Here is a 115,343-nt window from a genome sequence, read left to right as displayed (position 1 = left end):
GGGGGTTGGAAGAACCCTTTGACTTAGCGAGCACGTCGGTGATACCTACGCTCTCAAGCACGGCACGCATCGCACCACCGGCCTTAACACCGGTACCGTGGCTTGCGGGCTTGAGGATGACGCGAGAACCGCCGAACTTTGCGAACTGCTCGTGGGGGATGGTGCCACGGTGAACGGGAACCTTGATGAGATTCTTCTTTGCAGACTCTACGCCCTTAGCGATAGCAGCCTGAACTTCATTGGCTTTGCCGAGACCCCAGCCTACGATGCCGTTTTCATTACCAACGACAACGATGGCAGCAAATGTAAAGGTGCGGCCACCTTTTGTCACCTTGGTAACGCGGTTGATGGCAACCAGACGATCCTTGAGTTCGAGATCGTTAGTAGACTTTACTTTATTGTTCTTATTTGCCATATCTTCTTAGAATTTAAGGCCGCCTTTGCGTGCGGCATCTGCCAATGATTTTACTCTGCCGTGGAAGAGGTAACCGTTACGGTCGAAAACGACTTCGGTGATACCTGCTGCGAGAGCCTTCTGAGCGATGGCTTCGCCAACCTTGGCTGCGATTTCACACTTGGTGCCCTCTTCAATGCCCTTTGACGAAGTTGCGCAGAGAGTAGTTCCTGCGAGGTCGTCGATGAGCTGGACATAAATCTGCTTGTTGCTGCGGAAAACCGACATGCGGGGACGAGAGGCGGTGCCGGAAATCTTGCCACGGATGCGGGCCTTGATTTTATTTCTACGTTGTATCTTAGAAACCATTGTTTTAATCAATTTAATTATTTAGCACTTGCCGACTTACCCGACTTGCGACGGATAATTTCGCCCACAAACTTGATACCTTTGCCCTTGTAGGGTTCAGGCTTGCGGAGTGAACGGATCTTGGCACACACCTGGCCGAGGAGCTGCTTGTCGTCGCTCTCGAGGATGATGAGAGGATTCTTGTTACGCTCGCTCTTAGCTTCAACCTTAACTTCGGGGGGAAGCTTGATATATATAGCGTGTGAATAACCGAGCGAGAGCTCAAGCACCTGACCGGTGGCGGCGGCGCGGTAACCCACACCAACTAATTCCATTTCCTTACGATAGCCGGTAGAAACACCAACAACCATGTTGTGAAGGAGAGCGCGGTAGAGACCGTGCTGAGCGCGGTGCTCGCGGTCGTCGCTGGGACGGGTGACAACGATATGGTTGTCTTCAACCTTCACTTCGAGGTCGGGATTTACTTTCTGAGTAAGGGTGCCTTTAGGACCTTTTACGGTTACTACATTATCCTTGTCGACGGTGACCTGTACACCTGCGGGGATCTCAATGGGAGCTTTACCTATTCTTGACATAATTATGTATCCTCCTTATTGATTAGTAAACGTAGCAAAGGACCTCGCCACCGATCTTAAGGTCGCGGGCCTTCTTGTTAGTCATCACACCCTTCGAGGTTGAGAGGATGGCGATGCCGAGTCCGTTCAACACACGAGGCATATCTTTGTAGCCGGTATAACGGCGGAGACCGGGACGCGATACGCGCTCAAGGTTCTTGATAGCGTTGACCTTGTCAACGGGATCGTACTTGAGGGCAATCTTGATTGTGCCGGCGGGATTTTCGCTCTCCTCAAACTTGTAGTTGAGGATGTAGCCTTGTTCGAAGAGAATCTTGGTGATCTCTCGCTTCAAGTTTGAGGCAGGAATCTCTACCACACGGTGGTTGGCTTTGATTGCATTTCTCAATCTTGTCAGATAATCTGCTATAGGATCAGTCATTTTGAAAAATGTTTAAATTGATTGGGATTTTCCCAACAATATTTAATACTCACTGTGATTCTTTGGAGCTTTAGAGGTGAGAGGTGGAGAGGGGGGATTGACGAAAGGGTGTCGGGGCGTCCGGCTATCAGCTTCTGAAAAAAGGTTCCTTCATGTCGGACGGCTGCGGGCCTGGTCAAGCGGGATTAGGAGTAACTTTCTGACCGGGACTCCGCTTAGAGGTAACGACTCTCGAGCCGTCGACTGTCAGGAAACAGAGTGCTGGAAAAGCTTAGATGGCTTTGTCGAGGCCATTCAGCCCAAACAGTGGCTTACCAAGAAGCCTTCTTCACACCGGGGATGAGACCGGCAGAAGCCATTTCGCGGAACTGAATACGTGAAATACCGAACTGACGCATGTAGCCTTTGGGACGACCGGTGATTGAGCAACGGTTGTGGAGGCGTACGGTAGAAGCGTTCTTCGGGAGGAGCTGGAGACCTTCGTAGTCACCGGCAGCCTTGAGTTCGGCTTTCTTCTTGGCATACTTGGCAACGAGCTTAGCGCGTTTTACCTCGCGTGCCTTCATTGATTCTTTTGCCATAGCTTAAGCTTAGTTTTTAGCGTTTTTGAAAGGGAGACCGAATTCCTTGAGAAGAGCATAACCTTCTTCGTCGGTGTTGGCCGAAGTAACGAAGGTGATGTTCATACCCATGAGCTTGTTGATGGTATCGATGTTGATTTCGGGGAAGATGATCTGCTCAGTGATACCGAGGGTGTAGTTACCACGGCCGTCGAGCTTGCTGTCGATACCTTTGAAGTCACGGATACGGGGGAGGGCCACACGGATGAGGCGCTCGAGGAATTCATACATTTTCTCACGACGGAGAGTCACCATCACGCCGATAGGCATCTTCTTACGGAGTTTGAAGTTAGAGATGTCCTTGCGTGAGAGGGTAGCGACAGCCTTCTGACCGGTGATTGCAGTGAGCTCGTTGATAGCGGTCTCAATGAGTTTCTTGTCCTGAGTAGCTGCGCCGAGACCCTGGTTGATGACGATTTTCTTCAACTTGGGCACCTGCATGGGTGTGGTGTAGTTGAACTTCTCTGTCAGGGCGGGAACGATGCGTTCCTTATAGTCTTTTTTAACTGCTTCGGTGCTCATTACTTAATTTCCTCTCCTGATTTTTTAGAAATACGGATTACATTGCCTTTTTCATCACGACGGCAGCTCACGCGGGTGGGCTTGCCAGACTTGGGGTCGATGAGTGAAAGGTTGGAGATGTGGATGGGAGCTTCCATCTTGATGAGGCCTCCCTGGGGGTGCTGTGCATTGGGCTTGGTAGCCTTGGTCACCATGTTGATACCTTCAACGATGGCCTTCTGCTTCTGCACGAGAACCTTGAGCACACGACCCTCCTTGCCACGGTCTTCGCCGGCAAGAACATAGACGATGTCGCCTTTCTTGATATGTGATTTGCTCATTACGTTTATTGTTTTTGACGGTTAAGATGATTAGAGGACTTCGGGTGCGAGTGAAACGATCTTCATCTGGTTGGCGGCACGGAGCTCACGGGCAACGGGGCCGAAGATACGGGTTCCGCGGAGTTCGCCTGCATTGTTGAGAAGCACACACGCATTGTCATCGAAGCGGATATATGATCCGTCGGGGCGGCGGATTTCCTTCTTGGTGCGGACCACCACTGCCTTCGACACTGTGCCTTTCTTAACGTCTGATGAGGGGATGACACTCTTGACAGAAACGACAATGATGTCACCTACAGAGGCATAACGACGGCCGGTTCCACCAAGGACGTGGATGCAGAGGGCTTCTTTAGCACCGCTGTTGTCGGCTACTGTTAAACGGCTTTCAGTCTGTATCATAGTTTATTTCACTTTTTCGATGATTTCCACGAGGCGCCAGCGCTTGGTCTTGCTGAGGGGACGGGTCTCCATGAGGCGGACGGTGTCGCCGACTGAACATTCGTTCTTTTCGTCGTGAGCGTGATATTTCTTGGTTTTGTTGACAAATTTGCCATAGATGGGGTGCTTCTCTTTCCACTTCACCATTACGGTGATGGTCTTGTCACCCTTGTTGCTCGAAACAACCCCGATGCGTTCTTTTCTTAAATTTCTCTTTTCCATTTGTGGGGAGTTTATTTGTTGTTAAGTTCGCGCTGACGCAACTCTGTCTTTACGCGAGCGATAGCCTTGCGTGCATGTGTAATCTTAGCGGGGCTGTCAAGGGGCGAGATAGCGTGGTTGATCTTGAGCTGGGTGTAGTCCTTCTCCATCTCAGCCAGGCGGTCGCGGAGGTCCTGAGTGCTGACTTCAGTGAATGATTCTTTCTTCATGACGGGTTACACATTTTGAGTTGGGTCATAATCGCGACGCACAATGAATTTAGTGGTCACGGGGAGTTTTTGAGCTGCGAGGCGGAGTGCTTCCTTAGCGATGTCGTAGGGAACGCCTTCAACCTCTATGATGATGCGGCCGGGAGTAACGGGGGCAACGAATCCTTCGGGAGCACCCTTACCTTTACCCATACGAACCTCAGCGGGCTTCTTGGTGATGGGTTTGTCAGGGAAGATGCGAATCCAGATTTGACCCTGACGCTGCATATAACGTGTCACAGCGATACGGGCGGCTTCAATCTGGCGACCGGTGATCCACTTAGACTCGAGGGTCTTGATGCCGAACGAACCGAAGGCCAACTGGTTGCCACGCTGCGCAATGCCTTTCATGCGGCCTTTTTGCGCGCGGCGAAATTTGGTTTTCTTAGGTTGTAACATTGTGTTGTTGAATCAATTGTGGGTTTAACGGTTGTTTTTGGGTTTGCGGAAACCGCCACGACGGGGAGCACCGTTTGAAGATGAGTTGCGGCTGTCCTTCTGGGTATTGGTATACTGGGGAGCGAGGTCACGCTTGCCGTAAACCTCACCGCGGCAGATCCAAACCTTAACGCCGATAACACCAACCTTAGTGTGAGCTTCTACGAGAGCGTAGTCGATGTCAGCACGGAGGGTGTGGAGGGGCGTACGGCCTTCCTTAAACATTTCGGAACGGGCCATTTCAGCGCCATTGAGACGACCTGAAACCTGAACCTTGATGCCTTCTGCACCGGCGCGCATGGTAGATGCAACGGCCATCTTGACAGCACGGCGGTAAGCGATCTTACCTTCGATCTGACGGGCGATGGTTGAAGCTACGATCTGAGCGTCGAGTTCTGGACGCTTAACTTCGTAGATGTTGATCTGGACATCCTTGTCGGTGATCTTCTTGAGCTCTTCCTTCAGCTTGTCGACTTCAGCACCGCCCTTGCCGATGATGAGACCGGGACGCGAGGTGCAGACAGTGATGGTGATGAGCTTCATGGTGCGCTCGATGACGATGCGCGAAACGCTTGACTTTGCAAGGCGGACATTGAGATACTTGCGGAGTTTGGAGTCCTCGAGCAGAGTATCGCCGTATTTCTTACCGCCATACCAGTTAGAGTCCCATCCACGGATAACTCCCAAGCGATTGCTGATTGGATTTACTTTCTGTCCCATTTGTTAAGCTTTAGCGTTTTTGTTATCAATTGTGTCAACAATCAATGTGACGTGGTTTGCGCGTTTGCGGATACGGTAGCCACGGCCCTGAGGAGCGGTGCGCAGACGCTTGAGCATAGGAGCACAGTTCACATAGATAGTGCTGACATAGAGCTCGCCGGCGTCGGCTTTACGTTCGTTCTTGGCTTCCCAGTTGGCGATTGCCGAACGGAGGAGCTTTTCGAGGCGGGCAGCCGCTTCCTTGTTTGAAAATTTCAGGATGCCGAGTGCACGGTTAACCTCGACCCCGCGGACCATGTCAGCGACAAGGCGCATCTTACGGGGAGAGGTAGGGATGTTGAGGAGCTTTGCGAAAGCTACCGTCTTCTGTTCGGCTTTCCTGAGGTCGGCTGAATTTCTTTTTCTTACACCCATTTTATTGTAATTCTTTTCTTTTTTACAAATGAATTAGTTATATCAGGGCCCAAATTATTTCTTGCGGTTACCGGAGTGACCACGGAAGGTACGGGTGGGAGCGAACTCTCCGAGCTTGTGGCCGACCATGTTTTCAGTAACGTAGACAGGGATAAATTTGTTACCGTTGTGAACTGCGAAAGTGTGACCTACAAATTCGGGGGCGATCATAGAAGCGCGGCTCCATGTCTTGATGACCGACTTCTTACCGCTCTCTTCCATTGCAGCGACCTTCTTTTCGAGCTTCACGCTGATAAACGGGCCTTTTTTTAATGAACGACTCATGATAAGTGTTGCTAATTTAAATCAGATTACTTTTTTCTTCTTTCAATGATGTACTTCGAAGAATGTTTCTTCGGGGCACGAGTCTTGAGACCCTTAGCGTAAAGACCCTTGCGAGAACGGGGATGACCACCGGAAGCGCGGCCTTCACCACCACCCATGGGGTGATCGACAGGGTTCATGACTACGCCGCGGTTGCGGGGACGACGGCCGAGCCAGCGTGAACGACCTGCTTTACCAGAACGCTCGAGGGAGTGCTCGGAGTTGCCGACAACACCGACAGTGGCGCGACATGCGGCGAGGATCTTGCGGGTTTCACCCGAAGGTAATTTGACGATGGCGTAGGTGCCTTCACGCGATACGAGCTGAGCGAATGTGCCAGCTGAACGGGCCATGAAAGCGCCCTGGCCGGGACGCAACTCAATGTTGTGGATGAGTGTACCTACAGGAATGTTGGCCAAGGGGAGGCAGTTTCCTACTTCCGGCTGAGCCTCGGGTCCTGAAAGAATCTCATCACCAACCTTTAAGCCGTTGGGTGCAATGATGTAAGCTTTAGCACCGTCTTTGTAGTAAAGGAGGGCGATGCGGGCCGAACGGTTAGGATCGTACTCGATGCTCTTTACTACTGCGGGAACACCGTCTTTGGTTCTCTTAAAGTCAATGATGCGATATTTACGCTTGTGGCCACCACCAAGGTAGCGGGTGGTGAGATGGCCTTCGGAGTTACGTCCTCCGGAGGCCTTTTTGCCGACTGTAAGAGATTTTTCCGGTGTAGTAGCAGTGATGGTACCTTTAAATACACCGATAACTTTGTGTCTCTGCCCAGGTGTTGTGGGCTTGAATTTTCTTACTGCCATTTTTTATTTAGATATTGCTATAGAAGTCAATATTCTGTCCTTCGGCAACTGTCACGATGGCTTTCTTCCAAGCGGCGGTCTTGCCACGGAGCAGACCGCTCTTGGTCCAGCGAGACTTGTTCTTGCTGCGGACATTGATGGTGTTTACGCGAACTACCTTTACGCCATAGAGGTTCTCGATGAGCGACTTGATCTGATACTTGTTGGCCTCGGGAGAAACGGCGAAGGTGTAGCGGTTAAGCTTCTCAGTGAGATTGCTTGCCTTCTCTGTTACGATGGGTTTGATTGAGATTTCCATTGTTGCTGCTGTTTTCTCTGGTGAGGTTAAAGTTTATTAATGAAATCAAGGCTGCTCTCGGTTACGATAACAGCGTTGGAGTTCATGAGCGCGTAAGTGTTGAGATCCGATGCAGCCATTGTAGAGGCATCGGGAACATTACGGGCCGACAAAGTTACGTTTTTATTTTGACCCGGTAAAACGAGCAGGATTTTTTTGCCCTCAACTTTAAGATTTTTAGCAAAATTTACGAAATCTTTAGTCTTCGGAGCCTCGAAGTTGAAGTCTTCAACGACGATGAGCTGAGAATCCTGAACTTTATAGGTCAACGCACTCTTGCGGGCGAGCTGCTTCACTTTCTTATTCAACTTGAAGCGATAGTCACGGGGACGGGGACCGAACACGCGGCCACCACCTACGAGGACGGGTGAGTTGATGTCACCGATACGGCTGCCGCCGCCACCCTTCTGCTTGTGGAGCTTGCGGGTCGAACCTGAAACTTCGCTGCGTTCCTTGGATTTGTGAGTACCCTGACGCTGATTGGCGAGATACTGCTTCACATCGAGATAAACGGCGTGCTCGTTTGCATCTACTGCAAAAACTTCGTCGCTGAGCTGTGCCTTGCGACCGGTGTCTTCACCTTTGATATTGTAAATTGCGACTTCCATTATTTCTCAATTAAAACGATTGAACCTTTACTTCCGGGGATTGAGCCTTTGATGAGGAGCAGGTTGTGGTCTGCGATCACCTTAAGCACCTGGAGGTTTTGAATTGTCACTTTCTCGTTGCCCATCTGGCCTGCCATGCGCATGCCTTTGAACACCTTTGCGGGATATGAGCAGGCGCCGACCGAACCGGGAGCGCGAAGGCGGTTGTGCTGACCGTGGGTGCTCTGGCCTACACCACCGAAACCGTGGCGCTTAACCACACCCTGGAAACCTTTACCCTTCGAGGTACCCTGGATGTCGACGAAGTCATTCTCGTTGAAGAGGTCAACGGTGATGGTGTCACCGAGATTGTACTCGCCGTCAAATCCTTTGAACTCGGCCAAGTGGCGCTGGGGAGCTACTCCGGCTTTCTTGAAGTGACCGGCGAGAGGTGCAGTTGTGTGCTTGTCCTTCTTCTCTACGAAGCCAAGCTGCACGGCCTCATAACCGTCTTTGTCAGCCGTCTTAATCTGAGTAACTACGCAGGGGCCTACTTCGATAACAGTGCACGGCACGTTCTTGCCGTCGGCACTGAAAACGGATGTCATTCCGATTTTCTTTCCTAATAATCCTGGCATTTCTCTTTGATTTAAAAATGTGAACTGTTGTGGGAGTTTGTTGTGATTTTACTTAATCTTTCGGTATTTAATATCTACCCGGTTGATTACACCTTGATTTCTACTTCTACGCCTGAGGGAAGTTCGAGCTTCATGAGAGCGTCGACGGTCTTGCCGGTCGAATTGTGAATGTCGATAAGACGCTTGTAGGACGAAAGCTGGAACTGCTCGCGTGACTTCTTGTTGACGAAAGTCGAGCGGTTGACGGTGAAGACGCGGCGGTGAGTGGGCAGCGGAATAGGTCCGCTGATCACTGCGCCGGTAGCTTTTACGGTCTTCACAATCTTCTCGGCCGACTTGTCAACCAAGTTGTAATCATAAGATTTAAGTTTGATTCTGATTGTTTGGTCCATATCTTTTGTTGAATGAAAGTGTTTGTCTTACTTGATGAGGTCAACACGGCCCTGGCATTCGGTGAGAACAGCCTTAGCGATAGAGCTGCTTACCTCTGCATAGTGGCTGAATGTCATGGTTGAGGTTGCACGGCCTGAAGTGATGGTACGGAGGGCAGTCACATAACCGAACATTTCGGCAAGAGGAGCCTTGGCCTTCACGATGCGGGCACCGCTGCGGCTTGTTTCCATACCTTCAACCTGACCACGACGCTTGTTGAGGTCACCAATAACGTCACCCATGCTCTCTTCGGGAGTAACGACCTCTACCTTGAAGATAGGTTCGAGGAGCACGGGACCTGCCTTCTCAGAAGCCTTCTTGAAGGCCTGGATGGCACAGAGCTCGAATGAAAGCTGATCCGAGTCAACCGGGTGGAAAGAACCGTCGATGACAGTCACCTTGAGACGATCGAGGGGATAGCCTGCAAGCACACCGTTCTTCATAGCGGTTGTGAAGCCCTTCTGGATAGAGGGGATGAATTCCTTAGGAATGTTACCACCCTTGACCTCGTCAACAAACTGGAGTGAACCTTCGAAATCGTCATCAGCAGGTTCAACACGGACGATGATGTCAGCGAACTTACCGCGACCACCGGTCTGCTTCTTGAACACTTCGCGGAGTTCAACAGGCTTGGTGATGGCTTCCTTGTAAGTTACCTGAGGACGGCCCTGGTTACATTCAACCTTGAACTCGCGACGGAGACGGTCGATGATGATGTCGAGGTGAAGCTCACCCATACCGGAGATGACGGTCTGGCCGGTTTCCTCATTGGTCTCAACGCGGAATGTGGGGTCTTCCTCAGCAAGCTTCTGGAGACCGACGCCGAGTTTGTCGAGGTCCTTCTGAGTCTTGGGCTCAACTGCGATACCGATAACGGGCTCGGGGAATTCCATAGCTTCGAGAACGATAGGATGGTTCTCGTCGCAGAGGGTGTCACCTGTGCGGATATCCTTGAAACCTACACCTGCGCCGATATCACCGCAGTCGATTGATTCCTTAGCGTTCTGCTTGTTGGAGTGCATCTGGAACAGACGGCTCACGCGCTCTTTCTTGCCTGAACGGCTGTTGAGAACGTAGCTGCCGGCAACGACGTCGCCTGAGTAAACGCGGAAGAATGTGAGACGGCCAACGTAGGGGTCGGTTGCGATCTTGAATGCGAGAGCACACATGGGAGCTTCCGAAGAGGGCTCGCGGGTCTCAACCTGCTCGGGATCCTCAGGATTGGTTCCTTCAACTGCACCTGAGTCAACGGGGCTGGGGAGGTAAGCGCAGACAGCGTCGAGGAGACACTGAACGCCCTTGTTCTTGAATGAAGAACCGCAAATCATGGGGACAACCTCCATCTTGAGGGTTGCGTTGCGGAGAGCGCGACGGATCTCATCCTCAGTGATAGTTGAGGGATCGTCGAAATATTTCTCCATGAGAGCGTCGTCGAATTCGGCGATCTTCTCAAGCATCTTGTCACGCCATTCTTCTGCTTCCTCAACGAGACCGGCAGGAATATCCTCGATAGAGTAGTCGGCACCCATTGATTCGTCATGCCAGAAGAGAGCCTTCATTCTGATAAGGTCAACCACACCCTTGAATGTCTCCTCAGCTCCGACAGGAATCTGGATGGGACAGGGGTTGGCACCGAGAACGTCCTTGAGCTGGCGTACAACTTCAAAGAAGTTTGCACCTGAACGGTCCATCTTGTTGACGTAACCGATACGGGGCACGTTGTACTTGTCAGCCTGACGCCATACAGTCTCTGACTGGGGCTCAACACCACCTACGGCGCAGAATGTAGCGACAGCGCCGTCGAGCACACGGAGTGAACGTTCAACTTCCACAGTGAAGTCGACGTGTCCCGGAGTGTCAATAAGGTTGATCTTGAACTGGTCACCGGCATACTTCCAGAAAGTGGTGGTAGCGGCAGAGGTGATTGTGATACCACGCTCCTGCTCCTGCTCCATCCAGTCCATGGTGGCTGCGCCGTCATGAACCTCACCGATCTTGTGGGTAAGACCGGTATAGAAGAGGATACGCTCGGAAGTTGTGGTCTTACCGGCATCGATGTGAGCCATGATGCCGATGTTACGGGTATATTTTAAATGTGCGTCTGATTTAGCCATTTTTCTTTGTGAATCTAAATGTTCAATGAAAATATCGTGTTGATTCTCAACCTCGGCTTAGAAGCGGAAGTGAGCGAAAGCACGGTTGGCCTCAGCCATCTTGTGCATATCTTCCTTACGCTTGTATGCACCGCCCTGATCGTTGAATGCGTCTACGATTTCGGCAGCCAGCTTGTCAGCCATGGTCTTGCCGCCACGCTTGCGGGCATAGAGGATAAGGTTTTTCATCGAGATAGATTCCTTACGGTCGGGACGGATTTCGGTAGGAACCTGGAAGGTTGCACCGCCGACGCGACGTGACTTCACTTCCACCTGGGGAGTAACATTCTCGAGAGCCTTTTTCCAAATCTCAAGTGCGGTCTTCTCTTCGTTGGGGAGCTTGGCCTTGACGAGTTCGAGAGCGGAATAGAAGATGGTGTATGAAGTATTCTTCTTTCCGTCATACATGAGATGGTTGACGAACTTCGATACTCTCACGTCATTGAACACGGGATCGGGGAGAATCACCCGTTTCTTAGGTTTTGCTTTTCTCATTTTTAGAGCAAATGTTTTGTTTTTGGTTGCTTGGTTGCTGCATCTTTCATCTTCAACGGCCTCCCCTTGCGGGGCGCCATTTACTCAACCTGTGATTTAGCCTTCCAATCAAATCAAAAACGAGGGGTTAACGACTCGGTTTTTAATTTAATTAATGTTTCAGAAAAGGAGTTTGCGTTGAATTACTTCTTAGCCGCTTTGGGGCGCTTTGCACCATACTTGCTGCGACGCTGTGTACGGTCCTTCACGCCGCTGGTATCGAGTGTACCGCGAACGATGTGGTAACGTACACCGGGGAGGTCCTTAACACGACCGCCGCGAACGAGTACGATTGAGTGTTCCTGAAGATTGTGGCCTTCTCCGGGGATGTAGCTGTTGACTTCCTTGCCGTTGGTAAGGCGCACACGAGCCACCTTACGCATAGCCGAGTTAGGCTTTTTGGGGGTGGTGGTGTACACACGCACACACACGCCACGACGCTGCGGGCATGAATCGAGTGCGGGTGATTTGCTCTTATCTTCAAGAGCCACGCGTCCTTTTCTTACTAATTGCTGAATAGTAGGCATCTTAGTTTATTATTGGTTTATTGAATAATGATTAGAAGTTGTTCTTATCTTTTTCACACATATCCAATCGCCACCCACACCACTGACTCTCAAAGAGTTAACGATGACGTGACGACAGATTGCTCCTAAAAGCGTTGCAAAATTACAACTTATTTTCCTAACTGCCAAACATTTCCGCATTTTTCTTGTTAAACCTTTTTCAACTATTTTCACTTTTCACTCAATTACCCGCCGGGACACTTCCCGACCCCTCGCGGAACGGGCCTTTTTTCACCAAATCAGCGCTTTTTCAACCGTCGGCCAAAGAATTTTCACTCCTTATTTATGTTTTTTCCCTGAGATGCGCTAATTTTGCACTTTAAAACAGTCATGGAGCCGGCGGTTGTCAGTGGTCGCTCCTCTCCATGTCCATGAAAATTACATTCATATCTCTAAATTATATATGGAAAAGAAATTCAAGCGAACCCTTATCACAACTGCCCTCCCCTACGCAAACGGGCCTGTCCACATCGGACACCTCGCCGGAGTATATGTCCCGGCCGACATCTATGCACGCTATCTCCGCCTCCGTGGCGAAGACGTTGTCATGGTCGGCGGCAGTGACGAACATGGTGTGCCCATCACTCTCCGCGCCCGCAAGGAAGGCATCACACCTCAGGAAGTGGTGGACCGCTACCACACAATCATCAAGGACTCGCTTGAAGAACTTGGAGTGAGCTTCGACATATATTCACGCACCACATCCAAACTTCACCACGAGACTGCCTCTGAATTCTTCCGTCACCTCTATGATAAAGGCGAGTTCACGGTCCAGACAGCTCTCCAGCCTTACGATGAAAAATCCGGCGAATTCCTTGCCGACCGTTATGTTGTCGGCACATGCCCCCGCTGCCACAATGAAAATGCCTACGGCGACCAGTGTGAGGCCTGCGGTTCGTCGCTCAATGTGACCGACCTCATCAATCCCCGCTCGGCCCTCACCGGCGAACCCGTCAAGATGCGCGAGACAACCCATTGGTATCTCCCCCTCGACAAGTGGGAACCGAAACTCCGCGAATGGATCCTCGAAGGTCACAAGGAATGGAAGACCAACGTCTACGGCCAGTGCAAATCATGGCTTGATGCCGGTTTGCAGCCTCGCGCCGTCAGCCGCGACCTCAAATGGGGTGTTCCCGTACCCGTGGAAGGCGCTGAAGGCAAAGTCCTCTATGTCTGGTTTGATGCTCCCATCGGCTATATCTCCAACACAAAGGAACTTCTCCCCGACACTTGGGAAAAATACTGGAAGGACCCCGAAAGCCGTATCATCAACTTCATCGGCAAAGACAACATCGTCTTCCACTGCATCGTCTTCCCCTCGATGCTCATGGCCTACGGAGATAACTTCCAGCTCCCCGACAACGTTCCCGCCAACGAATTCCTCAACCTCGAAGGCGACAAGATTTCCACCTCGCGCAACTGGGCTGTATGGCTCCACGAATATCTTCAGGATTTCCCCGGCAAGCAGGATGTGCTCCGCTACGTGCTCACTGCAAATGCTCCCGAAACCAAGGACAACGATTTCACTTGGGCCGACTTCCAGGCACGCAACAACAACGAGCTTGTCGCCATCCTCGGCAACTTCGTCAACCGCGCCGTAGTCCTCACACATAAATACTTTGGCGGAGTCGTTCCCGCACAGGGCGAACTCTCCGAGGCCGACCGCGAGGTCTTTGCTGAACTCACACGCATCAAGGCAGCCCTTTCCGACGCACTCGACACCTTCCATTTCCGCGAAGCCCTCAAACAGGCCATGGAAATAGCCCGCCTCGGCAACCGCTATCTCCAGGAAACCGAGCCGTGGAAACTCGCCAAGACAGATCTCGCCCGCACAGGCACCATCCTCAACGTCGCCCTCCAGCTCTGCGCCAACCTTGCTGTCGCTTTCGAGCCTTTCATCCCCTTCTCAGCCGCCCGACTCGCAAAAATGCTCGGTATGGAGAAACTCGACTGGACTATGCTCGGCCAGACCGACCTCGTCGCTCCCGGCATCGAACTCGCACCCGCCGAGCTCCTCTTCGAGAAAATCGAGGACGCTCAGGTCCAGGCTCAGGTCCAGAAGCTCCTCGACACCAAGAAAGCCAACGAAATCGCAGCTTGGAAAGCTCAGCCTCAGGCCGAGACTGTGGAATTCGACACATTCGCAGCCTGCGATCTCCGTGTCGGCACAGTCCTTGAATGCGAGAAGGTTCCCAAGGCCGACAAGCTGCTCCGCTTCCTCATCGACGACGGTCTTGAGAAACGCACCATCGTCTCCGGTATCGCCAAGTATTACAAACCGGAAGACCTCGTCGGCAAGCAAGTCTGCTTCATCGCCAACCTCGCACCGCGCAAACTCAAAGGCATCGTGTCGGAAGGCATGATTCTTTCCGCTGAGAATTCCGACGGATCAATCGTCCTCCTCAGTCCTTCCGCTCAGGTCGCTCCCGGCGCAAAGATTGGCTGAGACAGCCACTGATATTATCGAACCGTACCTTCCCGACCTTATATGGCAGGGACACTCTTGAAAGCCATGTTCTTTCGGAATGTCCCTGCTTTCACCCTTTTTCAGACTACACTTTTCTCACGTTAACCTTACCACAACACACCCATCCCATGACACAAACACATAAGCCTCGTCTGCTGATCATCTACACGGGCGGAACAATCGGGATGATAGAAAATCCCGAGACACATGCCCTCCAGCCATTCGATTTCAGTCACCTCATCGACAATGTCCCGAAAATAAAGAAACTCGACTACGAAATCGACAACATTCAGTTCACCCCCATCGACTCCAGCGACATGGATCCGGTCGGTTGGGCCGACATCGCAAAAGCCATAGCCGAGAACTATGACCTCTACGACGGCTTTGTCGTGCTTCACGGCACCGACACAATGGCCTACACCGCCTCTGCCCTGTCATTCATGCTCGGCAATCTCCGTAAGCCCGTCATCATCACCGGTTCGCAGCTCCCGATTGGCGAAGTCCGCACCGATGGTGAGGAAAACCTGATTACCGCCCTCCAGATTGCAGCCGCAACCACATTCAACGGTTCCCCTATGGTTCAGGAAGTGGCCATACTTTTCGAGAACTACCTCTGGAGAGGCAACCGCTCCACCAAAATGAGCGCCGACAACTTCAATGCGTTCAAGAGCAATAACTATCCGCAGCTCGCAAAAATCGGTCTCGGCATCCATTACTCCGAAGAAGCCCTCTGGCGACCGACCGAGCGGAAACCATTGCAGCTAAACACCAATATGGAGCACGGTGTCATGTTTCTCGACCTCCATCCCGGCATGACTCAGCAGACCCTCCATCATCTTCTCCACACCCCCGGAATCAAAGGTATAGTCCTCCGTTCCTACGGAGCCGGCAACGCGCCCACCTCTCGTTGGTTCATCGAGGAAATCGCCCAGGCGGTCCAGCGCGGCATAGTGATTGTAAATGTCACCCAATGTGTCAACGGCGGTGTCCACCATCGCCGCTACGTCGCAGGTGACAAACTCGCCAACGCCGGCGTAATCTCCGGCCACGACATGACCTCCGAAGCAGCCATCACAAAACTGATGTATCTCTTCGGCCTTGGCCTCACCCCCTCCGCAGTCGCCACCCGCCTCAACACCGACATCTGCGGCGAAGTCACCCTCTGACCAAAGACTATTTGCCTTATTAGCCCTATTAGGCCTATTAGACTTATTATCCCCAAAAAAAAATTTCACCCCGGAAGCCCATCATGACATCCGGGGTGAAAAATTTTATCATCCAAACAATTCTGTCGAGAGATAGCGCTCTCCCGTATCCGGCAGCAGCACCACTATATTCTTTCCCGCATTCTCCGGCTCTTTCGCCAAAACGGTCGCTGCATGAAGCGCAGCACCGGATGAGATACCGACCAATATTCCTTCAGTATGCGCCAACCGCCTGGTTGCCGAATACGCTTCCTCACTCTCGACTGTGACAACCTTGTCAATCACATTCCTGTCAAGTGTCTCGGGAATAAATCCGGCTCCGATACCTTGGAGCTTGTGAGGGCCGGGCTTTCCTCCGCTGATGACAGCTGAGTCCTTAGGCTCCACAGCCACAATCTCCACCGCAGGGTTCTTGGATTTGAGATACTCCCCTACCCCACTCACAGTCCCACCTGTCCCCACTCCGGCAACAAAGATGTCGACCTTTCCATCAAGCGCATCCCATATCTCCGGACCGGTCGTCGCGCGGTGGACCGCAGGATTGGCAGGATTTGAGAACTGCCCGAGAATCACGGAACCCGGAGTCGTCTTATGCAATTCCTCAGCCTTTGCTATCGCTCCCTTCATGCCCTCCGAACCGGGAGTAAGGACTATCTCAGCACCAAGTGCAGCCAAGAGCTTCCTGCGCTCCACACTCATGGTCTCAGGCATGGTCAGTATGACCTTGTAGCCCTTTGCAGCACCGACCAGTGCAAGCCCGACACCGGTGTTACCGCTCGTCGGCTCGATTATTGTTGCGCCCGGTGCAAGCTTGCCATCCTTCTCGGCTGTGGCAATCATGTTCATAGCCACTCGGTCCTTAACAGAACCTCCAGGATTGAATGCCTCAACCTTGGCGTAAATATCAGCGACAGTTCCTTCCGACCTGTCGTAAGAGTTCAACTTCACCAAAGGCGTATTGCCGATGGTTTCCAGAATGGAATCCACGATTTTCTTCATAAATAAAAAGTATTGACGTTAAATAAAAATTATATTCAATTGTTACAACAGACAATCTCGCCTGCTGTTCACAACCTTCCTTCATCCATATATGAATACGACTGTCTGTGGGCAATTATCACATGGTCGAGCACACGGATGTCAAGATAGGCTGCACCCTCCTTAATCTTACGCGTCAACCGGTCATCCTCCACACTTGGATTGGGATTGCCCGACGGATGGTTATGCACGAGTATGATACCCGAGGCCAGACAGTCGACCGCACGTTTCAACAGCAACTTCACGTCCACGACGGTCCCGGCAGTTCCACCTTGCGAAATGCAACGGCGATACTTAACCTTATTGTTTCTCGAAAGCATCAGCACCCAGAACTCCTCATAGTCCAGTCCCTCCATCGAAGGCGACATCAGAGTGACCACATCGTTGCTCGATCGGATGGTGACATTGCGGTTCTCAGCCATCTGCTCACGGTTGCGACGTCCAAGCTCAAAAGCGGCCGCAAGACATACGGCCTTGGCCGGACCGACACCTTTGTATTTCGACATCAGCTCATCCATCGTCAATCTGGCAAGATTATCAACCCTATCATCGCAATCGCGCAGGATTGAGCGTGCAAGATCCACGACTGACATTCCCGGAATACCGCCGCCAAAAATCAGACCGACAAGCTCCGCATCACTCAATGCGCGTATGCCCTGGCTCAATGCCTTCTCGCGAGGCTTCTCATCATCGCCAAGGTCATGAATACGCCTCGCGACAAAAGGAGAGAGAGTTTCCATATTGTTAATTAAAAAAGATATTAGACTAAAGAAATTTCAATCGAAGAATAAGGAGAATGGCGAATGGTGAATAATGAGAATAAAAGTAGTCATGATTAGAGTTTGAATAGAGAAAGAATAGAGAAAGAATAGAGAAGGAATAGAGAAGGAATTTGAGTAGAGACAGAGTTTGATTGAAGATAGAGCTTGAATGGAGATAAGGCTTGAATGGAGAATATGATAAACAGCAAGCCCACCAAACCCAAGTATTATCTATACTCTATACTTTAATCTCTATACTATAAAAAAAATACTAACGGCCCTTTCTCATCAAAATCTCCTCTTCGACATTCCTGCCCTTACCGAGAAGAATCTTAATCACGAAAGCCTTGATGAACCCGCAACCGTACCCACAAATCTGTATAACGCTTGCCGGAACCGCCTTTGCAGCTATCACCACGGAGCGGGTTGAGATTAGCGCAGTAACGAATATAGCCAAAAGATAAAGTCCGAGAGGAAGCAGGAACCACGGCGACACGAATATTGAAAGCGCAAGCAGAACCACGCCGATGATGACCGCCACGGCAGGCAAAGCATGGACAGCCTTAAGCGAACCGGGATAGAGAAGTTTCAGCGTGATTCTCGACATGCCGAACACATAGACCTGACGCAAAAATTTCTTGAAATCCACCCTGCGCTTATGGTAGACGTAAGCCGAACGGATGAGTGCAACGTTGAAACCGGCCTCTCGGATGCGGGTAGACATATCAATGTCCTCCGAAAACATTTCACGGAAGCCGCCGACCTTTTCATAGACCTTGCGCGAAAATCCCATATTGAACGTGCGCGGGACAAACTTTTCAAGACTGACCTTTCCGCCACGTATTCCACCTGTCGTAAGGAACGATGTCATCGCAAAATTGATAGCCTTCTGCGTGGTCGTGAACGATTCATGCGCAGAGTCAGGGCCTCCGAAACAATCTGTCGGATGCGCGTCGAGTTCGCGTGTCAGAGTTTCAAAATATTCCGGAGGAATGACACAGTCACTGTCAAAGAATATGAAGTAGTCACCCTCGGCACGCTCCATTCCGTGGTTACGGGCTATGGAACGTCCCTCGTTCTCCTTATAGAAATACTTGACGTCGACACCCTGTGTCTCCTTCACAGCGGCTTCGCAAGGAGCCGTCGACCCATCCTCGACAATAACGACCTCAAAATTCTTGAGTGTCTGTCGTGAGAGGCTGTCGAGGAGGTCACGCACCTCGTCAATGCGGTTATAGACCGGTACGATTACCGAAAAGCGCGGAGAGTTGGTTGACTGTTTTTCCATGGCTGTTGTTTATCGTGAGTTCCTTCAGAAAATGCGGTATCAGGACATGCGGTTCTTGTAATCCTCATAGTCGAAACGGCGCAGATAGCTGCATTCACCCTTGCTGTCGCAAAGCACCATTGCAGGATGCTGTATGCCGTTGAACATGGTGGTCTTGACCGTAGTGTAGTGATTCATGTCCTCAAGCGTCAGACGGTCACCGGCCTTCAGCGGCTCGGCAAAACACCAGTCGCCTACATAGTCGCCGCTCAGACATGAATTTCCACCGAGGCGGTAACGCGGAAGCCCCTCCGCCTCCTCGACACTCTCGCTGATGGCAGGTTTATAGGGCATCTCCAGACAATCGGGCATGTGGCAGGCGAAACTTGCGTCGATGATGGCAGTCTTGATTCCCTGATTGTCCACCACGTCGAGCACTTCGGTGATAAGGTCACCCGTGCGCCACATCCACGCGCTGCCGGGTTCCATGACTACATTCAGCCACGGATAGCGCGAACGGAAATCCTTCAGCAGACCGATGAGATGCTCCACGTCGTAACCTTCGCGTGTCATCAGATGGCCTCCGCCGAAATTCACCCATTTAATCTGCTTGAAATACTGTCCGAACTGACTCTCGAAGGCGTCAAGCACCTTGGCCAGATCGTAGCTCGAACTCTCGCACAAGGCATGGAAATGCAAACCCTCTATCCCTTCCGGCAACCCGTCGGAGAGCTGCTCTGCCGTCACGCCGAAACGCGAACCGGGCAATGCCGGATTGTAGATTTCAGTATCAATAACCGAACACTGCGGGTTCACCCTCAGTCCGGGCGAAACTCCGGCTGCAAGCGTGCGCGCACCGTAGCGCTCCCATTGGCTGAGAGAATTGAACGTGAGATGTGTTGCTCTCGAAAGGAATTCATCTATTGTCCCCTCTGTGTAGACAGGGCAATAGACATGAGCCTCCCCACCCAGTTCCTCGTTTCCGAGACGCAGCTCATTGAGCGAACTGGCCGTGAAATCGCGGTTATACTCACGCACGATCGGGAAACTGCGCCAAAGGGCATTCGCCTTGAACGCCATGATGATATTCACCCCGGCTTCACGCTCCACGCGGCTTATCAGTTCAAGGTTGCGACGCATACGGTCTTCATATACTATATAATATGGTGTGGGGAGCTCGTTGGCTTTCATATCAGTTTTTATTAATGGGGGGTAAGTAAGTGACTTATATTTTATCCGAGTATGGCAAACTTGGCGAATTTCAGCATGAGTGTGCGCGAATCCGTTGTATCGAAATCCACCGTTATACGCGCATCAGGTCCGGAGCTGTCGATGTTGGAGATTGTTCCGGCTCCGAACTTTGCATGTTCAATCCGCATCCCGACCTCAAGCTCTGTCTTTGAGTGGAGGGTATATGCCCCACCCTGCGATGACGGCAGGCTTTTCTGAGGGACGGATGCCTGCGGGTGGGATGCCGCTACGCTTCCCAAAGGTGAAAAACCGCCGGAGGATGGACGCGGATAGTCGGCAGTGCGTCCGGAAGCACCTGAGCGGATTGAATTGAGGCTCCTCGCGCTTCCTGCCATCGAAGCGGAATAGTTGACAGTCGGTCTGACGGTCGGAGCTGAAGAGCCGAGCACATCATTTGTGGCAAGACGCAGGAACTGCGGATTTATATCTCCGAGAAAACGCGACGGACGGCAAGCAGCCGTCTGACCGTTGCGGAAACGTGAACCCGCATAGCTGAGCATACAGAATTTCCTCGCACGGGTGATCGCCACATACATCAGGCGGCGTTCCTCCTCAATCTGCGCGGGAGAGTCCTTCGACATCGCCGACGGAAAAAGCTCCTCCTCGACACCGACAACAAAGACATTGTTGAATTCAAGACCCTTGGCGGCATGGACTGTCATGAGTGTCACGCGCTCCTCCACTCCGTCGGAATCAGAGTCCTGGTCAGTGGCAAGCGACACCTCAGCCATGAAATCGGCAAGCCCGGTCTCCGTATTGCCCTCCTCCATTCTTGTGCTGACAAAATCTTTCACACCGTTGAGAAGTTCCTGAAGGTTCTCCTGCTTGGATATGCTTTCCGGTGTATTGTCGTGGAGCAGCATCGTGAACAGACCTGTCCGCCCAATGATTTTCGTGGCGAGCGTCACGGCATCCGCTCCCTTGCGGTTCATCTCAACGAACTCGACTATCACCCCTGCGAAAGCGTCAAGCTTGCGGAGCGTACCCGCATTGAGTCCTGCGGGATGCTTGTCCGGCTCCTGGATGACGGTCCAGATACTGACATTGTCCTCTATCGCACGGGCTATGAGTTTTCCGAGTGTCGTGTCGCCGATACCTCTTGCCGGGAAATTGATGATTCGCTTCAGCGCCTCATCGTCGTCGGGATTGAGGGCCATGCGGAAATAGGCGATGGCATCCTTCACCTCCTTGCGCTGATAGAACGACAGTCCGCCGTAGATTCTGTAGGGGACGTTGCGTTTTCTCAACGCCTCCTCAAGCACTCGGCTCTGCGCATTGGTCCTGTAAAGTATGGCAAACTCATCGGCGCTGTCGCCCGACCGCATTTTCAGTTGCGAGATGCGCGAGGCCACCTGATAAGCCTCCTCGAAATCGCTGTAGCATTTGACCACCTCAATCGGCGCACCGTTTTCATTCTCCGAATAGACCTGCTTCGGTATCTGGTCTCGGTTCTTGTCGATAAGCGAACCGGCTGCATTGATGATGTTGCGCGTCGAGCGGTAATTGCGTTCGAGCTTGAAGGTCGACAGCGTTGGATAGGTCGCCCGCATGTCGAGGATGTTGCGGATATTCGCCCCACGGAACGAATAGATGCTCTGCGCGTCGTCACCGACCACACAGAGTTTGCCGCTGTCGCGGGTGAGCTGGGTGACTATCACATGCTGCGCGAAATTGGTGTCCTGATACTCGTCCACCAACACATAGCGGAAAAATTCCTGATAGTGACGCAACACATCGGGGTTGTCGCGCATCAACACGTTCGTATAGTAGAGCAAATCATCAAAATCCATCGCGCTCGATGCAATGCTGCGGTCGCAATACGCCTTGTAGATGGCATAGAGTTCCGGACGCTTCGCACGGCGGTCAGCCTCAAGTATGTCGCGGCTCATGGCATAGTCCTCCGGCGACACAAGCGCGTTTTTCGCACCCGAGATAGCCGAGAGTACAGCCGACGGCTTATAGCTTTTCTCGTCAAGCTGCATCTCCCTGATGATTGTCTTGACAAGCGACTTGCTGTCGGCCGAGTCATAGATGGTGAAATTGCTCTTGAAACCGAGACGGTCGGCATTGGTGCGCAGGATGCGGGCGAAAATGGAGTGGAACGTGCCCATCCAGAGCTTCGAGGCAGTCTCGCGTCCGACGAGTTCCTCGATTCGCTCGCGCATCTCCCGCGCGGCCTTGTTGGTAAACGTCAAAGCCAAAATGCGCCAAGGCTCATAGCCGAGGCGCAGAAGGTGGACAATCTTATATGTGAGCACGCGCGTCTTGCCGGACCCCGCGCCGGCTATCACCAGCTGAGGTCCGTCGCAGTATTCCACTGCCGCGCGCTGCTGCTCGTTTAGCTTATCGAGATAAGATGATTCAGTCATTTATTTACATTCAATAGAGATAGCCCTATTGGGCCTATTAGCCTTATTAGCCCTATTGGGCTTATTTGACCTATTAGCCCTATTAGGCCTATTAATCTCCCCCTTTATCGCTTCGCAGGCTCCTTGACAAGCAGATGCTCGCCGGTCTGGTCGGCAATCGAGCGGTAGTAACGGTCGTCATAACCGCCATAGATAGGCGACACCGGCATACCCTCGGGTGTGCGCTCGAACTTTCCGTCCTTCTCGCGCTTGATGTTACCGTCCATGTATTTCACGAGCAGGTAATCACCGAGGTCCTTGTAACGCTTCACATAGCGCTTCGAAGCTTCGGTCGAATGCGAGTTGAGACGCTGACGGGCTGTAGCCTCGTCAAGCTTGGGAAGTTCGGCAAGCATGGTGTTGACCTCACCCTCCAGAGTAGCCTCCTCGGCGTTCTGGACACGGCGGATATCGTCAATCATCTTGCTGTACTGATGATATGCCTGATTAGCCACATAGCTTGTCACCCAGAAAGCGGCATCCCACGAAAGCGTAAGGAGATCACCGTTGCCGACAGCAAACTCATGGGGAATGGTGGTGATACCGTTATACATCGGGACATACACACAGGTGTTAGCATCATCAACGCCAAACCAGAGGATGCCGCGCATCAATTCCGGGTGCGACGAGTTCATCTGCGACACAAACGAGAAACCGGTCTGCTGTGTGGCGATGGCGCGCTCGTTGAGATACTCCTTTCCGTCGACCTTGAATGTCATCGGACGCCAACGGTAAGGCACCTTGTAGGGACCGGCACCGATGTCCTGGGTCATGTCGAGCGGAGTGCCCTCGAAGTGGTCACGCATCATCCATTTCATATCGTTGACACTCACCTGACGGTTGGGCTTTACCCAAAGAGGGAAAGGATCACCCTCGGCGTTCATCACCCAGGGAAGATAGGCATCCATTCCGTCGGCGAAACGGTTGAAGTAGCTCCACACACGGCCGTCGCAACCGCGGGTGGCGGTGCCGTCGAGCTCTCCGTAGGCAAGCGAGAAGCTGAAATCCTCATCCTTGCCTTTGTAATATCCCATCTTGCGTGCGAAATCTATAACGTCGGGCGAATAGATTGTGTTCTCCTTGTCGTTCAAGGGGAACTTGTGGATACGGGGATGGTTGGCATGTCCGGCAATGCAGTCGTCGGGGATGCGACGGGCAACCCAGACGGCACCCTTCTCCTTGCCACCCTTGCCGATAAGTTCCATTATCCATGCCTCCTCCGAATCGGCGATCGAGAACGACTCGCCGCTCGAATGATAGCCATAGTCCTTCACGAGGTCAGTCATCACCTTTATGGCCTCTCGGGCAGTCTTCGCGCGCTCGAGGGTCACATAGATGAGCGAACCGTAGTCCATGATTCCGGTCGTGTCCTCAAGCTCGGCACGGCCGCCCCAGGTGCTCTCGGAAATGGTCAGTCCATGCTCGTTCATATTGCCGATGGTCGTATATGTCTCGGCCACCTGAGGAATGTCGCCAAGATACTTGCCTGTATCCCACTCAACAATCTTCCTCACTTCGCCCGGAGCGTGCTTCCCGCCGGGACGGTTATAGAGTTCGCCGTAAAGCGTATGGCTGTCCGCTGCATACGTCACAAGCACCGACCCGTCAGTCGTGGCCTTCTTGCCCGCGATGAGGCTCGTACATGCAAGCGCCTCCACCGGAAGCACCGCCGCCAAAGCTAAAAACAGTGACTTGAATTTCATAAGTTATTATTATTTACTGTGTGATTGATTTATTTACTGTATGATTATTTAACTGATAGGCAAAGTTAGCATAAATATTCGAAATTCCGAAAATTGTCGATTTTTCCATTACAATTTACGATTTTTATGACGTAAACCATTGAAATTAAATAAAAAATTTTAACCTTTGTAAAACCATTATAATTATTTTGTGGTTTAGAAAAATAAAACAGCACATACTTATTTGGATAAATTCCTACAACTACCCATAGAATTTACAAACCTCAAATTACTTTCAACTAAATTTTATCATTAATGAAAAAGTATCTCGCAGAGATGATCGGTACGTTTGTACTGGTACTCATGGGTTGCGGTAGCGCAATCTTCGCCGGCATCGGAGTCGGCACAACCGGCTATGGAGTCTCAACCCTCGGCGTTGCAATGGCCTTCGGCCTCTCGGTAGTAGCTATGGCCTACACCATCGGCAACATCTCGGGCTGCCACATCAACCCCGCCATCACCCTCGGAGTATGGTCGAGCGGACGCATGAGCGGCAAGGAAGCTGCAGGCTACATGCTCTTCCAGTGCATCGGCGCCCTCATCGCGTCGTTTGTCCTCTGGGTACTCGTCCACACGGGCAATGAGGCAGGCATCGAGGCAGTGTTCAACAACACCACCACCACAGGCGCCAACTCCTTCATGGTCGGCAACATGTTCCCGGCATTCATCGCCGAATTCGTCTTCACCTTCATCTTCGTGCTCGTCGTCCTCGGCTCGACAGACGAAAAGAAAGGCGCAGGTAACTTCGCAGGTCTCGCAATCGGCCTCACCCTCGTGCTCGTCCACATCGCATGTATCCCCATCACAGGTACATCCGTGAACCCCGCACGTTCATTCGGCCCCGCCATCTTCGCAGCCATCGAAGGCAATGCGCAGCCCATCGCCCAGCTCTGGCTCTTTATCGTGGCTCCCTTCCTCGGCGCGCTCCTCAGCTCAGCCGTCTGGAAAGCCCTCAAGAACTAAGTAGATACAGACGCGCAAAAGAGCATAAGCGACAAAAGAATATAGTAATAAAGTCATCGGCTCAGCTGCCCGGCTTGCCGGGTTATCGGCTCTGCCGCTTGGCTTGCCAGGTAATCGGCACAGCCGCTTGGCTTGCCAAGACTCTGAAGATAACTCTCAATCTTGCAGAAAACTATATATCTTTTGTGTCGCTTATGCCCTTTTGCACGTCTGTATCAAAACCAAAATCCCATCTCATACAGATTATATGCGACTAAACGGACGACGCGAAAGCTCAAACGTCAGTGACCGGCGCGGAAGCAGCGCCGGACGCGGACTCAAGATTGGTGGCGGCATCGGAGCCGTCATCATCGCTGCAATCATCGCCTGGATTTCAGGCGGCAGCCCCCTGGATGTCATCACCTCCAATGTCGGCAACATGATGACAGGAGGACAGACAACCGAAAACTATACACCGACTGAGGAAGAGGAGGAACTCGCCCGCTTCTCACGTCAGATACTTGCAGGAACCGAGGACGTGTGGACTCAGCTCTTCGCCCGGATGGGCAAGGAATACGAGGCACCGACACTCGTGCTCTTCACAGACGCTGTCCAGAGCGCCTGCGGCAACGCGACAGCCGCTGTAGGTCCCTTCTACTGTTCTGCCGACCAGAGCCTCTATATTGACCTCTCATTTTTCCGCGACATGCGCAAGACCCTCGGCGCGGACGGCGACTTCGCCTATGCCTACGTCATTGCCCATGAGGTTGGTCACCATGTCCAACACCTTCTCGGAACTCTCGACCAAGCCCATGCGGCAATGAACCGCAGCTCCGAAACCGATGCAAACAATATCAGTGTGCGCATCGAGCTTCAGGCCGACTTCCTTGCCGGAGTGTGGGCACACCACGACAACGCCATGTTCAACTCCATCGAGGATGGCGATCTTGAAGAGGCCCTCAATGCCTCGATGAAAATCGGCGACGACTACCTGCAAAAGAAAGCCCAGGGATATGCCGTCCCCGACTCCTTCACCCACGGTACTTCCGAACAGCGTACCCGCTGGCTCAAACGCGGCCTCTCGACAGGCGATATCTCGCAAGGCGACACCTTCAGTCTTCCTTATTCACAGCTGTGAATAAGGAAGACTGAAGGTGTCGCCTTGCGCAAAGTATAGAGGGTAAAGTATAGAGTATAGATATTAGTTTATGCGGAAAAGAAGGCTGCATCGACCTCAATTGGCCGTCAATCCTCCATCTTCCCTCCAAACTATTATCTATACTCTATACTTTACCCTCTATACTCAAAGGTCCTCTATACTGAAAATTCCAGCAGGAGTAATATCTATACTCTATACTTTAATCTCTATACTAAGGAATAAGGCTTGCCTTATTCCTCCTTGATAATGAGCAGGGTGTCGCCGGGTTGGAGGCGGCGGGTGCCGTTGGGGACGATGTAGCGCGAACCACGGCGTATCATCATCACGAGCGAACCGGCGGGGAGATTCATGTCGCGCAGGGTGTTGCCTTCCGCAAGACTCTGTTCGGTCAGCGTGATGGTCTGGAGGGTTGTCGGAAGTTCGTCGGCAAGCTCCACACCAAAGTCTTCGTCCTCCTTGGCATCAGTGTCGATAAGTTTGAGTTTACGAGCAGATGCGATAACTGTCGTGCCCTGGACAAGAAGCGAAAGCAGCGTCACGAAGAAAACAATATTGAAAATCTGCCCTGCACCCTCGATGCCCGCAACGACCGGATATGTGGCAAAGATAATAGGCACCGCACCGCGCAGTCCGACCCACGATACAAAGAGTTTCGAACGCGTGGAGATGTTGCGCAACGGCAGGAGCGAAAGAAACACGCTAAGCGGACGACCGACAAGAATCATAAAGACGCCGATCAGAAGCGACACGGCTACCACACCCATCATCTCATGGGGGTTGACGAGCAGACCGAGCATGAGGAAGACCACAATCTGAGCCAGCCACGTCATGCCGTCGAGGAATTTCGCAATACCCCTATGATTCGGGAGCTTCGCATTGCCGAGGACAATTCCGCAGATATAGACCGCAAGATAGCCGTTTCCGGCAAGCGCGGTGGTGACGGCAAAGGTGAAGAAGACGCAGCCTATCATCAGGATTGAAATCATCGACGTGGCCTGCGACGCATCCTCCTTTGCCCCTGTGCTGCGCCCCATACGGCAATAGAAACCTATCAGCCAAAGGGTGATTTTTCCAATTAGGAAACCTCCGGCAGCACCTACGCCGAATTGCAGCAACAACTCGACGATTATTCCTCCGGCAGAAAGGCCTCCGCCAAGAGTGATAGCCTCAATCAGAATGATTGTCAGCATGTAGGCCATCGGGTCGTTCGAACCACTCTCAAGTTCAAGCATCGGACGAAGATTGTTGCGCAGAGCCACCTTCTGACTTCCGAGTATGCCGAACACCGAAGCTGAATCGGTCGACGACATCGTGGCCGCAAGCAACAGCGACGGCAAGAAAGCGAAGTGGATATTTGTCCAGTCCATCCCCGACAGCCACCAGATGAACAGACCGGTGACGAGCGCAGTCAGCAACACCCCGACAGTAGAGAGAATCAAACCGGGAACAATCACCGGACGTATGGCCGACAGCTTCGTCCCCATACCACCGGAGAAAAGTATAATGCAGAGGGCTATCATTCCGATGAATTGGGCAGTGTGCATGTCGCTGAACTGTATGCCGATACCGTCCGTACCGAAGGCCATCCCGACAAGTAGGAATATCAAGAGAATCGGCAACCCGAAACGGTAGCTCGATTTGCCGATAAGCACACCTGCAATGAGCAGTATAGACCCAACGAGGAGTATATTTTCTGAAGTTATGAAGTCCATCGGAAATAAAATTTTTAGTGGAAGTTATAGGAGTTACAGAAGTGAGGATGAAACATTTGCAAAGTTACTCATTTAAAGAAGACAAAGCAAAGATTAAAATATGTTAATAATCCAAGAAGCCGTGAACATTCCTAAACTTTGTTTTGTTACACAAACAAATTCTTCGGGCCTTGCGCCGATTCTCAATTTATAAACTAACATTCACACTCCTCACCACTCCCCTAAAAATACGCATAAAATTATGAAAAGCATGAAAGATAGTCTCCTCGAACGTCGTAGCATACGCCGTTATGAGCGCGAACCAATCACTGACGAGCAGATGGATCTCATCTACGAGGCTATACGCAACACCCCGACAAGCTACAACGGCCAGCAATTCTCAGTGATTGACATCACTGACCAAACCATAAAGGAACAAATCTATAATCTTACGGGGCAGAAGCAGATCAAGACCTGCAACCACTTCATGCTCTTCCTTATCGACTACCACAAAATCTCACTCATCAGCGATGCCGAAAACCTCGACATGCCGAATTTCGAACATACTGTCGACGGATTGATCGTCGGTGTGGTCGATGCCACACTTGCCATGATGAGTGCCGTGGCCATGGCCGAATCCCTCGGCCTCGGAACATGTCCGATCGGCTATGCGCGCACTGTCGCCCCTGAAGCCCTGTCATCGATGATGAAGCTTCCGAAAAAGACTTTCATTGTCTGCGGTCTCGCGCTCGGAGTTCCCCGCGAATATCCCGACCTCAAGCCCAAGCAGCCCCAGAGCCTCGTTATTCACAAGAACACATATCGTCAGGACGACGAGGAGATGGTTTCAGAGCTCAAGAAATATGACGAGACTGTTGCGGAATACAACCGCACACGCGAGGGAAGCAAGTCGGACAATGACTGGGCTTCGCATATTGTTGACTACTACCGAGAGGCGATGAATTATCGTATGCTCCGCGCTTTGCAGCGCAGAGGATTCGATGTGGCGCATTGAGGGGGGGATTTTTAGGGATAATAAGGCTAATAGGGCCAATAGGGCTAATAAGTCAAATAAGGCTAATAGGCCAAATAGGGCTAATAGGGATTATAAGTCCAATAAGGCTAATAGGCCCAATAGGGCTAATATTTGCCTGGAATATCAAGCTGAAAAAAACGCTCATGGCTGCAAGTTTCCGAAACTTGCAGCCATGAGCGTTTTTTATTTTAAGCAAGGCAAATTTGCCTTGCTTCCTATTATTGTTATTGGCCCTATTAGCCCTATTGGGCTTATTTGACTTATTTGGCCTATTAGACTTAATAAGCCTTATCTCTATCAACCCTGCATGAGGGTGATTTTGGCGCGGGTGTTTTTGATGCGTTCGGGGGCGAGGTCTTTGATGAGTCTCTTGGCTTCGGAGCGCGGGACTGCCACAAGCGCGCAATGGTCACGCAGGGCGATGCGCCCGATCTGTCCGGCTTCAAGCCCTCCCTTAGCGATGAGGAAACCAACGATGTCGCCACGGGAAATCTTCTCCTTTTTTCCGACATTGAAATAGAGGGTGGCCGTCGACGTTTCAATCGGATTGGCGCTATGACCCTGCGGCACATAATCGCGGTCCCATTCAACATAATCCGGGATGTTTTCATCCTCAGTTGTAATGACATAGACCTCACCATTAGCGTCCTGACGGGCGGTACGGCCATTGCGGTGGGTCCACGCCTCGACAGTGGGCGGAAGATGATAATGGACCACAGCCGACAGCTCGGCTATGTCGAGGCCACGCGAACCGAGGTCGGTGGAAACTAGGATAGGTGTGGTGCCGTTGTTGAGAAGCTCCACCGCGTTCTCGCGCTCGTTCTGTTCGAGACCGCCGTGGTATAATCCGGCCGGAAGTCCGGCCTTGCGGAGAGCCGCATGGATGCGCTCAACGCTCTCGCGATGGTTTGCAAAGACAATCACCCTCCCATCCTGCAACGAGCGGAGCAGATCAATCAGAGTGTCGAGCTTATCGCGCGAGGGGGAAGGCACATGGACAATCTGCATCTGGCGGCGTGGCGACGTAGATGCGCTGAAATCCACAAGCTCGCTGCGGGTGCTCTTCGGAAGATAATCCGGCAGTTCGAAAAGCGGAGTCGCGGAGGTAAGTATGACAAAGGATACCGATGTCAGTTTCTTGCACACACGCTTCATCTCGTCGGCAAACCCAAGTTCAAGCGCCTTGTCGTATTCGTCAAGCACAAGCGTCCTGACTCCCGAAAGGTCGAGATTTCCACGCTTGATATGGTCGAGCAGACGACCGGGAGTGGCAACGATAATGTCGGGGGTTACCGAAAGGGAATTCACTTCCTCCTGCATGGGATGACCACCATAGAAAGCCACAGTCTTCAGTCCGGTGGCAATCGGGCGTATCACCTCGAATATCTGCATCACAAGTTCGCGCGAGGGAGCCATGACAACTGTCCTCACCTTTCCGTCGGAGGGGCCGAGATTCTTAAGCAGCGGGATAGCGAATGCCAATGTCTTTCCGGAACCGGTGGGCGCAATCAGCGTCACCGTGCCCTTAAGCTGCAGACCGGCCATGCGGCGCTGCATTTCGTTGAGTTCCGAAATGCCGAGACGGGCATTTATATTTGACAGAAGTTCTTTTTCTTTCATCTGAACAATTCAATGTTTGCGACATCGACACTTTCGTCAACGTCGTGGCGGCAGTCCGGACCGATTCCGTCGAGCATGTCAGTTTCCGCAAGTTGGTCCACCGAAATGGACGGCACAGCCTTCCTGACAGTCTTTCCGGATTTGGCATGGGCAGCCAGACCTGAGTAAATCTTTAATATGTTCTTGCCGTAGCGGGGATTCATGGCCCATCGTCCGGCAAGTTTCTCCCACGTCGAAGCGCAACCGCGTTTCACATAATCAAAACGCGGGTCAACCTTCTTCTCGCCTCCGGGAAGCTCCTTGGAGCAGGCGTAGGCATAGAGATGCTGTATCATAGCCGTCACTCCTTCTTCAACAGAACGGAACTTGCAACCCTTGTCGCCACGCTTTTTGACTCCGAGACCGCAGTAGTTATGGGCCTTGGCCTTCACGGCAGTTCCATTGTCGAAACGGAACCAACCGGTCTCGATGATAGCCTGACAAAGCGCGATGTCGCCACGGATACCGTATCGTTCCCCAATCCTGTAGAAAGCCTCGGCGACCTCGCGGTCAAACTTGGGGTTGTGACGGCAGACGTAGTCATACATATAATCGACATCCACCTGGGCTTTGCCAAAGATGGGTGTTTTAGCAGAGGACAGCAATGGGAGCAGTGCCAGAAACATCGGAAGAATCAGACGTAGCATAATGGCGTGAGATTTTTACGGTAGGGTGAATAAATAGTTGTAGTGACACTTTTATAACGCGCAAGTTACGAAAAATCCCGCAAACAATAAAATTTTAGTAATTTTTCATTAAATTTTACGCTTGCGGGACTTTTAGGCTCAGCTTCTATCATTCCTCGAGCTTGATGCTCTTGAACTGACCGAGACGGCTGAAAATCATAACAACCCCATCGGAAAGTCCGATTTCGTAGGTGGTTGTCTTTTTAACAATGCTGACGATTTTAGCGCCGTTGGCATTTTTGGCTACATAGTTGCGGATGGTCTTCGGGACAAGTCCCTCGGGGACTTCACGGGTCTTGCAATCGACCGAAGTCCACTTACCGGCATTCGAAAACTCGATTGTAGTGCCATTGACCAAGCGGACATCATAGTCTGTCTTTTTGAGCAAGTGCTTGTCAACCTTGATCATGCCGACCTTAGCCTTGGGGAAATACTCGTCGAGCATGTTCTGCGCTTCCTGCGGAAGCTTGTCACGGTTGATTGTGTACTGATCGAAAATTGCGTGTGCCGCTCCTCCGGCCGTGAGGACAAGAAGAAGAAATAATATCAGTTTTTTCATATTGTTTATGGTTTTTATAATATAACAAAACAAGATGAAAAAAGTATCGTCCACGCCGATTATACCGATGCTGTTTTGCGATACGGGCTAAAAAGGTTAACTTTGCAAATCTCCATCCCCTAAGACAACAAGCAAATCCACCCATTCCACACGAAACTATGAAATATTTCTTCTCAGCAGGCGAAGCATCAGGCGACATCCATGCCTCACAGGTCATCAGGGAATTGCTCCGCATCGACCCGGAAGCCGACATCTGCTTTCTCGGCGGCGACAGCATGGCCGATGCAACAGGCAAGAAACCACTGATTCATTTCAGCCGCATGGCCTTCATGGGCTTCATCGACGTGGCTGCACATCTGCCACAGGTGCTCGGAAATTTCAAGACCGCTAAGGAGGCCATCCGCACCATGCGTCCGGATGCGGTGGTGCTCGTGGATTATCCCGGGTTCAACCTCACGCTTGCCAAATATGCCAAGGGACTTGGAATAAAGGTGTTCTACTACATAGCGCCGAAACTGTGGGCATGGAAATCATATCGCATCAAGCAAATCAAACGCTATGTCGACGAAGTGTTCTCAATTCTACCCTTCGAGCCGGCATGGTTCGCAGAACGCGGTGTGGAGGTGACCTATGTCGGCAATCCTTCGGTCGAGGAGGTGGAGCAGGCAATCGAGGCTCTTCCTCCACGTGATGAATTCCTGTCGGCCCACAGGCTGACCGACCGTCCGATCCTCGCGCTCGTCCCCGGCAGCCGTGTGGGTGAGATCAAGGCCAATCTGCCGGTGATGGATGCCGTGGCGCGCCGTCATCCGGAGCTTCAGACAGTCGTCGCAGGCGCTCCGTCGCTCAAGCGCGATTTTTATGCCCGGTTCACCGATTTTCCCGTAGTCGACGGCGCAACGCTCGGCTTGATGGCAAGTTCTCGGGTGGCTATGGTCACTTCGGGGACGGCCTCGCTTGAATGTGCGCTTGCAGGATGTCCGCAGGTGGTGTGTTATCGGGCTGTCGGGTGGAAGTGGGCCCACGACATTTTCCTTCACATACTGAAGATTCCCTACGCGTCACTCCCAAACCTCATCGGCGGAAAGATTGACCGTCAGACGCGTCGCGAGGTCAACGAAGAGGCAGTCAAGACCGGAGTCAGAGGGTGCATCGTGCCTGAAATGCTTGTCCATAACTGCACTCCTGAGGCTGTGGACCGCGAACTTTCCCGACTGATTCCCGACGGTGCTCCGCGCTCGGCTCAGCTCGACGGCTACCGGCGGATTCGGGAAATCCTGCACACCGACAGTTCGGCTGCGGCCAATGTCGCACGGCTGATTGTTCAGAAGCTCAGGAAAGTGTAGGTCAACCCGACAGTCACTCCCGGGGAAATTCCCCGTGGACTAAGACAAGCTCCGGCGGTCACTCCTAACGACCATTTGCCCGGTCGGGAAGCGCGGGGCAAAATGGCAGTCTGACGCGGATAGACGACGAGCGAATCAAGTCGCGCTTCAAATCCGCTGACGACGGCGCGGAAATTTGAGTCGGAATAAACCTTACTGACAATCGGGACAAGCACATCGGCAGAATCAGCCGCAGGCATGTCAAAATGCGGGTGAGGGAGAATTGGCTTTTGCAGACTGCTCCCGTGAGAGGCTGTCGGTAGACGACGTTGCGCTACAGCAACACGCACACTATCAGCCGACGGAGTGGGTATAGGGATAAAGCATGTATCAGACAGAAAGATAGTGTCGTAGACGGGGACAAGATGCGGGTCGAAGCGGTGGAAATAGGTGTAATGCCCGGCACAGAAACCGGCTGCAAGCAGGGAAATGCAATAGATAATCTTTTTCATGGCGGAGAGATGTGGGGATGAGGATGGTTTAGATGAGGGGTGGTTTATTAGAACGGGGAAGCGAAAATTGAGGGGGATTAATTGATTTATTGAGGGGGATTAATTGGTTTAATGTGATTAAATTAATTTTGAGCGTTTTTTATCAAGGGCTTTTGATAAGAAATGGAGTTCAAGTGGGGAAAACTGCCACTGCAAAGTTACGCACACAAAATCCCGAAAAGGTGCGATAATGCAAAAGGAGAAGAAAAATAGGAGAAATAAGGCTAATAGGCCTAATAAGTCGAATAGGCCCAATAGGGCTAATAAGGCAAATAAGGCAAATAAGGCCGGATAGATTAATAGAAAATCAGGGTGCAAATCCTGAGAATCTGCACCCTGATTTTCTATCCGGGAATTTTATATCTGAATCTTATTGGGCTTATTTGGCTTATTAGCCCTATTGGGCTTATTAGTCCTATTGGGCCTATTAGCCTTATCAGCTCTAATTAGCCTTAGCCCTATCAGGCTTATTTTTCTCCTCTTTACAGCCAGATCGGAGCAAGGTATTTCGCAAGAATATATCCGCCTCCGATAAGCCAAATATCAAGGCAGAATGCAAGCACAAAGGGCTTTGCGCCGGCTTTCTTGAACTTGTCGATGCTCGTTTCAGCACCTAAAGCAGCCATGGCCATAGTCAGAAGGAAAGTGTCGAAATAATTGATTGCATCAACAAACGCGGCCGGTAGAAGATTGAACGAATTGAAGGCGATGACCACAAGGAAACCTACTGCAAACCAGGGAATATTCACCTTGCCTTTTTCTCCGGAGGCCTCCTCGGATTTGCCACGGCGTGCCACCCAGAATCCGAGGATAATAAGCACGGGGACGAGAAGCATCACACGAATCATCTTGACGATAATGGCAACGTTGGAAATCTCGGTGCCCATAGCATTGCCCGCACCGACAGCATGAGCGACCTCATGGAGAGTCGAACCGGAGTAGATGCCCATCTCCTGCGGAGAGAGGTCAAGCCATCCTGAACGGTAGGCAATCGGGTAAAGGAACATTGAAATCGTGCCGAAAATCACTACGGTTGCGACAGCAACAGCAGTCTTATAGGGCTGTGTACGGATTGCAGACTCCGCGCCGAGGACAGCCGCCGCACCGCAGATGCCGCTGCCGACAGAGGTCAGGAGCGCTGTATCGCGGTCCATCTTAAGCAACTTGCCTATCCACACACCGCCAAGAATAGTGACTGTCACTACAATAGCATCAATCACGATACCGGAGACTCCGACGTTGACAATATCCTGGAAAGTCAGACGGAAACCATAGAGAATAATGCCCAGACGAAGCACTTTCTTGGAACAGAACTGAATGCCCGGCACCCACGTCTCCGGAAGATTGTTGCGGAGCGAATTGGCATAGAGCATACCCAGGATGATACCTATGATCATCGGACTGAAAGAAAGGTCCTTAAAAAACTGCGCCTCGCCGATGTAGAAGGCCGCACAGGCAAAAAGTGCAATCAGCAGAATGCCGTGAAACATGCTGATGCGTTTTTCCGTAAATTTTGTCATTGGAAAGAATTGAGATTTTAATTATTTGAATAATAGGTTAGTATTTTTTCAAACTATGTATAAGGCCAATCACCGATGAAAAGTCATCCGACGGGAAAGCCATAACTTTATATAAACGCTCATCACCCCCTTTTTATTTCACACCTGCAATTGCAGTTATCATCAGACGGGAAATGAGCGCGAATTTACATCACCAGACGAAATCAATAAAAAAACACATAGATTCCGTCGCGTGATGTAAATTTTGTTTTGTAATTTTACAATGTAATAAACAACAAAAACATAGAAGCACGAAATTTTTTTGAAAAATTCTTCGATTGAAAGGTTAGGTTTTTCGTAAATGAGGTGTCTTAATTGTGTATGACGATAACTTATAGACCCCTTGGGCCAATTTGCACCTTAAAAATCAATTATGTCGCACAGAAATGACATAGAACAGCTTTTCAGAACCCACTACTTGGCGATGCACCGCCTCGCAATGCTGATACTGCGCGATGAGGATGTGGCGCGGGACATTGTGCACGATGTCTTTGAGTCGCTTCTCACCGCAGGACTGACAGACGTGTCAGCCCAGTATCTGCTCCGTGCGGTCCGCAACAGGTGTCTCAACCATCTCCGCAGCCTCTCTGCCCGTGAACGCATCAAGGAACTTTATGCTATTGATGAGCGGGAAATTGCTGATGACGAATGGCCCGACGATGATACAATCGCGCAGATTCATTCGACCGTGGCAAACGGTCTGACCGATGCTTGCCGTAGGGTTGTCGAATTGCGTTTCACCGACGGGAAGAGTTACAAGGAAATTGCTTCCACACTGGGTATCAGCGAAGTTGCTGTCTATAAGCATTTGCGTCATGCAATAGATGTCTTACGCTTAAAACTATCTCAAAATGGATAAAATAGACCGACTGCTTGATGCAATCGAGCATCCCGACCTTTACTCTGAAAAGGACATCGAGACCCTGCTCGCGGATCCTGAAGTCCGGGAGGTTTACGACCTGCTTGACAAGACAAAGGCTACCCTTACGCCAATTCCTGCTCCCGATATTGATGCCGAATGGGAGACTTTCAAGAAGTCACATCCGGCCACACAACAGCGCTCCACTTTCCGCATCGTCAATCTGTTTACCCGAAACATCGCGGCAAGCATCGCGATAGGGATTGCTTCGCTTGCGGCTGTCGCTGCCGTAGTTGGAGTAAGCGTAAACTATGTCCTCAAACAAACGGCAGAAACACCGGCAACAGCGACTGTTGCAACAGCAAGAGAAAATCTTGTCACTACCGACTCAATTACTGTCGCCGAGGAATTACCGGCTGCACCCCCCGAAACAATAGTTTTCGATAACGAACCTCTGGAGACCATCGCAACCCGTATTGCCGGATATTACGGCTATAAAGTGGAGTTCTCGACGGATGCTCCCAAATCACTTCGCCTTTACTTCCGCTGGAATCAGGCACAGACCCTCGACGAAATCGTTGAAAGCCTCAATAACTTCGAGCAAATCCACATCTCCGTCAAGGACAAAACCATCAAAATAGACTGACTTCATGGCAAGAATAATTATGCTTATCTGCGCCATGTCAGCCTTCGTCATGGCCAATGCCGAAACATTCTCCTACCGCTTCAACTCGACTCCCCTACCCAAAGCGATTCAGCAGATTATGGAGAATCACCCCACCATCGACATCAACTTCATCTACAATGAGCTTGAAAACTACAATACAAGCGCCGCAGTGAATGCCGACAATGTCTACGACGCCCTCCGTCAGACAATCGGTCTGAATCCGGTGACTGTCGTCAAATCCAAAAGCACCTACTATGTCGAGGCTCTCCAGCACGGTAAGTATGTCTATACCGGACGTGCCATAGGCTTTGACAACGAGCCAGTGGTCGCCGCCACCGTCATGCTCCTCGCCCCCAAGGACTCAACGGTCTTGACCTTCGCTATTGCCGATGAGGAAGGTCGCTTCAGAATCCCGTGCGACCGGACCGATGTGATTGCCAAGCTTTCATGCCTTGGCTACAAGACAACATATCATCAGTGCGATACCTTCAACATCGGCACAATCATCATGCCGGAAAATACCGTAAAATTGAGTGAGGTATCGGTGAATGGCGAGACTGCCCACCTTTATTCCGACCGGAACATTTATCTCCCGACCCAACGTCAGAAAAACACATCTTTGGATGCCATCGATTTATTGCGCAGGATGGCCATACCTCAGATTATCGTAAAACTATCCGACAATAGCGTGGAGACCACAGATGGCCGTGAAGTCGCGATATTCATCGATTACACCAAAGCTTCGGCCGAGGAACTGAAAGGTCTGCGTACCGGCGACGTCCAGAAGGTTGAATTCTCTTATTCACCTTCCGACCCTCGCTTCATGGGAGCACTCACAGTGGTGAATTTTATCCTGCAGAAATATGAATATGGCGGATACACAAAATTGAGTGCCAATGAAAGCTTTTTCTCCGGCTTGTCAAGCGACGTTTCCGTATATTCCAAATTCAAATACAAAAGTATGACCTACGACCTTTATGCTGAAAGTCAAAACATTAACAATCGCCATAAAGGCAGCAGCGGGACTTCATCATATCTGCTTTCTCCGGAAGGAGAAGAACCATATTGGGCAGAAAGGAAACAAACGCTGACAAGCAGTCGAAATATCGAGAACACCGTCCCGGTAACCTTCCGCGCATCATACGATTCTGAAAATTTTCAGATGAAAAACACTGTCGGTTTCACCTACACTGGAAAGCCGGCCAATGACAATGATGGCACAGTCGAGTTTTCTCCGGAGCTTTTCGAGGCTTCCACTTATAGGACGGAAAAGAATTCTGAAGTGAAGTCGGTGACATACAATGGAACATTCTACTTCACCTTCCCACGTCAGTACGACCTGTCACTATACCCTTTTGCGTCCTACACACTCAATAAACAAGAGTCGCTATATACGACTGATGAAACCTCCATACTGAACAACGCCCTCGAGAAGGCCAATTCCTTTTATATTTCTGCAAACTTAAGGAAAGGCCTGGGAAATAACCATTATTTATTTCTCTCCGGATTTGGTGGAAGAACAGAGTATAGGGTTAATTATTCCGGCGATTTCCCGGCAACTGACAGACTTTTGGATGCCTATGCCGGAGGAACGGTGAAGTATGGTTACTATACCAATAATTTCAGTGCCGATTTACGGGGCGGTTTGAGGTATCAGTACAATAGGACAAACGACTATGTGGAGGAGGAATTATTTCCATTCGGTAGCATTAATGTCGGATGGTCGCCCAACCGCAACCATTCGTTGAATTTCATCCTTAATTATTCCAAGGAAACAACTCCGGATAATGGCAAGAGTCCAAACGTCCTGAAAGAAAATGAGTTGTTGTATTATCGCGGCAATTCCAAGCTAAGGAACTCTCACATGTTGTCAACATCTCTTAATTATAGCTGGAATATGTTGCCGTGGCTAAAAATATCCCCTTATGTGAGATTTATAGGCCTGTTTGACAGATGGACACCAGTGTATAGTCCTTATGATAATGGACGCGCCATACTCCGAAGCTATGAAAACAACGGCAATCATCTGTGGACAATTCTCGGACTCTCCGCAACCGCCTCATTCTTTGACAATGATTTACAAATTCGACTTATTCCAACGCAGGACTTCTACCGCACCAATGGATCCGTCCCGGTGAGATACAATCCTTTTATCCTCACCGGTTCAATACAATACTATCTTGGCAACTTCTATTTTTCAGGCTATTTCAATTCTCCCCTCACAAGCCTATGGTCGAATTACGACACTATCATCAAGACGAAAAGCTCTCTTGAAATAGAAGCCGGATGGAGTAAATCAAATCTGAATTTAAGACTGACGGTGGCCAACCCGTTCAGAACAACGTGGGTCTATAGCACCACCAAATGCGAATATGCCTACTACACTGACAATATGGTTAATTACAACACCGACACACACTTTAGCGTACGCTTGTCTGCGACCTACACATTCGGTTATGGCAAGAAAGTGCAGCGTGGCGACGAGGTAGGCGGCGCAGGCACCGGCTCATCCGCAATCTTGAAATAAACAGCATAGCGATGAGATAGGCGACCCAGGCACCGGCTCAGCCGCCATCTTAAAATAAACAGCATAGCGATGAGGTAGGCGGCGCAGGCACCAGCTCAGCCGCAATCTTGAAATAAACAGCATAGCGATGAGATAGCCGACCCAGACACCGGTTCAGCCGAAATCTTGAAATAAAAATAGCTTTTCATACAAATATGGCCAGCCCCCGGCGCGAAGTCGGGGACTGGCTCGATTATTGGAGCCGACTCGATTTTGAATGTGTCTAACGATTATTGAGCAATCTCAAATAAGCTCAGTTAACCATAGCCTCCGGAGACGCGATGATTTGGTGTCCTCGGCGATGTATTCAGACTTATGTTCAAGACAAAAGAAAAAGCAGTTACGATTTGATTCGTAACTGCTTGATTTTTAAGAGGTGGTCCCACTTGGGCTTGAACCAAGGACTCCCTGATTATGAGTCAGGTGCTCTAACCAACTGAGCTATAGGACCTTTTGCGATTTTGTGCAACTAAACGCGTTTGACCAAGATTGTCAGTTTTCGCTTTTAGCGTTGCAAAGGTAGATATTTTTTTTATACTTGTCAATAGCATTGTGTGCTTTTTTATCGTTTTTATGTTTTTTAATTGAGTTTGTGGAATTCTTAGCAGGGAATATGAACACTTGAATATATGTACCGAATATTTCATGAATATATGTAGCGAATATTTCATTTGAATAAATATCTCTTCAAATATCAAATGTACCGATATATATGCAATCTAAAACTTCCCCCATAGCTCTATCTTTCCGAAAAATATCGTTTAGAGATTCGGCCAAAACTTAAAATTTACTCAAAATGCGTTGTCAAAAAAAACGCTCTATACGCTAAAACCATATTTTCTCATTTACAAAATATACTCTCCTGAAGCATCTGCAGCGTATGTTCTAATAAGAATGAATCCGTATTTTCTCACGACATACAGGCCAATTTATATCCTTTTTCTCATAAAAACATCCAATTTTTAAAAAATCATTTAAAAATATTTGCACACTTCGCATAACATTCATAACTTTGCACTCGCAAAACAGCGATAACCGCAATGCTTAGCGAAGCAAAAAAATTGCGGATTGCATCTCAAAACCTTGGTGTGGTAGTTCAGCTGGTTAGAATACCTGCCTGTCACGCAGGGGGTCGCGGGTTCGAGTCCCGTCCATACCGCTGAGGAGAGAGGAGAATGAGTAATACGTGAACTTCGGTTCTGTTTACTCATTCTTTTTTTGTATATATCCATCCTATTGTTTTATAAATTTTTATTCATATCTTTGTCGCAAAGTGCGGGCTTCTCGCTCAGCCACACACCTACAGAAACTCTCAAACCCATCCACGATTTACGCACCACACACGAGAAAGATGACAATGACAAGGACAGATTTCATAGACTGCAGAGCCGATGTGATCCGGAATATCCATACTCTCTACTCCTACGCCCAAAGTGATGATGGCGACGAGCGTGAGTGGGCTATCGATCGTTACCGCCAAGGGAGATGCTTTGTCGTGGAGCCGTTTGGAAACAAACTGATGTTCGGCCCAAGCCGTTTCTGTGGCTATAAGGAGAATACTTGGGAAAAGCAATATGAACTACATGGAGATGGCACAGAAACCAACGACAGGTATCTGAAATTGAAACTTTACAAGCAGGATGACAGTCCGACGCATAAAATCATGTTCCATGCCTTTCTTAAGGAATTTGGCATCGAGAATCCGAATGTAAAATTCTTTATTCCTACTGAGGGTGACATATACGGTCCACACAAGTGCTATTTCCTTCCACCGACCAACTGCCGGGGCTACCGCCACCGGGCATGGAAAAGTTTTCTGGATAACGGCATAGCCGCTGTCGCAGGCATGGACGAAGATTATTCTGACTATTCAGAAGAAGATATTGCCTCTCTGTATCGTGACGACGAACAGGCAGGAAAAAACATTGCACTGCTTAAACAAATCCGACCGGGCGACATGGTCTGCTCCACCCACGCCTCTTCCGGACTGCTTGGAATCGGAATAGCCGTTTCCTCTTACAAATATCAACCTTCCATCCATTATGCAGGAATTGACGAGAGCGACAATCCAGTCTACTACCCACACTTTGTCGATGTCAAATGGCTTTGCTTTAAAGAGAACGGATACATCACCACCGAAGAATTCGACATACGGCCTCCTGAAAAAGCATGGCCCCAAAGCAATGGCTTATCCCAAACAGACATTCCTAAATATATAACCGATTATCTACTCCAATCAACACCTCAGCCCATGGAAAACCGTCGCAAATATGATCGCTACATCAAACTGCTTAAAGCCAACCGCAATCTGATTCTGACCGGAGCTCCGGGCACGGGCAAGACCCATCTGGCCAAAGCGATTGCTGAGGAGATGGATGCAGTGTGTGAATTCGTGCAGTTTCATCCATCCTACGACTACACCGATTTCGTGGAGGGCCTCCGCCCTACCCCACCCGACAAAAACGGGAATATAGGCTTCGAACGCAAAGACGGTATTTTCAAGGATTTCTGTAAGAGGGCGTTGGGAAAAAGGACATATTCTTTTGAACACTTCTTTAACAAATTAATCAAAGATATTCAATCCGGACGTACTCAAACTTTAGGTCTACGATCCGGAAAGAAATCTCAACGGTTAAGGGTTTCTTCAAGAAATACAATTAAATGGGAAAGTACAAAGGAAGACAATGTTGTATCTTTAGATAGACTTAAACAACTGTATCGGAATTATAAATCTGTTGAAGAACTTGATGCAATTACTAATATAAACAATACTATCCGTGATACAATCGGAGGATGCAACGCCTCCTATTTCTGGGCTGTCCTACATGAGATTCTTCGAAGAAAAGAAGAAGCCGAACATAACCTGTCGGAAGGTAACTCCTCTCCTTTGCCCCACATCCTTATCATCGACGAAATCAACCGAGGTGAGATCTCAAAGATATTCGGAGAGCTGTTTTTCAGCATCGACCCCGGCTATCGCGGAGAGCGCGGCCGCGTGAAAACCCAATATCAAAACTTGATTACCGACGAGGACGACCCCTTCTACAAAGGCTTCTATGTCCCTGAGAACGTCTATATCATCGGCACAATGAACGACATTGACCGCAGTGTCGAAAGCATGGATTTTGCCATGCGCCGACGCTTCGCTTGGGAGGAAATCAAAGCGGCCGACAATACTGAGATGCTCAACGACCTTGGTGAGATGAAAGACGAAGTCATTGAAGTCATGAACCGGCTCAACAATGCAATCCGCAACGACGAGGAAAACGAAGGCATCGAAGGCCTCAACAGTTCATTCCACATCGGGGCTGCCTACTTCGCCAAACTCGGTCTGTATCTCGACGATGACCACAGCAACAAGGAGGAAGCCTACGGCCATCTGTGGGAAAACCATCTGCGTGGAGTACTGTTTGAATATCTGCGCGGCACCATCAATGCCGAAGAAAACCTCAGGCTTCTCGAAAGCGCATATTATGGAATAAATGATGACAATGAGACTGACTGACAACAGCCATTACCGCCTCACGGACTTCCGGCCCCTGCAGTGTCTCGCCAACCGTCCGTTGGCCGACATTGTCAACGACAGGGACTGCCCCGTCCTCATCTATCCCCATTCATTCAAGGAGTGCAAGGATTCAATTGCCTGCCAACACCTCTTCGACCTCCGGCTGAACTGGCAGGGAACGCACTGCAAGAGCGCCGAGCTGGACACAGGCAACCTCGTCGGCTTCATCGGAATCGGCAATCTGTCCGTCACCATCAACTCCCGCTTCGCCAACAGTCCTGAAAACGACTATTTCTTCCACTATCTCCTCCGGAAGGTTTTCAACTTCAACCTCTTCGACCTACCCCACGCCTCATCCGAGGAATCTGTTTTTGATTTCCTGCTATATCTCTTCCCGAAATTCCTGAATGATGCCCTCCGTCAAGGGCTCTACAAGGAATACCGCACCCACACCCATAATGACTCAAACATCCGTGGAGCAGTCGACATCAACCGCCATTGCAGACTTAACATCCCCTTCAATGGACGCATGGCCTACCGCACCCGTGAATTCAGCCACGACAACCGCGTGACACGCTTGATCCGCCACACTATTGAATATATCCGCACCCAGAAAGGCGGCTCATTCCTGCTGGAAAACGATGCCGAAACCCGCGCTTCAGTATCGAAAATCATAACGGCCACATCTCCTTTCGTGAAAACCGAAAGAGACAAAATCCTCCGGGACAACATCAAGCCGATCACCCATCCCTACTATACAGCCTACCGACCGCTGCAAAATCTATGCCTCCGCATTCTCCGCCATGAAAAGATCAAATACGGAGATGACGGGGATAGAATCTACGGCATACTTTTTGACGTGTCCTATCTTTGGGAGGAATACCTTGCAACGCTTCTCACGCCAAAAGGCTTCCATCATCCCGACAACCGCCAAAATCTCGGCTCAGTCTATCTCGGAAAAGGGAAGAAATACCCTCGCTTCCCCGATTTCTATGACCGCGACAGCCACGGGACCGTGATTGATGCCAAATACAAAAGGAAGATTGACACCCGCAACGATGTCAATCAGATGTTGACCTATATGTACCGTCTAAAGGCCCGTAACGGAATCTTCATCCATCCCGACACCGCCCCCTCAGAAGCGGTAGCCCATAGCCTCAACGGCCACGGGCTTGACCTCAACGCCACCCTCCACACCTATAGTTTCCATATCCCGCAACAAGCCCCGGACTTCAAGACATTTTCAATCCTCATCAATGAATCCGAAACCGACCTTCTGCAGTATATCAAAAGACATCAGTCCTCCCCTCACACCGATAAAATGAATAATCATGGAATTAAATCTGAAACTTTTTGAACAACAAATCGACCCCGTGATTCTGCAACGCGGTCTGAAATATTTCAAATCCGGAGTCGTAGAGGAGATTAACAGAATTGACCACGGCTCAAATTCCGAAATTGATTTTATCGTCCAGGGAACTGAACCATACGATGTCCGTATTGAACTCAAAGGTGACGAGGTGGTGGATTTCGATTGCAACTGCCCTTATGACATGGGTCCGGTGTGCAAACATGTCGTTGCGGCCATGTTCTCGCTTGAAAACAATTCCTTTGCCGACTATACCGACCTGTCTCCAAAGAAAAATGAAAGCAAAACGCCATCCAAACCTAAAACCGGCCAACCAAAAAAGAAGAAGATTATAACCGCCAAGGACATCGACAGAATCATTGATTCGCTGACCGTCGACGAATTGAAAGCTTTCGTGCGCGAAGAATGTTCCGACCGCTCAGTCAAGATGCGCCTCATCAACATGTATAGCGACCGAGTGTTGCCACAATCTGCCGAAATCTACCGTACGCAGATACGCTCCATCATCCGCGAGGCTCAAGGGCGCTACGGCTACGTTGAATACCGTGATGCCCGAGAGGTCGGCAACGCCATCATGGAAATCATATACCGTGCCAATGATAATATCAAGGCCCGGGAATGGGATGCTGCTTTCGTCAAGATTGAGGCTGTGATAGAGGAAGCAGAGACCATACTTAACTGCGGAGATGACAGCGGGGGCTATCTCGGAGCCACTGTCTCAAAAGCATTCATGGCTCTTGAAGAAATCGAGGTTGCTGAACTTCCGGAGTCAACACGCAAGATGATATTCGAAAGAATGATGTCGTGGGACGAGGCTAAACATCTTGCCGGATGGGGAAGTTGGGAAACAGAATTCATTGCAATAGCAGTAAACCTCGCATCCGGACCAACCGAACTTGACCGGATTGAGAAGGCACTCAGCACCACACCGGCCGACGAAAATTCATGGAGAGACAGCGAAAAAATGAAACTAATGGCTCAGGTCATAGAAAAAAGATACTCCCGGAAAGAAGCCGACGAATTCATCTATCAACACCGCTACAATCCGGATTTCCGCAAGACGCTCATCCAAAATGCAATCGACTGCAGTGACTATGACAAAGCCCTTGACCTTGCGACCGAAGGAATCGGCAACGACCGTGAATGGCCCGATCTTGTGAAAGACTGGAAAGAGGCAAAACTACGCATCTACATCATTAAGCAAGACCATAAGAATATCGCTGAGCTCTCACAATATTTCTTCATCGAAGGAGGCAACAGGAACTTTAGGCAAGAGGAGCTTTACAATCTTATAAAAAACAATATTCCACACAAAGAATGGCCTGAAACCGTAAAAAATCTGATTTCACAGATAAAGGCAGACAGGAATTATTATGAATATGATAATTTGAAATTCATCTATATCCGGGAAGAGATGTGGGACGAATATTTCAAAATGCTCTCCGCCGACCCTGCCCTTCATTATCTGGAAGAAGCCGAACCGTATTTCAAGGACATTCACCGAGAAGAATTTGTAAATCTGTATTGCAATGCCATCCGCAAGTATGCGGACGACTACATGGGTCGCGATTCATATATCACCCTCACACGCTATATCCGCCATATAAAGAAGTTCGGAGAAAAGGAAACCGCAGAAAATCTCGCTAAAGAACTCAAAGAAAGATACCCCAAACGCCGCGCCATGATAGAAGAATTGGCAAAGCTATAATGATGGAAAATTCAAATAATTGGTAATATAAATTGAAGAGAAATAAAAATTGCCGGACATTACCCGGTTGCTATTCAAATCAGGCCAATACCTCGGATGAGTGAGGGATGCGTGATGATATTATCGGACATCTTCGATGCCCACTGTTGCTTGTCTACCGATAACCCACACACCTTCGCGGCAGCGCAATTTCGCCCTGCGGGCTTCATTGCGTTGCCGCTCGATGAGGGGCTATTACCGCAACGTTGCTTCGCAACTTACTAATTGCCATCGGGCAAGGTGATAACACAAACAGCTTTATAGGGTTCAATCCGAAAAAAATCAATGCCGGCCTGAAGTTGATCAGGTCGGCATTGTTTTTGTTATCCGGTTAAGGATTTCTCCTTAGACACGGGATTCGGAATATCGTTTGCGTGGATTATTCCTGGGGCATTTTGGTCTTCTTGCCATAGCCGTAGGCAGCTGCAGAACCGAGTTCTTCCTGAATGCGGAGGAGCTGGTTGTACTTGGCCATACGGTCAGAACGGCTTGCAGAACCGGTCTTGATCTGTCCGGCGTTGGTAGCGACAGCGATGTCGGCGATTGTAGCGTCCTCAGTCTCGCCTGAACGGTGAGAGATGACGGCGGTGTAGCCGTTGCGCTGAGCGAGCTCAACTGCGCGGAGAGTTTCGGTGAGTGAACCGATCTGGTTAACCTTAACGAGGATTGAGTTAGCGCAACCTTCGTTGATACCGCGCTGGAGATACTTCACGTTGGTAACGAAGAGGTCGTCGCCAACGAGCTGGCAACGCTTGCCGATGAGGTCGGTGAGAACCTTCCAGCCTGCCCAGTCGTTTTCGCCCATACCGTCCTCGATAGAGTCGATAGGATACTTCTCAACGAGGCTCTGGAGGAACTTAGCCTGCTCTTCGCTGGTGAGCTTGGGAGCATCGGCACCCTGCTTCCAGGTGTAGTCATAGATGAATGAACCGTCGGGCTGCTCTTTTGCGAACTCAGAAGCGGCGCAGTCGAGACCGATAGTAACGTCCTTACCGGGAACGTAGCCTGCGAGCTCGATAGCCTTGATGATAACGTTGAGGGCATCCTCAGTACCGTCGAGAGCGGGAGCGAAACCACCTTCGTCACCTACTGCAGTAGAGAGACCGCGGTCATGGAGAACTTTCTTAAGGTTGTGGAACACCTCAGTACCCATGCGGATACCTTCCTTGAAGCAACATGCGCCGATAGGACGGATCATGAATTCCTGGAAGCAGATGGGAGCGTCAGAGTGAGCGCCACCGTTGATGATGTTCATCATGGGAACGGGGAGAACGTAGCTGTTGCATCCGCCGATATATTTGTAGAGGGGAAGATCGAGATAGTCGGCAGCAGCCTTGGCAACTGCGAGAGATACACCGAGGATAGCGTTTGCACCGAGGTTAGACTTGGTGTCAGTGCCATCGAGAGCGATCATAGTCTCGTCGATCTTGATCTGGTCGAGAGCGCTCATGCCCTTAAGAGCTTCAGCGATGGGGCCGTTTACGTTGGCAACAGCCTTCTGAACGCCCTTGCCCATGTAGCGGGCCTTGTCACCGTCGCGGAGCTCGAGAGCCTCGTTTACGCCGGTTGATGCGCCCGAGGGAACAGATGCACGGCCGCGTGCGCCTGATTCGAGGATTACGTCTACTTCAACGGTGGGGTTGCCGCGTGAGTCAAGGACTTCACGACCGATAATTTTTTCAATTTTCATAGTTTATAATTAATTTTAATTGAGTTTTTTACCTAAATTATTGGAGCCTCATTGGGCGAATTGATGATTTCGCTTAAATGCGAAGGCAAATTTACGAAATCTCCCGAGGCTTTGCAACAAGAGTTTGTTTAATTTTTATTGTATTTTGTAAAAGCTTGGGAAATTGCATCCAATTTCCCAAACTTTATCCTCTATACTTTATACTCTATACTCTATACTTAGTACTTTATCAATACTCGTCCCAGCTCTTGATTTCGATTTCGTCGAGCGGATGAGTGGTGAAAGCATCAATGTAGGCCGAAGCCAGACGGGCATTGGTCAGCAACGGAATGTTGAGGTCAATGGCCGCACGGCGAATCTTATAGCCGTTGGTAAGCTCCGTGGTCGAGAAGTTCTTGGGGATGTTGACCACCATGTCCACCTTGTGGTCATGGAGAAGCTCGATGGCCTGAGGCTGCATGTCGGGCTGCGACGGCCAGTAGACACGGATAGCGGGAATGCCGTTGTCGTTGAGGTAGGCATGTGTACCGCCTGTCGCATAGATTGTATATCCACGGTTGGCAAGCTCGTGGGCTGCATCAAGGAGCTCGGCCTTCTGCTTGGCAGTACCGGTCGACATGAGGACAGCCTTGGATGGGATGCGGTTGCCTACGGAAATCATGGCCTTGATAAGAGCCTCGGAAGAATCGACACCGATACATCCGACCTCACCTGTCGAAGCCATGTCCACACCGAGCACGGGGTCGGCACCCTGCAGACGCGAGAAGCTGAACTGCGAAGCCTTGATGCCGACATAGTCGAGATCAAAGGCATTCTTCGAGGGCTTCTCGACGGGCAGACCGAGCATGACGCGAGTTGCGAGGTCGATGAAGTTAATCTTTAGAACCTTCGACACGAAGGGGAAGCTTCGCGAAGCACGCAGGTTACACTCGATAACCTTGATGTCGTTGTTCTTGGCAAGGAACTGGATGTTGAACGGGCCGGAGATTTCAAGAGCCTTTGCAATCTGACGCGAAATCTTGCGGATGCGGCGCATGGTCTCGACATAGAGTTTCTGCGGCGGGAACTGGATGGTTGCGTCGCCTGAGTGCACACCTGCATACTCGATATGCTCAGAAATTGCGTAGGCGACAATCTCACCGTTCTGTGCGACGGCATCCATCTCAATCTCCTTGGCACCGGAGATAAACTGCGAGACAACCACCGGGTGCTGCTTCGACACGTTGGCTGCAAGTTTCAGGAAGCGTGTAAGCTGCTCCTGGTTATGGCAGACATTCATGGCCGCACCTGAGAGCACATAGCTCGGGCGGACAAGCACCGGGAAGCCAACCTCGTCGATGAACTCGTTGATGTCCTCGAGGCTTGTCAGCTCGCGCCAGCGGGGTTGGTCGATGCCGAGGCGGTCGAGCATGGCCGAGAACTTGTTGCGGTCCTCAGCATTGTCGATGCTCTGGGCGGTTGTTCCGAGGATATTGATGTTCTGCGCGTCGAGGCGGGTAGCGAGGTTGTTGGGAATCTGACCGCCCACAGAGAGGATGGTTCCGTGGGGCTGTTCGAGGTCAAGGATGTCCATCACACGCTCGAAGGTAAGCTCGTCGAAGTAGAGACGGTCACAGATGTCGTAGTCGGTCGATACGGTCTCGGGATTGTAGTTGATCATAACCGAGCGCCAGCCTTCCTTCTTGACAGTGAGGAGGGCATTGACCGAACACCAGTCGAACTCAACCGATGAACCGATACGGTAGGCACCCGAACCGAGAACCACGATTGAACGATGGTCGTGGAGATACTTGACATCGTTCTCGCGGCCGTTGTATGTGAGATAGAGGTAGTTTGTCTGTGCGGGATACTCGGCAGCGAGGGTGTCGATCTGCTTGACGACAGGGAGGATGCCGAGTTTCTTGCGGTAGGCGCGAACGTCGAGGAGCGCCTTTTCAGGCTCTGTCAGATTCTCCTGATAGATTTCGCGGGCAATCTGGAAGTCGCTGAAGCCCTGCTCCTTCGCCTGACGGAGAAGTGCCTCGGGGACAGCTTCAAGCTCATTGTAGTCGCGGAGTTCACCGGCGGTGTTGATGATATTCTGGAGCTTGTAGAGGAACCACTTGTCAATCTTGGTGAGATCGTGGATCTGATCTACGGTGTAGCCCTTGAACATGGCCTGAGCGATGGCAAGGATACGCTTGTCTGTCGGTTCCTTGAGTGCATGTTCGAGTTCGGGGAGGTCACGCTGGTTGTTGCCGACGAAACCGTGCATTCCCTGACCGATCATGCGGAGACCCTTCTGAATAACCTCCTCGAAGGTACGTCCGATGGCCATGACCTCTCCTACCGACTTCATCGACGAGCCGATTTCGCGGCGCACACCGTGGAACTTACCGAGGTCCCAGCGGGGAATCTTGCAGACGATATAGTCAAGCGCCGGTTCGAAGAATGCCGAAGTCTCCTTGGTCACGGAGTTCTTCAGGTCGAAGAGACCGTAGCCGAGACCGAGTTTCGCTGCCACGAATGCCAGAGGATAGCCGGTGGCTTTCGATGCGAGGGCCGACGAACGGCTCAGACGAGCGTTGACCTCGATGACACGGTAGTCCATCGAAGTGGGGTCGAAGGCATACTGCACGTTACATTCGCCGACGATGCCGATGTGGCGTATAATCTTGATGGCAAGTTTGCGCAGCCAGTGGTAATCTTCATTTGAAAGGGTCTGCGAAGGAGCCACGACGATTGATTCGCCGGTATGGATGCCCAGCGGGTCGAAGTTCTCCATGTTGCAGACGGTGATACAGTTGTCGAAACGGTCGCGGACAACCTCATATTCGACCTCTTTCCAACCTTTGAGCGACTTCTCGACGAGCACCTGGGGCGAGAAGGCAAGAGCCTTTTCGACGAGAGTGACGAGTTCCTCCTCGTTGTCGCAGAAACCGCTGCCGAGACCTCCGAGGGCGTAGGCAGCACGGACAATCACGGGGTAACCAAGTGCGGCTGCAGCCACCTTGGCATCCTCGATTGAATTGACGGCCTCGCTCTTGATGGTCTTGACATCAATCTCGTCGAGCTTCTTGACGAAAAGTTCGCGGTCCTCGGTGTCCATGATAGCCTGGACGGGAGTGCCGAGCACTTCCACGCCATACTTTTCAAGGATGCCGGAACGGTGGAGTTCCACACCGCAGTTGAGCGCGGTCTGTCCGCCGAACGCGAGAAGAATGCCGTCGGGCTTCTCCTTGCGTATCACCTTCTCCACGAAGTAGGGAGTGACAGGGAGGAAGTAGATCTTGTCGGCAAAACCGTCCGATGTCTGGACTGTCGCGATGTTGGGATTGATGAGGACGGTGGTGATCCCCTCCTCCTTCATGGCTTTGAGCGCCTGGGAGCCTGAATAGTCAAACTCGCCGGCCTCACCGATTTTCAACGCGCCGCTACCAAGCAGCAATACTTTCTTGATGTTCTCGTTACGCATGATGAAAGAATATATGAGGGGATGACGTTAAAGCATGTTGATAAATTCGTCGAAGAGGAACTCGGTGTCTTTCGGGCCTGAGCTTGCTTCAGGATGGAACTGGGCCGAGAAGTAGGGCTTCGACTTGTGGCGGATACCTTCGTTGGTTCCGTCGTTCATATTGATGAAGAGGGGTTCCCAGTCGGCGGGAAGTGTCTCGTTGTCGACAGCAAAACCGTGGTTCTGCGAGGTGATGAAACATTTCTCTGTTCCGACACGGCGCACGGGCTGGTTGTGGCTTCTGTGGCCGTATTTGAGTTTATAGGTCTTCGCACCTGCTGCCTTGGCAAGAAGCTGGTTGCCCATGCAGATACCGCAGATGGGCTTGCCGATTTCCATTGCCTTGCGGATGTTGACCACTATCTCCTCGGCCATGTCGGGGTTACCGGGACCGTTGGAGATGAAGAGGCCGTCGTAGGGGATTGAAGTGAAGTCGTAGTTCCAGGGAACACGCACCACCTTCACACCGCGGCGGGTGAGACAACGGATGATGTTGTGCTTGACACCGCAGTCAACGAGGACAACGGTCTTCTCACCCTCGCCATGAACCTCTACCTCCTTGCAGCTTACCTTGCCGACAAGGTTTTCAAGGTTGGGGTCATAAAAATCGACATCGTCACAACCGTCAATGATAATCTTACCGAGCATTGAGCCGTGTTCACGGAGATGCTTGGTTAGCTGACGTGTGTCGATGCCGTAAATACCGGGGATTTTTTCTTCCTGAAGCCATTGGGCAAGAGAGCGGTCGGCCTGCCAGTGGGAGTGGTCGTAAGAGTAATCCTGCGCCACGATTGCCTGGCAATGGATTTTATCGCTCTCATAATACTCACTGACATCATCTTTCTCGCGACGCGGCGGGACGCCGTAGTTGCCGAGAATAGGATAGGTAGTGACCAGGATTTGCCCTTCGTATGAGGGATCGGTCAAACTTTCGGGATAGCCGGTCATGGCGGTGTTGAACACCACTTCGCCGGCAGTAGAGGCTTCATAGCCAAAGGATTTTCCTTCAAAAGTGGTGCCGTCTTCGAGGACCAGGACGGCGCGCTTAAACTGTCGCATGCGATTGAATGGATTATGAAGTTTCGTCGGGTTGCACTGTTGCCCGTGTGCAAAGTTACGACTTTTTCACCACATAATCCCCCTACCGACATTAAAAAACACTCTGAACATCAGAAAAACTGCCAAATTCTCAGATTATATATCAAACGTGACAAATACAATATGGCGTCATCATCATCTCCAAAATTGGTTATAAGATAATTAAGGTGTCCCCACGGCAAAACTACAACAACCTGTTGTAGTTTTGAATTAGAATAAATACAATACTGCGACAGCCTGTCGCAGTATTGCATTATATTCTGATTCCCTTGAAAGCGAGATTGTTGTTTCCATATACAAATTTAGCAACATGTTCTGATACTCGGAAATTAATCTTCATCAATCAAGGAGATTAACACATTCTTTCCTAATATCATCATTGTCAAGGTTGTAGCCGTAGGCCTTCTTTCTTAGGTCATTTGTAAATAGGCATGGCTCTCAATATCAATGGAACCGGATGACAAATTTCATCACTCGTAGGCGCGGACGCGGTCGGCTTTGCGGACTCCTTCGATGCGGAGGATGCTTTTGCAGAGTTCGTCGACGGCGTGGGTGCTGGCTACGAGGACTCCGAGGTCGCAGGTGAATACTTCCTTGTCGGCAGCTATGTTGAGACTGCGAATGTCAATGTTGAGGGCAGTCGAGATCATGCGTGTCAATTCCTGAAGGATGCCATGACGGTCAATGCCCTCGATACGGATATTTGCAAGGAAGCTTCCGGAGATTTCGTCCCATTTTGTAGCGAGGATACGCGGGCCATAGCTTGCCTTGAGCACCTGGGCGCGCGGGCATGTAAGAGAATGGACCTCAACAGTGCCATCGTCAGTGATGAATCCCATGACCTCATCGCCGGGAATGGGACGGCAACACTCGGCAAAGGCAAAATTGCTCTCCTGCTCGTTGAAGCGGAGAACGTAGGTTTCCTTCGTGTTGATTTTGGGCTTCTCAGCCTGTTTTTCCGACGGCTCCTCGGGTGTGGTGAGGAGTTTCTTGACTTTGGTCTTCTTGTTATCGCCACCGAAACCGAGACGGAAGAGACGCGAGACAAGCGAACGTGCTCCGCGCGAGGTGTTGACGTTGAGATAGTCATCAATCGAGACCTCTCCGCTGCCGAGCTTATAGAAAAGCTCCTCACGGGTGGAGACATGGTAGGTGCCGAGAATCTTTGTCATCACACTGTTGTTGACGATGATGTCGTTCTGCACCATGAAATCGTCGAATATCTTCTTGCCCTCCTCAATGACCGGCTGCTGCACACGGCGGAGTTCCTTGCGCAGACGCGTCTTGGCCTTGGCAGTGGCGAGGAAATTCATCCATTCCGGCTTTGGCGACTGGGAATGGGAAGTAAGCACCTCCACCTGATCGCCTGAATTGAGACGGTGGGACAGCGGGACAAGCTTATGGTTGACCTTTCCGGCAATACACCTCATGCCGAGCTGCGAGTGAAGCGTGAAGGCGACATCGAGGACAGTTGCTCCGGCAGGCAAAGTCAGCAACTCACCCTTCGGGGTGAATACCACAATCTCCGTAGCGAAGAGATTGAGTTTGAGGGTGTCGAGGAAGTCAATGGCATTCGGAGTGGGGTCATCGAGAATATCCTTGATGGTCTTGAGCCAAACGTTCAGCTCACTCTCCTCTTCATGTTCACCGATTTTATACTTCCAGTGGGCAGCAAAACCCTTCTCGGCAATCTCGTCCATGCGACGGCTGCGAATCTGGACCTCAATCCAGTTTCCATCAGGCCCCATGAGGGTGACATGGAGAGCCTGATAGCCGTTGGCCTTGGGATTGGTTATCCAGTCGCGGGTGCGGTCAGGATGCGGCCGGTAGAGGTCGGTAAGGGCTGAATATATCTTGAAACACATCTCCTTTTCCGACACCCCCTCAGGGACATCGAAGATAATGCGCATGGCATAGAGGTCATAGACCTCCTCGAAGGGAATATGCTTGGTGTCCATCTTCCGCCAGATGGAATAGACCGATTTCAAACGGGCCTTTGCCTCATAGTCGAGCCCCATAGCGTCGAGACGTTTGAGAATCGGGGATGCGAAATCGTTATAGACCATCTCACGTCCGGCCTCGCTCTGTGAAATCAGACGCGAGATGCGCTCATACTCTCCCGGATGCTCATACTTGAAACTGAGGTCCTCAAGCTCCGTCTTGATCTCGAAAAGACCGAGACGATGGGCAAGCGGAGCATAGATATAGAGGGTCTCGCCTGCAATCTTGTATTGCTTGTTGGGGGCCATAGAGCCGAGGGTGCGCATGTTGTGGAGGCGGTCGGCCATCTTTATGAGCACTACGCGGATGTCCTCGCTCATTGTCAGGAGGAGTTTGCGGAAATTCTCGGCCTGGGCAGAGGCCTTGTCGCCGAAAATACCACCTGAAATCTTGGTGAGCCCTTCGACAATACGGGCTATCTTACGACCGAAATGCTTCTCGATGTCCTCGACGGTATATTCCGTGTCCTCCACCACATCGTGGAGAAGGGCGGCACATATCGACGTGGATCCGAGGCCGATCTCCTGTGATGCAATCTTGGCCACGGCAATCGGATGGATGATATACGGTTCGCCCGAACGCCGTCTCACCCCCTTGTGGGCCTCCTTGGCAAAACGGAAGGCCCGCTCGATAATCTCCACCTTCTTGCGGTGGTTACTTGCGAGATAACCGTCAAGGAGATCGCGAAACTGCTGCTCAACGTATGCATCCTCTTCCTGAGGGGTAAGTTTGTATTCTTGCATGGTGGTCGTAAGGCTATTGTTTTGATTATTGAAACCGAAGAGCGTGGGTCCGTTCCGCAATCCGGAAACCGACCCACGCTCTGTGATGTATTGATTAAAGATACTTGTCGCCGTATGAAATCTTGGCATCATTCACCATCTGCTTTATGCGCTGCTCCTCGGCTTTGGGACAGATGAGGAGCACATCGCCCGCGTCGGCGATGATATAGTCCTTCAGACCCTGGACCACGACAAGTTTGTCGGGACTCTGCACAGCGAAGATGTTGCCGTTGCTCTCGTAGGCGAGGACATTGCAGTTCTGGGCGACATTGCTGTCGCTGTTGCGCGGCGAGTTGTCGTAGAGCGCGCTCCATGTGCCGAGGTCATTCCAGCCGAAGCTGACACACTCGACATATACATTGTCGGCCTTTTCCATCACCGCATAGTCAATGGAGTTGGGAGGACAGGAGATGAAGTTGGCGCTGATGAATTCACTTTCCTTGTCAGTACCGAAATCAGCCTTACCCTTGTCGAAGAGCGTCGTGAGGTCGGGATCATACTTATGAAGCGCCTCGATGATTGACGAAGCACGCCAAAGGAAGATACCGGAGTTCCAGAAAAACTCGCCCGAGTCAAGGAACACCTTTGCAAGCTCAAGATTGGGCTTCTCGGTGAATGTCTTCACCTTCAGGATTCCCGGCTCAGCCTCCTGACCAATCTGGATGTAGCCATAGCCTGTCTCGGGACGGGTCGGAGTGATGCCGAGAGTGAGAAGTGCATCGTTGTTCTCCACAAACTCGAATCCACGGCTCACGCAATCCTGGAACACGGTCTCGCGTGTGATGAGATGGTCGCTCGGGGTGACAATCATTGATGCTTCGGGATCGAGAGCCGCGATATGGTATGCAGCCCATGCGATACACGGAGCTGTGTTGCGGCGGGCGGGTTCGAGAAGGATGTTGGAGGGGAGAATATCCGGAAGCTGCTCACGGATGAGCGGGGCATACTTCTCATTTGTAACCACAATGATATTTTCCTTCGGGACAAGAGGAAGGATGCGGTCGTATGACATCTGCAGGAGCGAACGTCCTGTCCCAAGGAAGTCGATGAACTGCTTGGGGCAGTTTTCACGCGAATAGGGCCAGAAACGGCTGCCTACTCCGCCACACATGATTACGCAATATCTATGGGTTGATGGTGCTGACATAAAATAAGTGACTGTTAAATAGATTAGATTATTGATAACACATCTGGAGCGTCTTGCGAAAACGCGCCGTCAATTAGGTCGGCTAAATTACGAAATTTCTCGCCAATTGCCAAATGTCGGAGGTGCGTTTTTACTTTTACCACAACTTTAAATCGTTACTTTAAATAAGGAGGACGCACACTGCGCGATGCGATGAAGCCGGAGAGAATGCCGATGAGCGCAACAACCCCTGCTGTTATCAACACATCGGTGAACCTCAGCACACAGGGATAGATGACAATCGACATCTGTGAATGGTCGCCACCGAGGGTGATGAGTCCGAAATGCTGCTGAACCAGACAGAGAATCACACCGATTGATATGCCTATGGCTCCTCCGAGTGCGGCGACAAGGATGCCTTGATAGAGGAATATCCTGCGGAGCATACTGTCGGGCGCTCCGATTGAGCTGAGTATGCGCAGGCTCTCCTCCTTTTCTATTATGAGCATCGAGAGCGACGAGAGGATATTGAACGAGGCCATCACAAGCACAAAGACAAGCATCAGGAAGGTGATCCATTTCTCAATCGAAATCATCCTGAAAGAATGGGATTCCTGCCTGAGCCGGTCGGCTACAAGATACTCTCCACCGACCGCAGCCTCAATAGCAGAGACCACCCGCGCAACATTCTCACCGGGAGAAACAGAAATCTCAACGGCAGTTCCTTCGGTTGTATAGTCAAGTAAATCGCGGGCACTGCCGAGAGGGATATAGAGCATGGCGTTGTCATACTCCGGCTGATTCGTGCGGTAGACACCGCTGACAAAAAGAGTGTCGGTCGTGAACGCTGCCATCGGAAAAGCAGGGTTGATGCGACCAAGACGGCGCGGAACCGTCAGAAGCAGATTTCTCATCATCGACGGACGTGCGTCGAGCTGAACGGCGGTACCTACGCCGAGGACTGCACCTCCGAGACAATAGGTAAGACTGTCCAACGTTCCGTCAATCATCAATGAACCGAGGGCCGACACATCATCGAAACCATCCGGAATACCGGCGATATTCACCGGAAGCTGCACGTCGTCGAGCACAGCAAGAGCCTCGCCCTGCAATGTCGGGAGCGCAGCCCTCACACCCGGGACTTTCCGGATCTCGGCTGCAAGCGAGTCGGCATTTGCGATGACACGGCTGCTGAGCGAGGTAATCTTTATGTCGGGGTCCACAAGCGAGAGGCGGTCAGACGCAAGTTCGGTGAAGCCGTTGAACACCGACAATACACAGACCATGGCCATGGCTGCAACTGCAATTCCGGCCATGGAAATGTAGGATATGATATTGACAGCCGTATGGCTTTTCTTTGCTAAGAGATAGCGGATGGCAATGCGCAGTGCCGGCATCGTGAGTCAGGGATGAGTTGGGGTATGAGAAATGTGATTATAATTACAAAAGAACAGAAGCACACACAGGCAACAAAAGTATATCAGCAACGAAATCGCAACCAAGTGCAATCTGTCTCATGACTTTTGTTCCTTTTGCGCTTCTGTTCTTTTATTTCCGGTTTTTAGAAGGGTGTATCTTCAATCATGCAAAAAAGCATGTCGCCGCCGGGCTTTATTTGGTCAGGAGCTTATCGATGTTGTCGATATAGTCGAGCGAGTCATCCAGATAGAAGCTGAGTTCAGGACACTTCCTCAACTGGAAGCGCACTTTCTGAGCGAGCTCATAGCGGATGGTCTTCGCACTCTCGCGTATGCTCTCAAGAAGTTCCTGCGAACGTTCGGAGGGGAAGATTGAAAGATAGACCTTGGCGATGCTGAGATCGGGGGATACGCGGACAATGCTCACCGACACGAGTGTGCCGTGGGTCTTGGCGGTCTGCTGACGGAAGATTTCACTGAGTTCCTTCTGTAAGAGACGCGATATTTTAGCTTGACGTGTTGATTCCATAATTATAATTAGTTTTAACAGTTCGTGAGGCGGAAATCATGTCGGACACCGCCGTCACTTATTACAACGCGTCGACCGTGGCAAAGGTTGGAAACACATCCGTCGCCAACCCGTGCCGGTGACTATGCCTTTCAGTCGATGATGTCGAAGCCGGTGTACTTGCGCAGGCACTCGGGCACCACGATTCCCTGAGGAGTCTGGTTGTTTTCCAGAAGGGCTGCCATGATGCGGGGAAGTGCGAGGGCTGAACCGTTGAGGGTGTGGCAGAGATGTGTCTTCTTGTCCTCGCCACGGTAACGGCATTTGAGACGGTTGGCCTGATATGTCTCGAAGTTGGAGACAGAGGAAACCTCCAGCCAGCGACCCTGGGCTGCTGAATAGACCTCAAAGTCAAAGGTGATGGCAGAAGTGAAGCTCATGTCGCCGCCGCAGAGACGGAGGATATGCCAGGGGAGACCGAGTTTTTCGAGAAGGCCCTGGACATGGTCTTTCATCTCCTCAAGGGCAGCGTAGGAGTTCTCGGGCTTCTCGATGCGCACGATTTCAACCTTGTCGAACTGATGGAGACGGTTGAGACCGCGGACATCCTTTCCGTAGGAACCGGCCTCACGACGGAAACAAGCGGAGTAGGCGCAGTTCTTGACGGGAAGCTGATCGGCGGTGAGGATGACATCGCGATAGAGGTTGGTGACAGGCACTTCGGCGGTAGGGATAAGATAAAGCTTGTCCTCGTTGATGAAATACATCTGTCCCTCCTTGTCGGGGAGCTGGCCTGTTCCATAACCAGAAGCCTCGTTGACGACGTAGGGGGGCTGGATTTCAAGATAGCCTGCCTTGCCGGCTTCATCGAGGAAGAACTGGATGAGGGCGCGCTGCATTCTCGCACCCTTGCCGATATAGACGGGGAAACCCGGGCCTGTGATCTTCACGCCGAGGTCGAAGTTGATAAGGTTGTATTTCTTGGCGAGTTCCCAGTGGGGGAGCGCGTCAGCGGGAAGTTCGGGCATCGGGCCACCGGTCTTCTCTACGACATTGTCCTCTGCGGTCTTTCCTTCGGGGACTGCATCGCAGGGAATGTTGGGCATACCGAGAAGGATATCGCGGATGGCATTTTCAGTGGTGGTGAGACGGTCGGCAATCTCTTTCTGCTCAGCCTTGATCTCAGCCACTTTCTTCTTGGCTTCCTCGGCTTCGTCGCGACGGCCTTCCTTCATCAAGCGACCGATTGCATCGGCCTGCTTCTTAAGCTCGGCTGCGAGATTATCGTTCTGATACTGGAGGCTACGGCGTTCGTCGTCGAAGTCAATCACATCGTTGACTCCCTGCTTTCCATCAAAACCTTTGACGGCGAGGCGCGCAATGATGCGTTCGGGATCCTCTTTGATTTGCTGTAGGGTAAGCATTTTTTTTATTTAGTCTTTATCGTGTTTCAATTGTTGAGAAGTTCGCGCACTTTTGCCGAGATGACCTTACCGTCGGCACGTCCGGCGAGGGCTTTCGAAGCGACACCCATCACCTTGCCCATCTCCTTCTGGGATGTGGCACCGGTCTCGGCTATGATTTTCTTGAGTTCGGCAGTCAGTTCCTCTTCGGAAAGCTGCTTGGGCAGATACTCTTCGATGACTGCGGCTTCGGCAAGTTCATTGTCGCGAAGCTCGGGGCGGTTCTGCTCTTCGTAAATCTGCGCTGTCTCGCGGCGCTGCTTTGCCATCTTGGCGAGAATCTTGGTTGCAGCCTCGTCGGAGAGTGAGCCGTCGCCACCCTTGGCGGTCTTGGCTTCAAGGAATTCTTTCTTGATACCGCGAAGCGTCTCCAGACGCACTTTCTCACGGGCGAGCATGGCGCTCTTTATATCGGCGGAAATTTTGTCAAATAAATCCATAATCAGGTTATATGTTCTTAATTAAAACGCGAGGAGTTGTGATATGTTTTCAATGACAGTCCCGGACATGGCCATCGGCAGCATCGGAGCCATCAATGCCTATCACCTTGCAAAGTTACAAGATTTTTAAGTATTTTCTACGCAAGTCGCTGATAAAATAAACACACCGCACTCATCCGCCATATAAAAAGTGGCTTCCTCATCCGCACCACAGGACCGCATTGCGATCCGTGGATACGGACAAGGAAGCCTTTACCACTGACATTTGAATATTGAAATAGTCGGAAGCTCACACTTTCTCAAGTGCCCGGGCAATGTCGGCGAGTATGTCGTCGATATGCTCCGTTCCGATGCTCAGACGAACTGTGGCAGGGGTTATGTGCTGCCGTTCGAGTTCTTCGGGAGAGAGCTGTGAGTGTGTCGTAGTATAAGGATGGATTACAAGGCTTTTGACGTCAGCCACATTTGCAAGCAGCGAAAAGATTTCAAGAGAGTCGATGAAGAGCCATGCTTCCTCTTCCCCACCCTTGATCTCAAAGGTGAAAATACTGCCTCCTCCGTTGGGGAAGAGTGAGGTGTAGAGCGCATGGTCGGGATGGTCAGGGAGCGACGGATGGTTGACCTTTGCTACCTTGGGGTGAGATGCAAGGAATTGAACAACTTTTAAAGCGTTTTCGACATGACGCTCCACACGAAGCGAAAGGGTCTCGACACCCTGCAGGATAAGGAAGGCATTGAATGGCGAGATTGCAGCCCCGGTGTCGCGGAGGATTACCGCGCGGATACGGGTGACAAATGCTGCCGGACCTGCGACATCAGCGAAAACAGCACCATGGTAGCTCGGATCGGGTTTGGCAAGAGTCGGGAATTTATCGGCGTTCGCCTTCCAGTCGAATTTGCCACCGTCGACAATCACACCTCCGAGACTCGTGCCGTGGCCGCCGAGAAACTTGGTTGCCGAATGGACCACCACATCTGCACCATGTTCGAGAGGACGGATCAGATAGGGTGTTCCGAAGGTGTTGTCGACGATGAGAGGAATATTGTGACGGTGTGCGATTTCAGCAAGCGCATCGAGATCTGTCACATCGCAATTCGGATTTCCGAAGGTTTCGACAAACAGCACCTTTGTCTCGGGACGGATGGAGCGCTCCACTAAATCAAGGTCACGCACATCCACGAATGTGCTTTCAATTCCCCTTGTGGCAAAAGTATGGGCTATGAGATTGTAACTGCCACCATAGAGATTGTCGGCTGCAAGGATATGGTCGCCGTTACCGACTATGTTTTCAAGCGCATAGCTGATTGCCGCAGCACCGCTTGCCACTGCAAGGGCGGCAACGCCACCTTCGAGAGCAGCTACGCGGTCTTCCAAAACGCCCTGTGTGGAATTTGTAAGACGACCATATATGTTTCCGGCATCGCGCAGCCCGAAGCGGTCCGCTGCGTGCTGCGAATCACGGAAAACGTAGGAAGTGGTCTGATATATAGGGACCGCACGGGCATCCGTTGCGGGATCCGGCTTTTCCTGACCGACGTGTAATTGGAGAGTCTCGAAGTGTAGTTTGTTTGTTGCCATAATCGTTGTGAGTTTTAATTGTTATGGTTGCAAAGTTACGCCCACCGATAATTCTTTCCAAGAAGTTGAAAAATTTTAGAAAATATAACTATATTTGCAAAATATACAGGAATTTTAATTCTGTATACCAACTTCAATCTCTCTCTTTTGTAGAATATTATTCTTTCACCTCATGACAATGAAAACAAGCTCCACTCTCGATGCTACCGACATCAAGATACTAAAAGTTCTCCAGGACAATTCCAGACTGACGGTCAAGGAACTCGCCCAAGCCATCCACCTCTCGCCCACCCCGACATTCGAGAGAGTAAAACGGCTTGAAAGAGAAGGATATATCACTAAATACATGGCTGTACTCGATGCTGAAAAGCTCGACTGCGGCTTCCTTGCGTTCTGCTATCTCAAAATGAAACAGCACACCCACGAGAATGCCATCCGCATAATGGAGGCTGTGAAGACCATCCCGGAGATTGCCGAATGTTACAATATTTCCGGTGACTATGACTTCCTGCTCAAAATCTATACCCGCGACATGAAATCTTATCAGAAATTCCTGCTCCGCATACTCGGCGAACTCGACTGCATCGGCTCACTCAACAGCTCCTTCGTCCTCGGCGAAGTAAAAAACACCCACGAAATCCCCCTGCCGGAAGAGAGGGAATGAAGGAAAATAGTATTGACAATTTTATACACAGAAATTTTTAAGGTCGTAAAACATCAATCTTGTGTCTTCATCCTTATCCAAATCTGTAAATTTTGAAAAGTCCATCTTACCATTGGAAATTACTGATGGATTTCATCATTTCATAAGCTTTTCTTGCTCTTTCTTTTTCCTCCTTTGAAACCGGTCGTGACTGTGAAATCAATCTTTCAAAGCGTTCCGCATCCTTACCGTAAAGTTCAGGAGTCTCTCTAATTGGTCTTGCCATATCCGGTTATGATTAATTGTTTGATTACAAAGATACAACAACTTACTGAGATTAAGAACATTTTTATACATCTATTTTTCACAAAATTTATCCAATCTATTTAATGGCTATTACCGGAGGGCGCTATTTTCATTACTGAATTAGCATTACATTGGGTAAAATTTATTAACTTTGCGTAGCAACTATTTTAATTCGGCAGTGACGATACTCTATTATATAATAAAGTAGCCATTCATTGCCGCTGAAGAGAGAATCAATACCAAAACACAATTTATATTATCCATGAAAACACGAATCATAGAGTGTGTCCCAAATTTCAGTGAGGGACGTGATAAGAATGTAATCAAGGCCATCACTGACGCAATCGAGAGCGTCAAAGGCATCAGTCTGCTCGACGTTGACCCGGGAGAGGCCACCAACCGCACGGTCGTCACGTTCGTGGGCGAACCCGAGGCTGTTGTCGAAGCTGCCTTCCAAGGTGTGAAACGTGCGGCCGAACTCATTGATATGCGCAACCATCACGGCGCACATCCGCGCATGGGTGCGACAGATGTATGCCCCCTGATTCCCATTTCCGGAATCACACTTGAAGAATGTGCGGAACTGGCCAGAAAGCTCGCAAAACGCATTGCCGACGAACTTGAAATCCCGACCTACTGCTATGAAGCTGCCGCCTTCACTCCCGAGCGCAAGAATCTTGCCGTATGTCGTGCGGGCGAATATGAAGCCCTTCCTGAAAAGATGAACCACGAAGGCAAAGGCCCCGACTTCGGCGACCGCCCATTTGACGAGAAGGCAGCCCGCACAGGAGCCACCACGGTCGGTGCGCGCGACTTCCTCATCGCTGTCAACTTCAACCTCAACTCCACCTCGACCCGCCGTGCGAACGCCATTGCATTCGATGTCCGCGAAAAGGGACGTCCCGTGCGCGAAGGTGGCAAGGTCAACGGCAAACCGCTGAAGGATGAGAACGGCAACACCATCATGAAGCCCGGTACTCTCAAAGCCACCAAGGCCATCGGTTGGTTTATTGACGAATATGGTATCGCCCAGGTGTCGATGAACATCACAGACATATCCACCACTCCACTCCATGTCGCATTTGATGAAGTCTGCCGCGCGGCCAATGAGCGCGGTGTGCGCGTGACCGGCACTGAAATCGTGGGTCTTGTGCCCAAGCGCACCCTCCTCGAAGCCGGACGTTACTTCCTCCACAAACAGCAGCGTTCCACCGGCATCTCAGAAAGCGAAATCATCCGCATGGCCGTCAAGTCAATGGGACTTGACGAACTGGCGCCATTCCGTCCCGAAGAGAAGGTGATTGAATACCTCATCGCGCCGAAAAACGCCGGCAAGAAGCTCACCGACATGACATGCACCGAATTTGCCGAGGAAACTGCATCCGAATCCCCGGCTCCGGGCGGAGGTTCCATCTCGGCCTACATGGGCGCTCTCGCGGCTGCCCTCGGCACAATGGTAGCAAACCTTTCAAGCCACAAAGCCGGTTGGGACGAGCGTTGGAAAGAATTCTCTGACCAGGCCGACAAGGGTCAGGAGCTGATGCAGCGTCTCCTCCATCTTGTCGACGAAGACACCGAGGCATTCAACCGCATCATGGACGCTTTCAAAATGCCAAAATCAACCGATGAGGAAAAAGCAGCCCGCGCGGAAGCCATCGAGGCCGCTACGCTGTATGCGACGCAGATTCCCCTCTCGACAATGGAGACCGCTGCCGAGACTTTCCCCCTCCTCGAATCAATGGCCCGCACAGGCAACCCGGCTTCTGTCAGCGATGCCGGAGTCGGCGCTCTTGCCGCCCGCTCGGCCGTCCTCGGCGCACAGCTCAATGTCCGCATCAATGCCGCTTCGTTGAAGAACCGCGAGGAGGCCGACCGTCTGACAGCCCGTGCCGAAGAAATCGCAAACCGCGCTATCGAAGCCGAAGCCAATGTGCTCCGGATCGTCAACGAGGTTCTTGCAAAATAAGTAACGCCATAACTATCAACCATGACTAAAGAAGAATTCCGCGCTACGGTCGGTGCCGGTATCCCCGACACCCTCCCGCAGCCCAAAGCATACGACCAGAATGTCAACCATGCGCCCAAACGCAAGGACATCCTGACAGCCAAAGAGAAAAAACTTGCGGTGAAGAATGCCCTGCGCTACTTCCCCAAGCATCTTCATGCCGAACTTGCCCGCGAGTTTGCCAAGGAACTGGAGACCTACGGCCGCATCTACATGTATCGCTTCCGTCCCGACTATGAGATGTATGCCCGTCCCATCGACGAATATCCGGCACGTTCACGTCAGGCTGCTGCGATAATGATGATGATTCAGAATAATCTCGATCCGCGTGTGGCTCAACACCCCCACGAGCTCATCACCTACGGAGGAAACGGCGCCGTGTTCCAGAACTGGGCGCAGTATCTGCTCGTCATGAAATATCTTTCCGAGATGACCGACCGGCAGACCCTTGTCATGTATTCCGGCCATCCCCTCGGTCTCTTCCCATCGCACCCCGACGCTCCGCGCGTGATAGTCACCAACGGCATGGTCATCCCCAACTACTCCAAGCCTGACGACTGGGAGAGATTCAACGCCCTCGGCGTGTCACAGTATGGTCAGATGACAGCCGGTTCATATATGTATATCGGTCCGCAGGGCATCGTCCACGGCACCACCATTACCGTCCTCAACGCAGGCCGCAAACGTCTCCCCGAAGGTAAACATGACCTCGGAGGTATGCTCTTCGTTTCCGCCGGTCTCGGTGGAATGTCGGGCGCACAACCCAAGGCCGGAAATATCGCAGGCGTTGTCAGCATCATCGCCGAAGTCAATCCCAAGGCTGTCGCCACCCGCCACAGTCAGGGCTGGGTGGATGAGGTCCACACATCGCTCGACGAGCTGATGGAGCGCGTGGCAGAAGCCCGCAAGAACCGCGAGGCGGTATCACTTGCCTATCAAGGCAACGTAGTCGACCTCTGGGAACGTCTTGCAGCCGATGGCGTGAAAGTTGACCTCGGATCCGACCAGACTTCCCTCCACAATCCCTGGGCCGGAGGATACTATCCCGCCGGACTGAGCTTCGAGGAGGCAAAGGTGATGATGGCCGAGAATCCCGAAGAATTCAAACGCCGGGTGCAGGAATCCTTGCGCCGTCAGGTTGCCGCCATCAACAAACTCACGGAAAACGGAATGTATTTCTTCGACTATGGCAATGCCTTCCTTCTCGAATCTTCGCGCGCCGGAGCCGACATTATGACCGAAGATGGAACTTTCCGCTATCCCTCCTACGTCCAGGACATCATGGGGCCGTCGTTCTTCGACTATGGTTTCGGTCCTTTCCGCTGGGTGTGCACATCCGGCAAACCGGAAGACCTTGCAAAAAGCGATGCTATCGCCGCTGAGGTCCTCGAAGGAATCCTCAAATATGCACCCGAAGAAATCAAAGGCCAGTTGCGCGACAACATCCATTGGATCCGCGAGGCCGGACGCAACAAACTCGTTGTCGGTTCGCAGGCCCGTATCCTATATGCCGATTCCGAAGGCCGCACCAAAATCGCACAGGCTTTCAACGATGCCATAGCCCGAGGTGAAATCTCGGCTCCAATCGTCCTTGGCCGCGACCACCACGACGTATCGGGCACGGACTCTCCCTACCGTGAGACATCCAATATCTACGATGGCTCACAATTCACTGCCGATATGGCTGTCCACAACGTCATCGGCGATTCATTCCGCGGTGCCACATGGGTTTCAATCCACAACGGTGGCGGTGTCGGTTGGGGCGAAGTCATCAACGGAGGTTTCGGCATGGTCATCGACGGATCTGAGGATTCCGCACGCCACATCGACGAGATGCTTCTCTGGGATGTCAACAACGGCATCGCCCGTCGCAGTTGGGCCCGCAACGAGGGTGCAATCTCCGCAATCAAACGCGAGATGGAGCGCACTCCAGGTCTGCAAGTCACACTGCCGAACATCGCTGACGACGAAATCATCGCCGCCGCATTCGAATAAGTCATTGCCACCGTCTGTAGGGACGCGCTGTAGCGCGTATGCCCGATGAAATACATCTATATATGCATTACATTATATATGTAATACATTCTCATTTGGGTTCAATACGGCATACGCGCTACAGCGCGTCCCTACAGATATCAAAACACCCCTTAATTACAAAATCCCCTCAATTACAGGCGACAATGCCTGTAGAATCTACAAGACACCCTGAAAACCTTAAATCCATAAAACAATGATTCATCATATCAGCCCCGAATGGCTCACAATCGAGCGCGTCGGGGAAATCATCAACAACAAGATGACCCTCGAACTGAGCGAGGAGTCAGTCAACCGTATCAACCGCTGCCGTCAGTATCTCGACGACAAAATCAGCGAGTGTGACCATCCTATCTACGGTATCACCACCGGATTCGGTTCACTCTGCAATATCTCCATCGACCAGCAGGACCTGTCGAAACTTCAGGAAAATCTCGTGAAATCCCACGCCTGTGGCTGTGGCGACAAAGTTGACCCGCAGATTGTAAAAATCATGCTGCTCACCAAAATCATGTCGCTTTCATTCGGCAATTCGGGTGTGCAACTCTCGACAGTGCAGAGGATGGTCGACTTTTTCAACGAGGACATCATACCAGTGGTCTATCAGCTCGGCTCACTCGGTGCGTCGGGCGACCTTGCCCCTCTGGCCAACATGTGTCTCCCGCTCCTCGGCCTCGGAGAAGTATTATATAAAGGTGAGGTCCGTCCTGCCGCAGAAGTCCTTCGCGAGAAAGGCTGGGAGCCTGTCAAACTTGTTTCGAAAGAGGGACTCGCCCTGCTCAACGGCACACAGTTCATGTCGAGCCACGCCGTCCACGCAATACTCCGCGCACGCCGTCTGAGCGCGCTTGCCGACAAGATCGGCGCAATGTCGCTCGACTCTTTCGACGGCCGCATCGACCCGTTCGGCGATGAAGTCAACGCCGTGCGTCCTCATCCCGGACAGCTTGCAACAGCCCGCGCCGTCCGTGGCCATCTTGAAGGCAGCGAACTCATCCGCCAACACAAGAAACATGTCCAGGACCCCTACTCCTTCCGCTGTATGCCCCAGGTCCACGGAGCCGTCAAGGATGCACTTAGCTATGTCGGTGACGTGATTGAGACTGAAATCAACTCTCCGACCGACAACCCGACCATTTTCCCGGAGGAAGACATCATCGTATCCGCCGGCAACTTCCATGGCGAACCCATAGCCCTGCCGATGGACTATCTCGCTCTTGCGATGGCCGAACTCGGCAGCATCTCCGAACGCCGTATCTACCGGCTCATCTCCGGTGCGCGTGGTCTCCCTCCGTTCCTCGTCGCAAATCCTGGTCTCAACAGCGGTTTCATGATTCCGCAATATGCCGCCGCATCCATCGTCAACCAGTCCAAGGGTCTTTGCTGGCCGACGAGCTGCGACTCGATTCCGTCGTCGCAGGGTCAGGAAGACCACGTCTCGATGGGCGGAAACTCCGCCACCAAACTTTGTCGTGTGGTCGACAACACCGAACGTATCCTTGCCATCGAACTTTTCAACGCTGCGCAGGCTCTTGACCTCCGCCGTCCGCTGACATCATCGCCGGAACTTGAGAAGTGGCATGAGGAATACCGTAAAGTCGTTCCCTTCATCGATAATGATACCGTGATGTCGCCCTACATCGCTGCATCAGTTGAATTCCTACGCAATAATCCCTAAGCTGCATCATAATGCTTATAACCAATATCGGTGTCCTCGTCGGAACAGACGGCGGGGACACCCCTTTCCTCAGAGGAAAGGATATGAACCGGCTCGGCACTCTGAGCAATGCGTGGCTGCGCACTGACGGTGAACGCATCCGCGATTTCGGCCCGATGGCTGAATGTCCGGCCCCACGCGTCGGCGAAGAAAAAGTGGACGCTGAGGGAGGCTATATCTTCCCCTCTTTCTGCGATTCCCACACCCATATAGTCTATGCAGGAAGCCGCGAACGCGAATTTATCGACAAAATCAACGGCCTCAGCTACGAGGAGATTGCCAAGCGCGGAGGGGGCATACTCAACTCTGCCGACCTTCTCCATGCGACATCGGAAGATGAGCTATACCGACAGGCAATGACCCGCGTGAGGGAAATCATAGCTATGGGTACAGGCTGCGTGGAAATCAAGAGCGGCTACGGTCTGACGACTGCCGACGAACTGAAGATGCTGCGCGTCATCGCCCGCATTGCGGAAAGCACACCATTGAAAGTAAAGGCGACATTCCTCGGCGCACATGCAGTCGGACGTGCCTACGCAGGCCGTCAGGGCGACTATGTCGATCTCGTCTGCAATGAAATGATTCCTGCCGTGGCTGCCGAAGGACTTGCTGAATTTGTGGATGTGTTCTGCGACGCAGGATTCTTCACCGTAGAGGAAACTGACCGGATATTGACAGCCGGAGCACACTACGGACTGCGCCCGAAAATCCATGCCAACGAGCTTGCCGTTTCGGGAGGCGTGCAGGTCGGAGTGAAACACAAGGCCCTTTCCGTGGACCACCTCGAACGTATCGGCGACGAGGAAATTGCAATTCTTGCCGAAGCGCAGACAGTGGCGACAATGCTGCCGGGTGCGTCATTCTTCCTCGGAATGCCCTACGGACCGGCCCGCAAAGCCATTGAAAGCGGAGCCATCGTCGCACTTGCTTCCGACTATAATCCCGGCTCGTCACCCTCAGGCAACATGCGCATGGTCATGTCGCTCGGCTGCATCAAGATGAAACTCACTCCCGCCGAAGCCATCAACGCCACAACCCTCAACGGAGCTTTCGCAATGGGTTGCAGCAATGATTACGGCTCGATAGCCTCCGGGAAAATAGCCAATTTCTACCTCACCCGACCGCTGCCATCACTGGAATTCTATCCCTACGCCTACGCGACACCCGTCATCACCAGCACCTACCTCAAAGGGGAGCTCGTATGACCGACTAACCTTCCCCCGCAAACTAACGGTTGTTAAGTGTGGGGAGAAAGGCATCAGGTATATGTTCGATGGTATAATTCATAGGATTGCCTATCACAAGGACGAGGTCGAAACGTGGTTCAAGAGGAATGTCGTAGGAATTGATATATGTATCAGCAGCCCTGACAAGCCGCGAACGCTTACGATTGTCAATCGCATCCGCCGGATCCGTAAAATCCGTGGCGCGTGTCTTGACCTCCACAAAACAGATTGCATCATCCCTCATGGCTATGAAATCAATCTCAACCCCTGCTATGCGGATATTCTCTCCACCTATCGCATAGCCCTGCGTGAGAAGATAGTCTCGTGCTACCTCCTCTCCCCATCGTCCAAGTTCATTGTGATCAGCCATAATAGATTCGAATAAATGCAAATATAACAGCAATTTTCGAATCCCACAAAACAAACAGCCACAAAATCCCTGATCGATAAAGGCACAGTTCATACATGTTTGATTTTTCATTGCAAACAGTATGAACTGTGCCTTTCAATTCCATACCGCTATGCCCGTATCGGCCAAATTGCAGCTATTATGACAGTTCATCACAACCGATGTGAAACCGTCATCTGCCATTATATTTCCGGTTGATTTGCGTATATGGAATTTTTAACTTACTTTTGCAATATCTCCTCATAAACGGTTATTTTTACACATATTTTTTCTTTTAACCTTACCTTCTCCTATCAGTTTAACCAGTTTTCTTAAAGGATTTTTCAATGGATTTTCAATACACAGTGTTATGAGATATTTATTGAATTCTGTAAAATAACCGACTTTTATATATACTATAGTAACCAACCCAATAATAACCAACTTATTACATATAACATTTTAACCAATTCATCATGAGAAAATTAATTTTGACTGTAGTTGGCTTTGCAACTTCGTTTGCCATCAACACAAGTGCCCAGTCACCCTCCACTACTGAATCAGACAGCGTGGTGGTGAGTGCTACCGAACTCAATGCCCTCCGCTCAGATGTGAACACTATGAAAAGCGAACTGGAGGAAATCGAGAAGAAGGAGAAAAAGGATGCTATCTGGAAACATCGCCGTGCATGGACTTTCGCCTACACAAACTCAACCCTCACCCAACCCGACGATGAAAGCTGGGGTGAACTCAAGAGCAAATTCGGTGTCGGCATGACATTCTCAAACACCTATTTCCTCCACAAGCCTGCCATTCTGGGCATGATAAAGATAGGTATTGATGCAAAATGGCTCGACATCAACTATGTGCAATACGAAAAGGAACCCTTCAGCAAGGTCGGAGAAAACGGCTCTGAAATCGTCGAGCTCGAACGCAAGAAAGCAGAAATCGGCATGGGTCTCGGTCCGTCAGTGACTGTCGCTCCCCTGAGCTGGATGCCCAACGCCCTGCGCTATCTCCGCGCCACAGCATACTATCACTTCACCCCATCGGTTTCGGCAATGTATCTTGACGATGAATCAAGCGTGGCGTTCAACATGATAATGAACGTAGGTGCGAAGGTTACCTACCGCCGTCTCAGCGTCGGTATCGAACGCCGCTGGGGTACTGCCAAATATGACCGCATCCTTCCCGATGAATATTTTGAAGAGACAGGCAAGGACAGCTCCGACAAGACGAAATACAAGACAAAATCTATCCGCGCATATATCTCACTCAACTTCTAAGAGGCTGACGTAAGCGATTTTTACCTGACACAATAAAGGACACCGTTCATACCGCTTGATTTTCATGCAAAGTGTATGAACGGTGTCTTTTATCGTATCTCTGTAAGTCCGGGCAAACTTGCCTACAAAACTTACCTCAACAATTCTTCTCTCTAAGCCGGAGAGATTCGAGCGAACGGATGGCCTCGATGCACATACGCGAATTGTGATAGGGGCATTTCCAGAATCCGGCCTTGTCATCGGTGCGATTGATAGCTCCATCAGGACTTTTGCGCGACCAGTACCATTCTCCGGCGGGGTCCACAAGGTTGTCGGTGATATAACGCCACGATTCCATTGCCTTTACCTCCTGTCCGGAGAGGCCGTGATGCTCGGCAAGCCACAACTGGCCGATTACATTCTCCGCCTGCACCCACCAATGCTTATCGTTGTCATAGCGTCCGTCGGGATGGCGTTCGTAGACCATCGAACCATCCGTGCATCGTCCTTGCAGACCTGCATACGCGATATGGAGTGTATGGTCAAGCGTCTCTTTAATCAGAGCTTCATCTCCAACGATATATGCACTTTCAAGCAGAAGCCATGATGCCTCGATGTCATGGCCATAGCTTTCTGCTCCCGGCAGGGCATTCCAGTCATCGTCAAAGAAAAGTGTGAGATGATGCGTCCTTGGATTCTCGATTTTGTCAAGAAAAATTCTGAGAAGATTTGACGTGGCCTCACCGACACGGGAGATAGCCCCCTGCAGACCGAAATCGACCGAATCGAGAGCATCAGGATCAAGCAGCGAACCTTTGTAGCCACTGTCCTCCTCGACCTGTTTCTCTTGCAAGGCTCTCAGAAGATTCGTATAGCCTTCAAGGATGTGGAGATGGGTATTCATTGTCTTTGAGGCATTGGCATCATGGTCGCTGAGACGCATGTCGGCAATCGGCTTCCAGTCGCGTGTCGTGGCCTCGATGTAGCCGTTCTTCAGCCTGTCGCGCGAATGTTCCTCTATCGAATCAAAAAGTTCAAGCGCGAATATGAGAGCATCTTCATTCTTTGAGGCGCGGTAGTACTCCGACAATCCATAGATGATGAAAGCTATGGCATAGAATTGCTTCTTGGTGTCGAGTGGCGACCCGTCGGCATTCAGGCTCCAGTATGCACCGCCGAAACCACCGTCGAGGAAATGCGCGGTTATATAGTCGTATGCGCGTCCGGCCATCGCGAGATATTCCGGTTTTCCGGTGGCAAGATAGGCCGCGGAGAAAGTCCAGAGAATGCGGGCGTTGAGGATGGCACCCTTCGGCGCATCGGCATCAAGTTCATCATTTCCGTCGCGGCGACCGTAAAAGCCTCCGCGCTCTTCATCGACCATCCTGTCCATCCAGTATGGAAGTATATTTCCCTCCAGATTCTTTCGGAAAGATTCAATATATGCTTTATAGTCCATTGTCTAAAATCAATTTATGTCATGAGTCAAACATCATACCGGCTCCACGAACTCATCGGCAGGGATTTCGACCGGTTGCTGACGTTGCTGACGCAGACGGGATATAATATCGTTCATCTCATCTGTCCCGAGAGGATAGAGCCACACAATGAGCATCGAGAGGAGAGCGACACCGGCAGGTATAAAGGTCATGAGCATCCACAGGCATGTGATTGCGCTCTGAGGCTGGACAATACCGACAGCCGACGGGTCGGTGTTCTCGACATAACCGCAGGCACTCAAGAGCCACATGACAGCCGCTCCACCTATGGCACCGCCAAACTTCTGGGCCATCGAAGCCGAGGAGAAGATCAAGCCTGTCGAGGCCGAACGGGTCTTCAGTTCGGAATAGTCACTGACGTCGGCATACATCGACCAGACAAGGGGCGACATAACGCCTGTCAGCACCGAGATGACAACCTGCAGCAAGAGCATCAGCAGCAATCCGCCGTTGCTTTCGGGGGATAGCATGAAGAAGATGACGCTGAAAACAATCAACAGTGCATCCACGAGGATGAAAGTCGGTTTTTTGCCGAACTTCTTCGTGATGGGGACAGCAAGAGCCACACCGACCATGTTGGCAACCTCACCAACGCCGAGGAACAGACCTGAGTAGAAGAGTATCGACAGGGAGAAAATGGCGATATGCTGCTCGCCTCCGATGATGTCGGCGAAGAAGAATGCCACAGTTGCGCCACGGACTGTGTTGAAAAGGTTGAAGCAGAGCGACGCACCGTTGAGCAACCACCAGGGTTTGTTGGTGACGAGGGCCTTGAGGTCATTGCCGAGCGATGCGGAGCTGACGGTGGTCAACTGCTCGCGTGTGAAATAGAAACAGAGGAGGAAGAGAACGAAACAGCATACGGCAATCACAATCATTGCAAACTGCCAGCTCGACTGCAGCGACATGCCGAAGCTTCCGGAAAAGAGCTTGCACAGAGGATCCCATGCAAAGAGAGCAATGAACGAGCCTCCGTAGGCGAAAAACATGCGGAATGAGGAGAAGACCGTCTTTTCCTGCGAATTGTCGGTCATCACACCGAGCATCGCACCGTAGGGGACGTTGATACCGGTGTAGACCGTCATCATGAGGATATAGGTGACGTAGGCCCATACAAGTTTAGCTCCATACGCCCAGTCGGGAGTAGTGAAGAGTAGTATACCGCAAATCGAGAAGGGAGCGGCCACCCAAAGGAGGTAGGGACGATACTTGCCCCAGCGCGTTTTGGTGCGGTCGGCAACGATACCCATCATAGGATCCGAGAGCGCATCCCAGATTCGGGTGACGAGCAACAACACACCTGTGTCGATAAGGCTTATACCGAACACGTTGGCATAGAAGAAAGGTAGGTAGTAGCTGAAGACTTTCCAGAACATGGACGATGCCATGTCACCGAAGCCATAGCCTATTTTTTCACTGATAGAAGCCATGGTTTTAGCATTTAGAATAACGGGTAAAGTATAGAGATTAAAGTATAGAGTATAGATAATTGTAGGGACGCGCTGTAGCGCGTATGCCAGATGAAAAACAGACTGCATATCTGACAATAACAGACATGCTGTACCGCACAACGACCGAGTGTCCGATAGGATTCTGACCGACCCTGCGACCGAGTGTCCGATAGGACACTGATTTACTCGTAACCCCGTACATCGGAGCGCAGCGTAGATGTGCGGGGATATGGAATAAATAAAGTACTGATGTCCGCAGGACATCGATTTACTTCGCCTCATTACAATCACTCACGGTAAATCGGTGTCCTTTCGGACACCTTGATTTATGTTTTTGTCATTCCCCCGCACATCTACGCTGCGCTCCGATGTACGGGGTTACGAGTAAACCGATGTCCTGCGGACATCCCATCTGTTGCAAAGCGGCTCATCCCATGATCGCGAGGTTGCGATCGATGAGCGAGTTGAGGGTCTTGACAGATTCAGAGGTCGAGAGGCCGTCCTGCGGAGTGTTGAAGCAGTAGTCGACGAGGCGGTCGATTGTCGAAGTTGCGACATGCATACGCGTGTCGGAGGATGCATAGTAGATATACACCTTGCCATCCTCATCGGCAATCCAGCCGTTGGCAAAAAGCACATTCATCACATCGCCGATATACTCCTCCCCGACCGGAGCCATGAAGTAACCGCCGGGTGAGGCAATCTTCTTCCAGGGCTCTTCAAGCGAAGTCATGTAGAGATAGAGCACATAGCGCAGACCGGAAGCACATCCGCGTACACCGTGGGCAAGATGGAGCCATCCGCGCGAGGTCTTGATGGGATGAGGGCCTTCACCATTCTTCACCTCCTTGATGGTATGGTAATAGCGAGGGTCAATGATTATCTCCTCCTTGACCTCGGCATTCGTGATGTCGTCGACGAGAGCCCAACCGATTCCGCCACCGCTACCGGTGTCGATGAAGCCATCCTGCGGGCGGGTATAGAGGGCATATTTGCCATTGACAAATTCAGGGTGAAGCACCACATTGCGCTGCTGGGATTTCGACTTCAGGTCGGGCAGACGCTCCCAGTTGACAAGGTCGCGGGTGCGGGCGATACCACATGCAGCCGTTGCAGCCGAAAGATCGCCGGGTTGGGAATCATCGTGACGCTCAACGCAGAAAAGGCCGTAGACCCAACCATCCTCATGATGAGTCAGGCGCATATCGTAGACGTTGACAGCCGGGTCATCGGTGTCAGGCATGGTGACGGGATGCGGCCAAAAACGGAAGTTGTCAATGCCGTTGGGGCTTTCAGCGACTGCAAAAAACGATTTGCGGTCATTGCCTTCAACGCGCACCATCAGAACATATTTGCCGTTCCATTTGATGGCACCGGAATTTAGAGTGGCGTTGCAGCCGATACGCTCCATGAAATATGGATTGGTCTCAGGATTGAAATCATATTTCCAATAAGGAGGCACCATTTCGGCTGTAATGACCGGATTGACATATCGTTCGTAGACACCGTTACCTTCAATCGGGGAATTGGGACGTGTCACCAGTGATTCGTAACGGGCGAGGATGAGATCTTTGCGGTAGTTGAAAATATCCATCATTTTAAAGTAGGTATAAAGGATGAAATCCGGAGAGAATGAAATTTATTTTACAAATATTGCAGAAATTTACTTTACAAATATTGCACCGGAGCTTTCAGCAAATTTCTTAAAATCGGCTTCGGCCGGATGGCCGGGATATGGAACATAGAAATGGTTCGGTTTCTCGCTCTCGATGGCGTTGCGCCAGACGCAGACGTAGGCAATGGGAAGGTCCTTGATGGCCGATTGGAGCACTCGGGTGTACCAGTCGTCTATTTCGAGTCCTTCAAGTCCGGTCTCGGTGAACGCTGCAACTTTTCCACGCTTGCGGGCCTCGTCGACCACGAAGGGGAGCTGCGATTTGATGCGGTCAACATATTGTGCTGTCCCCTCCTCGCCGTCGAACTGATAGATGTCCGTTCCGAGGATGTCGACATATTCATCGCCGGGATAGGTCGAGAAATATTCTTCCGGGGTCAGGTCCTTGTCGGGCGAATAGGCCCAGACCACATTGTTGACTCCAATCTTGTCGAAACCGCTGCGAGTGCGCTTCCAGAGGTCGATATACTGGGCAGAAGTGCCATGCTCCTTGCCCCACCAGAACCATGAGCCGGAATTTTCATGCCAAGGGCGGAAAATCACGGGGATAGGGTTTCCGTCTGCATCCTTAAGCGATGCGATGAAACCGGCGGCACGAGAAATCCAGGCATCGAGAGTGTCGGAAAGGGCTTTGTCGCTCTCAAGCATTGAAAGAGGAGCCGTCGACACATCCCACGAATTGCCACGCGAGACGGGATTGATGGGATGCCAACTGATAGCGTTTATGCCTCCGCGCGCATCCTGCGCGGCGATTTGCGAGGCTATGAATTCAAACGGCACACCGTCAAGATTCTTCGCCGAGTCAACTTCAATCAGGCCGAGGTCCCAACTCATCAGACCGGGATAGGCACCGGTGACGGCTTTCACATCCGAAGCTCCGTCGACGTAACGCCATGTGTGGCCGTATGCGGTGTCATCGTGATGGCCAAAGTAGAAATGACCTGTACGACTCACGGAATCGAGCCGTTCAATCAGGGTCTGCGCCGGAGTGGGCGCCTGAGCTTCCTTATTCTCAGTCTTAGACGAACCACAAGCCATCAGAGCCAGTGAAGCCGCAATCGGCACTATATGTTTAATGCATGATTCACAATGCATGATTCATAATGTTTTTAATGATTGATTTATTTAATGCATAATTCATGATGCATGGTGCATGATTTCTGATTCCGGCATGAGGCTGCTGACAAGCAGCACTAATCAAGCATTATGAATCATGAATTATGAATTATAAATAATAAATTACAACACAACTTCCACCTTGTTGACACTTCCGGCGGGTTGCATGGGGATGGTATTGCCTTCCACCTGAGAGCCGTTGAGGAGGATAGAGGTCACTCCACGGTTGACGTGGGAGGGATTCTTCACCTCAATCTCATAGTCGGCTCCACGGAAACGGCGCTTGACCTTGAAGCCGTCCCATCCGGCGGGAATGCAGGGATTGATTTCAAGTCCGTCATAACCGGGCTTTATGCCGAGGATGAACTGCGTGATAGCATACCAGTTCCATGCGGCTGTGCCTGTCAGCCATGAGTTCTTTGCCTCACCCGGCTTGGCGGCATCCTTTCCGGCTGTCATCTGGCAGTAGACGTAAGGCTCCACTTTGTGAAGCTCACTCTTATCCTCCAGATACGCAGGACAGATCTTTTGGTAATACTCCCACGCACGGTCACCGCGTCCGAGAACGGTCTCACCGATAATCACCCAGGGATTATTGTGGGCGAAGATACCGGCGTTCTCCTTGTAGCCTGCTGGATAGGAAGAGATTTCGCCATATTCCATCACATATTCAGTGAATGCGGGGTTGTTGAGGACGATACCATGCTCGCAGTCAAGATATTTTTTGACGGAGTCGAGCGATTTTTCAACAAGTCCCTCTTCAAGACCGATTCCGGCCATCGTACACCAGCCCTGCGACTCGATGAAAATCTTTCCCTCCTTGTTTTCGTGAGAACCGACCTTGCGTCCGAAGAAATCGTAGGCGCGGAGGAACCATTCGCCATCCCATCCGTAGGCCTTGACTGCCTCTATCATCTCATCGACATGGCGCTGCGCACGGTCGGCCTCCTCATCATATCCGAGACGGCGACACAATTCGACATAGTCCTGACCGTAGATGACAAACTGACCGGCAATCATCAGCGATTCGGCCTGCGAGCCTTCCGATTTGTTTTCGGTGGTCTGGAAAGATTCGTTGGGGTCATTGGAGAAACAATTGAGATTCAGACAGTCGTTCCAGTCGGCACGACCTATGAGGGGCAGTCCGTGAGGGCCGAGATTGTTGACGACATGGTCAAACGACACTTTGAGATGATCGAACAGCGAGACTTCCGATCCCGGCTGATTGTCGAAGGGTACAGGTTCGGCAAGAATTGACATGTCGCCGGTCTCCTTTATGTAGGCGATGGTTCCGAAGACCAGCCACATAGGGTCATCGTTGAAACCGCCGCCGATGTCGTTGTTACCGCGCTTTGTGAGCGGCTGATACTGATGGTAGCATCCGCCGTCGGGGAACTGGGTGGAAGCGATGTCGATGATGCGTTCGCGTGCCCGCTCGGGAATCTGATGGACGAAGCCGACGAGATCCTGGTTCGAGTCGCGGAACCCCATTCCACGTCCGATACCGCTTTCAAAGAATGAGGCGGAGCGGGAGAAGCAGAAGGTAATCATGCACTGGTATTGATTCCAGATGTTGACCATGCGGTCAAGGCGCGGGTCGCCCGACGAGAGCGTGAAGCGTCCGAGAAGATTGTCCCAATAGGAACGCAGTTCATCGAATGCCTTGTCAACCTTTTCGGGAGTGTCGAAACGGGCCATCATCTCGCGGGCACGGGTCTTGTTGATCACACCCTTTGATTCCCACTTCTCGTCCTGCGGATTCTCAACATAGCCGAGCATGAAGATAAGGTCGCGGCTCTCGCCCGGAGCGAGGGTGATTTCGAGATAGTGGGAAGCGATGGGCGACCATCCGTGGGCCACCGAATTGCGAGGCCGTCCCTCCATCACCGCATCCGGTTCGTCGAAACCGTTGTAGAGACCGATGAAAGTCTCGCGGTCGGTGTCGAAACCGTCGACAGGCACATTGACCGTATAGAAGGCATAATGGTTGCGGCGCTCCTTGTACTCTGTCTTGTGGTAGATGGTCGACCCGTCGACCTCAACCTCTCCGGTCGAGAAATTCCGTTGGAAATTCTCCATGTCGGTAGCGGCGTTCCAGAGACACCACTCCATGAACGAAAAGAGTTTAAAACTTTTGGGTCGGTCGGTATGATTTGTCAGTGTAAGCTTTGTGATTTCAGCATGTGTGTCGAGCGGGACAAAAAAGAGTGCGCGGGCCTCAAGACCGTTTTTCTCACCTTTTATAATGGTGTAGTTCATGCCGTGGCGACATTCGTAGGAATCAAGCGGGGTCTTGGTGGGTTTCCAACCGGGATTCCAGACGGTGTCACCATCCTTTATATAGAAATAACGGCCACCGGCATCCATCGGCACACCGTTGTAGCGGTAGCGGGTGAGGCGACGGAATTTGGCATCCTTATAGAAACTGTAGCCTCCGGCTGAATTTGAGATTAGAGAGAAGAAATCCTTATTGCCGAGATAATTTATCCAGGGCCACGGAGTGCGGGGTTCGGTGATGACGTATTCACGGGAAATATCGTCGAAATAGCCGTATTTCATAATTCAGGTGTGATAGTGTGAAAAAGAGGAAGAGGCACAAAAGGGTCAGAATAGCAGTCATCGGCACTTCTGCCCTTTTGTGCCTGTTTGAACAATTATTTTAGATTGAAATCACCTCTGTTGAGGACGAGTGGATTGTTGAGGACGGTTGACCACTCACCGTTGAGGTTCCACTGGATGAAGGCGGGACCATTGTCGTCCTGCTCATACCATCCCATGAAGTAGCTCCAGAGAGCGCCGTCGTTGAAAGCGGCGTCAACGTCGAGGAGATTGCCACACTCCGAAAGAGCCACCATCTTCTTTCCGCCAACGAGGTCGTAGAGCAGATCAAACTGTGCGGTCTGGTTGGAAAGAGCTTCCTCATAGAGATCGGCACCGACAATATCGACCATTGCATCGCCGGGATATGCGGCACGGATCTTGTCCATTGACGCGGGTTTGCCTTCATCAGAAGTCTGAACAGTCCAGACCCATATAAGGTTGTTGATACCATACTGATTGGTGAGCTTGTCGTAGAGCCATGACCAAAGCTGCTTGGTCACTTCAACGCCTGAGTTGCCCCACCAGAACCATGAACCCCATGTGTAGTCACCCGCAGCCTCATGGAAGGGTCGCCAGAGCACGGGGATGTTGGCATCCTGAAGCAGTTTGAGATAACCGGCGAGTTTCTTGACATCGGCTTCGGCCACAGTGTTTTCCCATGAACCTTCGACGAGGACATTGGAAGCAAGGAACTGGTCGGATTTCGCGTCATAGCTCATCGAGCCGCCGGCAGGGATTGTAAGGGTAATTTCAGTGGCAGTGTAATCGTGACCGCTGATGATGAAACCGTTTTCACGGATTTCAGCAACCATGTCGGCTGTGAGTGTCACTGAATAATCTCCGTCAATGTCGAAATATTCAAGTCCGTCGGCAAGCTGACTCCAGCCGCTGTTCTTCACCGAACCTTGTGCTCCGGCATTGACATCCTTGGTCTTTACGGTGATAACGGAGTTGACGACAGCCTTTGAAAGAAGCTCCTTGGAAGCATCGTCTGTGAGCTGAAGGAAACCTGACCAATCACCGGGCATGGCCTGCTCGCCGGTCCAGATTGTCACTTCACCGGGCTTCGAGACAGGGACATTCCAATGCCATGTCATCGCGGGGATGCTTCCGGCTTCCCATACGGACTTGACAGGAGTGATGTCGCCATAGTCAATCCAGTTGGCGGGCGACGAGGCAAGATGGATGTAGTCAAAACCTACGATAGCGGGATATTTGCCGGATTCGGCATGGATAAGTTCGGCAAAACCTGTGCCCCACGCCACTTCACCCATTGAACCTGAAAGCTGACGCACTCCGTAGTTGTCGACAAGAAGATTATAGACCTTCTTTGCCTCGGCGGTCGCATTGGGATTTATGAGGGATGTTGCCAGAAGAGCCGGGTTGATACCGGTGTTGGTGTTGAATGTGAGGGTAATGGCTTCGGCAATGACACTCTTGTCGTCACTGCGGTAGAAAGCTCCGGCAGGAATCTGAAGCACATAGTCCTGATAGGGAGTGAGCGTCAGGGGAATAATCACCTGAGTGCGGTTTTCAGGATTGACAGTGGGCTGCACGGTCTGACCGTTGAGTGTCACGGCAACGTCGGGATTGAGGCCGACAAGATTATTGTAGTCAAGGGTGATTTTGTCAATCATGGCAGCACGGACTGTCGAACCGTCGGCAAGCGATACCGAGCGGTTGACCATTCCGATTCCGTCAAGAACGCCGTAAGGTTTGTCGTCATCTTCACACGCTGTGAGCGAAAGTCCGACAATAGCTGCGGCAAGCATATATTTGAACTTGTTCATAACTTTTCAAGTATTGATTTTCTATTGCTGAAGTCCGGGCCGTGTCTGACTTCAGATGCCCTACACGGCCCCGGGACTTATTATTCTATTGTAATCTTATTGACCGTGTAGCCATCGCCTGTGATAACAAGGCCATTTCCCGCAACGAGATCATCGATGATGTATGATTCAAGGACGATTTCGAGAGGCGATGCAGGAGTGTCGAACTGAGCGGGGAAAGGAGCCGGCAGATTGCCCCAGCCGTCGCCGTGACGGAGCGATACGCACCACCACTCACCTTCCGCCACGAGAGGAGTGAGATAGAGACGGAGAATCTGACCCGGTTTCACACTTGCCCAGTCATAACCGCCCCAGGCGAGATCCTGGTTGCCACCCCAACCGGAGCATGTCCAACCTGCGTCCCAGATGACGGTTTCGAGAGAATTCTCCCATTCGACATGAACCTTGCTGACAACACACTGCTGACCTTGGATGACGAGAGCGGTAGTGCTCCATCCGTCGTCGGTACCGAGAATGCGGCTAAGTACATCAGCTGTAAGCTCGACTTCCGCAAGAGTGGCATCAACCGCCGGTTCGAGAGTCACGATGGTACCCCAGTTGGCATCGTTGACCTGAATCTGAGGAGCATCACCGGCAGGAGTGATGTGGAACACAAGTTTTGCACCTGAGGGCACACCTTCGAAGGATTCCTTGTAGATACGGAACTTGTTGACACCCTCGTCGCCGCTCCAATCAAGGTTGATGACCTGATTGAAGATGACATTCTCGACATGGGTTGCGGGAATGACCGCGATGTCATAGCTAATCTCACCGTTCGATGAAACAAGAGTGAAATTGCTGTTCTTACCTGCGTTTTCGGGTACCTGTATGATAAGGCGGTCACCGTTGAGGATGTACTGGACATTGTTGCCGTTGACCTTCACGCCAGTAAGCTTGTCGGCATTGGCGATGGTGATGATGAAGGTCTCACCGGCATTGATTTCAGTTTCCTCGCCGGGAAGGACTGTAGCGTAGGCACATTCGGGAGCTGAAAGTTCGATGGCAGCGACCTCGACTGTCTCGCCGTTGGTGAGAGTGAGGGTCACAGTGTTGCTTCCGGCCGAGAGGGTTGCGGGAACCGTGAGCGTGAATTCCGTTGCCGACGGATTGGCAACCTCGACAGTCGTCGAGCCTGCGAATGTGATGGCTGCGACATGCTGAAGATTGCGTCCGCTGACGGTCAATGAACCGGCAAGGGCTGCGGGCGAAGGATTGTAGGCCACGGCTTCAGGCTTGAGGGTCGAGATAGCGACCTCAATACCTGCACCTGAACCGGTCGAGAGGACGGCATTGCCGCTCTGAGTTCCTTCCGGAACAGTCACCGAGATTTCAGTAGCTGACTTTTCGGAGGGCTCGACAGCATCAGCGACACCGGGGAAGGTCACGGAGGTTACAAGTTCCATGTTGACACCTTTGAACTTCACGATATCACCGGCCCACACATCAGAAGCGGGTTCGGCAACCACATCCTCGGGTAGAGCCACACCGATGGTCGCGATCGCGACTTTCACACCTGAGGCGGGTACCATGCAGATGGTTCCGTCGGTGACGTTGGCAGGAAGGACGAACGAAAGTTTGTCGCCGTCGACAGTAAATTCAACCTCATCGTCATTAGGCATTATGACTTTAGTCACGAGATCAACGTTGCTGACAGTGACTGTGACGGTCTCGCCGGGTTTGGCACCGGTGAGGTCGAGGACATCGGCAACCGCAGGGAGGGTGACGGTAAGTTCATCCTCTGAGTAAATCCAGTTAGGAATCTCCGCACCGTCGCTGAGGATGATTTTGCCGGACTGAGCTTCAGCAGGCACGGGGAGCTTGATTTCATAGCGTGAATGAGAAGTGAATTCCTCCTCGGAAACGGCAACATCATCCGCGAAAATCACTTCGGAAATCAGATTGAGATAATCACCGGTGAGGGTGAGAACGTCACCGGCCTTGACTGTGAGGGGCGAAACCTTGTCAAGAGAGATCGGTTCGGTAAAGGAAAGAAGAGTCTTGGTGGTGATGTCACCCTTGGAAGAGTGGAGCACCACATAGCCCGGCATCGCATCCTGCGGAACAGTGATGCGGATTTCATTATCGGAAATCACTTTTATGTCCGTGATGTCACCGGAACCCGGAAGAGTGATTGACTGGATGTGTTTCATTCCTGAACCAAGGAAACGGAGTTCACCGCCACGCGCAACAGGACATGGACCGAAAACATTCAGCGAGACACCTCCGACATATTGCTCGGTGCTGAAATCGTCGTCATCGTCATCGCAGGAAGTGAATGCGAATCCTGACATCAGCATCAGGGATGCCATTACGGCAGCCGTGAGTTTATTTATTGCTTTCATGATGATATTCTTTGGATATTATTCAATGGGCACTACGCGGAAGTTGTCAATGCAGATGACGGGAGAGCAGTCAGTACCGGCCACGCCGCCGTGCCATACGAAGAGGGTCAGACCGTCGAAATAGCTTGCGTTCAACTTACCGGCCGAACCGCCTTCGTGGGTGTAGGTGAATGTATTGAGAGCAAGGGTGACAGTCTGCCACTGATTGTCGGTCGTGAACGAGCCTGTATTCTGCCAGGGATTCCAAAGACCGCGCGGGAAGGTAGTGTCACTGTAATAGGCGTTGCTTCCGGTAGAGTAATCGACGAGCGACGAGGGGGTAAACATCACCTGAAGGGCTGCCGACGACCAAGGATTGGACGAGGGAACGAAGCATTCAAACTTCACCTGAAGATTATCCACGCCATAGTCGGCAAGCATCTCAGCGAAATCGGGAAGATCCTTAAGAGCGGGGAATCCGGCTGCGGGTTCGGGCCAGTAGTTCATACAGAACTGGTCTTCTGCCCATGTTCCACCAATATCTCCGAGCATGTCGGCACCACCGAAGTAGAGGTAGTTGCCGTCGATAGCCTCGATTCCGGCATCGGCACCCGGCTCGTGAATCACACCGTTGCGCCAACCGTGGCCGGTAGTCAGACCTCCGTGCGAACCGTCCCAGTCGAAAAGGATGTTGCGGCTGTCGCGGAACTGGAATGCCGAACGTCCGGTACCATAGATGGTGTTGACGTTCAGGTAGCCTGCGGGAGCATTATCGGGCACGATAAACTTGATGGCTGTCTTGGAGATGGAAGTGATGTTCTCGGAGGGAACGTTGACGTTACCGGCCAATGATATTGTCAGAGGCACATTGGGATCGTCGATGAAATAATCGCCGTAGATGGTGGCCTCGCTTCCTGCGGGAGCATATTCGCAAGACATCGAACGGACCGACGGACCGGGGACGAGGACATTGAAATCATAGTCAACGGTGTCGCCATCCTTGGTCACCATGTAAATCTTGTTGGTGACCACATCGGGGATACCGCCGGGTACGGCGATGAGAAGGGTATGGTCAGTGATATAGCTCGTGTTGAGGATAGCCTTCTGGTCGTTGAAGTAGAGTTCGTGGATTGAAGTCAGGTTGTCGCCCACAAGACAGATGAGATTGTCGAGATAGGCACCTGTCAGGAGTGAATCGGAAGCTGCAGCTCCGGCCGGACGGATATATTTCACCACCGGTTTGCCCGAGGTAAGCTCAAACTTGTCGGGCTGGTCCTCGCAAGAGACGGCTGTCAGACCGAGTGCCACGGCAGCCATGCCGAGAAACCATTTATTGTTGAATACAGTTTTCATTGTGTTTACGCTTACGGTTTAAGGATTAGTAGGCATAGAGTTCGCGCACTTCCTCGTGGATAGGATCGGCAAGGAGGTTCTTGTTGAGCGCGGTGTCGGTGGTCGGGAAGGGAAGTGTGAAGCTCGAAGCGGTCACATTGGGAGCAGCGGTAGTCTCGTCGTAACCGGCTTCAGCGCCATCGCTTGCAGCTGCGGCCTTCGATACGTCCCATACGCCATTCTCATAGTAATACTTGTAGAGACCGTTGAGGTTCCAGTAGGAATTGCGGCGTTGACCGACGAGTTCGTTGATTGCACGCTGGGTGTCGTAGTAGGCGAGGCGCACATAATCATACCAGCGGTCACCTTCACCGGCAAGCTCCAGACGACGCTCTTTCCAGACATCATCAAAAGTTATCTTGGTGTAGGGAGTGGAACCGGGAATCGCACGGCCACGCACAGCGTTGAACGCTGCGAGAGCAGAAGCGTCGGAAGTCTCGGAGCTATTGCCAAGCACGGCTTCGGCATAAATCAGGTAGACATCGCTGAGACGAAGGATATGAGTTGCAAGCTGATTGTACATGTTGCCTGCCGAAACACCGGTCGCAGCCTCATGGTCGGCATTGTTACCGTAGAGATGCTTCACGTTATAGGCACCTGTGGGCGACTGCCATTCGCCGGGACCGCCTTTGCCGTAGTCCTCGGTATCGTAGCAGAATTTCAACACGTCGAAACCACCCTTGTTGGTCCAGAAATACTCATATTTGTCACCGGGAAGCATCATCACGGCCTTGCGGCGGGTGTCGGTGTCGATGCGCATCGCAGGATTAGTGTTGATGACATCGATACCGAATGCATCCTGAAGGTCAACCGACGGGCCACCGTAGCCGCCCCAGCAGTCACCGAACTCGTCAAAACCAACCGGAGCAAGGTCGCTCTGGAGGGTGTTTTGCTGAGTCCAGGGATCACGTCCGGCACTCCAGCGCCATGCGATGAGCGATTCCTCGCTGTCGTTGTTGGCAAGACGGAACACATCGGCATAGTTGTCAAGGAGATGACGGCCTGAGTTGTCGATGACATCCTTTGCGAGTTTCGCGGCCATATCAAGGTCAGACTGACTGCGCGACCCATTCTGTCCAAGTCCCGAACGGGTCAGGTAGACTTTGGCAAGGAGCGCTTCGGCACAGTAGTAGTCAATGCGGCCTTTAGAAGCCTTCGGAGGAAGAAGCTCCATGGCCTTTTCGAGAGTCATGATGATGTATTCATAGACATCGGCGCGCTGAACCTTGAACTTTGTGCTGTAGGTTCCGGCTGCGATCTCGGCGGAGTTGTCGTGGACAATGGGCACGTCGCCGAACGTACGGACAAGGTAGAAGTAGGCCATTGCCTTCCATGTCAGACACTCGCCCTGAGTGTAGTTCTTCACTGCCTGACTTGGACCGGAGGCTGCTCCAAGGTAATTATAGACGGTGTTGGCATGACCGATGGCAGCCCAGAGTGAGCTCGACATGTTGACGAGGTCCTGATCCGTACCGTTGATGGTGAATGTCAGGTAGGGAGAACTGCCCCAGTACATATTGCCTGACAGCACCTCGCCGACTTTGATGAAACCGCGCTGGAAGTCATACCACGGAGAATTGTAGAGGTAGTTAACACCCTGATAACACTGCTCATCGTTCTGATAGAAATTCCCTGCGTTGTAGTTATCCTCGGCAGGACGGTTCAGGAAGTCATCACAGGAAGTGAGCCCCAGACCAAAGGCAGCGACGACGGCTGTATATTTTATTGTGCTGAATATTTTCATGATTTTGTCACTGATTAAGGATTAGAATGAGAGATTTAATCCGAAAGAATAGGTGGTCGGCGAAGGATAGCGTCCGAAGTCAAGACCGTAGACCAGACCTGATGAATCCTGGGTAGAGGCACCGACCTCGGGGTCATAGCCTTTATACTTGGTCCAGGTGTGGAGGTTCTGGAGGTTGCAGTAGAGACGGAGATTCTCGATGCGCAGACGCTGGAGCATCTTCTTGGGGAAGGTGTAGCCGAAGGTGATGTTCTTCAGACGGATGTAGGAACCATCCTCGATGTAGCGGTCCGAGATGCGGTCATTGTCGGCAGGGTCATTGAGGCGCGCAGCGGGTGTGTTGGTCTTCCAGTTTGCCACGCGGACATTCTGAATGTCGTCATACCAGTTCTGTCCGGCAGGATAAACCTTTGTAGGATCAATCGGAACGAGCTGTGCACGGTCATTGACGGTGCGGAGCTGGTTGGTCCAGGTCGACTTCATGTTTGTCATGTTGATTGAGAGATAGTTCATGACATCGTTGCCATACGAGCCGTTGAGGAAGATTGAAAGGTCAAAATTTTTGTAGTGGAAGGTGTTTGTCCAACCGAAAGTAAAGTCAGGCATAGGATTACCGATGACAGTGCGGTCATGCTCATCGATGATACCGTCAGGCTTGCCGTCGGGACCGCTCACGTCCTTGTATTTGAGGTCACCGACCCACACGGTGTTGCTCTTGTTGAAGACACCGTCTGAGGGATAGGTGGCTGCATCGCGGGGAGAATTCTGAATATCCTCGAAATCACGATAGACACCGTCGACCTTGTAGCCGTAGAAATTGTAGAGAGGCTGACCGATTTCCGAAACTGAAACCACGTCGCTCCACTGGCCGTAGCCGACGAGCTGCGCGTTGCTTGTGCCTGAAAGAGCCTTGAGTTCATTGCGGTTGAAAGAGAACTGGATGCTCGACTCCCACTCGAAATCGCCTACGAAGGGACGGCCTGTGAGTTCGATTTCAAAACCCTTGTTCTCAATCTCGCCGTAGTTGCCCATCGGCGATGCGAGAGCTGAAGAGCCGTTGCCGAGAGTACCCATATATGAGGGAAGCTGAAGCGACATGAGCATGTCTTTCGAAGTCTTGATGTAGGCATCTGCCACAAGGTTGAGTCGGTTGTTGAAGAAGTTGAGGTCAAGACCGAGGTTCCACTGTTCCTGAGTTTCCCACTTCACCGCAGTGTTGGGAATGTTGGCGGGACGGTAGCCGAGACCGAGAGCCGACGGCATACGCGACATGGCTGTACCCCATTTGTAACCACCGATGTTTGCATTACCTGTCTGGCCCCAGCCGAGACGAAGTTTACCGTTGTTGAACCACTCGCTCAGACCTGAGAAGAATTTCTCATTGCTGAAACGCCATGCACCTGCAACGGAGTGGAAACCGGCCCAACGGTTGTCGGGACCGAAGTTTGAGGAACCGTCATAACGGTAGGTGTAGGTCAGCATATAGCGGCCATCCCAGTTGAGGGTCTCACGGGTGAAGAAAGAGGCCATTGCCGAACTGCCGAAGCTTTCGCTGATATTGTAGGAGTTCTTGTTGCCCAAGGCAGGATTGTGGACTTCGTTTGAGGGAAGGCCTGATGCAAAGATGCTTGTGTTGTTCCAGGAAGACTCCCAACATTCCTGACCGATCATGGCAGTGTAGCTCAGCTTGCTCCATTCACCGGAGTAAGTTATATAGTTCTTCAATTGCCAGAACCATGAATCGTTCTTGGCGATGGCGCTTTCGTTGCTTGCGCGCACCCATGTGCCGAGATCGACAGTCGGTTTGAAGCGGTCGCCCTTTGAATTGCTGACATCATAACCGAACTCGGCGTGCCAGAGGAGATTCTTTATCGGTGTCACGTCAAAGAAGAAGTTACCGGAAAGTTTCTTACGGCGGAGTTCAATTTTGTCGAGCATGGCGAGCGCGATGGGGTTGGGGTTGGTATAACCCTCGCGGACGATTGACGAATAGTTGCCGTCGACGTCATAGATAGGAATATCGGGAAGCGTAGAGAGCGAATAGTAGATGATACCCTGCTCACCGTCGGCGAGCTTGAGGTTTTCACGGGTATCGGCGTAGGTGGCCGACATGCCGAGTTTCAACCATGATTTGAGCTGCGCGTCGAGGTTAGCACGGAACGAGAAGCGTTCGAAGTCAGAGCCGATGAGCGTACCTTCCTGATTCATGTAGGAACCGGAAACATAGTACGACACTTTGTCTGTGCCACCCTGGGCTGAGATCTGATGCTGATTCTGGAAAGCGGTGCGGAACATGGCATCCTGCCAGTTTGTACCCTTGCCGAGAATAGAGGGGTCACTGTAGTAATCATTGGCCTTGACATAGCCCTGCGAAGCGAAATCATTATAGAGTTCGGCATATTCGCGGAGGTTCATGATGTCGAGGCGTTCGGTCTGATGGTGCCATGCGACCATACCGTCGTAGGTAAACTTGGCCTCACCGGCCTTACCGCGCTTGGTTGTAATGAGTACGACACCGTTGGAACCCTGCGCACCATAGATAGCGGTTGCGGAGGCATCCTTGAGGATTTCCATCGAGACAATGTCGGAGGGGTTGATGGTGGAAAGAGGTGATACGGTCGACACCTTACCGTTGCCGAGAGCATCGCCAAGACCGAAGTCAGCACCTGAATTACCGCCACCCTGCACGATGACACCGTCAATCACATAAAGAGGTTCGGCATTGGCATTGATGGTTGCCTGACCGCGCACACGGATTGACGATGACGAACCGGGAGCACCGGAAGTCGAGACGGCCTGCACACCTGTCGCACGGCCCTGGAGAGATTGATCGAGGTTGGTGATGACCGAACCGCGCATGGCATCCTCGTTGAGCGATGAGGAAGCACCTGCAAGGTCGCTCTTCTTCATGGTACCATAGCCGACAACAACTACTTCGTCAAGCATTTCCGAGTCATCCTCAAGAGTGACGGTGATGTCGGTACGTCCGTTGAGAGCCACTTCCTGCGGCTTCATACCGACGTAAGTAACTACGAGAGTGGATTTGGCCGACTTCACTTTCAACGCGAAGTCGCCATCGATACCTGTAGCGGTACCGTTGGCCAAATTGCCTTTCTCTTGCACTGTCGCGCCGATAAGCGGTTCGCCCGACTTATCCTGCACGATACCTTTCACTGAGACCTGGGCAACGGCGGATAGCATGACGCATAGCATCACGGCCGTCAGCAGACCTCGAAGGTCAAAAATTCTGGTTTTCATATTGCAATTTTAAGGTAAGAGATTAATATTCCTTGTAATTATATTTCAGGGTCAGTATAGTTTCAGGGTCAGTACAGTTGTTGAAATGTGCCTTGTTTTATCTGCAAGAATCTGATACGGCAAAAGTAGTGCAAAGCCTTCATTGAGACTTACACTTTTTTATCACCTAATGACATATTTTTGCATCCGGATGCGATAATGCAAAATATGCTAAAATTAGTGTAGTTTTGACACTCCTTTGCGGATTATATCAAGTGTGGTCGAATCGGATACGAAAACCGAGTTCAAACCCTGGGCCTCCTGCGCAGGATCACCCGTATAGTCGTCGCCACGCTGCCAGCTCTCATGAGCGGGTTGTGCATAACCGCCCCATGCCCAGAAATTGACACCTGCCAATCGTCCCCCTTTGCAGACCTCATCAAATACGAATTGGTAGTATCTGTCGCGCCCCTCGACCGCCGAGCCGGGAGCAATGGCCATTCCGTCGCGCGGATAACCGAACTCTTCAAGCACAATCGGCTTTGACACGCCCTTGCCACCGGTAGCACCAAGAGCTTCCGCGAGGCTTCTGTGATGCTCACCTATATATGCGTCTGTGTTGGCGATAGCTTTCGCAACGCTGTCGGTGAGATTCTCCGGACGTACCCAGCTCCAGTTGTAGGGCCATATATGTATGGTGGCATAATCCACCTCCGGAATCGCATGGATTTCATTCCACAGTTCAATGGAATTCTCGCATCCCCAGGAACCCTCGCTGCCGACCGACACAAGATGGTTTCCGTCAAGCTTCTTAATCTGACGTGCCGTCTCGCCAATCCACTCTGCGAAGGGGCGCATACTCTCTTCGGCGAAGGGACGCGGCTCGTTGGCTATCTGCCAGGCCATTATGGCAGGGGATTCCGTGTATGGCTTGCCGGTGACGGTGTTGACGCGGGTCACGATATTCTCGACATGCTTCGCTGCGAGCGCACGGGCAGAGTCGTTGCGCACGAAATTCGAGGCGTAGGCCATATAGGCCGGATAACCGGCATCGGCAGGATTGACGGCTTTCCCCGCTCCGGCCCACTCAAGATAGGTGGAGAAACCACCGCTCCATTCCCAGGCGTTGTTGAGATAGACGACGGCTTTCATCCCGCGTTTTTCAAGGTCTGCGAGAAAATAGTCAAGTCCACGGAGAAGAGTGTCGTTGTAGACACCCGGAGCCGTCTGCAAGGTCGGTTCAACATGCGATGCAAGCCCCTCGGCACCGTCTGCGCCCGCAAGCACACGCAGATTGTTCACTCCGAGTTCCTGCAGGAAATCAAGCTCACGCGCAAGGCGTTGGCGGTCACCGCCACGCCCTTCCGATGCGAGGATGGGGCCATACCAGAAGTTTGTGCCTATGAACCGGTAGGTGGAATCGCCGAGACGGAACTCTCCGTCGCGGACAGTCACGAAATCAGCCATTCCGTTTTCAGTGTCGGTCGATGACTTGCCACCTCCCGCGCCACCACAGGAACTTATAGCGATAGCCGAGACGGCGGCAAACATCATGCGTCTGTAAGTTTTCATGCGTACTGAGATTTTTTATCCTGCAGTTTGCATTATCGCACCTTTCAGGGGATTTTCCATGCTTAACTTTGCACAAGTGAGAATTAAAGCTACAGGATAGCTGGGTTAGAAAATAATTTGTTTTATCTTAGAAATTGTAAACGTTATGGTAAGAGTAAATCATCGAAATCGGTATGCAGAGCCTTCAAAAGTAATGGCAGAAGAGCCACAACACATCAATCCTGCGGATTTTCCGTGACCGGGGCGCGTTTCGCGTCGTCCCAATCATCCGTGCGGAACGGAATCAGAGGCATTCCGTACATATCCTTCATCCGGCCCACCGCGAAGTTCTTGAAACAATAGCGGACGGCCTTTATATCCTTGACCTTATCGGAGCTTACGGTTACGGTGCGTTCATTCCAGTCCTCCGTGGCAGTGGCGGGATAGAACACCTTGTCGGCACCGGCCACCTCAAATCCGGGAAGGTTCATGTTGGGGTTCAGTCCGGCATCGGCATTGTTGAAGCGGAGAAGTGCAGTCGGGCCGTTGAGTTCCACGGATTTGTAGGAGGGATATGTGTGAGGAATACCCGGAAGACCGTAGGTGCGCGACGCAGCCATGAAGGCAAGCCTCTCCCCTATCTCTCGTTTCTTCGATGCGTGGATGTCCTCAAGCTCATGTGGATAGACAAGGTCGCTTGTGCAGACAATCCCGCTGTTGGGAATCATTTCTGCAGCACGGTGCTGACATTCGCGGAAATAGGCTGCCGCTGTTTCCTCACCGTCGCCATATTTCCAGCCGGGAAGTTCGACGAAATAGAACGGCAAATCCTGATTGCCCCATTCATTGCGCCAGATCTCCACCATGTCGCGCTGATGTGACGGGTATTCATTGTGACGACCCACGTTGGATTCTCCTTGGTTCCAGAGAAAACCTTTGACCGTATAGCCTACCACTGGACGGAGCATGGCGTTATACATCACACCGATGCGCTCCCATTCGTTGATAGCCGGATCATTTTCCTCCTTGGCCATATCCCATCCGGTATAGGTGTCAAGTTTTTCCTTGGGCATCCAGCCTTCAACCTTCGAACCGCCGTAGGCACAACTGATAATCCCGACCGGGACATCGAGCATATCGGTCAGAGATGTGGCGAAGAAGTAGGCCAACGCGGAAAAATCGGCTGCATTTTCAGGCTTTGACAGTTGCCATTTTCCTTCGACACGCTCCTGAGGGGTATAGGCTGCCTTCTTAGGCACAGTGGCGACGCGAATACCGGGATATTTGCCGGAATAGGCTATCGCTTGGGCAGCACCCTCGACAGGCTGACACCAGAATCCACGCAAAGGCATCTCCATGTTTGACTGACCTGAACAGAACCACACCTCACCGATGAGGAGATTGCCGATGCTCACGGGAGCTGTGCCATCGTCAAACCGTATGCTTTGCGGAGTAAATGAGGCAGCCGGAGTGGCCACGCTGACCTCCCATCTTCCGTTTTTCGAATCCGCTTTGGCTGTATAGGCCTTCCCGTCACCCCACGACGGCGTGACAGTCACAGTCTTACCCGGCTCAGCCCAACCCCAGAGCTTCGCCTGAGAATTTTGCTGAAGCACGGCATTGTCACTGATAATATCCGGCAATTCCACACCCTCCACCCCAAAAGGCAGAGCCAAAAGAAACAAAGGTAAAAACTTCTTATTCATAGCCATGTCAAACTCTATGATTATAAAATATCTTGGAAGCAGTCCTTAAATACTTAATACTTTATCCTTAATACTTAGTACTTAGCGCGCAGCGCTCCGCTCCGCGCAAGTCTTCCTCGCGAGCTTTGCCCATTCCTTAAGGTCATCCTCGGTCCATTCCATGCCATTGTCAGAAGCCGTGGATGAAATCATCGAGCAACTTTCGTTTTTATCCGCTATATCCCACATCAGAACCGAAAGCTTATGGCGATTCGCAAAATCCATCCACTCGGCCCACGACTCATAGTCGATCGGCCCGTCGCCGGTGTGGTCCATCGAACCACATTCAGATATTATCAGCGGAAGTCCGGCGGCAATCGCCTTTTCGGCCTTTTCACGGTTCCAGTCCTTGTGGGTTCCGGCATAGTAATGGAGCGAATAGAGCAGATTCGGCATTTCTATAGGTGATTCGGCAGCCACATCTACATCCTGGTCCCACTTGGGTGTACCGACAATGACGACAGCACCGGGAGCATTCTTGCGGATTACTGGCACAAGCTCCTGAGCATAGTCCTTGATTTCCTGCCATTGGATTTCAAGGGGTTCGTTCCATATCTCGTAAAGGACGTTGGGGGAATCGCCATACTTTTCAGTAATCACACTGAAAAAATTCTTGGCATCGGCAAGAGTATTTTCATGGGAATGCCAATCGCAGATGACATACATGTCATTGGCTATCGCAGCATCAATCACCTTCATAGCAAGATTTACGGCATTGGCCGAATCGACAGAGTAGCCGTTGACACAGTCACCCGAAGGATGGGCACCGATTGCAGCACGGACGATGTTGGCACCCCATTTCTCTTTCACGGCTTTCACTGTCCCCTCGTTGTAGAAACGGCCCCAGTTTGAATGCCAGCCGAGCGAAGGTCCGGTGAGGACAACGGTGTCGCCCTCCGAGTTCAGAAGCGCAGTCCCTTCAACATGGAGAGGTTTGACGAAAGCGACAGCCGACGAATCTGCGTCGGAATTATTTTCTGTCTGGCGGGCGTTTGACCCGCACGCAACGAAGCCGGTCACGGCAATTGCGGATGCAATGGATAGCAAAAGTGATTTCATTGAATATATAGGCAAGAAAATGTGATGATTGTGGCGGAATTGTATTTCGTCGGTTCACACAAGCACCTTGTGGTGCTGATATATTTCGCGGAACACCTTCGGGGAGTTCCCTTTTTTCTTTTTGAAGATGCGGTTGAAATTCGAGACATTGTTGAAACCGCAGCCATAGCAGATTTCCGAGACGGAAGTCGTGGAGTCGACAAGCTGACGGGTGGCATGTCCGAGACGGATGTCAATCACATAGTCGGAAATCGACCGTCCGGTGCGCAGTTTGAAGAAGCGGCTGAATGCCGTCGGAGTCATCCCGACGAGATCGGCCAGTTCGTTGAGGCGTATCTCCTCCTTATAATGTGCGTTTATGTAGTCCTTTACCTTGCGGACACGGCGACTGTCGCCAACAGGCTTGAGCGACGCGAACGATGAACTTGACAGACGGCGGTAGTGACCATCCTCCGCAAGTTCATGGAGTATGGACATGAGTTCAATCATCCGGTAGAAACCCGACTCAATCTTGGTCAGATTGTCGAGTTTGTGATAGACCCTCATGATTCCCTCGAAATTGAAAGCCACACCGTTGGAACTGATTTCAAGCATACGGCGGATGCTCGACATCTGCGTCTTCGCCAGAAGTGTCTCACCGAAGAGGTCGGGTGAAAATTGTATCGTGATTTCGCGTATTTTGTCACTCGTACACTCATGCTGTTCCCATCCGTGCTCTATGCCGTTTCCAATCAGAACAAGGTCATATTGGCCGAGGGTTTCGATTGAATCCCCGACAACCCTCCTCGCGCCCTCACAGTTCGACACAAAATTCAGCTCATATTCACCGTGACGGTGAACAGGATATGTGAACCGGTCTTTATATCTGTCAATCAAGTAGAAGCAATCCTTCTCCGACAGAGGAGTGATTTCGGTAATAATCTTATTCATGGCAAATTCACTTAGATTACAATAAGGTAAGAACAGTCGGACACCGCACAGCCGCATATCCCGACCGCTTTTTTGCAAAGTTATACATTAATTTTAATTACGAAAGCAAAATTTGCACACTTCACGCTCAACTTGACTATTTTTGACATAATTATGTTAAAAAAGTATCAATTTTCACAGTTGCCGTTCACCGTTTGGCAACAGTCAATTAGCCACCAATCCGTCAGGCATCCGCGCATTTTTCCACCGGCATCGGCAATCGTTTTTGACTTTGTTTACCATTTACCTATTTAATATCGGCTAAAAATTTGTTATTCACCTCGCGATGTCGTAATTTTGTAGAGTTTTAGCGTTATCAATCATTCACATCAATCGTTTACGAATGAAGAAATTTTTCATCTCTTTTCTCGCTACTCTTGCCGGCATCTGGTTTTCATTGATGCTTGCCGTAATCGGAATTTTCATTGTTCTCGGTGCAGCCATGGCTTCATCCGTCGGCTCATCGACAGTTAATATCAAGGACCGCTCTGTCCTTACAGTCGACTTGTCAGGTCAGATTCTCGACCGTCAGCCCAACCTCGACATCATGAATCTGGTGCGTGGAGACGACACGGACTACCAAATCCTGTCAGACATCACCGGTTCGGTCAGAGCAGCCGCTTCTGACGACCGCATCGAAGGCATCTACCTCAAATGTGCCGGTGCCCAGGCCGGACTTGCCCAGTTCTCGGCAATCGTTGAGGCTCTCAAGGATTTCAAGAAAAATGCTCCTGAAAAATGGATCTATGCTTATTCCGACACTTACTCACAAGGTGACTACTACATTGCAGCGGCCACAGCCGACAGCCTCTTCATAAATCCCATCGGAGAAGTGGATGTCCACGGCCTTGCAGCAACCACCCTCTATTTCCATCAGCTTCTTGAGAAAGTGGGTGTGGATGTGCAGGTGGTGAAGGTCGGCACCTACAAGAGCGCTGTCGAGCCTTTCATCCTCGACGGCATGAGCGAGCCTTCGCGCGAACAGCAGCAGCTCTATCTCGACAACATCTGGCAGACTGTCAGCTCCGCTATCGCCGAAGGACGTGGAGTGGACGCCGCTAAAGTCAACGATTGGGCGGACAACTTCGTTTTTGCCAAACCTGCAGAAGGCTATATCGCCGAGAAAATTGTCGATGGCCTCACCTACCGTCACGAATTTGACCAAAAGCTCGCCGACCTTACCGACCGCGAGAAAATCAAGGATATTGCCTATGTTTCAACTGCAGATTATGCCAAGAGCGCTGATCTCGACAAGGTTGGCGACGGCAAGGGTGCCAACATCGCAGTGCTCTATGCCTGCGGCGACATCACTGATAACAGCGGTGACGGAATTGTCGCATCAGACATGGTTCCCGAGATTCTTGAACTTGCCGAAAACGACGACATCGACGCTCTCATCATGTATGTCAACTCCCCCGGCGGAAGCGCATTCGCATCCGAGCAGATCTGGGAAGCACTCGAACAGTTCAAGAAACTCACCGGTAAACCTTTCTATGTCTCAATGGCCGACTATGCAGCATCCGGAGGCTACTACATCAGCTCCGGTGCTGACAAGATTTTCGCACAGCCCGTTACCCTCACAGGTTCTATCGGTATTTTCGGCATGATTCCCAACGCCCACCGTCTTCTCTCCGACAAACTCGGAATCAACACCGGAACCGTCAAGACAAATGCCAACGGAAACTTCCCCACTATCATGGATCCGATGACTCCGGCACAGGCTGCTGCAATGCAGAGCTATGTCGAGCGCGGCTATGACCTTTTCACCAAACGTTGCGCCGAAGGCCGTCACATCTCGCAGGACTCCATCAAGATGATTGGCGAAGGCCGCGTGTGGGATGGTCGTGAGGCTCTCAAACTTGGTCTCGTTGACGAACTTGGTGGACTCGACGCCGCTCTCGCCGACATGGCAAAGCGTCTGAACGTGGAATCCTACACCGTCAGCACCTTCCCCAATCCCAAACAGAAGTGGTATGCACCTCTCATCGAAGCCGGCAACGAGCTGAAAACGTCGCTTGTACGTGACGAGCTCGGCGACATGGCCTCGCTCTACGACACCATCAACCGCATCAAAGGCATGTCGGCCCTCCAGTGCCGCATGGACTTCGTGGAAGTGTCGCTCTGATGCTTTTCCTTGATTTGCACGGTTTTCGTGGCTGAAAAATCCCGGCCGCGATTGCCGTCACTCCGGGAAACTCCGATTCATTTTAATATTCATAATTTCCATATATTTTATTTTGGCCCGTAGCAAACTCTTATCCATGCTCCTGCTCTATCCCATCTCGCGACTTTACGGGGTGGGAATTGCCGCGCGCAACAAGATGTTTGAGTACGGTATGCTCAAACAGCAGGAGTTTGACGTCCCCATCGTTGTGGTAGGAAATATCGCAATGGGCGGTACCGGCAAAACTCCGCATGTGGAATACATCGTCGAATCCTTCCTCGGGAGGTATAATATAGGTGTCCTGTCTCGCGGCTACAAACGTGCGACAAAAGGTTTCGTCCTTGCCACACCTCAGTCGCGCCCTGAGGACATCGGCGATGAGTCATACCAGATTTACCGCAAGTTCGGCCCGGACATCACTGTGGCCGTATGCGAGAAGCGTTCAGAGGGTATCCGCAAGATGCGCGAAATCAACCCGAAGCTCGACATGATCATACTCGACGATGCTTTCCAGCATCGCTATGTCAAGCCGTCGGCCTCCGTGATTCTTACCGAGTACAACCGCCCGGTCTTCATGGACAAGCTCCTCCCATACGGACGTCTGCGCGAACCGGCCCGAGCCCTCAACCGTGCCGACATTGTCGTGGTGACAAAGTGTCCGCCCGACATGAAGGCAATGGACTACCGCATCTTTGAGGAGAATCTCAAGCTATTCCCCTATCAGAAGCTATATTTCTCACGCTATAACTACGGTCACCTCGTCCCCATCTTCCCCGAGGAAGCGCACGACATCCCCGCTCTTGACCATCAGAATGCCGACACGTCGATTCTCGTCGTGACAGGAGTGGCCAACCCGAAGCCATTTGTCCGTTTCCTGCGCCGCCACAAGGCAAAGGTGAAGCTGAAACGGTTCACCGACCACCACAACTTCACGTCGTCGGACATGGAGGAGATTGCACGCCTCTATGATGAACTGCAGGGTAAAAACAAATTCATCATCACCACTGAAAAGGATGCCGTCCGTATCCTCAACAACCCCTACTTCCCCCACAGGCTGAAGAAATCAATTTTCTATGTGCCTATAAAGGTGGAATTCATCGACCGTGGCGAACCCGACTTCACTTCCGGGCTCGAAAAAACCATCCGTGATTCCCGCTTGTTTAAATCTTAGCGGCCAATTGTTCCCATCTCTCCTGTCGGCAGCCATTGTTTTGCCCCGACACTGACAGGAACTCTTGCCGGAATCTATAATCATCAATATCATAAGAAACATGTTAGAACAAATCAAGCAGACAGCAGATTTTCTCCGCACCAAAGTAGGAGAAATGCCCAAGACAGCCATCATCCTCGGAACCGGCCTCGGTGCCCTCGTGGATCACATGGAAGATAAACTTTACATCCCCTACTCGGAGATTCCCAATTTCCCCGTATCGACAGTCGAAGGCCACAGCGGCAATCTCATCTTCGGCAAACTCGGCGACAAGCGCGTCATCGCAATGCAGGGTCGTTTCCACTACTATGAAGGCTACGACATGAAGCAGGTGACTTTCCCCGTGCGTGTATTCAAGGCACTCGGTGTCGACACCCTCTTCGTCAGCAACGCTTCCGGTGGCATGAACAAGGAATTCCAGGTGGGCGACGTGATGACAATCACCGACCATATCAACCTCTTCCCCGAATCTCCCCTCCGCGGAAAGAACTACAATGAACTCGGCACCCGTTTCCCCGCCATGACTAACGCCTACGACAAGGAGCTCATGCATCTCGCCGACGAAATCGCGGCTGAAAAGGGTATACGCCTGATGCACGGCGTCTATGTCGGTGTCACCGGTCCTACTTTCGAGACACCTGCGGAATATGAATTCTACCGCATCATCGGCGGTGACTGCGTGGGCATGTCGACAGTGCCTGAAGTAATCGTCGCCAACCATGCCGGAATGCGCGTCTACGGAATTTCCGTCATCACCGACCTTGGCGGCAAGGATGTCACTCAGGTTCCCACTCATGAGGAAGTTCAGCAGGCCGCTCTCATCGCGCAGCCCAAGTGCCTTGAAATCATGAAGGAGCTTGTCAACCGCTGCTGAGCTGAGCACATAAATTTATTGAATTAAATTGAGAAAATAGATACAGAAGGACAAAAGCGCATCGGAAACAAATCAGATATAACCGCCATCATAGCGTAAACATTTTTGTTTCTTATGCCCTTTTGTCCTTCTGTATCTATTTCCGCAAAATCGAACCATTTTTCAAAACTCCTTGACTATGGAAATATCCGAATTAGGCGAATTCGGTCTGATTGACCGTCTCACCGCCGGGTTGAAACCCGTCAACGCCTCAACCGTAAAGAGTGTAGGCGACGATTGCGCTGTCCTGCGCAACCACGAGACCGACATCCTCGTCACCACTGACCTTCTCCTCGAAGGCGTACACTTCGACCTCACATACGTTCCCCTCAAACACCTCGGCTACAAGTCGGCCATCGTGAACTTCTCGGATGTCTATGCAATGAACGGCACCCCGAAGCAAATCACTGTCTCGCTCGGCATATCCAAGCGCTTCACAGTCGAGCATATCGAGGAGCTGTTTTCCGGCATCCGCCTTGCATGTGAGATTTACGGCGTGGACCTCGTCGGAGGCGATACGACCTCGTCGCGTCAGGGTCTCGTTATTTCCATCACATGTATCGGCGAGGCTCCGGCCGACAAGGTCGTGAGCCGTTCCGGCGCGAAGGACACCGACCTCATCTGTGTGTCGGGTGACCTCGGTGCCGCCTACATGGGTCTGCAACTTCTCGAACGCGAGAAAGTCGCCTCTGCCGGACAGAAAGATTTCGTCCCGCAGTTCCAGGGCAAGGAATACCTTGTGGAGCGCCAGCTCAAACCGGAAGCCCGTCGCGACATCATCGAGGAGCTTGCCAAGGCCGGAATCGTCCCCACAGCAATGATGGACATCAGCGACGGCCTCAGCTCTGAACTGCTCCATATCTGCAAGCAGAGCGACACCGGTTGCCGTATCTATGAGGACCGCATCCCCATCGACTATCAGACTGCAATCATGGCCGAGGAACTCGGCATGAACCTTGTGACCGCCGCGCTCAACGGAGGCGAGGACTATGAGCTCCTCTTCACCGTACCTCTCCACTATCACGAGCAGATTGAAAAGCTTCCCGGAGTGAAACTCATCGGCCATATCACCAAGCCATCCCTCGGTTGCGCAATGATTACACGCGACGGAAACGAAATCCCCCTCCGCGCCCAGGGCTGGAACCCATTGGCAGCTTCTGAAAATCAGAAGTAAGAAACGTACTTTCCGTAACGGCTGCGAGAGCGTAACGTCCGGCTTGCAGAGTCTTTTGCAACGCCTATCTCCATCCACGCTCACAGCCGTCACTAAACACCGGAAGATCCGCAAAGCGGTCAGATGCCTCAACCATACAATCTCGAAATTGTAGGACGCATCTGACCGCTTTGCGGATTCTCTGATGTTTGGTGTTCTTACCTTCCTAAATTATACCTAAAACCAAATTCTTTTTTACCTTCGACCTTATCAATCCGTGAATTCAGCGGGAAGAATTGGCATTGCACCCTTCTTCGTGCAGACGAAGGCCGATGTCCGGACAGCAAGCGAATGAGCCTCAGCTACGGATTTTCCCTTCAATATGCTTGCGATGAAGGCTGCTGTGAATGAATCGCCTGCGCCTACCGTGTCGGCAACTTCGACTTTCGGAGTGGGCTGGAAAGAGACATTTCCGGGGGTGAAAACATAGCTCCCGTTGATACCACAGGTCAGAATGAGCATTTTCAGGTTGTATTTCCCAAGAAGAATCCAGCACTTGTCCTGAAGGTCTATGCCGGGATAGCCGAACATGCGACTGACAGTGACAAGCTCCTCATCGTTTATCTTCAGGATATTGCAGCGCTTCATTGACTCACAGAGAATATCTTTGTTATAGAAACCTTGGCGGAGATTGACATCGAAGACAATAAGATTGCTGTCATCCTTGGGCATTGCGTCAAGAAAACGGTTGATGGTATTGCGCGAGACAACATTGCGTTGCGCAAGTGAACCGAAACATACGGCCTTCGTATTGCCGGCAAGCTGTTCGAGGCGTGCGGTGTAAGGAATGTTGTCCCATGCCACATTCTCCTTGATTTCATATTGCGGGATACCGGCCTGATCAATCTCAACCTGCACGGTTCCTGTCGGGTAAGGAACCTTCTCTATGAGATGATTCAGCCCTTTTGAGGTGAAATTCTCGATAATTTCATTGCCGAGGGCATCATCGCCCACAGCACTGACCACACAGCTCGGCAAACCGAACTGAGAGACATGATATGCGAAGTTGGCGGGAGCGCCACCGATTTTTTTACCTTCAGGAAGAACATCCCAAAGGGCTTCTCCCATTCCTACTACTGTTCCTTTCATGGTTTCTAATTTATATGATTGGTAAGTTGGATTATTTTTTGATTTTGAGAGTGTAGACAAGAAGATAGAGCACGCCTATGGTCATTACCCCTACAGCGCCGAACTGTCCGCCGAGGAAGTCGCTTGCATACCCCATGGCAAGGGGGAAGACAGTGCCTCCGAAAAGGCCCATTATCATAAGGCCCGAAACCTCATTCTGCTCTTTGGGAGTATTGTTGAGAGCCTGCGAGAAGATGATGGGGAAAATATTGGAATTGCCGAAGCCGATGAATGCGATGGCAACATAGATGACATTGATGGACTCGGACACAAACAGAATTGCCATGGCTGCGAGCATCATGACGACGCTGAGCGCAAAGAATGACTTGGAGGATACTTTTCTGAGAATGAAAGCCCCGAGGAAGCTGCCGACCGTGCGGAAAATGAAGTATATTCCCGTAGCGAAACCTGCCTCCTCCAGAGGGAGGCCAAGACGCTCCATAATGATTTTAGGAGCTGTGGTGTTGGTGCCGACATCAATCCCGACATGACACATGATGCCGATAAAGCAAAGGAGGATGAATGGTCTGCCGAGCAACTTTACCGATGCTCCGAAACCTGAAGCTTTGTCGGGACGCTCCTCCCGGATCGGAGTTGCGGCAAGCATGGATATTGAAAGTACGCTGACGACAGCATAGATCGGGAACAGCACACGCCAACCGAGACCGAAGGTGATTACCGCAGAAGTTGCACCCCATGCGGCGAGGATAGGCGCGAGGAACGATGCGATTGCCTTCACGAACTGTCCGAACGTAAGGGTTGAAGCAAGCCTGTCGGGAGCAATCAGATTGCTCACAAGAGGATTGAGCGATGTCTGCATGATGGCATTTCCTATTCCGAGCAATGAGAATGATATGAGCATGAAATAGTAGCTGTCACCAAACATAGGAATAAAAAGTGACAAGGCCGTCACGACAAGACTGATGAGAACCGTGCGCTTACGTCCTATCCTGTTCATCAGAATTCCGGTCGGAACCGAGAAAATCAGGAACCAGAAAAACACGAGCGAGGGGAAGAGATTGGCCTGTGAGTCGGTGAGACCAAGGTCTTTCTGGACATAGTTGGATGCTGTTCCGACGAGGTCGACAAAACCCATCGCGAAAAAGCAGAGTATCACGGGTATTATCTGCAACATTGTGCTTTTGCGCCCGAGATTTAAAGATTGTGATTGATTCATGGTCAGGATTAGTTATTGGTTGATGGAGTGATGGTGTAAATTTCGAGTGAATTGAGCGTGGCTTTTCCTGCGCCTGTTGAAAAAGTCATTGTCGAATAAGGACTGGTCGGGAACACGAGGTTGGTAAGAGCGAAGTTTCCTTCACCGTCAAAAACCTCTATGCTTGAACGGTCAATGAACATACGGATGGACTGCGAAGTGCTCTCGCGCAACGTCGGCGCCTTCACCTTTGCGGGGAAATCCTGACTGAAATCCGACAGACCACTCTGAGTGCGGTCAAAACTGAATGTATGGTCAGAAGGATTAAAAACCATATCGACATGTTCGCCGGCAGCATTTGAAAGAGTCACAGTGACCGGCTGTCCCTTCGGGGAATTCAGTCTGAAATCAATCTCGCAGATTCCATCATTGGCTTTCGGGAGCGAAACGCTCAGCCCCTTTTTAGATATTCCTTTGGATTTAATGGCTGTGACCTTCTTGTCACGGAGAGCATCAACTTCCGGGGATGGTAAGACGCTCATATAGTATTCACCGTCATTTCCCTTGAAGAGGGAGACATCGCGTGGAAGAGTGTTGGCGCTTCTGAACTGTCTGGTCGGAACCTCTGCCGCATACTGCCAGTTGCTCATCCATCCGATGACAACCTTACGGTCATCCGGAGCATTGCTCCACGAAACGGTAGCGTAGTGATCCTTTCCATAGTCCATCCACTTTGTGGGGACCACACCTGACTCCGGAGTGTCGACCGTGAATGTCTTTCCGTCAAAATCACCTACGAAATATTGAGTCGCACTGCCTCCGAACGGTCCACCGGGATTGAGATTGCAGATGAGGGCCCATTTCTTCTCATCGGTTCCGTTGACCGGAAGCTGCAGCAGATCCGGACATTCCCACACTCCGTCCTGCGCACCGATTCCCTTGCCGAAGGCACTCTGCAGAGTCCATGTCTTCAGGTCAGGCGATGTGAACACCAGCATCTCATGGTCGAGGGCATGAGCAAGGAGAAGGTTCCATTCCTTTGTCTCCTCATTCCAGAACATATTCGGGTCTCTTGCCTCACTTTCAAGAGTGATAATCGGGTTGCCGGGATAGACATTGAAGTTGGCGCCGTTGTCGCTACTGTGTGCGAGACTCTGCATCTGGCTCATCCCTGCCGAAGTGTAGAGTGCAATGACCTCATCCTTACCGAAACCGGCCGTGTTGGCCTTGTCGACAATGCAACTGCCACTGAACACTGCTCCGAGGCCGTCAGGCTCGATGGCATTGGGATGGTGCTCCCAGTTGACAAGATCTCTCGATGATGAATGTCCCCACGTCATGTTCTGCCATTTAGAGCCGTATGGATTGTATTGATAATATAGGTGCCATGTACCGTCCTTGTAGAACATGCCGTTCGGATCGTTCATCCATCCGTAGAGCGGCGTATGGTGAAATGCGGGCCGAAACTTCTCGACATTGGACGTATCAAAATCATCGCTTAGCTTGATGGTTTTCCAACAGGCGTCATCCTTAGCCTCACGCACCGACGACCTGCCCTGCGCCGTGACGATGTTCAAGACAACTTCACTGTCTTTGTAACGCGAAATGTCGAAGGGGACATAGTAGTCCACCTTGTTGCGTGCGAGTCTAACATATATGGTAGTCTCCGGCCTTCCGTTGAGTAGGACGTTGACCGTAGCGTCATCCACACTCTCCTCGACCGGCAGAAGCAGATAGCGTGCATCGTCGCTCACGCGGACAAGCGTGTTGTTGGTTCCGAGATGATTGATTTCTATTCCTTCAGCAGCGTTCATTGACATTATGCCTAACATCCCTGCAAGAAGAGTGGTTGATAAATGATTGAAGTATTTCATGACTGTCGTGTTGATTTTCGGTTGTGACATTGCAAAGCTACTGTTTATATTCATGCTACGGTATAATTTATGTTGCATAGTATATCAAAAATGTCGTTTCCGTTAATTTTTAATACATTACACAACAAATGTGCTATGAAAAACCACTATATTTGTGGAACCGATTCAAATTCTATGCCATGATTATGCAAAAAATCCATAGATTCATCACATCGTTCCTATCCCTTTTCTTACTTTCATTTCTTGCCGGAGGCCTGAGCTCTTGCAAGGAAACAAAGGTCTACCGCATCGGTGTCTCGCAATGCAGCGATGACGACTGGCGCACAAAGATGAACGAGGAAATCAACCGCGAAATGATTTTTCACGACAATGCCATTGTTGAAATCCGCTCCGCCGATGACAGCAATGAGAAACAGATTGCCGACATACGCTATTTCGCCGACAACGGTTTCGACATCATAATCGCAGCTCCAAACGAAGCCGATGCCCTTACACCTATAATTAAAGAGGTCTATGAAGCGGGAATCCCGGTGCTCCTCTTTGACCGAAACATCCACGGCGACAGCTACACTGCCTACCAAGGCTCAGACAACAGTGCCATCGGGCGCGCCGCAGGAGAACTGGCAGGAAATCTCGCCACCGGACATTGCTACATTCTTGAAATCATGGGTCTCGAAGGTTCAACCCCGGCTGATGACCGCCACAAGGGATTCAACGAGATTGTCGACACGCGCCCGGATATGACTGTCGTTGGAAGAGCCCACGGAAACTGGAACGGCCCCGATGCGTCAGTGGTCACTGACTCTCTTCTGAAACTCTATCCGCAGACCAATCTCATCTACGCCCACAATGACCGCATGGCCATCGCTGCCGCTAAGGTTGCCAATTCCATCGGTCGCGAGGATATAAAGGTCATCGGCATTGATGCCGCCCCGCAGATTGGCATAAAAGCAGTGAAAGAAGGCCTGATTGACGCGACATTCCTATATCCGACCGACGGATATGAGCTCATCCGCACGGCAATGGCAATCCTCGAAGGCAGACCATACGAGCGCAGACGTATGCTGAGCGCCCCACCGATAGTCGATGCCTCGAATGCCGAGATACTTCTCCTGCAGAATGACCAACTCAAGGAAGAGACCGCAAAAATCTCATGGCTCAAAGAACGGGTTGACGACTATTGGACAAAGCATTCCGTCCAGTCAACCCTGCTTTACGCGGCAATAGCAATCGTCACACTGCTCTTCATCCTTATATTTGCCATGCTTAGAGCTTTCTGGGTAAGGAAACAGCATCAGATGCACCTCGCAGAGCAGAACAAGGCTCTTGAAGAACAGCGTGACCGAGTGATGGCCCTCAACCAACAACTGAATGAAGCCACACAGTCAAAACTCATGTTCTTCACGAATGTCTCGCATGACCTCCGCACACCTCTGACATTGATTGCCGGACCTGTCGAACAGCTTGCCAATGCCGACAACCTTACCTCTACCCAGAAGACAATGGCACGTCTCGCCAACAAAAACGTGAAGATTCTGATGCGTCTGATCAATCAGATTCTGGACTTCCGGAAATATGAAAACGGAAAACTTGACCTGAATCTGACAGAAGTCGAGCTTGCACCGCTTCTGAGCGAGTGGTGCGAGTCGTTCAGGAACATCGCCGTCAGCCGCGACATCAATTTCACAACCGACATTCCCGACGAGGGCATACACACGGCCATAGATGTCGAGAAGGTCGAGCGAGTGATGTTCAACATCATCTCCAACGCCTTCAAATATACCCGTCATAACGGCAGCATAGGGGTGGCGATGAAGTTGGTGGATGACAGAATCAACATCAGTGTCAGTGATACCGGAAAGGGAATCAGCGCCGAGGACCTATCACACATTTTCGAACGTTTCTTCCAGGTTGACAAAATCCATCCCAATGGCTCAGGCATAGGGCTCTCACTTGCCAAAGCATTCATCGAACTCCACGGCGGAACCATCACAGCCGACAGCATCGAAGGTAAAGGGTCGGTGTTCACCGTGACCCTTCCAATAAGACATGTGGATTCACAACCCCAAGACACACAGTCGCGGATTACAGCAAGCGACGTCAGACTTGAACTTGAGGAGGTAGAGAATCCACCCGAACACATCGGAGAAGATAAAACGACAGTCCTCGTAATTGACGACAATCCCGACATCCGTTCACTCGTCAGCACCTTGCTGAAGGATGATTACGTCGTGCTGACAGCCCCCGACGGCAGCAAGGGGCTGAAACTTGCGGCAAAATATGTCCCCGACCTCATCATCTGCGATGTGATGATGCCGGTGATGGACGGTTTGGAGTGCTGCCGGAGATTGAAAAACGAACAATCCACATCACATATTCCTGTCCTCATGCTGACCGCATGTTCGATGGACGAGCAACGTATCCAGGGCTATGAGTGTGGCGCGGATGCCTACCTGTCAAAACCCTTCAATGCCGAAGTGCTTCTTGCACGATGCCGGTCGCTCATCGAGAACCGTCGGCGCATAAAATCTCTTTGGCCTGCGATGGCTGCGGATGTCAGGAATGCAGCGCGGGATACATCCGCTCTCCCCACGGTCAGCGAAAACGGTGTCAGCGACATCGACAGCGAGTTCTACACTCGCTTCTGCAAAATCGTTGAAAGCGAGATGTCGAATCAGGAACTGAGTGTCGACGGCATAGCCGGGAAAATGGGACTCGGACGCAGCCAGTTCTACAGGAAGATAAAGGCACTGACAAACTACTCTCCGGTCGAACTGCTCAGGAACATGCGTCTGGCCAAAGCGCGAACGCTGCTTTCGACAACCGAAAAGAGCGTTTCGGAAATAGCCTACGAAGTGGGCTTCACCACTCCTGCCTATTTTGGCAAATGCTACAAGGACCGTTACAACGAGACTCCGTCAGAGATACGCGAACGCCTCAACCGATAAAACCTCACACCGCCCACGTTGCTGTCGGAGCGGCCGCATCCGCCCGACAGCAACAAACAACATAAAACATCAATAGTAACCAAACGCCCTCCGTGGCCAAATTATAAAAGTTCATGTCGCCCTGCCTGTATGGCCTCCCAAATTTGTTGCATAGTCTTCCAAAAATCGGTACATGAATAAATTTTGATAGCCTGCGCAACATAACTAATACACTGCGTATCAGCAAGGAGGTAATTTTGTGGCATGAACAATAAACCAAAAACTATAATCATGAAAAGAACTATCCTTCATGCCTTATTTCTACTTCTTGCAGTGATAGGCGCACAGGCACAGAACATCACTGTGCATGGAACGGTCTATTCAAAGACCGATGACGAACCTCTGATCGGGGCAAGTGTAATGTCAGACATCAAAAGCGCCAACGGAGCGGCCACTGACATTGACGGAAAATTCACTATCAATGTCCCGGAGGGATCAAAACTCATAATCTCCTACGTCGGTTATAAGACACAAACAGTAAAAGCAGCCCCCGAGCTCACTGTCATGCTTGAGGAAGACACCGAACTTCTCGATGAAGTAGTCGTTGTCGGTTACTCATCCGAAAAGAAGTCCGACCTCACCGGCTCGGTATCGGTGGTGAGGATGAAAGATGTGGCCGACACTCCGACCGGCAACGTCATCCAGTCGCTCCAGGGCCGTGTGGCAGGCATGACCGTGACCACCGACGGTACTCCCGGCGGTTTGAGCACCGGCACATCCATCCGTGGCGCATCATCGTTCCGTGGCGATGCCAATGGTCCGCTCTATGTAATCGACGGAGTCATGACCCGCGAGAATCCCGGTACGATCATCAACAGTAATGACGTCGAATCCATCCAGGTCCTGAAGGATGCGGCTTCCGCCTCCATCTATGGTGCGCAGGCAGCCAACGGTGTCATCATCATCACCACCAAACGTGCGAAATCCGGGGAGGCCAAGGTGACTTTTGACGCAACCCTCACTTTACAGACCTACAACAGCGGTCTTGACCTTCTCGATGCCTATCAGTGGGGGGATGTGTATTGGTCGGCCTACAAATATGCCCACAACGGAGCCACTCCTTCATCGGCAATCTACGGAAACGGAGCCACTCCTCAGCTTCAGACCTACAAGAACCTCAACGGTGTGGATGTGCTTCCGCAGTCAACCGACTGGGAAAAGGAGATTCACCGCACAGCCCTCATGCAAACCTACAGCATCGGCCTCTCCAAGGGCTCGGAAAACGGTTCGTCGTCACTCTCACTCAGTTGGCTTGACCATGACGGTATCGTGAAGGGTTCGGATTTCCAACGTGTCAACACCCGTTTCAGTTCCGACTACGGCTATCTTGACAACCGTCTGAGAGCCGGCGGCAATGTGGCCGTCAACTGGTGGAAGGCACACTATATGCCCGACGGAGCGGAGGAAAATGCCGTCAAGCAGCATCCCGCAAAAGCCATCTATGATGAATCGGGTGTCTATGTCGACCAGATCAACGATGTGCTCGGCGATGCACCTAACATGATGCGTCTCATCGAGAACAACAAGGGCAACAAGCATGAATATTGGCGAGTGTTCGGAAACGCATATCTCCAGATTGAACCGGTGAAGAACCTTATCCTCAAGACAAACTTCGGTATCAACTACTATAATGAGACCAACAAGACATTCGAACCCAAATGGCTCCGCGACGATGTGAACAAACTCACACAGTCGACCGCCAAGAATGTGGATTGGGTATGGACAAACACCGCCCAATACAACATCGACTTCGGTAAGAACTCCATCATGGCTCTCGCGGGTGTTGAATCAAAGAAATATCACAATGAAAGCTTCTTCGGCTATGGTACGAGCCTGACCATCGAGGACCCCAATTACCTCTATCTCGGAAATGTCACCGCAAACAAAAACGTTGGGGCAGGCGCTTCGAACTATTCGATGTTCTCAGGTTTCGGCAAACTCAATTACACCTACGACAACAAGTATCTCCTCTCCTTTACCATCCGCCGCGATGCTTCCTCACGACTCTCAAAGGACCACAACTATGACTGGTTCCCATCCGTTTCGGCAGGATGGCGCATATCGCAGGAAAAGTTCATGGAGAGCACCCGCTCATGGCTTTCCGACCTGAAAATCCGTGGTTCGTGGGGTATCAACGGCAATGACCTTATCGACAATGAAGCCTTCTATGCCAAGTATCTCATGAGCCTCGACCGCGGCTCCTACAATATGAGCGGCGATGGCGTGACCCTCTCACCCGGAGCTTTCCGCATACGCACCACCAACCCCGACCTGAAATGGGAAAAGACCTATCAGACCAACTTCGGTGTCGATGCAGGTTTCTTCAATAACCGCCTCAACGTATCACTTGACTATTTCTACAAGGAGACAAAGGACATGCTCGTCGAAAAGCCCTACATCGCAACCATAGGTGAAGGAGGCTACTGCTGGTACAACGGCGGCGAGATGACCAACAAAGGTTTCGAAGGCCAGATCAACTGGCGCTCCAATGTGAACAAGGATTTCAGCTATGACATCGGCTTCAACTTCACGGTTTCAAAGAATAAGGTGACAGATCTCCTCGACGACATCTATTATTCCTACGGCGGCGGTTATGCAGGTCACTCTCTCGTCGGGCAATCGCTCGGCTCTTGGATGGGCTTCAAGACCGATGGCGTGTTCCACACTCAAGCAGAGGTTGACGAATACTGTCAGAAATATCAGGTCGAATTCGGTCATCCGGCTGTAGGTCGCGTGAAATATGTCGATGCAGACGGTGATGGCAAAATCAACTACAATGACCGCACATGGTTGGGATGCGATCTTCCCAAGGCTCAGTTCGGCCTCAATCTCGGAGCAAACTGGAAGGGCTTTGACCTCAGCATGTTCTTCACCTCCATCATCCGCGATGCCTTCAACAATTCGAAATACTACACTGACCTGTTCCAGTGCTGGAACGGCAACCACGGCACCCGTCTGCTCGAAGCAGCCAAGGCATACGACCGCTTCCTTGAGACAGGAGTGTATGACTGCGACACTCCCGCTCCGACAACCGACAATAACAACAACGAACATGAAGTGTCGGAATTCCATATCGAGAACGGCTCCTTCCTGCGCATGAAGACCCTCACCTTCGGCTATTCTATTCCGGCGGAACTCCGCAGCAAACTGAGAATGTCGAATGCACGCATCTACTTCCAGGCCCAGAATCTTTTCACCGTCACCAACTACTCGGGCGCTGACCCCGAAGGTCTCGGCTATCCCTATGCTCTCCCACGCCAGTACACTTTCGGTATCCAGTTCGGATTCTAATAACCATTGAACAATCACAACAAAACAAAGACACAATGAAACTTCACGATATATTTCTCGGACTCAGCCTCACTGCAATGCTTGCAAGCTGCAGCGACGATTTTCTCGAAAACAAACCGCAGGGAAGCCTTTCGGACGGAGTGATGAACTCAACCGAAGCCATTGACCTCCTCGTGAACTCTGCCTACGCCTCCCTCACCGGATTCACAAACGAACAGGGCGACCCCTGGGTGCGCCCGACCACCAACTGGAGTTTCGGAGAGGTCCGCGCGGACAATGCCTACAAAGGTGGAGGCGGAGAAGGCGACCTCTGGGACGTACATGCAATGGAAACCTTTCAGGTACAGTCCAACAACGGCAACCTCGACGGAAAATGGTTCAACCTCTACAGCCAGATATCACGCTGCAACGCCGCCCTCCGTGTCCTCAACAAGGCAGATGAGAATGAAGTGACCGTCAAAGCCTCACGCATCGCTGAAATGAAGGTTCTCCGCTCGCATTTTTATTTCGAACTTGTCCGCATGTTCAATAAGATTCCTTATATGGATGAGAATATGCCCGAGACCGACTATGTCAACGTGCCGAACGATGAATACACCCGCGACCAGCACCTGGCCCGCATAGCAGCCGAACTCCTCGAAGCCGCCGAGGATCTGCCCGAACGTCAGAGCGAGGTCGGACGCATAAACCGCAACATCGCGCTTGCCTACGCAGCCAAAGTAAAGCTCTATCAGGCATACGAGCAGGACGAACAGACCCACGCGGTGGTCAGCATCAACAAAGGTCTCATGAAAGAGGTCGTCGACCTCATTGACCGCGTCGATGGCTACGATCTCCTTCCCGATTTCCAAGGCCTTGACCTTATTGCCAACGAAAATGGCCCCGAATCGGTGTTTGCCGTCCAGTATTCAATAAACGACGGCTCCGGTGATGCAGGCCGCGTCAACTGGAGCAATCTCCTCAACTCGCCCGGTGGCAACAGCCCCTATCACGGCGACGGCTTCTTCCTCCCATCGCAGGACCTCATCAATGCCTATCAGACTGATGAAAACGGACTGCCCGTGTTCGACTATCAATCACGTCCCGATTATGCGACAGTAACATTCATAAATGACGAGCAGCAGACACTGTCGAACACGACACCGACCGTCGACCCGCGCCTCGACTTCGTCACCGGGCGCCCGACAATCACCTACAAGACATACCGGACCACACCGTGTCAATCGTGGGTACGCGACCGCGGTGTCTACGGCCACAACTGTGCCAAACGTTTCTGGGTGTCGCCCGAATCCTCCGACATGTATCAGGGCTGGCCGTGGGGAGCTTCACAGCTCAACTGGCAGATTATCCGCTACGCCGACCTTCTTCTCTACAAAGCTGAAGCCCTCATCGAACTCGGGGGCGACAATCTCGAAGAGGCACGCACACTCATCAACCGTATCCGCAGCCGTGCCATGAACAGTCCATACGTCAAAGACTTCAACGACCCCACCAAGGATGCAGCCAATTATAAGATTGGCCTATATCCGGTAGCAGGCTGGAATCAGGACTATGCCCGTCAGGCCCTACGCACAGAAATGCGCCTTGAAAAAGCCCTTGAAGGGGAACGTTACTTTGACCTCGTCCGTTGGGGAATAGCCAAAGAAGTGATGACAGCCTACTTCAACGCCGAGAAGGACACCCGCATCTACTATCAGAACGCCTCCTTTGACTCCGGTGAAGAATACTTCCCTATCCCCGTCGCCCAATACAACTTCTCCTTAGGCAAATATACCCAGAATCCCGGCTATCCCGCATTCTGACAAAAGTCCGCAGAAGTTTTCTCTGAGACATCATGACATCATAAGGTAAAACAGACGTTTTTTCGTAACATGAGAGGAGAATAGATTGAAGAAATCTCATCTCCTCTCATTTTTTACGTTGCTCAAAAACGGAGCATCTACCATCCAAAAAAATACGTTAATAAGATTCGTCATTCATTACAAATATCATTATTTAGTTTTGCAGGCAATAAAAAGGGAGAAAGCCGATTTCTTGATTCTTCAAGAAATCGGCTTTCTTAGTGGTGACCCCGGAGAGATTTATCTGCGGCGGGGTTAAGTATCTTGTCTATCAATACTTTAGAATTTCCAAAAATCACGGCTGTTCCCTTTTTGCACACCCGGACATTTCAATGTTCTTCGTATATCTATAACGCAAAGATAGCAATAATAGTCTGATTTACGGCTATTTCCGGCGTTAAAAAATGTATTCAGTTGCCACCTCATTACCGAGGGTACAACTGAGGCTGTTATTTGGGCTGTTACTTAGGCTTACTTGTACTTTACTTACTCCTACTTATGCTCTACTTACTCCTGCTTATATCCTTATATTCAACTCTTGTCTCCTGTATTGTTACCTTTTGATTTTGTAGAATAATACCGGTTATGGCACAAGACGGCCATTCTTTAGTTCCGACAGCAGTAAGTCATAGACGTATGCCGGACTTTCGATATACAATCCTGTGGAAAAGTCCTCCAATTTGGAAAATGTCTCTGAATTGTGGAAAGTCGAGATTGCGTCCGTCAATTCCATTCCTTCCCGTTCCACAAGATAGCGGACAACATCAGCAGATATGCCCTCAAATAAATAACGTGCGTTGCGGTCTTTCATAATTTCTTCAGCATTTTGATCGCTGCCTCCGTGTGGAAAAAGTATTGTGAGGTTACTTGCGAGAATGTGAGTTCCTTTACAAGCTGTTCCTCTGAGATGAAATTTTCAGTAAACATACGGAGCAGACGGGCAATCGTATCATCAGCAACCGGACCTATCACAATGTCGTAATCATGGCATGGCTGCGAAACATTTATATCGCGGTTGGACATCACAAACCTCGCCCACTCCTCGTCAGGCGCATTGAAAATCTTTATCTTCAACCCTATTGTGACAGCTTTTTCCAGATTAAACTCAAAGGCTGTCAAGGTAGGTACACCCTTGAACATTTTTACTGTTCTTGCCGCCATCCTTTCAGCCTGATGCCGAATGTCGGTGAGATAGAAACCTTTTCCGAAATCCTTGTAAGGACGACACTTTCCGAGGTCAATCCTGTCTATTGCCATGTTTGAGCCGTGGTATAGTATCATCTGATAGCACCTCCATTATTTTGGCAGACGACTGTAAGGTCATCAACACAGTCATTAAACGACAGCGTATGTTCCACATCATAAAATTCGGTCAGAAAAGCAATACCTTTGAAGCGATTAAGGTAATTGCTTGCCTCACGGATTGTCAGGCGGTGTCTTTTTGAAAACTCGATTATGGCTGTCATTATATAATCTATGACATTCTTATCGGCTTTTTTTATAGGTTTCAGCTCAACGACAGGCTCAACCTCCAAAGCATCGGCAATCCGGCTGATTGTGTTGAAGTTCACACATAATCCGTTTTCCACCTTCGACACCATAGCTTTCTGCACACCAATCATGGATCCTACCTCATCTTGGGTTAGTCCCTTGCTTTTACGTCGCAGATACAGCAATTCTCCTATTTTTTTGAAATTTGTATTCATGGTGCAAATATAATAAAAAGTTTCTTATTTGAGAAACATTTAGATAAACTAAGTGTTCGATGGCTCTATCTTTTTCTCTCTGCGAAACGAGGCGGAGATGCAACGCTTGGCTGTGCTGGGTTGAGTGCCGTCAAAAGGTGACGGGCTGCGCCTGACACCCATTGACCGCACTCTGCATAGTGAAAGCGGGCTAAACACCGGTAGCCTCAACGCCGCGTGAGGATGCGCCGGGGACGTCGCTGTACCTCGCGCGACTCCGATCGGCAACCCGTGTTCTTCACGCCTGCTTCATGGTTCTTTTCATAGGTCGTTGCATCTCCACATCGTTGTCAAGGATACCATTT

At 51.2% G+C, this 115,343-nt stretch carries 91 protein-coding genes and 2 tRNA genes (1 of these 93 only partly in view); 26 read left to right on the top strand and 67 right to left on the bottom strand.

Going from position 1 to position 115,343, the window contains the following annotated elements; translation table 11 throughout:
• The 22 genes from rpsE to rpsL all read right to left on the bottom strand — a co-directional run.
• Positions 1–415 carry the 5' portion of a 30S ribosomal protein S5 gene (gene rpsE / locus QZ310_RS03270; RefSeq protein ID WP_297070326.1) on the bottom strand. 104 nt of this gene lie to the left of the window's left edge, so 415 of the gene's 519 nt are visible here — the first part of the coding sequence; it begins with the start codon at positions 413–415; the stop codon falls past the left edge of the window.
• A gap of 6 nt (positions 416–421) precedes the next feature.
• Entirely contained in the window at positions 422–763 is a 342-nt protein-coding gene (rplR, locus tag QZ310_RS03265) for a 50S ribosomal protein L18 (protein WP_297070324.1), read from the bottom strand.
• A gap of 17 nt (positions 764–780) precedes the next feature.
• Positions 781–1,338 carry a 50S ribosomal protein L6 gene (gene rplF, locus QZ310_RS03260; RefSeq protein WP_297070322.1) on the bottom strand — a complete coding sequence of 186 codons (558 nt, stop codon included), beginning with the start codon at positions 1,336–1,338 and terminating at the stop codon, positions 781–783.
• 22 nt (positions 1,339–1,360) lie between these two features.
• On the bottom strand, positions 1,361–1,759 hold the full coding sequence (gene rpsH, locus QZ310_RS03255; RefSeq protein WP_297070320.1) for a 30S ribosomal protein S8: 399 nt from the start codon (positions 1,757–1,759) through the stop codon (positions 1,361–1,363).
• A gap of 311 nt (positions 1,760–2,070) precedes the next feature.
• Positions 2,071–2,340: a 30S ribosomal protein S14 gene (gene rpsN / locus QZ310_RS03250; RefSeq protein ID WP_123615502.1), complete on the bottom strand. Its 270-nt coding sequence runs from the start codon at positions 2,338–2,340 to the stop codon at positions 2,071–2,073.
• A 9-nt stretch (positions 2,341–2,349) separates the two neighbouring features.
• Positions 2,350–2,901, bottom strand: a complete 552-nt coding sequence (gene rplE / locus QZ310_RS03245) for a 50S ribosomal protein L5 (RefSeq protein ID WP_297070318.1) — start codon at positions 2,899–2,901, stop codon at positions 2,350–2,352.
• Positions 2,901–3,221, bottom strand: a complete 321-nt coding sequence (gene rplX, locus QZ310_RS03240) for a 50S ribosomal protein L24 (RefSeq protein ID WP_297070316.1) — start codon at positions 3,219–3,221, stop codon at positions 2,901–2,903. The genes rplE and rplX overlap by 1 nt, the downstream gene beginning before the upstream one ends.
• A gap of 30 nt (positions 3,222–3,251) precedes the next feature.
• Positions 3,252–3,620 carry a 50S ribosomal protein L14 gene (rplN, locus tag QZ310_RS03235; RefSeq protein WP_107031220.1) on the bottom strand — a complete coding sequence of 123 codons (369 nt, stop codon included), beginning with the start codon at positions 3,618–3,620 and terminating at the stop codon, positions 3,252–3,254.
• 3 nt (positions 3,621–3,623) lie between these two features.
• Positions 3,624–3,881, bottom strand: a complete 258-nt coding sequence (gene rpsQ, locus QZ310_RS03230) for a 30S ribosomal protein S17 (RefSeq protein ID WP_123615505.1) — start codon at positions 3,879–3,881, stop codon at positions 3,624–3,626.
• A gap of 11 nt (positions 3,882–3,892) precedes the next feature.
• A complete protein-coding gene (rpmC, locus tag QZ310_RS03225) occupies positions 3,893–4,090 on the bottom strand; it encodes a 50S ribosomal protein L29 (protein WP_297070314.1) in 198 nt (65 codons plus the stop codon).
• Positions 4,091–4,096: 6 nt separating this feature from the next.
• On the bottom strand, positions 4,097–4,528 hold the full coding sequence (gene rplP / locus QZ310_RS03220) for a 50S ribosomal protein L16 (protein WP_297070312.1): 432 nt from the start codon (positions 4,526–4,528) through the stop codon (positions 4,097–4,099).
• 24 nt (positions 4,529–4,552) lie between these two features.
• Complete coding sequence (gene rpsC, locus QZ310_RS03215; RefSeq protein WP_297070311.1) at positions 4,553–5,287, bottom strand: 30S ribosomal protein S3; 735 nt, start codon at positions 5,285–5,287, stop codon at positions 4,553–4,555.
• Positions 5,288–5,290: 3 nt separating this feature from the next.
• On the bottom strand, positions 5,291–5,701 hold the full coding sequence (gene rplV / locus QZ310_RS03210) for a 50S ribosomal protein L22 (RefSeq protein ID WP_297070309.1): 411 nt from the start codon (positions 5,699–5,701) through the stop codon (positions 5,291–5,293).
• A 54-nt stretch (positions 5,702–5,755) separates the two neighbouring features.
• A complete protein-coding gene (gene rpsS, locus QZ310_RS03205) occupies positions 5,756–6,025 on the bottom strand; it encodes a 30S ribosomal protein S19 (RefSeq protein WP_107031214.1) in 270 nt (89 codons plus the stop codon).
• Between the two features lie 26 nt (positions 6,026–6,051).
• A complete protein-coding gene (rplB, locus tag QZ310_RS03200) occupies positions 6,052–6,879 on the bottom strand; it encodes a 50S ribosomal protein L2 (protein ID WP_297070306.1) in 828 nt (275 codons plus the stop codon).
• A gap of 7 nt (positions 6,880–6,886) precedes the next feature.
• Positions 6,887–7,177 carry a 50S ribosomal protein L23 gene (gene rplW, locus QZ310_RS03195; RefSeq protein WP_297070303.1) on the bottom strand — a complete coding sequence of 97 codons (291 nt, stop codon included), beginning with the start codon at positions 7,175–7,177 and terminating at the stop codon, positions 6,887–6,889.
• Between the two features lie 26 nt (positions 7,178–7,203).
• Positions 7,204–7,824 carry a 50S ribosomal protein L4 gene (gene rplD, locus QZ310_RS03190; RefSeq protein WP_297070300.1) on the bottom strand — a complete coding sequence of 207 codons (621 nt, stop codon included), beginning with the start codon at positions 7,822–7,824 and terminating at the stop codon, positions 7,204–7,206.
• Positions 7,824–8,441, bottom strand: a complete 618-nt coding sequence (rplC, locus tag QZ310_RS03185) for a 50S ribosomal protein L3 (RefSeq protein ID WP_297070297.1) — start codon at positions 8,439–8,441, stop codon at positions 7,824–7,826. Before rplC ends, rplD begins: the two co-directional genes overlap by 1 nt.
• Positions 8,442–8,527: 86 nt before the next feature.
• The gene (gene rpsJ / locus QZ310_RS03180; protein ID WP_107031209.1) at positions 8,528–8,833 is read right to left on the bottom strand and encodes a 30S ribosomal protein S10; all 306 of its coding nucleotides are present in this window, start codon (positions 8,831–8,833) and stop codon (positions 8,528–8,530) included.
• A 27-nt stretch (positions 8,834–8,860) separates the two neighbouring features.
• Positions 8,861–10,987, bottom strand: coding sequence for an elongation factor G (gene fusA / locus QZ310_RS03175; protein WP_297070296.1), 2,127 nt, complete (start codon positions 10,985–10,987; stop codon positions 8,861–8,863).
• A gap of 57 nt (positions 10,988–11,044) precedes the next feature.
• A complete protein-coding gene (gene rpsG, locus QZ310_RS03170; protein WP_123615515.1) occupies positions 11,045–11,521 on the bottom strand; it encodes a 30S ribosomal protein S7 in 477 nt (158 codons plus the stop codon).
• Positions 11,522–11,703: 182 nt separating this feature from the next.
• Complete coding sequence (gene rpsL / locus QZ310_RS03165) at positions 11,704–12,087, bottom strand: 30S ribosomal protein S12 (RefSeq protein ID WP_016562585.1); 384 nt, start codon at positions 12,085–12,087, stop codon at positions 11,704–11,706.
• A 442-nt stretch (positions 12,088–12,529) separates the two neighbouring features.
• On the opposite strand from rpsL, the gene metG reads away from it, so the two are divergent.
• On the top strand, positions 12,530–14,572 hold the full coding sequence (gene metG / locus QZ310_RS03160; protein ID WP_297070293.1) for a methionine--tRNA ligase: 2,043 nt from the start codon (positions 12,530–12,532) through the stop codon (positions 14,570–14,572).
• A 149-nt stretch (positions 14,573–14,721) separates the two neighbouring features.
• The gene (locus QZ310_RS03155; protein ID WP_297070290.1) at positions 14,722–15,759 is read left to right on the top strand and encodes an asparaginase; all 1,038 of its coding nucleotides are present in this window, start codon (positions 14,722–14,724) and stop codon (positions 15,757–15,759) included.
• 108 nt (positions 15,760–15,867) lie between these two features.
• On the opposite strand, the gene cysK is transcribed toward QZ310_RS03155, so the two are convergent.
• From cysK to QZ310_RS03125, 6 genes are all read right to left on the bottom strand, one after another.
• Complete coding sequence (gene cysK, locus QZ310_RS03150; protein ID WP_297070288.1) at positions 15,868–16,797, bottom strand: cysteine synthase A; 930 nt, start codon at positions 16,795–16,797, stop codon at positions 15,868–15,870.
• 68 nt (positions 16,798–16,865) lie between these two features.
• A complete protein-coding gene (gene radC, locus QZ310_RS03145; protein WP_297070287.1) occupies positions 16,866–17,576 on the bottom strand; it encodes a DNA repair protein RadC in 711 nt (236 codons plus the stop codon).
• Positions 17,577–17,868: 292 nt separating this feature from the next.
• Positions 17,869–18,885, bottom strand: a complete 1,017-nt coding sequence (locus QZ310_RS03140; protein ID WP_297070285.1) for a glycosyltransferase — start codon at positions 18,883–18,885, stop codon at positions 17,869–17,871.
• A gap of 39 nt (positions 18,886–18,924) precedes the next feature.
• Positions 18,925–20,055, bottom strand: a complete 1,131-nt coding sequence (nspC, locus tag QZ310_RS03135) for a carboxynorspermidine decarboxylase (RefSeq protein WP_297070283.1) — start codon at positions 20,053–20,055, stop codon at positions 18,925–18,927.
• A gap of 41 nt (positions 20,056–20,096) precedes the next feature.
• Positions 20,097–22,484 (bottom strand): ATP-dependent helicase, encoded by a 2,388-nt coding sequence (locus QZ310_RS03130; protein WP_297070282.1) that lies wholly within the window; start codon positions 22,482–22,484, stop codon positions 20,097–20,099.
• 104 nt (positions 22,485–22,588) lie between these two features.
• Positions 22,589–24,226 carry a C69 family dipeptidase gene (locus QZ310_RS03125; protein WP_297070278.1) on the bottom strand — a complete coding sequence of 546 codons (1,638 nt, stop codon included), beginning with the start codon at positions 24,224–24,226 and terminating at the stop codon, positions 22,589–22,591.
• Positions 24,227–24,520: 294 nt separating this feature from the next.
• Here QZ310_RS03125 and QZ310_RS03120 point away from each other — a divergent pair, with 294 nt between their 5' ends.
• Entirely contained in the window at positions 24,521–25,228 is a 708-nt protein-coding gene (locus QZ310_RS03120) for an MIP/aquaporin family protein (RefSeq protein ID WP_297070274.1), read from the top strand.
• Between the two features lie 247 nt (positions 25,229–25,475).
• Positions 25,476–26,345 carry a neutral zinc metallopeptidase gene (locus tag QZ310_RS03115; protein WP_297070272.1) on the top strand — a complete coding sequence of 290 codons (870 nt, stop codon included), beginning with the start codon at positions 25,476–25,478 and terminating at the stop codon, positions 26,343–26,345.
• 251 nt (positions 26,346–26,596) lie between these two features.
• Here QZ310_RS03115 and QZ310_RS03110 read toward each other — a convergent pair whose 3' ends face one another.
• Positions 26,597–28,078: a potassium/proton antiporter gene (locus QZ310_RS03110; protein WP_297070271.1), complete on the bottom strand. Its 1,482-nt coding sequence runs from the start codon at positions 28,076–28,078 to the stop codon at positions 26,597–26,599.
• Positions 28,079–28,328: 250 nt separating this feature from the next.
• On the opposite strand from QZ310_RS03110, the gene QZ310_RS03105 reads away from it, so the two are divergent.
• Positions 28,329–29,072: a nitroreductase family protein gene (locus tag QZ310_RS03105; RefSeq protein WP_297070269.1), complete on the top strand. Its 744-nt coding sequence runs from the start codon at positions 28,329–28,331 to the stop codon at positions 29,070–29,072.
• 318 nt (positions 29,073–29,390) lie between these two features.
• Here the strand turns inward: QZ310_RS03105 and QZ310_RS03100 are convergent, their stop codons facing one another.
• The 3 genes from QZ310_RS03100 to QZ310_RS03090 all read right to left on the bottom strand — a co-directional run bounded on the left by QZ310_RS03100 (position 29,391) and on the right by QZ310_RS03090 (position 31,997).
• Positions 29,391–30,713, bottom strand: coding sequence for a DEAD/DEAH box helicase (locus QZ310_RS03100; RefSeq protein ID WP_297070267.1), 1,323 nt, complete (start codon positions 30,711–30,713; stop codon positions 29,391–29,393).
• Positions 30,710–31,399, bottom strand: a complete 690-nt coding sequence (locus QZ310_RS03095) for a glucosaminidase domain-containing protein (protein ID WP_297070264.1) — start codon at positions 31,397–31,399, stop codon at positions 30,710–30,712. The genes QZ310_RS03100 and QZ310_RS03095 overlap by 4 nt, the downstream gene beginning before the upstream one ends.
• A 148-nt stretch (positions 31,400–31,547) precedes the next feature.
• Complete coding sequence (locus QZ310_RS03090; RefSeq protein WP_297070262.1) at positions 31,548–31,997, bottom strand: PepSY-like domain-containing protein; 450 nt, start codon at positions 31,995–31,997, stop codon at positions 31,548–31,550.
• A gap of 158 nt (positions 31,998–32,155) precedes the next feature.
• Between QZ310_RS03090 and QZ310_RS03085 the strand changes: the two genes are divergently transcribed.
• On the top strand, positions 32,156–33,343 hold the full coding sequence (locus QZ310_RS03085) for a lipid-A-disaccharide synthase (RefSeq protein ID WP_297070260.1): 1,188 nt from the start codon (positions 32,156–32,158) through the stop codon (positions 33,341–33,343).
• On the opposite strand, the gene QZ310_RS03080 is transcribed toward QZ310_RS03085, so the two are convergent.
• Both QZ310_RS03080 and QZ310_RS03075 read right to left on the bottom strand, forming a co-directional pair.
• The gene (locus QZ310_RS03080) at positions 33,322–33,834 is read right to left on the bottom strand and encodes a DUF6808 domain-containing protein (RefSeq protein ID WP_297070258.1); all 513 of its coding nucleotides are present in this window, start codon (positions 33,832–33,834) and stop codon (positions 33,322–33,324) included. The two genes, QZ310_RS03085 and QZ310_RS03080, sit on opposite strands and share 22 nt — an antisense overlap.
• 521 nt (positions 33,835–34,355) lie before the next feature.
• Entirely contained in the window at positions 34,356–35,363 is a 1,008-nt protein-coding gene (locus tag QZ310_RS03075) for a YeiH family protein (protein WP_297070408.1), read from the bottom strand.
• A 442-nt stretch (positions 35,364–35,805) separates the two neighbouring features.
• Here QZ310_RS03075 and QZ310_RS03070 point away from each other — a divergent pair, with 442 nt between their 5' ends.
• From QZ310_RS03070 to QZ310_RS03060, 3 genes are read left to right on the top strand one after another with little or no spacing between them, the layout of a single operon-like run.
• A complete protein-coding gene (locus tag QZ310_RS03070) occupies positions 35,806–36,291 on the top strand; it encodes a sigma-70 family RNA polymerase sigma factor (protein ID WP_297070256.1) in 486 nt (161 codons plus the stop codon).
• Positions 36,284–36,937 (top strand): DUF4974 domain-containing protein, encoded by a 654-nt coding sequence (locus QZ310_RS03065; protein ID WP_297070254.1) that lies wholly within the window; start codon positions 36,284–36,286, stop codon positions 36,935–36,937. Before QZ310_RS03070 ends, QZ310_RS03065 begins: the two co-directional genes overlap by 8 nt.
• Positions 36,938–36,941: 4 nt before the next feature.
• Positions 36,942–39,485, top strand: coding sequence for a hypothetical protein (locus QZ310_RS03060; RefSeq protein ID WP_297070251.1), 2,544 nt, complete (start codon positions 36,942–36,944; stop codon positions 39,483–39,485).
• Positions 39,486–39,901: 416 nt separating this feature from the next.
• Here QZ310_RS03060 and QZ310_RS03055 read toward each other — a convergent pair.
• Positions 39,902–39,975, bottom strand: a tRNA-Ile gene (locus tag QZ310_RS03055).
• Between the two features lie 634 nt (positions 39,976–40,609).
• Between QZ310_RS03055 and QZ310_RS03050 the strand changes: the two genes are divergently transcribed.
• From QZ310_RS03050 to QZ310_RS03035, 4 genes are all read left to right on the top strand, one after another.
• A tRNA-Asp gene (locus QZ310_RS03050) sits at positions 40,610–40,683 on the top strand.
• Positions 40,684–40,881: 198 nt separating this feature from the next.
• Complete coding sequence (locus QZ310_RS03045) at positions 40,882–43,029, top strand: AAA family ATPase (protein ID WP_297070249.1); 2,148 nt, start codon at positions 40,882–40,884, stop codon at positions 43,027–43,029.
• Positions 43,016–44,386 (top strand): hypothetical protein, encoded by a 1,371-nt coding sequence (locus QZ310_RS03040; RefSeq protein WP_297070247.1) that lies wholly within the window; start codon positions 43,016–43,018, stop codon positions 44,384–44,386. Before QZ310_RS03045 ends, QZ310_RS03040 begins: the two co-directional genes overlap by 14 nt.
• Positions 44,361–46,106 (top strand): hypothetical protein, encoded by a 1,746-nt coding sequence (locus QZ310_RS03035; protein ID WP_297070246.1) that lies wholly within the window; start codon positions 44,361–44,363, stop codon positions 46,104–46,106. Before QZ310_RS03040 ends, QZ310_RS03035 begins: the two co-directional genes overlap by 26 nt.
• 418 nt (positions 46,107–46,524) lie before the next feature.
• On the opposite strand, the gene eno is transcribed toward QZ310_RS03035, so the two are convergent.
• From eno to QZ310_RS02985, 10 genes are all read right to left on the bottom strand, one after another.
• Positions 46,525–47,835 carry a phosphopyruvate hydratase gene (gene eno, locus QZ310_RS03030; RefSeq protein ID WP_297070244.1) on the bottom strand — a complete coding sequence of 437 codons (1,311 nt, stop codon included), beginning with the start codon at positions 47,833–47,835 and terminating at the stop codon, positions 46,525–46,527.
• A 229-nt stretch (positions 47,836–48,064) separates the two neighbouring features.
• Positions 48,065–51,289, bottom strand: coding sequence for a carbamoyl-phosphate synthase (glutamine-hydrolyzing) large subunit (gene carB / locus QZ310_RS03025; protein ID WP_297070242.1), 3,225 nt, complete (start codon positions 51,287–51,289; stop codon positions 48,065–48,067).
• Positions 51,290–51,316: 27 nt separating this feature from the next.
• Complete coding sequence (gene carA / locus QZ310_RS03020) at positions 51,317–52,387, bottom strand: glutamine-hydrolyzing carbamoyl-phosphate synthase small subunit (RefSeq protein ID WP_297070240.1); 1,071 nt, start codon at positions 52,385–52,387, stop codon at positions 51,317–51,319.
• A gap of 509 nt (positions 52,388–52,896) precedes the next feature.
• Positions 52,897–55,170 (bottom strand): RelA/SpoT family protein, encoded by a 2,274-nt coding sequence (locus QZ310_RS03015; RefSeq protein ID WP_297070236.1) that lies wholly within the window; start codon positions 55,168–55,170, stop codon positions 52,897–52,899.
• 94 nt (positions 55,171–55,264) lie between these two features.
• Positions 55,265–56,356 (bottom strand): mannose-1-phosphate guanylyltransferase, encoded by a 1,092-nt coding sequence (locus QZ310_RS03010; protein WP_297070234.1) that lies wholly within the window; start codon positions 56,354–56,356, stop codon positions 55,265–55,267.
• A gap of 155 nt (positions 56,357–56,511) precedes the next feature.
• Positions 56,512–57,732: an ABC transporter permease gene (locus tag QZ310_RS03005; protein WP_297070232.1), complete on the bottom strand. Its 1,221-nt coding sequence runs from the start codon at positions 57,730–57,732 to the stop codon at positions 56,512–56,514.
• 214 nt (positions 57,733–57,946) lie between these two features.
• On the bottom strand, positions 57,947–58,282 hold the full coding sequence (gene rbfA / locus QZ310_RS03000; protein ID WP_297070230.1) for a 30S ribosome-binding factor RbfA: 336 nt from the start codon (positions 58,280–58,282) through the stop codon (positions 57,947–57,949).
• 131 nt (positions 58,283–58,413) lie between these two features.
• The gene (serS, locus tag QZ310_RS02995) at positions 58,414–59,685 is read right to left on the bottom strand and encodes a serine--tRNA ligase (RefSeq protein ID WP_297070228.1); all 1,272 of its coding nucleotides are present in this window, start codon (positions 59,683–59,685) and stop codon (positions 58,414–58,416) included.
• A 26-nt stretch (positions 59,686–59,711) separates the two neighbouring features.
• The gene (locus QZ310_RS02990; RefSeq protein WP_297070226.1) at positions 59,712–60,164 is read right to left on the bottom strand and encodes a GatB/YqeY domain-containing protein; all 453 of its coding nucleotides are present in this window, start codon (positions 60,162–60,164) and stop codon (positions 59,712–59,714) included.
• 289 nt (positions 60,165–60,453) lie between these two features.
• Positions 60,454–61,743 (bottom strand): O-acetylhomoserine aminocarboxypropyltransferase/cysteine synthase family protein, encoded by a 1,290-nt coding sequence (locus QZ310_RS02985; protein WP_297070225.1) that lies wholly within the window; start codon positions 61,741–61,743, stop codon positions 60,454–60,456.
• 178 nt (positions 61,744–61,921) lie between these two features.
• Here QZ310_RS02985 and QZ310_RS02980 point away from each other — a divergent pair, with 178 nt between their 5' ends.
• Positions 61,922–62,407 carry an Lrp/AsnC family transcriptional regulator gene (locus QZ310_RS02980; protein ID WP_297070223.1) on the top strand — a complete coding sequence of 162 codons (486 nt, stop codon included), beginning with the start codon at positions 61,922–61,924 and terminating at the stop codon, positions 62,405–62,407.
• Between the two features lie 106 nt (positions 62,408–62,513).
• On the opposite strand, the gene QZ310_RS02975 is transcribed toward QZ310_RS02980, so the two are convergent.
• Positions 62,514–62,672 (bottom strand): hypothetical protein, encoded by a 159-nt coding sequence (locus QZ310_RS02975; protein WP_297070221.1) that lies wholly within the window; start codon positions 62,670–62,672, stop codon positions 62,514–62,516.
• Between the two features lie 282 nt (positions 62,673–62,954).
• Between QZ310_RS02975 and ftcD the strand changes: the two genes are divergently transcribed.
• The 4 genes from ftcD to hutI all read left to right on the top strand — a co-directional run bounded on the left by ftcD (position 62,955) and on the right by hutI (position 69,653).
• Positions 62,955–64,658 (top strand): glutamate formimidoyltransferase, encoded by a 1,704-nt coding sequence (ftcD, locus tag QZ310_RS02970; RefSeq protein ID WP_297070219.1) that lies wholly within the window; start codon positions 62,955–62,957, stop codon positions 64,656–64,658.
• Positions 64,659–64,679: 21 nt separating this feature from the next.
• Complete coding sequence (locus tag QZ310_RS02965; RefSeq protein WP_297070216.1) at positions 64,680–66,692, top strand: urocanate hydratase; 2,013 nt, start codon at positions 64,680–64,682, stop codon at positions 66,690–66,692.
• A 235-nt stretch (positions 66,693–66,927) separates the two neighbouring features.
• Complete coding sequence (hutH, locus tag QZ310_RS02960; RefSeq protein ID WP_297070214.1) at positions 66,928–68,409, top strand: histidine ammonia-lyase; 1,482 nt, start codon at positions 66,928–66,930, stop codon at positions 68,407–68,409.
• A gap of 11 nt (positions 68,410–68,420) precedes the next feature.
• Positions 68,421–69,653, top strand: a complete 1,233-nt coding sequence (hutI, locus tag QZ310_RS02955) for an imidazolonepropionase (RefSeq protein ID WP_297070212.1) — start codon at positions 68,421–68,423, stop codon at positions 69,651–69,653.
• A 22-nt stretch (positions 69,654–69,675) separates the two neighbouring features.
• Here hutI and QZ310_RS02950 read toward each other — a convergent pair whose 3' ends face one another.
• Entirely contained in the window at positions 69,676–70,044 is a 369-nt protein-coding gene (locus tag QZ310_RS02950; protein ID WP_297070210.1) for a YraN family protein, read from the bottom strand.
• Between the two features lie 494 nt (positions 70,045–70,538).
• Between QZ310_RS02950 and QZ310_RS02945 the strand changes: the two genes are divergently transcribed.
• Positions 70,539–71,348, top strand: coding sequence for a hypothetical protein (locus tag QZ310_RS02945; protein ID WP_297070208.1), 810 nt, complete (start codon positions 70,539–70,541; stop codon positions 71,346–71,348).
• Positions 71,349–71,484: 136 nt separating this feature from the next.
• Here QZ310_RS02945 and QZ310_RS02940 read toward each other — a convergent pair whose 3' ends face one another.
• From QZ310_RS02940 to QZ310_RS02875, 14 genes are all read right to left on the bottom strand, one after another.
• Positions 71,485–72,786, bottom strand: coding sequence for an AGE family epimerase/isomerase (locus QZ310_RS02940; RefSeq protein ID WP_297070205.1), 1,302 nt, complete (start codon positions 72,784–72,786; stop codon positions 71,485–71,487).
• 33 nt (positions 72,787–72,819) lie between these two features.
• Positions 72,820–74,256: an MFS transporter gene (locus QZ310_RS02935; RefSeq protein ID WP_297070203.1), complete on the bottom strand. Its 1,437-nt coding sequence runs from the start codon at positions 74,254–74,256 to the stop codon at positions 72,820–72,822.
• Positions 74,257–74,704: 448 nt separating this feature from the next.
• A complete protein-coding gene (locus tag QZ310_RS02930; RefSeq protein WP_297070406.1) occupies positions 74,705–75,871 on the bottom strand; it encodes a glycosidase in 1,167 nt (388 codons plus the stop codon).
• 69 nt (positions 75,872–75,940) lie between these two features.
• Positions 75,941–77,047: a glycoside hydrolase family 26 protein gene (locus QZ310_RS02925; protein WP_297070200.1), complete on the bottom strand. Its 1,107-nt coding sequence runs from the start codon at positions 77,045–77,047 to the stop codon at positions 75,941–75,943.
• 144 nt (positions 77,048–77,191) lie between these two features.
• Complete coding sequence (locus tag QZ310_RS02920) at positions 77,192–79,627, bottom strand: glycosyl transferase (RefSeq protein ID WP_297070198.1); 2,436 nt, start codon at positions 79,625–79,627, stop codon at positions 77,192–77,194.
• 95 nt (positions 79,628–79,722) lie between these two features.
• Positions 79,723–81,459, bottom strand: coding sequence for a glycosyl hydrolase (locus QZ310_RS02915; protein ID WP_297070196.1), 1,737 nt, complete (start codon positions 81,457–81,459; stop codon positions 79,723–79,725).
• 80 nt (positions 81,460–81,539) lie between these two features.
• On the bottom strand, positions 81,540–83,840 hold the full coding sequence (locus tag QZ310_RS02910) for a hypothetical protein (protein ID WP_297070194.1): 2,301 nt from the start codon (positions 83,838–83,840) through the stop codon (positions 81,540–81,542).
• A gap of 18 nt (positions 83,841–83,858) precedes the next feature.
• A complete protein-coding gene (locus tag QZ310_RS02905; protein WP_297070192.1) occupies positions 83,859–85,172 on the bottom strand; it encodes a glycan-binding surface protein in 1,314 nt (437 codons plus the stop codon).
• A 25-nt stretch (positions 85,173–85,197) separates the two neighbouring features.
• Positions 85,198–86,955, bottom strand: a complete 1,758-nt coding sequence (locus tag QZ310_RS02900) for a RagB/SusD family nutrient uptake outer membrane protein (RefSeq protein WP_297070190.1) — start codon at positions 86,953–86,955, stop codon at positions 85,198–85,200.
• Between the two features lie 21 nt (positions 86,956–86,976).
• The gene (locus QZ310_RS02895) at positions 86,977–90,156 is read right to left on the bottom strand and encodes a TonB-dependent receptor (protein ID WP_297070404.1); all 3,180 of its coding nucleotides are present in this window, start codon (positions 90,154–90,156) and stop codon (positions 86,977–86,979) included.
• A gap of 273 nt (positions 90,157–90,429) precedes the next feature.
• Complete coding sequence (locus QZ310_RS02890; RefSeq protein ID WP_297070187.1) at positions 90,430–91,764, bottom strand: beta-galactosidase; 1,335 nt, start codon at positions 91,762–91,764, stop codon at positions 90,430–90,432.
• Between the two features lie 215 nt (positions 91,765–91,979).
• Positions 91,980–93,449, bottom strand: coding sequence for a sialate O-acetylesterase (locus tag QZ310_RS02885; RefSeq protein ID WP_297070185.1), 1,470 nt, complete (start codon positions 93,447–93,449; stop codon positions 91,980–91,982).
• A gap of 81 nt (positions 93,450–93,530) precedes the next feature.
• The gene (locus QZ310_RS02880; RefSeq protein WP_297070183.1) at positions 93,531–94,547 is read right to left on the bottom strand and encodes a glycoside hydrolase family 5 protein; all 1,017 of its coding nucleotides are present in this window, start codon (positions 94,545–94,547) and stop codon (positions 93,531–93,533) included.
• Positions 94,548–94,601: 54 nt separating this feature from the next.
• Positions 94,602–95,477 (bottom strand): AraC family transcriptional regulator, encoded by an 876-nt coding sequence (locus QZ310_RS02875; RefSeq protein ID WP_297070181.1) that lies wholly within the window; start codon positions 95,475–95,477, stop codon positions 94,602–94,604.
• Positions 95,478–95,859: 382 nt separating this feature from the next.
• On the opposite strand from QZ310_RS02875, the gene sppA reads away from it, so the two are divergent.
• The 4 genes from sppA (at position 95,860) to thiL (ending at position 100,977) form a co-directional block, all read left to right on the top strand.
• Positions 95,860–97,641 (top strand): signal peptide peptidase SppA, encoded by a 1,782-nt coding sequence (sppA, locus tag QZ310_RS02870; protein WP_297070180.1) that lies wholly within the window; start codon positions 95,860–95,862, stop codon positions 97,639–97,641.
• A gap of 112 nt (positions 97,642–97,753) precedes the next feature.
• The gene (gene lpxK, locus QZ310_RS02865) at positions 97,754–98,851 is read left to right on the top strand and encodes a tetraacyldisaccharide 4'-kinase (protein WP_297070178.1); all 1,098 of its coding nucleotides are present in this window, start codon (positions 97,754–97,756) and stop codon (positions 98,849–98,851) included.
• A 100-nt stretch (positions 98,852–98,951) separates the two neighbouring features.
• Complete coding sequence (locus tag QZ310_RS02860; protein ID WP_297070176.1) at positions 98,952–99,764, top strand: purine-nucleoside phosphorylase; 813 nt, start codon at positions 98,952–98,954, stop codon at positions 99,762–99,764.
• Positions 99,765–99,936: 172 nt separating this feature from the next.
• On the top strand, positions 99,937–100,977 hold the full coding sequence (gene thiL / locus QZ310_RS02855) for a thiamine-phosphate kinase (RefSeq protein WP_297070174.1): 1,041 nt from the start codon (positions 99,937–99,939) through the stop codon (positions 100,975–100,977).
• A 249-nt stretch (positions 100,978–101,226) separates the two neighbouring features.
• Here thiL and QZ310_RS02850 read toward each other — a convergent pair whose 3' ends face one another.
• The 3 genes from QZ310_RS02850 to QZ310_RS02840 are packed head-to-tail and all read right to left on the bottom strand — an operon-like array spanning position 101,227 to position 105,174.
• Entirely contained in the window at positions 101,227–102,105 is an 879-nt protein-coding gene (locus tag QZ310_RS02850) for a carbohydrate kinase (protein ID WP_297070171.1), read from the bottom strand.
• Between the two features lie 31 nt (positions 102,106–102,136).
• Positions 102,137–103,279 (bottom strand): MFS transporter, encoded by a 1,143-nt coding sequence (locus QZ310_RS02845; protein ID WP_297070169.1) that lies wholly within the window; start codon positions 103,277–103,279, stop codon positions 102,137–102,139.
• 50 nt (positions 103,280–103,329) lie between these two features.
• Positions 103,330–105,174, bottom strand: coding sequence for a DUF4980 domain-containing protein (locus QZ310_RS02840; RefSeq protein ID WP_297070167.1), 1,845 nt, complete (start codon positions 105,172–105,174; stop codon positions 103,330–103,332).
• A 185-nt stretch (positions 105,175–105,359) separates the two neighbouring features.
• Between QZ310_RS02840 and QZ310_RS02835 the strand changes: the two genes are divergently transcribed.
• From QZ310_RS02835 to QZ310_RS02825, 3 genes are all read left to right on the top strand, one after another.
• Positions 105,360–108,122, top strand: a complete 2,763-nt coding sequence (locus QZ310_RS02835) for a substrate-binding domain-containing protein (RefSeq protein WP_297070165.1) — start codon at positions 105,360–105,362, stop codon at positions 108,120–108,122.
• Between the two features lie 270 nt (positions 108,123–108,392).
• A complete protein-coding gene (locus tag QZ310_RS02830; protein ID WP_297070163.1) occupies positions 108,393–111,452 on the top strand; it encodes a TonB-dependent receptor in 3,060 nt (1,019 codons plus the stop codon).
• 35 nt (positions 111,453–111,487) lie between these two features.
• Positions 111,488–113,254 carry a RagB/SusD family nutrient uptake outer membrane protein gene (locus tag QZ310_RS02825; RefSeq protein ID WP_297070161.1) on the top strand — a complete coding sequence of 589 codons (1,767 nt, stop codon included), beginning with the start codon at positions 111,488–111,490 and terminating at the stop codon, positions 113,252–113,254.
• Between the two features lie 622 nt (positions 113,255–113,876).
• Here QZ310_RS02825 and QZ310_RS02820 read toward each other — a convergent pair.
• The 3 genes from QZ310_RS02820 to QZ310_RS02810 are packed head-to-tail and all read right to left on the bottom strand — an operon-like array spanning position 113,877 to position 114,999.
• The gene (locus QZ310_RS02820; protein ID WP_297070159.1) at positions 113,877–114,104 is read right to left on the bottom strand and encodes a hypothetical protein; all 228 of its coding nucleotides are present in this window, start codon (positions 114,102–114,104) and stop codon (positions 113,877–113,879) included.
• Positions 114,101–114,574, bottom strand: coding sequence for a DUF3990 domain-containing protein (locus tag QZ310_RS02815; protein ID WP_297070158.1), 474 nt, complete (start codon positions 114,572–114,574; stop codon positions 114,101–114,103). Before QZ310_RS02815 ends, QZ310_RS02820 begins: the two co-directional genes overlap by 4 nt.
• Positions 114,571–114,999 carry a DUF3791 domain-containing protein gene (locus QZ310_RS02810; RefSeq protein ID WP_297070156.1) on the bottom strand — a complete coding sequence of 143 codons (429 nt, stop codon included), beginning with the start codon at positions 114,997–114,999 and terminating at the stop codon, positions 114,571–114,573. Before QZ310_RS02810 ends, QZ310_RS02815 begins: the two co-directional genes overlap by 4 nt.
• Between the last annotated feature and the right edge of the window lie 344 nt (positions 115,000–115,343).

The sequence above is a fragment of the uncultured Duncaniella sp. genome, from assembly GCF_910577345.1.
GTDB lineage: Bacteria > Bacteroidota > Bacteroidia > Bacteroidales > Muribaculaceae > Duncaniella.
Note: the sequence above shows the minus strand (reverse complement) of the source record. Positions and strands in the feature narration are given on the sequence as shown.

Bases quoted from the DNA above. Each gene is read 5' to 3' on its own strand.
- QZ310_RS03080 (WP_297070258.1), bottom strand. From the start codon at position 33,834: ATGAAAAAGATTATCTATTGCATTTCCCTGCTTGCAGCCGGTTTCTGT.
- QZ310_RS03155 (WP_297070290.1), top strand. From the start codon at position 14,722: ATGACACAAACACATAAGCCTCGTCTGCTGATCATCTACACGGGCGGA.
- QZ310_RS03060 (WP_297070251.1), top strand. From the start codon at position 36,942: ATGGCAAGAATAATTATGCTTATCTGCGCCATGTCAGCCTTCGTCATG.
- QZ310_RS03125 (WP_297070278.1), bottom strand. From the start codon at position 24,226: ATGAAATTCAAGTCACTGTTTTTAGCTTTGGCGGCGGTGCTTCCGGTG.
- QZ310_RS03090 (WP_297070262.1), bottom strand. From the start codon at position 31,997: ATGAAAAAACTGATATTATTTCTTCTTCTTGTCCTCACGGCCGGAGGA.
- rpsS (WP_107031214.1), bottom strand. From the start codon at position 6,025: ATGAGTCGTTCATTAAAAAAAGGCCCGTTTATCAGCGTGAAGCTCGAA.
- QZ310_RS02910 (WP_297070194.1), bottom strand. From the start codon at position 83,840: ATGAAAGCAATAAATAAACTCACGGCTGCCGTAATGGCATCCCTGATG.
- QZ310_RS03140 (WP_297070285.1), bottom strand. From the start codon at position 18,885: ATGGAAAAACAGTCAACCAACTCTCCGCGCTTTTCGGTAATCGTACCG.
- QZ310_RS03075 (WP_297070408.1), bottom strand. From the start codon at position 35,363: ATGTTTCACGGCATTCTGCTGATTGCACTTTTTGCCTGTGCGGCCTTC.
- QZ310_RS02835 (WP_297070165.1), top strand. From the start codon at position 105,360: ATGCAAAAAATCCATAGATTCATCACATCGTTCCTATCCCTTTTCTTA.
- rplX (WP_297070316.1), bottom strand. From the start codon at position 3,221: ATGAGCAAATCACATATCAAGAAAGGCGACATCGTCTATGTTCTTGCC.
- rplB (WP_297070306.1), bottom strand. From the start codon at position 6,879: ATGGCAGTAAGAAAATTCAAGCCCACAACACCTGGGCAGAGACACAAA.
- rbfA (WP_297070230.1), bottom strand. From the start codon at position 58,282: ATGGAATCAACACGTCAAGCTAAAATATCGCGTCTCTTACAGAAGGAA.
- rpsN (WP_123615502.1), bottom strand. From the start codon at position 2,340: ATGGCAAAAGAATCAATGAAGGCACGCGAGGTAAAACGCGCTAAGCTC.
- QZ310_RS03035 (WP_297070246.1), top strand. From the start codon at position 44,361: ATGGAATTAAATCTGAAACTTTTTGAACAACAAATCGACCCCGTGATT.
- QZ310_RS02895 (WP_297070404.1), bottom strand. From the start codon at position 90,156: ATGCTATCCGCCGTTGCCCAGGTCTCAGTGAAAGGTATCGTGCAGGAT.
- QZ310_RS03115 (WP_297070272.1), top strand. From the start codon at position 25,476: ATGCGACTAAACGGACGACGCGAAAGCTCAAACGTCAGTGACCGGCGC.
- QZ310_RS02815 (WP_297070158.1), bottom strand. From the start codon at position 114,574: ATGATACTATACCACGGCTCAAACATGGCAATAGACAGGATTGACCTC.
- QZ310_RS03010 (WP_297070234.1), bottom strand. From the start codon at position 56,356: ATGTCAGCACCATCAACCCATAGATATTGCGTAATCATGTGTGGCGGA.
- QZ310_RS02875 (WP_297070181.1), bottom strand. From the start codon at position 95,477: ATGAATAAGATTATTACCGAAATCACTCCTCTGTCGGAGAAGGATTGC.
- QZ310_RS02935 (WP_297070203.1), bottom strand. From the start codon at position 74,256: ATGGCTTCTATCAGTGAAAAAATAGGCTATGGCTTCGGTGACATGGCA.
- rplR (WP_297070324.1), bottom strand. From the start codon at position 763: ATGGTTTCTAAGATACAACGTAGAAATAAAATCAAGGCCCGCATCCGT.
- QZ310_RS03100 (WP_297070267.1), bottom strand. From the start codon at position 30,713: ATGAAAGAAAAAGAACTTCTGTCAAATATAAATGCCCGTCTCGGCATT.
- QZ310_RS02975 (WP_297070221.1), bottom strand. From the start codon at position 62,672: ATGGCAAGACCAATTAGAGAGACTCCTGAACTTTACGGTAAGGATGCG.
- rpsQ (WP_123615505.1), bottom strand. From the start codon at position 3,881: ATGGAAAAGAGAAATTTAAGAAAAGAACGCATCGGGGTTGTTTCGAGC.
- QZ310_RS02950 (WP_297070210.1), bottom strand. From the start codon at position 70,044: ATGGCTGATCACAATGAACTTGGACGATGGGGAGAGGAGGTAGCACGA.
- QZ310_RS03105 (WP_297070269.1), top strand. From the start codon at position 28,329: ATGAAAGATAGTCTCCTCGAACGTCGTAGCATACGCCGTTATGAGCGC.
- rplV (WP_297070309.1), bottom strand. From the start codon at position 5,701: ATGGGTGTAAGAAAAAGAAATTCAGCCGACCTCAGGAAAGCCGAACAG.
- QZ310_RS02845 (WP_297070169.1), bottom strand. From the start codon at position 103,279: ATGTTGCAGATAATACCCGTGATACTCTGCTTTTTCGCGATGGGTTTT.
- rpsJ (WP_107031209.1), bottom strand. From the start codon at position 8,833: ATGGACCAAACAATCAGAATCAAACTTAAATCTTATGATTACAACTTG.
- QZ310_RS02825 (WP_297070161.1), top strand. From the start codon at position 111,488: ATGAAACTTCACGATATATTTCTCGGACTCAGCCTCACTGCAATGCTT.
- QZ310_RS03110 (WP_297070271.1), bottom strand. From the start codon at position 28,078: ATGGACTTCATAACTTCAGAAAATATACTCCTCGTTGGGTCTATACTG.
- rplN (WP_107031220.1), bottom strand. From the start codon at position 3,620: ATGATACAGACTGAAAGCCGTTTAACAGTAGCCGACAACAGCGGTGCT.
- rpsH (WP_297070320.1), bottom strand. From the start codon at position 1,759: ATGACTGATCCTATAGCAGATTATCTGACAAGATTGAGAAATGCAATC.
- carB (WP_297070242.1), bottom strand. From the start codon at position 51,289: ATGCGTAACGAGAACATCAAGAAAGTATTGCTGCTTGGTAGCGGCGCG.
- QZ310_RS03130 (WP_297070282.1), bottom strand. From the start codon at position 22,484: ATGACTGAATCATCTTATCTCGATAAGCTAAACGAGCAGCAGCGCGCG.
- hutI (WP_297070212.1), top strand. From the start codon at position 68,421: ATGCTTATAACCAATATCGGTGTCCTCGTCGGAACAGACGGCGGGGAC.
- QZ310_RS03015 (WP_297070236.1), bottom strand. From the start codon at position 55,170: ATGCAAGAATACAAACTTACCCCTCAGGAAGAGGATGCATACGTTGAG.
- QZ310_RS03095 (WP_297070264.1), bottom strand. From the start codon at position 31,399: ATGCTACGTCTGATTCTTCCGATGTTTCTGGCACTGCTCCCATTGCTG.
- QZ310_RS03005 (WP_297070232.1), bottom strand. From the start codon at position 57,732: ATGCCGGCACTGCGCATTGCCATCCGCTATCTCTTAGCAAAGAAAAGC.
- QZ310_RS03085 (WP_297070260.1), top strand. From the start codon at position 32,156: ATGAAATATTTCTTCTCAGCAGGCGAAGCATCAGGCGACATCCATGCC.
- QZ310_RS02905 (WP_297070192.1), bottom strand. From the start codon at position 85,172: ATGAAAACTGTATTCAACAATAAATGGTTTCTCGGCATGGCTGCCGTG.
- rpmC (WP_297070314.1), bottom strand. From the start codon at position 4,090: ATGAAGAAAGAATCATTCACTGAAGTCAGCACTCAGGACCTCCGCGAC.
- QZ310_RS02945 (WP_297070208.1), top strand. From the start codon at position 70,539: ATGAGAAAATTAATTTTGACTGTAGTTGGCTTTGCAACTTCGTTTGCC.
- nspC (WP_297070283.1), bottom strand. From the start codon at position 20,055: ATGAAAGCCAACGAGCTCCCCACACCATATTATATAGTATATGAAGAC.
- rplP (WP_297070312.1), bottom strand. From the start codon at position 4,528: ATGTTACAACCTAAGAAAACCAAATTTCGCCGCGCGCAAAAAGGCCGC.
- QZ310_RS03040 (WP_297070247.1), top strand. From the start codon at position 43,016: ATGAGACTGACTGACAACAGCCATTACCGCCTCACGGACTTCCGGCCC.
- metG (WP_297070293.1), top strand. From the start codon at position 12,530: ATGGAAAAGAAATTCAAGCGAACCCTTATCACAACTGCCCTCCCCTAC.
- rpsL (WP_016562585.1), bottom strand. From the start codon at position 12,087: ATGCCTACTATTCAGCAATTAGTAAGAAAAGGACGCGTGGCTCTTGAA.
- QZ310_RS02980 (WP_297070223.1), top strand. From the start codon at position 61,922: ATGAAAACAAGCTCCACTCTCGATGCTACCGACATCAAGATACTAAAA.
- QZ310_RS02925 (WP_297070200.1), bottom strand. From the start codon at position 77,047: ATGCATTGTGAATCATGCATTAAACATATAGTGCCGATTGCGGCTTCA.
- QZ310_RS02810 (WP_297070156.1), bottom strand. From the start codon at position 114,999: ATGAATACAAATTTCAAAAAAATAGGAGAATTGCTGTATCTGCGACGT.
- QZ310_RS03065 (WP_297070254.1), top strand. From the start codon at position 36,284: ATGGATAAAATAGACCGACTGCTTGATGCAATCGAGCATCCCGACCTT.
- rplW (WP_297070303.1), bottom strand. From the start codon at position 7,177: ATGGAAATCTCAATCAAACCCATCGTAACAGAGAAGGCAAGCAATCTC.
- rplE (WP_297070318.1), bottom strand. From the start codon at position 2,901: ATGAGCACCGAAGCAGTTAAAAAAGACTATAAGGAACGCATCGTTCCC.
- QZ310_RS02930 (WP_297070406.1), bottom strand. From the start codon at position 75,871: ATGGATATTTTCAACTACCGCAAAGATCTCATCCTCGCCCGTTACGAA.
- ftcD (WP_297070219.1), top strand. From the start codon at position 62,955: ATGAAAACACGAATCATAGAGTGTGTCCCAAATTTCAGTGAGGGACGT.
- QZ310_RS02965 (WP_297070216.1), top strand. From the start codon at position 64,680: ATGACTAAAGAAGAATTCCGCGCTACGGTCGGTGCCGGTATCCCCGAC.
- QZ310_RS02840 (WP_297070167.1), bottom strand. From the start codon at position 105,174: ATGAAATACTTCAATCATTTATCAACCACTCTTCTTGCAGGGATGTTA.
- QZ310_RS02990 (WP_297070226.1), bottom strand. From the start codon at position 60,164: ATGGATTTATTTGACAAAATTTCCGCCGATATAAAGAGCGCCATGCTC.
- cysK (WP_297070288.1), bottom strand. From the start codon at position 16,797: ATGAAGAAAATCGTGGATTCCATTCTGGAAACCATCGGCAATACGCCT.
- QZ310_RS03045 (WP_297070249.1), top strand. From the start codon at position 40,882: ATGACAAGGACAGATTTCATAGACTGCAGAGCCGATGTGATCCGGAAT.
- QZ310_RS03070 (WP_297070256.1), top strand. From the start codon at position 35,806: ATGTCGCACAGAAATGACATAGAACAGCTTTTCAGAACCCACTACTTG.
- QZ310_RS02880 (WP_297070183.1), bottom strand. From the start codon at position 94,547: ATGAAATCACTTTTGCTATCCATTGCATCCGCAATTGCCGTGACCGGC.
- QZ310_RS03120 (WP_297070274.1), top strand. From the start codon at position 24,521: ATGAAAAAGTATCTCGCAGAGATGATCGGTACGTTTGTACTGGTACTC.
- hutH (WP_297070214.1), top strand. From the start codon at position 66,928: ATGATTCATCATATCAGCCCCGAATGGCTCACAATCGAGCGCGTCGGG.
- sppA (WP_297070180.1), top strand. From the start codon at position 95,860: ATGAAGAAATTTTTCATCTCTTTTCTCGCTACTCTTGCCGGCATCTGG.
- QZ310_RS02920 (WP_297070198.1), bottom strand. From the start codon at position 79,627: ATGAAATACGGCTATTTCGACGATATTTCCCGTGAATACGTCATCACC.
- rpsC (WP_297070311.1), bottom strand. From the start codon at position 5,287: ATGGGACAGAAAGTAAATCCAATCAGCAATCGCTTGGGAGTTATCCGT.
- QZ310_RS02820 (WP_297070159.1), bottom strand. From the start codon at position 114,104: ATGAAAGACCGCAACGCACGTTATTTATTTGAGGGCATATCTGCTGAT.
- QZ310_RS02830 (WP_297070163.1), top strand. From the start codon at position 108,393: ATGAAAAGAACTATCCTTCATGCCTTATTTCTACTTCTTGCAGTGATA.
- rplD (WP_297070300.1), bottom strand. From the start codon at position 7,824: ATGGAAGTCGCAATTTACAATATCAAAGGTGAAGACACCGGTCGCAAG.
- radC (WP_297070287.1), bottom strand. From the start codon at position 17,576: ATGGAAACTCTCTCTCCTTTTGTCGCGAGGCGTATTCATGACCTTGGC.
- carA (WP_297070240.1), bottom strand. From the start codon at position 52,387: ATGCGACAGTTTAAGCGCGCCGTCCTGGTCCTCGAAGACGGCACCACT.
- fusA (WP_297070296.1), bottom strand. From the start codon at position 10,987: ATGGCTAAATCAGACGCACATTTAAAATATACCCGTAACATCGGCATC.
- QZ310_RS02885 (WP_297070185.1), bottom strand. From the start codon at position 93,449: ATGAATAAGAAGTTTTTACCTTTGTTTCTTTTGGCTCTGCCTTTTGGG.
- QZ310_RS02850 (WP_297070171.1), bottom strand. From the start codon at position 102,105: ATGAAAGGAACAGTAGTAGGAATGGGAGAAGCCCTTTGGGATGTTCTT.
- rplF (WP_297070322.1), bottom strand. From the start codon at position 1,338: ATGTCAAGAATAGGTAAAGCTCCCATTGAGATCCCCGCAGGTGTACAG.
- QZ310_RS02940 (WP_297070205.1), bottom strand. From the start codon at position 72,786: ATGGACTATAAAGCATATATTGAATCTTTCCGAAAGAATCTGGAGGGA.
- eno (WP_297070244.1), bottom strand. From the start codon at position 47,835: ATGAAAATTGAAAAAATTATCGGTCGTGAAGTCCTTGACTCACGCGGC.
- QZ310_RS02860 (WP_297070176.1), top strand. From the start codon at position 98,952: ATGTTAGAACAAATCAAGCAGACAGCAGATTTTCTCCGCACCAAAGTA.
- QZ310_RS02985 (WP_297070225.1), bottom strand. From the start codon at position 61,743: ATGGCAACAAACAAACTACACTTCGAGACTCTCCAATTACACGTCGGT.
- rpsG (WP_123615515.1), bottom strand. From the start codon at position 11,521: ATGAGAAAAGCAAAACCTAAGAAACGGGTGATTCTCCCCGATCCCGTG.
- QZ310_RS02915 (WP_297070196.1), bottom strand. From the start codon at position 81,459: ATGAACAAGTTCAAATATATGCTTGCCGCAGCTATTGTCGGACTTTCG.
- serS (WP_297070228.1), bottom strand. From the start codon at position 59,685: ATGCTTACCCTACAGCAAATCAAAGAGGATCCCGAACGCATCATTGCG.
- rplC (WP_297070297.1), bottom strand. From the start codon at position 8,441: ATGCCAGGATTATTAGGAAAGAAAATCGGAATGACATCCGTTTTCAGT.
- QZ310_RS02900 (WP_297070190.1), bottom strand. From the start codon at position 86,955: ATGAAAATATTCAGCACAATAAAATATACAGCCGTCGTCGCTGCCTTT.
- QZ310_RS02890 (WP_297070187.1), bottom strand. From the start codon at position 91,764: ATGAAAACTTACAGACGCATGATGTTTGCCGCCGTCTCGGCTATCGCT.